The sequence below is a fragment of the Devosia sp. genome, assembly GCF_028290625.1.
Lineage (GTDB): Bacteria > Pseudomonadota > Alphaproteobacteria > Rhizobiales > Devosiaceae > Devosia.
Map to the genome: position 1 here is coordinate 57,672 of NZ_JAQGJM010000001.1, position 115,343 is coordinate 173,014.

Below are 115,343 nucleotides of genomic sequence, written 5' to 3' on the forward strand. Positions count from 1 at the left end.
CCGACTGCATTCGCGCCGTAGAAGCGGGAAAGCCGGTCGAGTTGCGCAATCCACAATCGACCCGCCCCTGGCAACATGTGCTGGAGCCGATATCGGGCTATGTGCTGCTGGGTGCCCGCCTCCATGCCGATCCGGCCCGTTATGGCGGAAGCTGGAATTTTGGGCCGTCCTCGGTCGAGGTGCGCACCGTGCACGACGTGGCCGGCGCCATCATCGAGCATCTGGGGCATGGCTCGATTGTCATTACTGGCGATCCGAGTGCGCGTCACGAAGCCAATCTGCTGCAGCTCAATTGCGATCGGGCGCATCAGTTGCTGGCCTGGCATCCGCGCTGGGACGTCGACAAGACCCTGTCGGCAACGGCAAGCTGGTACGCGGCGGTGCTCGGCGGGCAAGACGCGGCCGCCGTCACGAGAAGCCAATTGCAAGATTATTTCCCGGAGCTGGCATGATCGAAGGCGTTGTCATCACCCCCCTGCGGCAGATTTTCGACGAGCGCGGCAAGGTCATGCACATGCTGCGCGAAGACTCGCCGGTATTCTCGCGGTTTGGGGAAATCTATTTTTCCTGCACCCATCCTGGCGCCGTCAAGGCCTGGCACATGCACAAGAGGATGACGCTGAACTACGCCGTCATCCATGGCGAGATCAAATTCGTGCTCTATGACGACCGGCCGGGCAGTTCGACGCGGGGGGAGCTGCAGGAATTCTTCATTTCGCCCGAGAACTACAGCCTGGTCACCGTGCCACCCGAAATCTGGAACGGTTTCAAGGGTGTGGGTCAGAAGGACGCAATCGTCGCCAATTGCGCCACCCTGTCGCACGATCCCGATGAGATCGAGCGCAAGCCACCTCACGATTCCAGCATTCCCTACGATTGGCAAATCCAGCACCGATAGGCGACCAGTTGCGATGCGGCTCCTGCTGACTGGAGGTTTTGGCTATCTGGGCGGGCGGCTGGCCCAGCATCTCGCCGGCCAGGGCGCCGAGATCGTGCTGGGCTCCCGACGCGCCTTGCGCGCCCCCGCCTGGCTGCCTGATGCGCAGACCGTATCCCTCGACTGGGAGTCCTTGAACGGGCTGGCTGATTGCTGCCGCGATATCGATACGGTGTTTCACCTGGCCGGCATGAACGCTGCCGACTGCGCACGCGATCCGGTCGGTGCGCTGGCATTCAATGGCCTGGCGACCGCGCGGCTGGTGGAAGCCGCTGCGTCGCAAGGAGTGCGCCGTCTGATCCATGTGTCGACGGCGCATGTCTATGCCAGCCCCCTCGCCGGGGTCATCGACGAGGCAACACCGCCGGTAAACCTGCATCCTTATGCGACCAGTCATCGCGCCGGCGAGGATGCCGTTCGCGCCGCTCACACAGCGGGGCGCATTGAGGGCGTGGTGATCAGACTCTCCAACGCATTTGGCGCCCCGGCCGATGCCAGTGCCGATTGCTGGACCCTGCTGGTCAACGACTTGGCCCGGCAGGCAGCGCGGAGCGGCCGGCTGGTGCTGAAAAGCGGTGGCTGTCAGCAGCGCGACTTCATCGCCATCAGCGATTTCTGCCGCATGACGAGCGCGCTGCTGGACCTGCCGGACGACGGCCTCGCGGCGGGCGTGTTCAATATCGGCGGCGGGCAGAGCCTGACCGTTCTGGAAATGGCCGAACGTGTGGCCGCCCGCTTTGCCGCATTGACCGCAATTGCCTGTCCGATCGTTCGGCCGGAGGATGCGGTCATTGGTCAATCGGACGAACTACAGTACAAGATGGCTCGAATCGACGCGGCCGGAATTACCCTTCCCCGGGCCGCCAGTATCGATGCGGAAATCGATGCCCTGCTGCAGTTTTGTCTGGCGGAAACGAGATAGATGGCGCCTCTCGTGTCGATTGTCATACCGACCTTCAACCGGGCACGGGACCTGGAACGCGCCCTTAACTCGGTTCGCGCCCAGAGCTACGCCGACTGGGAAGCGCTGGTGGTCGACAATCATTCCACCGATGGCACCGCCGCACTGATCGAAGCCATGGCCGAGCCGCGGATATCGCTTTCCCTGATACACAATGACGGCGTCATCGCGGCGTCGCGGAACCAGGGTGTCCGGCAGGCCAGCGGGGTCTATCTGGCATTCCTGGACTCAGACGATTGGTGGGAGCCCAAAAAGCTGGCCCGCTCGGTCGCGGCACTCGAGGCGGGAGCCGATATCGTCTATCACGACCTCTATTTGGCGCGCCGCCCCGATCAACGACAGTTCAGACCGAGCGGCACTGTTCGTCCGGTGACTGCACCGGTCTTTGCCGACCTGCTGAGAAGCGGTAACGCGTTGTCGAATTCCAGCGTCGTGGTTCGGTTAGAATGTCTGGCCAGGGTCGGGCCGATCAGCGAGAACCGCGATTTGATCGGCATGGAAGACTTCGACACCTGGCTTAAAATTGCGCGGGAAACCGATCGTTTCGTCATGCTTCCGGAAACGCTGGGTTACTACTGGGCCGGGGGTGGAAACATGACCAATCCGGACCGGACGCTGCGCGCCCTGAAAGCGTTCGAAATAGCCTATGGCGGCGAACCTGAATTTCGTTCGCACAGTACCGGCTGGTTCGGATATGCCAGGAGCAGGGCGCTGTTTCGGCTCGGCCACTACCGCCAGGCACGCGCAGAGCTTCGCAAGCTGCCGATATTCCGTCTTCCTCTGGGGTTGGCGCTTAAGAGCGGATACATGTGGCTGCGTGCGAGCGCGGCACGGTGAGCAGGATGTCCAGATCAATCGAGGTAGAGCAAAAGCATCGGCAGTGGAATTTTGCCAATATGTCAATAGATCGGGACAGCGCCCTGGCCTGGTTAGGCTATGCCAGCCTCGTTGCAGCGGTAATCTTCCAGCTGACGGTCTTGCCAGAGACGTTAAACGTGAAATTTCTAGGGCGTTTAGTCAATGCTGCATTGCTTCTGGTATTTTCCGGTCTTTTTTTATTCGGTGCAATGCAGGTTCGTGTAAAAATACGAGTCATGTTGCTTTATATAATGCCTATATTTGTTATTATTATTGGATTTGTAATTAACCTGTCAAGGGGCATAGGTTTTGAAAACGTCGGTTACGTCAGTATATTGCTTCCATATCTGGCGGGAATATCCTTACCATTTCTAAAAAGATTTGATATATCTCGGGCTTGGGAGATATATTATTGGATAATGATTGTATTGTGTGGAATTTCTGTAATTGAATACGTCATGGTGTTTTCTGGGTGGTTGCCGCTCAGCGTCCACCTCAATGACCGAAATAATTTTCTACGGGGAATTGTCACGATTTTCTACGATCTCGGCGGATCGACGCCGCATTACCGGCTTTACGGCGTATTCTTCGAGCCAGGTACGGCGGCCATGTTGGCGCTACCCGCATTGGCCTACAGTTTGATCCGACGTCGGCTAATTGGCATCGCGGTATTCATTGCGATCTTCGCGCTCACCGATTCGTTGGGCGGCTATATGGCCCTAGCCGTTACCTTTGCCGCTTACCTGTATATCTGCCTTGATCGCCTACGGTATGCGGGCGTTATTCGTTTTTTTGCCTGGACGCTGGCTTTGCCGATCGGGGCAATCCTTTTGTTTTTCGCACTTGCGCCGGTCTATGAGCATAAGGCCGGGTCAGCATTGGTGCGCGAGCAGAATATCATCGGCTTCTTCTCCAATTTCTTCGGGCTGATCCTGCAGAGGCCTTTCGGATTTTCACTATCGGGTAGTTCGCTGACCAGTGTTGGCGACCAGGGGGGATATCTGGGCTCCAATTTCATGTTCTACGTGGCATATGTCGAGGGTGGGGTATTGGCAATGATAGGCTATCTCGTCCTATCTGGCTCAGCTGCAATCCTGGCATTCCGCGTCATATTGATGCCCAAGGGGCAAAGCCCGGCGGCGCTTGCCGCCTTCATCTCGCTACCAGCCATGTTGCTTTTCTCATTTCAGCGCGGTTCTATATTCGAGACTGTGCTGCTGGCCTTCCTTTATGCAATTCCGATGATTGAGGCGCTGGGAGGAGGGCCGGCGCGATATATTCAACGCAATTCCGCCAAGCTTGCGACTAGGGATGCGGCATGACAAAAATCCTGGTGACCGGCGCCGACGGTTTCATCGGTTCGCACCTGGTCGAGACGCTGGTTCGCGCCGGCCATGACGTGCGCGCCTTCGTGCTCTACAACTCCTTCAATTCCCTGGGCTGGCTGGATGACAGTCCCGCCGACATTCGCGGTCATTTCGAAGTGTTCGCCGGCGATGTGCGCGATCCCTACGGGGTCAAGACGGCGATGCGGGGCTGCGACGCGGTGCTGCATCTGGCGGCGCTTATCGCCATTCCCTATTCGTACCACTCGCCCGACAGCTACGTGGACACCAACATCAAGGGCACGCTCAATATCGTGCAGGCGGCGCGCGAACTGGGCGTGTCCCGGGTCATTCATACCTCGACCAGCGAAGTGTACGGTACGGCCCGTTTCGTGCCCATCACCGAAGAGCATCCGCTACAGGGGCAGTCGCCCTATTCGGCCACCAAGATCGGCGCGGACCAGATCGCCCTGTCGTTCCATGCCGCTTTCGGCACGCCGGTGGCGGTAATTCGCCCTTTCAACACCTATGGCCCGCGCCAGTCGACCCGGGCGGTTATCCCCACGATCATCACCCAGATCGCCGCTGGCGAGCGCCGAATCAAGCTGGGCGCATTGACGCCGACGCGCGATTTTTCCTTCGTCGCCGATACCGTGGCCGGCTTCATCGCTGCACTGGGTTCGGATGCCGTGGTCGGCACGGTCACCAATCTGGGCAGCGGCTTTGAGATCTCGGTCGGCGATACGGTCAAGCTGATCGCCGAAGTGATGGGTGTCGATATCGAAATCGAGTCGGATGCTGCCCGCTTGCGGCCGCAGCGGAGCGAGGTGGAGCGCCTGTTCGCCAGCAACGCCAAGGCTGCGCAACTGATGGGTTGGAAACCCGCCTATGGTGGGTTAAACGGGTTTCGGCGTGGTCTGGCCGAAACCATTGCGTGGTTCACCCAGCCGGAAAACCTTGGCCGCTACAAGGCCGGTCAATATACCATCTAGGGTCGTCGGATGACCCGCTCTGGAGACGGCCAATGGGCAAGCGTGCAATCATTCTCGCGGGCGGGCGGGGAACCCGCCTCAGGCCCTATACGGTGGTTTTGCCCAAGCCGCTGATGCCGATCGGCGAATATCCGATCCTCGAAGTGGTGATCCGGCAACTGGCGCGCTGCGGCTTCGATCACATCACGCTGGCCGTCAATCACCAGGCCGAACTGATCAAGGCGTTTTTCGATGACGGCCGCAAATGGCGCGTGCGCATCGACTATTCGCTGGAAGACCGCCCGCTTGCCACGATGGGGCCACTGCGCCTGGTTCGTGACCTGCCGGAGAATTTCCTGGTGATGAACGGCGACATCCTGACCGATCTTGATTTCGGTGCCTTTCACGACGAACACGTCGCCAAGGCCAGCCTGTTCACCATTTCGGCACATCGGCGCGAACAGCGCATCGACTACGGCGTGCTCGAGTCCAATGGCGAGGGCGAACTGGTGGCGTTTCGCGAAAAGCCGCGGACGCAATATGAGGTCAGTATGGGGGTTTACATGGCCAGTCGAGCTATCCTCGACTTCATCCCGCCGGAGCAGGCCTATGGCTTCGATAACCTGATGCTGGATTTGATTGCCGCCGGGCGCAAGGTCGCCGTCCGGAACTATCCAGGCTATTGGCTTGATATTGGCCGTCCCGACGACTATGCCGAGGCCATCGAGCAATTCGATGCCATGCAGTCGAAATTTCTCGATGGTTGAGGTCCTGCTCACCGGCGCCACGGGTTTCGTTGGAACCCACCTCGCCGCGGCATTGGCCCCATCACACGGTGTGCGGACGCTCAGCCATGCCGATGGCGACGTCGCCGACGCACAGACTTGGGCGACTTTGCCCCGCGCCGAAGTGGTGATCCATCTGGCCGCCAGGAGCTTCGTGCCGACAAGCTGGGACCGGCCGGCAGACTATATGCGGGTCAATCTGCTCGGTACCATGCAGGCGCTGGACTATTGCCACCGGCACGAGGCACGACTGATTTTTGCCAGCTCCTATCTCTATGGCAATCCGCAAACACTGCCGATCCCGGAAACCGCGCCGCTGCACGCGATCAATCCCTATGCGCAGTCCAAGCTGATGGCTGAACAGACCTGCCGGTTTTACGCCGAGAACCTCGGCGTGCAGGTTCTAGTGCTGCGGCCGTTCAACATCTACGGCCCCGGTCAGGGAAGTGATTTTCTGGTGCCAAGCATCGTGCGCCAGGTTTTGCAAAGCGACCAGGTGCGCGTGAAGGATCTGCTGCCGCGCCGCGACTACATCTACATCGCCGACTTCATCGCGGCCATCCTCGCCGGACTGCGGACCGACTGGACATTTGATACCGTCAATATTGGGAGTGGTATCAGTCACTCGGTGGCCGAATTGATCGAGATCGTCATGACGGCGGCGGGTCGGACCCTGCCGATCCAATCGGATGGCGTGCGCAGGCAGAACGAGGTGATGGACGTGAGAGCCGATATTTCCCATGCCGGACATCTGCTGGGCTGGGCGCCACAATGGACGCTGGCGCAGGGCTGTGCGGCCGTGCTGGCTGCGGCCAAAACGCACGAAAAGACCTGACGCATGGCAAAGTATCTGCTTGTCGGCGCCGACCCGGCCAAAGCCGCGTCGCTTCACCCAGGGGGTGTGGTGACTCTGTCCGCTGGGCTGCTCTGCTATGCGCAACGGCATGGCCACACCGTCGAAATCGTCAACACCGCGCGCTCCAGCTTTGCCCATGAGCCGTTCCGGCAGATTCTGTGGAGCGGGCTGAAGCGGATCGGCGAATTGATCGGGCATCTGCGGCGCGAGCGGTTCGCGGGCGTGTTCATCTTCGTCGGCGCTGGCTTCAGCTTCTACGAACGGACGCTGATGTCCCTGATCTGCCGGCTGTTCGGCGTCCGGGATGCCTTCGTCATTGTCGATGGTAACTTTTTCGCCGTCCGCCAGGCAGGGCGTTTCAGGCAGTCAGTCACCCGGTTTCTGCTGCGCATTCCGCATCGCTTGGCGGCGACGGGCCAGAAATGGGACGAGCTGTTCGCCGAACTCGGCGTGGAGGCGCGCCGGCGGGTTCGGGTGTCTTATTGGCTAACGGCTGATTTCCCTATGGCTACGCAGCCCAAGCAAGTGCCCCGCGATCGGCCGGTTCACATGCTTTACCTCGGCTGGATGACCCAGGCCAAAGGGGTCGTCGAACTGCTCGGGGCAATCGCGCAATTGCGCGAGGATCATGAATTCACCTTCACTTTCGTGGGGGGCGGAACGCTGCTGGACACAGCGCGGGACATGATTGAGGCGCATGGTTGGGAGGGCCGGGTTTCGGCGCTGGGCTGGATTTCGGCGGCTAATCTGCACGCACTGCTCCGGCAGGCAGACGTCTTCGTACTGCCCAGCCACGCCGAAGGGTTTCCGATGTCGCTGATCGAGGCGCTGTCTTCGGCCATGCCGGCCATTGTCTCCGACGTCGGCGGCGTCTCCGATTCGCTCAAGGACGGCATCAACGGCTACCTTGTCACGCCGGGGTCGGTCCCATCGCTCGTTGCGGCCATGCGACACTATCTCGAACAACCCGAGCTCATAGCCCCCCATTCCCGCGCTGCCCTTGCTGCGGCGCTCGAAAACCACTACCCCGATACCAATTGTGGCATCCTGTTCGACGCCGTGGCGGAGTGACTGGTCGGATTTTCTTCTGCGCGAGACCCGTTGCGTACGGCCGACACAATTGAGCGATAGCAACGGGCAGCGGACATAGCGAGGGTTTCATGTGCGGGATCGCGGCCTTTTCCGGGCGCTTCGACAGAACTGCCCTGGAGCAGGCAACTCTCGCCATTGCCCATCGCGGACCCGATGCCAGCGGCACTTATCTCAGCGCCGATGCCCAGGTGGGCCTGGGCCATACCAGATTGTCGATCGTCGATCTGTCGGCATTGGGCGCTCAGCCCATGGCCAGCGATGATGGCACCGTCGTGCTCACCTATAATGGCGAAATCTATAATCATTACCAGCTGCGCGCCGATCTTGAAGCGCGCGGCCACCGCTTCCACGGCCACTCCGACACCGAAACCCTGCTGCATCTCTATCTTGAATTCGGCGAGGCCATGCTGCCCCGTCTCAACGGCATCTTTGCCTTCGCCCTCTGGGATGCCCGCGACAATGGGCTGCTCGTGGCCCGCGACGGGCTCGGCGTCAAACCGCTGTATTTCGCGACCGGCGCGCGGGGCGTGGCGGTGTCCAGCGAGATCAAGGCGCTCCTGCAGTTGGTGCCCGAGGCCCGCGAACTCGACATTGCGGCGCTGCATCGCTATCTGACATTCCTGTGGTGCCCAGGCGACGGCACCCCGCTCAAGGGGGTCAAGAAGCTCAATCCCGGCGAGGCCTTGATGGTGCGTGGCGGGCGCATCGAACGGCGTTGGCGCTGGTACCAGCTGCCGGCATTCCGAGCTGAAGCCACTGCCATGTCGGAAGGCGATGCCATCGCCGGAACGGCCAGCCATTTGCGCGAGGCAGTGCGGCGGCAGATGATGGCGGATGTACCGGTAGGCGCCTTCCTGTCGGGCGGGCTGGATTCCAGCGCCATTGTCGCCTTTGCCCGTGAGGATCAACCAGGCCTGCATTGTTTCACCATCGAGATGGTCAACGGCCAGGACGAGGGGCAGACCGACGACCTGCCTTATGCGCGTCGCGTCGCCGAGCATCTTGACGTCAAGCTCGACGTGGTCCGCGTCGATGCTGCCGATATGGCCGCAGACTTTGAGTATATGATCGGCCAGCTCGACGAGCCGCTGGCCGATCCGGCCCCGCTCAATGTGCTGCATATCAGCCGGCTGGCCCGCGCCAGTGGGATCAAGGTCTTGCTGTCGGGGGCAGGGGGCGACGATCTGTTTACCGGCTATCGCCGCCATCGGGCCGTTGGCCTCGACCCGGTGATGCAATGGCTGCCGGCCGGCATCCGGCGCGGATTGGAAGACGTGAGTTCGGGTCTGGACCAGCGCCGGCCTCTCAACAGGCGTGCCACCAAATTTTTCAATGGTGCCGGCGAAAGCGGCAATGCGCGGCTGGCCAGCTATTTCCGCTGGGCGCGCGAAGACACGCTGATGCAGCTTTATTCCCCAGCCTTCCGGGCGGAGCTTGGCGTGACCAAGGCAGCGCAGCCAATGCTGGATTTTCTTGACGACCTGCCGGCATCGACCGGGCCGCTGGAGAAAATGCTGACCCTGGAACAGCGGTTTTTTCTGGCCGATCACAATCTGCTTTATACCGACAAGATGTCGATGGCGGCTGGTGTCGAGGCGCGGGTGCCGTTTCTCGATCCCGACCTGATGGACTTCGCCAATTCCATCCCGATTGGCATGAAGCAGCGCGGCCGCGAAGGCAAATGGGTACTGAAGAAAGCCATGGAGCCGCTGCTGCCGCCCGAGGTGATCTACCGGCCCAAAGCCGGGTTTGGCGCGCCCTTGCGACGCTGGATGCGCCACGAACTCAAGGGACTGGTGAGCGACCTGCTGTCGCGGCCGAGCCTCGCCAGCCGGGGTCTGTTCGATCCGGAAGCCGTGCAGCGCCTGATCGCGGCCAATGATGCCGGCCGGGTGGATGCCAGCTATACCCTGCTGGCCCTGCTCAGCATCGAAATCTGGTGCCGAACCTACCTCAAGGACACCGGGTTCCGGCAGGCCGCCTGATGATGGGCCCATTGCGGCTGTGTACAGGGCACGCCTTTCGCTCTAATCAGGTCTTGCGCGGCGCGCGGCTGCATCAACCCAGGCAGCGCGTGAACATAATGATGGACGGCACACATTCATGAAGCAGGTCTTGCAATCGCTCCGCACTGGCGCCACCGACGTGGCCGACGTGCCCAGCCCGGACGCCGGGCCGGGACAGGTGCTGATCCGTACCTCGAGCACCCTTGTTTCGGCTGGCACCGAGCGCATGCTGGTCGCATTCGGGCGTGCCAATCTGCTTGATAAGGCGCGCCAGCAGCCCGAGCGCGTGCGCCAGGTGCTGGACAAGATGCGCACCGACGGCGTGCTGCCAACCATCGAGACCGTCTTCAACAAGCTGGATCAGCCGCTGCCGCTTGGTTATTGCAATGTCGGCGTAGTGCTGGAGGCCGGGACCGGCGTGAACGGGCTCGTTCCCGGCGATCGCGTCGTTTCCAATGGCAAGCATGCCGAAGTCGTGGCTGCGCCACGCAATCTCTGCGCGCTCGTCCCCGCTTCGGTTTCGGACGACGAGGCCGCGTTCACCGTGCTCGGCGCCATTGCCCTGCAGGGTATTCGCCTGATCAATCCAGGGCTGGGCGAATGCGTGGTCGTCACCGGCCTCGGGCTGGTGGGGCTGATGGCGGTCCAACTGCTGGTGGCCAATGGCTGCCGCGTGCTGGGCATCGATTTCGACAGCGACAAGCTGGCGCTGGCACGCCAGTTCGGGGCCGAGACGGTCGATCTGTCGGCGGGCGGCGATCCGATCGCTGCCGCGGCGCAATTTTCACGCGGTCGCGGTGTCGACGCCGTCCTGATCACCGCCTCCACCAAATCCAGCGAGCCGGTGCATCAGGCCGCACAGATGTCGCGCCAGCGCGGGCGGATCGTCCTCGTAGGGGTGACCGGGCTCGAATTGCTGCGATCCGACTTCTACGAAAAGGAGCTGACCTTCCAGGTCTCCTGCTCCTACGGACCGGGTCGTTACGATTCAAGTTATGAGGAAGGCGGCGTCGATTACCCCATCGGCTTCGTCCGCTGGACCGAACAGCGCAATTTCGAGGCCGTTCTCGACATGCTGGCCAATCGCCGGCTCGATGTGCGGCCCCTGATCTCGCATCGCTTCGCCATAGAGGACGCAGCCGCAGCCTATGACGTGGTCGACAGCACCGAGTCTTCGCTGGGTATACTGCTGGATTATCCCGCCGAGGCCGCCCCGGCGCTACGGGCCCGCACTGTAACCCTGGACACGGCGGTCGCGGCATCGACCAAGCCGGGCCTGGCCTTCATCGGTGCTGGCAATTATGCCGGAGCGGTGCTGATCCCGGCCTTCAAGGCCACCAGTGGCCAGTTGCGGACCGTGGCATCGAGTGGCGGGGTCAACGGGCTGCATCTCGCCCGCAAATTCGGCTTCCGCTCGACCACGACCGATACGCAGTCGATTTTCGCCGATGCCAATGTCGATGCGGTGGTGATCGCTACCCGCCACGACAGTCACGCCCGCTTGGCGGTCGCGGCGCTGCAGGCCGGCAAGCATGTCTATGTCGAAAAGCCGGTAGCCATGACATTGGACGAACTGACGCAGATCGAGGCGGCCCATAAGGCGGCGCCCGATCGGCTGCTGATGGTCGGCTTCAACCGGCGGTTCGCACCCCAGATCGTCAGGGTCAAGCAATTGCTCAGGGGAACGCCCGGGGCCAAGGCTTTCACGATGACGGTCAATGCGGGCCATATTCCGACGGGTCACTGGACGCAGGACCAGAGCGAGGGCGGCGGACGCATCATTGGCGAGGCCTGCCATTTCATCGACCTGTTGCGCCATCTGGCCGGTGTGCCGATCACCAGCCATTCCATTGCCGGCATGGCATCGACGAGCGGTGACACGGTGACGATCGGGCTCAGGTTCGAGGACGGCTCGATCGGCACCATTCATTATTTCGCCAACGGGCCAAAATCCCTGCCCAAGGAACGGCTCGAGGTCTTCGTCGACGGCCGGGTCTTGCAACTGGATAATTTCCGACGGCTCAAGGGCTTTGGCTGGCCCGGCTTCAAGGCCCTCAACCTGTGGAAGCAGGACAAGGGCCAGCGGGCGGCAGCCGCGGCATTCATAGCGGCGATCGAAACCGGCGGCGCCCCACCAATTGCCACGGATGAATTGCTTGAAGTGGGTCGCGTCACCATCGAAATCGCAAGTTCGCTCTGATGGCGCCGCTCATCGACATCATTGCCGGGGCGCGGCCCAATTTCATGAAGATAGCCTCCATCATCAAGGCGCTCGAGCGTGATGCCGCCGATGTCCTGGCCTATCGGCTGATCCATACCGGGCAGCATTACGATGCGCGGATGTCCGATGACTTTTTCAGGCAATTGGGGATCCCGGCGCCACACATCAATTTCGACGTGGGCTCGGGCAGCCAGGCGGCGCAGACCGCCGCGATCATGATCCGCTACGAAGCTTTGCTGCAGGAAGCGCCGAGCCAACTTTGCCTCGTGGTGGGCGACGTTACCTCCACCATGGCCTGTGCCATCACCGCGCAGAAACTCGGTGTGCCGGTGGCTCATGTGGAAGCGGGAATTCGCTCGGGCGACTGGACCATGCCTGAGGAAATCAATCGCATGGTCACCGATTCGATCACCAACTGGTTCTTTACCACCAGTGACGGCGCCAATGCCAATCTGGCGCGGGCGGGCGTGACCGACGACCGCATTTTCTTTGTCGGCAACACCATGATCGACACCCTGGTCGCCAATCTCGACCGCCTGGCTCCGCCTGCGTTCTGGGACGACCTGGCCCTGGTGCCGCAGAACTATTTCGTGCTGACGCTGCATCGCCCGACCAATGTGGATTCAAACGCCTCGTTAGCCGCGATGCTCGCGGCAGTTGCCGCTGCAACGCGCGGCCTGCCGGTCATCTTCCCGGTCCATCCCCGTACCGCCAAGACCATTCGGGAACTCGGTGAACTGCCGACCAGCCTGCATCTGGTCGAGCCGCAGGCCTACCTGGAATTCAACTATCTGGTGCGCAACGCCAAGGCCGTGATCACGGACTCGGGTGGCGTCACTGAGGAGGCAACGGTCATGGGCGTACCCTGCATGACGCTGCGCAATTCCACCGAACGCCCCGAAACGGTCAGCATCGGCACCAATGAGCTGCTCGGTACCGACCCGGCGGCATTGGCGGGCGCGCTGGACCGGCTGTTTTCGGGCGCCTGGAGGAAGGGCGGCATTCCCCCGCTTTGGGATGGCCGGGCCGCCGGACGGATCGTGGCCGCCCTCAAGCCACTGCTTTGCGCCTGATGGCCCTGGGCTCGCGGATGTCGCTTTACTGGCACACCTTGCGCTATCTTAAGTTCGGACAGCTCTGGGGGCGTGTCCGCTCCAAGGTCGCCCGCCCACGCCCCGATCTTTCGCCTCCGCCACCCTTGCGCGAGCACGCCGGTCCGTGGGTATCGCCGCCACGGCGACAGGCCTCGATGCTGTCTCTCACGCGCTGGCGCTTCCTCAACGAGACCCGCGAAATCCTCCGCTGGGACGACCCGGCGGCCGAGCGGTTGTGGCTCTATAACCTGCATTATTTCGAGGATCTCAATGCCGAGGACGCTGCAGACCGGCGGGCCTGGCACGAAGCGATCATCGCGCGCTGGATTGTCGAGAACCCTCCGGGTTCGGCGCCTGGCTGGGAGCCCTATCCCACATCGCTGCGCATCGTGAACTGGATCAAGTTCGCTCTTGCCGGCAATGCGCTCTCGCCCGAGGCACGCCACAGTTTGGCAATTCAGGTCCGCTGGCTGACCGGTCGCCTCGAATGGCACCTGCTGGGCAATCATCTGTTCGCCAATGCCAAGGCGCTGGTCTTTGCCGGCCTGTTCTTCGATGGCGAAGAGGCCGAAGCCTGGCGATTGCGCGGGCAACGCATCCTCGACCGGGAACTCCCAGAGCAGATCCTGGCCGATGGCGGGCAGTTCGAGCGAAGCACCATGTATCACGCGCTGGCGCTCGAAGACGGGTTGGACCTGCTTAACCTGGCGCGGGCGTTCTGTCGCCCCGCATGGGCGGCACTGGACCCTGCCATTGCGCGCATGCGCCATTGGCTCGCGGTCATGTCGCATCCCGATGGAGAAATCACCTTCTTCAACGATGCCGCCATCGGCATCGCGCCCAGCCCGGCGGAGCTGGAACACTATGCCGGGCGGCTCGACCTGCCGCCGCTGGTCGACCCGGAGCGGCCGATCGCCGAATTGCCTGCCAGTGGCTATGTGCGCGTAGCGGTGGGTCCGGTGGTCGCCCTGCTCGACATGGCGCCGCTCGGACCGGATTATCTGCCGGGCCACGGCCATGCCGATACCCTGTCATTGGAGCTATCGTTCAACGGGCGCCGGGTCGTGGTGAATTCGGGCACCGGCGTTTATGGCGGCAGCCCCGAGCGGCTGCGCCAGCGCGGGACGAGGGCGCACAATACCGTCGTGCTGAATGGCCTCAATTCGTCCCAGGTGTGGGGCGGGTTCCGCGTGGCGCGCCGAGCCCGACCAATCGATATCGTCGTGCAAAGGAATGACGATGCCACGCTCGTCGCCGCTGCGCATGACGGCTATCGGCATCTTGCCGGCAATCCGGTTCATCGGCGGCAATGGCGTTTCACGGCGGATGAAGTCCGCATCGAAGATACCATTTCGGGGGCGTTCCGAACCGCGACCGCGCATCTGCATTTTCATCCAGACATCGACATTTCGCCAAGGGCCGATGGCTATCAACTGGCTCTGGCGGATGGCACCCTGCTCACGCTGACCACAGCCGGCGGAAATGGCCGGATCGCCCAAACCACCTGGCATCCCCAGTTCGGTCTTGTCGTCGCCAATAAGAGCCTGGTCATCGAGTTTTCTGGCGCCACGCTGACCACAATATTGTCCTGGTAGGCCATGAAGCTTCTCATTCTCAGCCTCTATTACGCCCCCGACCTGTCTGCCGGCAGTTTCCGCACCACGGCACTGGTCGCGGCTTTACGGCAAGCGTGTCCGGACCTCGAAGTCACGGTCGTGACGACGCTGCCCAATCGGTACAAGAGTTTTTCGCGCCAGGCGCCGGCGCTGGAACAGGACGAGCGCCTCACCGTCCACCGGGTGCAATTGCCGTCCCACCAAAGCGGCATGCGGGATCAGGCGCGCTCCTTCCTCACCTTTGCCCGCGCCGCGAGACGCCTGACGGCCGGACAGCATTACGACCTGGTCTACGCGACCTCCTCGCGCCTGATGACCGCAGCGCTCGGTGCTCACTTATCGCGCCACCTCAAGACGCCGCTTTATCTCGATCTTCGCGATATCTTCGTCGATACGATCAAGGATCTGCTGCCGCGCTGGGCACCTATTGCGGAGCCGGTATTCGGTCTGGCGGAGCGTTGGACCGTGCAGCGCGCGCGGTCGGTCAATCTGGTATCGGCAGGCTTCAAGCCCTATTTCGAGCCTCGCTATCCGGGCCGCCGCTTTACTTACTTCACCAATGGGGTGGACGACGAATTTGTCAGCCTGCCGGTGCCGAGCGTCGCGCCCGCATCGGGCCGCCCGCTCAGCGTGCTCTATGCTGGTAACATCGGCGAGGGGCAGGGGCTGCATGCGATCCTGCCGGAATTGGCGGCGAGCATGAGCGGCGTGGTGCAGTTCCGCGTGCTCGGTGATGGCGGTCGTCGTGCCGCCCTTGAGAACGCCCTCAGCAATGCCGGCGTGACCAATGTGGAAATTTTGCCGCCGGTAGCGCGTGAACAGCTGATTGCCGAATATCAGGCGGCCGATATCCTGTTCCTGCACCTCAACGACCATGCCGCGTTTCATAAGGTGCTGCCGTCCAAATTGTTCGAATATGCCGCCACCGGCAAGCCGATCTGGGCCGGCATTGCAGGATATTCCGCGCAATTCGCTGCCAGTGAAATCGACAATGTGGCTTTGTTCGCGCCATGCGATGCCCCTGCGGCGAGGGGGGCATTTGCCGGCCTGCGGATTGAGCCGACCGATCGGTCCGGGTTTGTGGACAAATTTGCCCGCTCGACGATCATGAAGGCCATGGCGAGCGATATCCTGGCACAGATGGACGATTGAACATGCGCGTCATGGTAACCGGTGGCAGCGGATTTGTGGGCCGGGCTCTGATCGCCCACATGCATGCCGGCCGACAATTCGACATCGTTGCGGCGCTGCGACAGGCAGGGGAATTGCCCGGCGCGACTGTGAGGCCGGTGGGCGAGATCGGGCCGGACACCGACTGGCATGCGGCGCTCGAGGGGATCGAGACGGTCATCCATTGTGCCGGCCGCGCCCACCGTCGTGAAGACAGCGCGGCCGACCCCCTGGCAGCCTTTCGCAGTGTCAATGTCGCCGGCACGGTTCGACTGGCCGAGCAGGCGGCCGCGGCCGGCGTCAGGCGGCTAGTCTTCCTGAGTTCGGTGAAAGTGCATGGCGAGGCTACTCCGGGCCAGCCATTCCGCGAGACTGATACTTTGGCGCCGGTCGATCCCTATGGCGTGTCCAAAGCCGAGGCCGAGCTTGCCCTGCGGCAGGTGGAGAAGCAGACGGGCCTGGAGGTCGTCATTATCCGGCCGCCGCTCATCTACGGGCCCAATCCCAAGGCCAATATGCTGCGGCTGATGCGGTGGGTCTCCAGTGGCCTGCCGTTGCCGTTCGGCGCGATCCACAACAGGCGCAGTCTGGTCAGCCTAAAAAATCTGATTTCGGCCATCCTCGCCGCATTGACCCACACGGCGGCAGCCGGGCGCACCTATCTCGTTTCGGACCAGACCGATATTTCGACCCCGGACCTCGTCCGTTTGATGGCAGAGGCCCTCGCCAGTCCGGCCAGGCTATGGCCAATTCCTGCCGGATTTCTGAAACTGGCTGGCGGATTGACTGGCCGCAGTGAGGAAATCCAGCGGTTGGTGGGTTCGCTCGTCGTCGATAGCGGGCTGATCAGCCGAGAGCTGGACTGGCGTCCTCCACAGGCCTTGCGTGCTGGCATTGCCGAAATGGCGGCGCAGTACCGGACTCGATAATCCACGTCAGTCGATGACGCTAAACAGGACGCGGCGGCAGTCCTGTTCGTTCTGCTGCTGGAAAGCCGCCAGCAATTTGGGCAGGGCTTCCTCCAACTCGTTGTGGCTGACTTCTCCGGTAGCGGCGCGCATGATCTTGGGGTGCCTGGTACCGCTGGCGCTGCTATCGTCGTAGAACAGTTCTTCGTACAATTTCTCGCCGGGGCGCCGGCCGGTAACGGCAATTTCAATATCGCCATCGGGATTGTTGCCGTCGCGAACCGAGAGGCCCGCGAGCTTGACCATGTTTTCCGCCAGATCCTTGATGAGCATCGGCTCGCCCATATCGAGCAGAAACACGTCGCCACCATCCGACAGCGCCCCGGCCTGTACGATCAGCTCGGCTGCCTCATGGATCGACATGAAATACCGGGTCATGGCCGTGTCGGTCAGGGTGAGCGGTCCCCCTTGGGCAATCTGTTCCTTGAACAGCGGGACGACCGAGCCGTTGGAACCCAGCACATTGCCGAACCGGACCGTGCAATACCGCTGCGCGCTGCCCAGGCTGGCGGCCTCGGTCGCCTTCTGCCGGACGATCAGTTCCGCCCAGCGCTTGGTCGCTCCCATGACGTTGGTCGGACGCACGGCCTTGTCCGAGGAGATCAGCACGAAGTTCTGCACGCCCAACTCGAAAGCGATATCGGCGACGGTCCGTGTACCGAGCACATTGTTGCGGATACCTTCCAGCGCATTGGCCTCCACGAGCGGCACATGCTTGTGCGCCGCGGCGTGAAACAGCACTTGCACCCCATGGTGCTCGATCGCCCGGCGTATCGTCGCCGGGTCGGTAATGGAGCCGAGCACCGGCACGATCGCGTGGTCGGTGGCGCCGGCCAGTTCGCGCTCGATCTGGTAGAGCGCGAACTCATTGGCTTCGAACAGGACCAGGCGCTGGGGCGCCCATTTAATGATCAGGCGGCACAGTTCCGAACCGATCGAGCCGCCAGCGCCGGTCACCATGATGGTGCGGCCCTCGATCATGGCTCGCAACAGCATCGGATCGGCCGGCACCGAGGATCGGCCGAGCAGTTCGTCGATGTCGATTTCCCGGATCTGGCTGACCAGGTATTTGCCGCTGACCAGATCGCTGATCGCTGGTAGCGTGCGAATTTTCGCGCCGTGGCCGCCGATCGCCGCCACGATCTCCTGCCGGCGCTTGGTGGCGAGCGAGGGAATCGACAGGATCACCTCCTCAACGCCATATTGATCGACCAGCATTTTGAAGCTCGACGGCGCGTGGACGCGGATGCCGGCAATATCCCGCCCGTGCAGGGCCGGATTGTCGTCGAGGAAGGCCGCGATATATTCGGTGCCCTGGCGCCGCAGCGCATCGGCAAGCTGGGCTCCCGAATCGCCAGCGCCGTAGATGGCGATCGGGCGGTCCTGGGTGCGACTGCCGCCCGTCGACCAGAGCATCTTCTTAGCCAGGAACCGGCTGCCACCGACCAGCACAGTAGACATCGCCCAGAACAGGATCGGCACCGAGCGCGGCACCACGGTGCGGCCGGTGAGCTGCGACAGGAAAACCACCAGTACCCAGCACAGGGTGGCGAATGTCGTGGCCCGGAAAATAGTCCACAGCGCGCGCTCCGGCAGATAGCGGATCACAGCGCGATAGAGCCCCATGCGGACGAAGATCGGGATCGACACGATGGGGGCGGTGAAGATTATCAAAAATTGATCGAGCGTATTGGGCGGCGTCCAGTTGCCGAACCGCAGGCCGAAGCTCGCCCACAGCGCGAACGACAGCGCGAAGATGTCGAACGTGATCAGGATCGCACGTTTCCAGTTTCGTGGAACATTACCAATGCGGGCAACGATGCCGATAGGCGTGAGAGCAGGAATAATTGTCGCCTTCGATGCAGGACGCGGCCGCCGCGATTGTTACGCTAGCTGGTGCTACCACCGCCCAATGTCGGAGTAAACTCGGCGTTGCATTCTCGTTTGCCACCGTGCCATGACCGCGTGCGCAACCCATTGGTTGCCCCGCCTCCATTTGCCGCCGCCGCCATGCCAGCAGTGGCGGCACTCTACAGCCGCCTGGTTCGGGTCAGCATCACTTGCCAGTTCTCCGACACCTGCTGTGAGAGAGAGAGCCTGCCGAAGTAAATCTTGGTTAGCTGACTTGATCATCATATCTGCCCCTCGCGTGCTCAGCGCAACCGGCAGTGGAGCGCCGCTCAACATCAATGGACACTCCCCGCGCTCTCGAAACCTGGGGCCTTCTTTGCGCACGTCTGTGCTGAGCCGTTCGGGAACTAAACATCGGCCAAATCGCCGGAATCTGCGCCATTCTCGGCGCCTGGACCAAGGCCATCGGCATCAAGATGGGTCACGCAAAGCATCCAGGATATAGTGGAGCGATGATCCTGGCCCACCGCCCAGACGCACTCGGCATCTTGAACAGTTCCGTTATCCTAAGCATGGCGACGAGGTGAATGTTCCGAGGGGACTCTGGATCGCGACAATGTACGTGAGTTGCGACAGTGAACTTGACGCCATTGCGTTCACCGCTGGCCGTGAATTCCAGCCTGCGACGATCGTGTGAATAGCGGGCGAATGTGACCGTGAATTGCATGAATTAGGGCTTAGTTACGGCGCATGGGTGCGAACAAGGGTCCAACGGGCTGGGCAGGCGGACCAAGCATCTAGCAAGTATGCCTCATTAATACCCTGCATCGAGCTTGGCGAATATGTGCCAACGCCTTGCCGTGGTGTGCTGTGACCACTAGTATTTCCAATGGTTAGTGGTGGCATAAAATGGCACACAAACCGCAATCCCCCGAAGCCGAATTTGTCGCAATTTGCTATTCATGCTGAGGAGTTTGCTAGAGGCCACGTCCCGATAGAACCGGAGTGCGTGGCTTTCCAATCCGGCCTGACGTCAAGTCAGGCGCGGGTTTTATAGGATTTGTTGCGCCTATCTTGCGTTGGCGTCGTCATCCGAGGCTTCGTAATGCCATTCGTACAGTTGTGGCCGTGACCCTCCGGGAATCTGTTGAAAGAAGATTTCGTCGAGGAACGATCTTTTCCAGACCCGTCCAAGAGCCATCTCCAGTGCGTCTTGGGAGCTCCACGCCTGCCTGCATAAATTCCCAATAACCACGGATCATTCAGATCTGAATCCGTCGAGTTGCCAGCTCAAGACGTCTATCTCGGGAATTTCTCCGAGGGCTGGTCATTTTTTGGCTGTATCTTCCGGTCGCAAGTCCAGAATTATGGCGCTGGGAACAAATTCTACGGCAAACACCGGAAAGGCGGATGCGTGACTAAACGTGCCGCCGATCGCGCCAATTGGTTGACTCGAAGCCGAATTTGCTCGAGCGATTGCGCTCTATCGATGAGGGGGCGGTGTGATCGATGTTCTTTACTGAGTTCACATTTATTGCCGTATTCCTCCCCATTACGTTAGCAGTCTTTTGCGCCTCGCAGTCGTCACGTCGGTCAATCCTGGCTTTGACCGCTGCGTCGGTGGTCTTCTATGCAGCTTGGCACTTGGAGGTCTTTCCTCTCCTCGCTCTCTCTGTGGTTGCCAACTTTTTCGTGGCCAGGAAGATTGCCAGTAGGCCTCAGAGCTTGTGGTTCTGGGTTGGAGTGGCGGTATGTCTAGCGCCGCTCTTCTATTTCAAATACAGCGGTTTTCTTGCTTCAATCTTGCATCTACCCGTCACAACGGGACTATTTGGTGAGCGCCTTGGAGCTCTGCTTCCTCTCGGCATTTCTTTCTACACGTTCGTTCAATTCACCTACTTGGCTGATGTGCGAGCAGGAACGGTCAAACCGGACAGCCTGCTCCACTACCTCTTTTTCGTCCTGTTCTTTCCGCATCTTATTGCCGGGCCGATCATCCACTATCGGCCGCTGATCTCTCAGATCGACGAGACCGTTGATCGGCGGCGCCTATTTGTCGAAGGTGCGGCGTATTTCGCCATTGGCTTCGTCAAGAAGGTATTCATCGCAGACACGTTTGGCGGCTTTGCCGAGCCTGTATTTTCCGCTAGCTCGGCAGTCGACACGCAGGCCGCCGTGCTGGTGACGCTGAGCTACACGCTCCAACTTTACTTCGATTTCTCGGGATATTCTGACATGGCGATGGGCCTCGCCAGGATGTTTGGATTTCAATTCCCGTGGAATTTCGATAGCCCATACAAGTCACGCTCTGTCGTGGAGTTTTGGCGCCGCTGGCACATGACGTTGTCGCGCTTTTTGCGCGATTACATCTACATTCCATTGGGGGGTAACAGGCACGGCGCACTATGGCGCTACCGCAATTTGATGCTGACAATGCTCGTTGGCGGGTTGTGGCATGGTGCGGCTTGGCAGTTCGTATTGTGGGGCGGGCTCCATGGTGCCGGATTGGTCGCCAACCACCTATGGTCTGAGAAAGTACAGCGTCCGCTCGGACGACTAAACTGGCCGATCACTTTCGGCTTCGTGGCGCTGTTGTGGGTGATGTTCGGTGCCCCAAACTTGCACAGAGCTGCAGACATCTACCTGGGCTTTTTCCGCTTCGCCGGCTTCACCTGGGGATCCTGGATCATCTGGTGCGGTGCAGGGCTACTGATAGTATTTTTGGGACCTTCATCTCATCGAATGGTGGCCGGGATGAGCGGCGTTTCGCAGTATCTACCTCCCCGCAGCTTCAGACCATTGCTGAAGAAGGTCGGGGCCTATTCGTTCATCTCGGCCGCCCTGCTATGCGTTCTGAGCTTTGGTTTCTACAACAGCCCCATGGATCGCTGGGTGTACAGCCACATACCCGCGAATATCGAACCACTGGGTGTTAGCAACGAGCATGGAGACCTCAGAAATAACCTGTTCTCCCGGTTGACCATCTATGACGGCGCGCCGAGCCGCATCGCAATAGTCGGCTCATCATTTACGCAGCATTTTGGCGTGTTCGACGTGACCGACCAGGATGGCAAGACAATCGCAGTGTCTCAGTCCTTTGGTATCGGCGGCAACGGTATCATGAACGGCGCCAGGTCCGCCGCGACACTAGCTGCTACCCGCGAGGCTGACGTCATTGTGCTGGGCGTGTCTCCTCTCAATTTTGGCAATATGATCCCAAGCATGCCGTTTGAAGGGCAGTGTTTGGAGGAGTTTTCAGATCTGCAGGAGGAGGGCGCTCCGGCCTTCGCGCAGTCTCCGATGGCCGAATGCATCCAGCAGGGCCCATCTGCATCACAGGCCTTGCGAGTGCTGGACCGATTTCGGAACGAAGGGGCATTCCAATTCAAGAACTTCGTGCGCAATTTGACGACCGCCTGGGGAACAATAATGCCCGGCCACCAACGGTTTTCCTTGGCAGATGGCGATGTCGATCATGAGTTGCGGCAGATAGCTGGCGAGATTGAGAAACTCAGAGCGGACCCTTCCCCGGTTTCAAATCCCGCAAATGGACGCGACGAAACATTCGCCTGGAACAGCAGGGGCGTTGCTGCATCGCTGGAACGCGGAGCTCTGGGCTACCAGGTGCTGGAAAGGATCAAGCGAGAAGCCGATGAAAATGGTGTCAGGTTGCTGATGTACGAGACCCCGACGCCAAATTCTGGACAGGCACCTGATATCTACCCGCCAGGATTCTATGCGGGCTACAAGTCGGCGATGCTGACGGCGACTACCGAGCTGGGCATTCCATATCTAGACCTTTCAGGATTGCTACCTTGGTCGGGGGGCGGCATGGCTGACTTCGTTCACCCGGTAGGAGACGTGCGCCCGCTCTTGCATAAAATACTGTTGTCGTGGATATTTTCCCCTCTATCGCTTGAGCGTGAGGGGTTCACTCGATGACTAAATTGCTGAGACTGGGAATTGAAACGGGCATATTTTTCGCCGTCTTTCTGGCGGTCTATGCCCTATACCAACTCCCCGACACGCCCACCAAGTTTATCTACTTCAACTTCTAAGGCGGGGCCCTGCGGGTTCAGAAGGCCTCCCTGCCGCTTGTCAAAATGTCGCCTCGTCTCCGCGACAGCTATCCGGACATGAAGCGGCAGCCTCGCACCAAGCGGCGGCTCTCGGCTCCAGCTTTGGAGCGAGCCGGAGAGCAACAGGGTCAGTTTTGGGGAAGATCCAGAATAAATAGCTGGTGCGACTGCCTTATGTCCCTCTTCAGAGCGTTAAAGGCATTGAGCAGGCGCATTCGTTGGTGCCCCTCTAGCAGAAAGGGGACGTCGACCGCAGTTTGCTCAGGGACGCTGCGCCGACGCGGCCCGCTGACTTTGGCCGGTGGCGAAAGCTCAGTGGACGCAGGCTCGCCCAGTCTGCGGGCCGCACAGTGCTTCGCGTCCGTCGCGGTTGCTAACTTCGTCGCGGCGGCCGGAACGGACCAATTCCTAGTCTTTCAGGAGCCCCGCAATCTCACCGGCCCGGGTTTGTCGACATCAGCGATTTGATGAAGCCGGCCGTGCTCAAGCAGATATTGGAGGGCGCGGTTTCGGTTCGGCGATTTGAGCAGAAAATGTTGATTACCGCATCGTAGTCGTGACGGAGCTTGGTCACGAGCGGGTCAACGCCCTGAGCGAGCAAGGCCCCCAGCCATTCGCGATCGCTGAAATTCGACAAACCGAATTTGAAGCGAGCATCCGCCGTCAAGTGCCCCAGAGCTTTCGCTAAAAGTCCACCGAATGGCCACGGCAATAGCTGCAAAAATGGTTGGTGGCCAAGCGAGTGAAGCAATTCTCCTGCCTGGCTTTTTCAGCCCGTTAGCACGGCGGAGCAAAAGAAGACGTGGGATGGTCATCTAGTTCAGCGCAGCGCAGGTGGTTGCCGAGTTGGGAGCCGCGCCGCTTCATTCCGCGCGGCAGCAGTTGGAAAAGGTAGGGCGCGAACTTAAGCCGACCGCGACAACAGGCGACTTGCTTCGACCCGGCAACGTCGCCATGCCAAAGCACGCAACTGTTTCTAAGCAAACGGCTATATTGTCTCCGACGGAGACTATGGACAGGTCAAGCAAATTTGACTCTGCCTGTCCACTAGGAGTCCTTTTGACGAATGGGGCCCTAAGATTAGTGTATGTCCATCAGGCCACATTTGGATGGGGCCAGTGGGGCGTCCAGGCTTGGGTGCGCGATGGCCAGCAACTCAATTCGCCAGGCAGCCTCAATCTGGACTTGTTCGACGTATTGGCTCATTAGCGTTTTCGCATAGGCTCCGGTAGAGACACAAAGAGGACGCGATGCGGAAATACTTCATAGCACTGGCGCTGACCGTCACCATTTCAAGCTGCTCCGGCTACAATATCAATCGAATGCAATTCTCGAACGATGCTGTCCCTTTTCCCGACAACTATCAGGTAGAAGCGGCGCGCGCGGTGGCGGCAGGTCACGGCAATCTATCACTAGCGCAAGTTTCTCGTCCGCAAGCGGTTGTCGGTGAAAATGCCTTTGGACCAAAGAGATGGTATTCCTGCGTCAGCGGCCTACCGGCGCCATCCAGAAATCCGAAGAGTCTGCCCAATATCGAGGACGCGGTAGGAGGTCTGACTGGTTCAACGCCCGGCGTGTACTACGCAGTTCTGTTCTTCTCGGCGGAAGGCCGCCGCCCATCGGTGAAAACCGGCTTTGATAGCCAACTCTGCCAGGGCGCTGCATACGAACCTATCACCACCGCCGTTCCCGTTACGCAAGGATGACGCCCTCCCGCCCGATGCGCGTTGGGTTAGGGCGAAATACGCCGTTGCCGGTCTATCGTCTGGTGCACGTTCCGGCTCGGTTCAACTGGTCGATCCGCGGGAGGCCGTATCGTGACGACATTGGAAACGTACCAGACCCCCAAACGCCTCTAGTACTCCAGCGAGGAATAACCGAATGCCTGATAGCGCGCTGGCGCTGGTGGAGTGTATGGGAGCTTTGTAGGAAGTTACTCCAGTCGTAAATGCATACAACGGCGGAGCATCTTCCAATATACTCTTTGGTGATTGGCCGGTTGAGGACCCACTTAATGGTGCCGGTTGCTCGATTGCGGTTGTCCCGGTGCGTGGTGAAGTACCTTGGATCTCACTCTGATGCAGACTGGTTCGAGGTTGATGTGGGAGACGTCTTGAAAAAGAAGATCGCTGTTTCCGAGCCGCTCGCGGCACGCATCCAGGACGAAATCCGTAGCGGTGCTCTCGGCCCAGGAGCTCATTTGACGGCTCAAGGACTAGCGGACCGTTTTGCCGTGCAATCACTCTTCCCAGCTCTGGGAGGAGTTTACTTTGACGGCGTATCGCCACGTTTGGCGGACAGGGCGCCGCCCGCGGCCTTTTGTTGGGCGGCCAAACCATCATAACGCACGGAGGTCGACGAAGTTCGAAAAGTTGCGCCCGTCATGGCCTAAGGCTGCGGCCTGAGCAGGTTGATGAAATTGTAAGCCGCCAGCGCGATGACCACCAGGGCGACGATGCCTATCAGAACCCGCTGTGGAAGCACTCGGGCGAGAAGGCCAGCGAACGGGGCTGCCACAGCGCCACCGATGATCAGCCCAAGCATGATTTTTCCGTAACGACTGAAGTCGAGCGTGGCAATGAAGGTCATTGAAACCGCCAATGTCACAAAAAACTCCGACGCGCTGACCGACCCTATCGAATGGCGCGGTTCGTCGCCGCGGGCGATGAGGGTGGATGTGACCATGGGCCCAGCCTCCGCCACCGAGCGCGTCGAAAAATCCCCCACCGATGCCGATCGGAATGGAGCCGCCGATCGATTTCTGGTGGCAGGCCGTTCGAATTAGCCGATGCAGGATGAGCAATGCCATGACCGTGAGGTAGATGACGACGAAGTATTTCACGGCAACTCGGGCAGCCTGGTCAGCAGATAGGCGCCGATAACGCCTCCAATAATACCGGCAGGCGCCAGTCGCCGGAACAAGCGCCAGGCCACATTTTTATTCCAGACATGGGAGCCAGCAGCCAGGCCGGTGGTGACCATTTCGGCGGCATGGACGCTACCGCTGGCGATTGCCGGCGACGCACCGGTTGCTAGCAGCGCCGAGGTTGAAATCAGCCCATAGGCCATGCCTAACGCACCATCGATGAGCTGCGCCACAAAACCCAAAACGATGTAGATGCTCAGTTCCTCGAAATCCAAAACTGGCACCATGCGAAGTGATGGCTGTGAGCCCCGCCATCGTCGAGGCTAAGCCGACTAGGTCATCTGACTGCGCCAGAATGGGCCAACCGGGGCAAACGCGAGGGCCCATAATGCCATGAGTTGAAGGATTGCACCCGCCGCGTGGGGAGTACTCCCATGGTCCTGAGTTGCTGATAGTTTTCGGGCATGATCGTCCCCAAACGCCTCCGGCGGCGATGGGTTCCGGGACGCTCGAGCGTCGGTAGCAGGTGTCACTATCGAGGAAAATGGGTGGACTGCCTTGCCCAACTCTGGTCGTGGCTAGGCTTTCAGCCGATATCCGGTGCGGAATATCCAAGCGATGATGACGAGGCAGGCCGCCAGGAAGGCAAGGGTTATGCCCAGGCTGATGGCGATGTTGACGTCGGCGATGCCATAAAAGCTCCAGCGAAAACCGCTGATCAGATAGACCACCGGGTTGAAGTACGAAACCGTCTGCCAGAACGGCGGCAGCACGCTGAGCGAATAGAATGTGCCACCCAGGAAGGTGAGCGGCGTGATGATCAGCAGCGGCACGGTCTGCAATTGCTCCATACCCTTGGCCAGGATGCCGATGATGAAGCCGACCAGGCTGAAGGTAACGGCCGTCAACACGAGAAACAGCAGCATCCACACGGGATGATCGATGCGCAGCGGTACGAAGAACCCAGCTGTGGCGAGGACTAGCACGCCCAGGATCAGGGACTTGGTCGCAGCCGCTCCCACATAGCCGATGACGATCTCGAGATAGGAAACCGGCGCCGACAGCAATTCGTAGATAGTTCCCAAAAACTTGGGAAAGAAGATCCCGAACGAGCCGTTGGACACGCTCTGCGTCAGGATCATCAGCATGATCAGCCCGGGCACGATGAAGGCGCCGTAGCTGACCCCTTCGATCTCGGTGATGCGCGAACCGATGGCGGCTCCGAAGACGATGAAATACAGCGAGGTGGAGATCACCGGAGAAATGATCGACTGCAACGGCGTGCGGAAGGTGCGCGCCATTTCGAACTTGTAGATCGCCTTGATCGCCTCGAAATTCATCGCCCGTCCCTCACCAAATCGACGAAAATCTCTTCCAGCGAACTCTGCGTGGTCTGCAGGTCCTTGAACTGGATGCCGGTTCTGGCTAGGTCCGCCAGCAGCGTGCTGATGCCGAATCGCTCGCCCTGCGCATCATAGGTGTAAGTCATGGCTGTCCCGTCCCCGGACAGCGCCAGCTGGTAGTCGGTAAGATCTGCGGGAATCGCGTCCAGCCGGTCCTGCAACTGCAGGATCAGTTGCTTGCTGCCCAGCTTGCGCATCAGCTCGGATTTTTCTTCCACCAGGATCAGTTCGCCCTTGTGGATCACCCCGATGCGGTCGGCCATTTCCTCCGCCTCGGCGATGTAATGAGTGGTCAGGATAATGGTGACGCCCGAGCCGCGCAGGCGCCGCACCATGGCCCACATGTCCTTGCGCAGTTCGACGTCCACGCCCGCCGTGGGCTCGTCCAGGAACAGGATTTGGGGCTGGTGGCTGAGCGCCTTGGCAATCATGACACGCCGCTTCATGCCGCCCGAAAGCTGCATGATCTTGTTGTCTTTCTTGTCCCACAGCGTCAGGTCCCGAAGCACCTTCTCGATATGGGCCGGGTTTGGCTTCAGGCCAAACAGGCCACGGCTGTGCGAGACCGTTGCCCAGACCGTCTCGAAGGCATCGGTGGTCAGCTCCTGCGGCACAAGGCCGATCATCGAACGGGCGACGCGATAATCCTTGACGATATTGTGGCCATCGACCGTAACGCTGCCCGAGGACGGGTTGACGATGCCGCAGACAATGCTGATAAGCGTGGTCTTGCCCGCGCCGTTCGGACCCAGCAATGCCAGGATTTCGCCACGCCGGATGTCGAGGTCCAAATTCTTGAGCGCGACGAAATTGGGGCTGTAGGTCTTGGAAAGCCCGGATATGGAAATGATCGGCTGCATCCAGCGTTCTCCTCAGGCGCGGCCGACGGCTATGCGTCGCTCGTGATCACTGCGCCGTGATCATGTGAGGTGGAAGTCTTGAAAAACAAGGCGCGGATAGCCCATGACGTGAGCTATTTGTGCCCCACCGACAGAGAACTGCTCGACCACCCCGTTGCCCAGGCGTGTATCGTAGGATGCGATAGGCTTTGTGCAGGCGCACCAGAAAACGCAGTGTTTTCAGGCTCGTAGCTAATCTTGAAGGGGTGGATATGGAGCGGGTGTGAAGGGAATGATACCTGTCAGTTTATGCAGCAAAATCAGTATATTGTCTGGTTTTTTCATCCTCAGGGACAGCGGCATCCCATTAGCGGACAACCGGATGGCCGCGTGAAGCGGCATAGCTGCGCCAATGGCGGCCTTGCGCATTATTTGCGGCGGACAAGTGCCTGCTTGTCGCCAGGTGTCATGCCAAAGGCGTTGCGGAAGGCACGATAGAATGTCGCAAGGCTGTCGATCCCGTAGGAATGAGCGACCTCGATGATAGATAGCCGCGGTTCGGTTTCAAACAGGCGGAACGCTTGCACCATTCGCAGGTCTGTCAACGTTCGCGAGAATGACCGGCCGCTCGGTTCGAACAGCAGGTGAAGTTGGCGCAGCGAAACGCCCAGTTCGTTCGCCACGCTGCCAGGCGACAGTCCGTATCTGGGCAAGTCGCGGGCCATGATTTCGCGGGCGACGCGAAACAGACCTGATCGCAGGGCGGCGCGGCTTTCCGGTAGACCCAGCTCGAGCCGACCGCGCGAGCAATGACAACCAGGCGAGGTGCGTGACGGCGGTGTCAGCGTCTCCGAGGTCCTCGTGTGGATTGGTCACTGCATTGAACAGCGCCGCGATTGGCCTAGAGAAGCGGCCCAGCGCCGGGGAAGTCGTCGCCAGCATATTGTCCAGCTTCGCTTCAAGACCAATGTCGACGGTCAAGGGGATGCGCAGCATGCGATAATCGAAGCCATCCGCGCGTTCCGGATAGCAGGCATAGGGCGTGTCGGAATGGCTGAAGACCATGTCGCCGTCAACCACCCTTCGGGTGGCGCCGTCCTGAATTGAGCAGACTCCGGCGTTTCCCGGAAGCTGACCAAAACATGGCTTGATCATTTGGCCTGGGTGGTTAAAATCGATACCATGGTCCGGAAAAATTGGCCAGACATTTGCTGCAATCGCTACTCTTGCGGCTTCAACTCGTTCCGAGATGTGAAAAGGGTATCGATGAGACCCACGATACGGATGTGGCACGCGTCGCCGGGGTGGGAACCAGCACGGTGACCCGGGTTGTACAGGGCCAAGGCTACGTGGCGGCCCCAACGCGCGCCGCAGTTTTTGCCGCCATCGAGCAGACCGGCTACCAGGTCAATTCGGTTGCCCGCAGCCTCAGCAGCGCAGTTTCGTCATCGGGCACTTGTTGCGATCGACAGTTCCCAATCCATTTTATCTGATGGTTGCCCGCGGCGTTGAGGATTTGGCCCAGACGCGCGGCTATACGGCACTGACCTACAATGTACAGGGCGAGGCTGAGGCAGAGCGCCGCGGAATCGAGACGTTCCTGAATTGGCGCGCCGATGCGTATCGACATCACTCCGGCCTCCGGGCCCCGCAGCGAGTTTGTCGAGCCGGACAGAGGTCTCGTCTTTGTTGACGATCAGGCCGAAACGATAGCGCAGCTGCGAGAAATCCGAGCTGCCGGCTACGATGGATATGTTTCCTTCGAACCATTCAGTCCCGGCGTGCAGACCGATCCCGATCTGCCGGCCAGACTTCGCGCAAGCCTGGACTTCGTCTCGGGTGCGGCGTGAAGCGGGAGCCGCCCAGGCCTTTGGCCTACTCGGCGGTGGTAAGCGCTCGCTCTGCCCAGTTCGAACCTTGCCACCGCGGAGTAGGCCATGCCGCCAGTCCGAATTGATGTCGTTAGGGCGCGCAGTCAGGCTGAACTCGCCCAACTCACGCGGACGTTGCATGAAGCCATGATCGCCGCATTCGATGTGCAGGTGCGGAACCGATTTCGTATATGTGACATATACACGAAAGTTGGAAATTTGATGTGCCGGCACCTGGGCCTTTGGCCCAAAGCGGGCGTTGCCATGACGTGGCGCAACTGAGACAGTGTGGTAGTAGGCCCCAGGAAATGAAGCATGCGTCTGACGTGGAGTGGAACCTACCGCGACTGATCTCTATGTTGGCGTTTATGTCCGCAACTGCGCCATCGCGACGGCATGGTACAGTAGCCTGCTCGGTGAACCGTCTTATGTGGCGTCCGAAACTGAGGTGGTGTGGGAGTTCCCTGAGCATCGTATCTCGCGATGGAAGAGGACGCCGAGCACGCCGGTCACTCCGTGGTGACGGTTTTTATGGACGATTTCGACGATCGGATGGCGACGATCGCCTCGCAAGGGTTGGAGCCATCCATCCGGGGGACGTACCGCAACGGAATTCGCAAGGCGCTCTTTCACGATCCCGATGCCAATGAAATCGGCTTTGGTGGTCCACCGATCCCGACCGGCGCTCCTCCATTTCTATGACTTGCTATCTACTCCCGTGGCGCCTTTTCATGGGCCGCATCTGGCGCAAAGCCGACATCGCCTAACGACAAGGGATGGCCGCTTTTGGAAATCCGCTAGTGGTCCCTGAACGTTGGCCATGGGGTCGGGAGTTGTCAGTCTACAAAGCGCCGATTGCGACCGTTCCTTGGCCCGGTGCGACGTCCCAAAGCTGCCGGTCCGCCAATTTGCTGGCAAAGTCTGCAATGGGGTGAAAACGGACCGTCCGCTTCTAGGCAGCAGTTCCGGTGAGCGGACGCTTGGAGGATCGACAGCGCCGGAGCCGATAGCGGACGAACAAACCGCCTTACATAAGCATCCGCTTTCGGCATGGGCCGGCGCGACCGAAACGCCTGGTCGCGCCCTTCGCTGCCTCTTACGCCGCCCGTGAGGGTGAAGCGGTAGTGCGGTCCTGGAGACCGCCGATCATCTCCGCTACCGTTAGCACCTTCGCGGTCGAACAGGCCAATACGACGAGCGTCGCATGATGGACCTCGGCATTGGGCATCGCGCCATAGCCTCGATCCGGATAGTCGTAAGTTGCCGTCGCGTCCGACAGGAACAGTACGTCATAGTTGCGGAACAGCGCATCACGAGCGGTCGACAGGCAGCAGTTCTCCGTGGTGGTGCCCGAGATGATCACCGTATCGATCTGCCACTCGCGAAGAATGATATCCAGATCCGTACCGAAGAACGCGCTGTAGCGATGCTTCTTGATGATATGCTCACCGGGGGCGGGCATCACATCGGGGTAGATATCAACGCCGGCCGTGCCATCGACGAGTGCGTTGTGGGTCGCAATACGCGCGTCGAGCTCCTTGAAATTGCCGAGGTCGGACCCGTCCGGCCGGTGGACATGGGCCGTATATATCACACGAATACCGGCGCCACGGCAGGCGTCCAGCGAAGCGGCAAGCGTGGGCACCATTGCGCGCGCTGCCGGGGTTTCCATCGGCGCTCCCTCAGCGACGAAGTCGTTCTGCATATCGACAACGATCATGACGGTGCGGGCAGGGTCGATCTGTTCAAGCTTCACAATTTCCTCCTCAGTTCTGCAGCGGCCCAATGGCCTACCGAAGTCTGAGACTAAGCTGATCCATGGCCGAAGACCTTGAGAGCGTCTTGATTTACTCTTGAGAAGCACGTGATATTGCGCCGGGCGCATCGGGGCGTTGAAAATGCAGTATCGCTTTGGCGCCTATGAGCTGCACGTCGGGCGCCGCGAACTCACCAGGTCGGGGGAGCCCGTGGCCGTCGAGCCTCAGGTCTTCGATCTGCTGGTTCACCTGGTCCGCAACCATGATCGCGTGCTCAGCAAGGATGACCTGATCGATGGTGTCTGGGGCGGGCGGATCGTTTCGGACTCGACGCTGGCAAGCCGGATCACTGCGGCCCGGAAGGCGATCGGTGACAGTGGGGAAGCCCAGAGCCTGATCCGCACCTATCCGCGCAAGGGGATCCGCTTCGTCGGTGAGATCTTGGAGGGGCCAGCATTGGCCGCAACACCTTCGGCAGGTACTCGCGGCCGGCCATCGATTGCAGTTCTGCCGTTCGAGAATCTGAGCAACGACAGGGAGCAAGACTACTTCACGGATGGGATGGTCGCCGAAATCATCACCGGACTCAGCCGGATCAAGTGGCTATTTGTGATCTCGCGAAATTCCACCTCGATCTACCGGGGGCGTCCCGTCGACATCCGTGCGGTCGGCCGCGACCTAGGGGTGCGCTATGTGCTGGAAGGAAGCGTCCAGCGATCGGGCGATCATGTGCGGGTCACGGGCCAGCTCGTCGACACCGAAACGGCGGTGCAGGTCTGGGCCGAGCGCTACGAGGGCACGCTCGAGAGCATTTTTGCGCTCCAAGACGAAATGACAATGCATGTCATCGGTGCGCTAGAGCCAACGCTGCGCAAGGCGGAACTAGAGCGAGCGCGTCGCCGTCGCCCCGACAGTCTCGACGCCTACGATCTCTACCTGCGTGCCTTGCCGTTCGCGGCCACGGCGATGCCTGAGGACGCCGAGCAGGCCCTCCCGCTGCTGGAACAAGCGATCGGCCTAGAACCAGAATATGCGGCAGCACATGGATTTATCGCGTGGTGCCACGAACAGCGCTATCTGCGCGGCGGACTTCAGTCCGACGTGCGGGACGTCGCGAGGCATCACGCCCATATCGCTATCAAAGTGGGCTCCGACGACGCCACGGCCCTTGCGCTTGGAGGCTTTGTGGTGGGGGCCCTGGAACTCGACTACGAGACCGCCCTCCAAGCGATCGATCGGTCGCTTTCGCTCAGCCCGTCACTGTCCCTGGCTTTCGGATTCAGCTCCATTATTCGTGCCTGGCGGGGCGACACGAGGCTGGCGGTTGAGCACGGCCGGATGGCCATACGGCTCAGTCCCTGCGATCCTCTCATCTACCTCCCCTATGTGGGACTTGCTTACGCTCATTTCTTTGCCGGTGAATTCGCCGAGGCCGCTTCCGCCGCAACGCACGCCGCGGCTGCCAACCCGAATTTCAGCGTGCCGCGCTATCTCCATGCCGCGGCGGCGTTTCGGCTTGGCAAGGTCACGGAGGCGCAGGCCTCTGCTGCCGTACTGTTGCGCCTGCAGCCAGGGTTCACGGTCAGCGGCCTGGTCGCCGGCAACATAACCGCGCCCGGGCAAATGGACCCGCTGGCTAACGCGCTACTGAGCGTGGGCCTCCCCGCGTGATCTGTTGCCGTGTGGCAGAGCCTGTCCATTATGTGGTGCGAAGCTGATGTTGCTCCGGCGGGACGGCAGCTTGTTGCGATTTGGATCTTTGCGCGGGAACGACCGAAATGGAGTCGGCATCTGCCCCATATCGGTTGTCCGGCGTCGCTTGGCGGTCGCCAAATTGCGGACCTTTAACAGCACGACTTGTCTGGCCCTGCGTTCCTGTCAGACACCCTGCCTGGCGGCGGGGCCAATTGATTCCGAGCCCGGATCGAGCTCGTTAGCATCGTCGATCATTGGAGGTTCTGCCTCGGCCTCGTGTTTTGGCTCCACCATCAAAAGACCGACGAATACCAAGGCCAGAGCCCCCCAAGTCAGCGTCGGGACTGCCTCGCCGAGCAGCAGCATGCTCCAGCCAATGCCAGCGGCAGTGCCAGCATACGCCGTTTGACTTCCGAAAAGGGCGCCGGTTGTCTTGATCAGCAGCATAAAGAGCAGCATCGCGAGGTTGGAGGCCGCAGCCATCACCAAAACAATGACGCCAGTTTGACCCGCCAGCAGGTCAAGCGAAACGAAGCCGCTGGATACTGCAGCTATCGGGATCAACATGATCACTGAGGTGAGCTGAACTAACCCGAACAGTGCAATTGTGTCGATCTTCGACGGCCGGCGCTCGGCGAGAAACAAATCCTCGACCGCATAGGTGACGGGAATTAGCAGGGCGAGGACCACCCATGTCCAGTTGGCCGCAATGTTGACGGGCATACCGAAGATCAGGATTGCGATGATACCGGCGAGGCCAAGACCCAGGCCGATGAACCGCTTCACGCTGGGTAATTCGGTGCGCATCAGCGCAGCGAACAGGAAGACAATAAATCCCTCAAGCACAATTACGATCGAGACGATAAAGGCCGGCAGCTGGCTGGCCGTCCAATAGACCAGGACCTGGTTAAGGACAGCGCTCACCAGCGCAAACAGAACGATGAACGAGATATCGCCACGTCCGAGCGTGCTGAGCCTCGGTAGCGTGCCTCGCTTGAGGCTAATGCCGATGCAGATCACCGCACCGATCGAGTCGATGAGAATAGCGAGGCCCACGGGATGCGCTTCGATCTCCGATGCCATCTTGGCAAGCGGCACAACGAGCCCCCACAGCACCCCGCAGGCGATAAGCAACAGCGCACCACGAAAGGTGCGAATACTTTGGCGCAGCTTGCGTTCGCGCTCGTAGACGCTTTGCGCCATCGCCGAGAACACCTTGGCGAGCGTCCCCAGGCTATCGCCACGAACCGCCAGATCCTGGAGGCCGAGCTTGGAGGGGTTGAACTTCCCCAGCTCCAGCGTCGTCGCAGCCCGGGTCAGCTTGGCGACCTGGCGCAGATATTCCTTTTCATTGTCGCGCAGTCGCTTCTTCTCGATGCACGTCGAAAGCCTTGCTCTGAGAAGGGCCAGTTCGAAGTCCTTCGGCAGAAAATCCTCGGCGCCAAGCTCAATCGCCTTGACGACGCTGGTCATCTCCTCATCGAGGGCAGAAATAACAATGACCGGCAGATCTCTGGTCCCGCTCGAGGATTTCAGGGCCTTCAGCACCTCGAAGCCGTCCATTTCCGGCATCACGATATCGAGCAGGGCAATATCGAACGAGGCGCCGTTCAGAACTTCTAGTGCCTCTGCGCCGCTGCCAACCGCTTCGGCTGCATAGCCCAGCGCCTCTATGGCCTTCCTGAGCTTGGTTCGAATCATGGCTGAGTCATCAATGATCAGAACGCGGCCGCTCTCGGTCATCGGCTGTTCACGGGATAGAGGTTCCGTAGTTCGGCGACTGCTTCGGTGAACGCCAGGTTTGCTGCATCGACATCCGACGTCCCGGGACGTTCTCCGGCCGCGCAGCGCGCTTCAAGCTTGGCACAGAGTGCGGACAGCTCGATAGCGCCCATATCTCTGGCATTCGACTTGAGCGAATGCGCCGCCCTGCGCATCGTTAGAAGGTCGGCCGAGCACTGTGATAAGGTGATCGCTTCAATAAGCCCGGGACCTTCTTCAAGAAAAGACTCGACTAGCTCTACGAGATCGACTTCGTCGCCACCGACGATATCGCGCAATTTGTCCAGCGCCTGTCTGTCGATTGCCAATTTGCCCCCCCGCTGCATGAAATCGACGACACCTAATACTGATTTAGTATCGGCGTGAATGTTGACGGCCACCCAACATCATTGTCAATGGGGACAGTCTAACTATCCAGTACGACGCGGGCGCCATTCGCCCCGGCCTGAATAACGCACAATCTAGATTTGGGTAGAAGCGGTGAAAGCGCGTCTCAGTGAGGCGACAATCTTTTCGACGTGCAGCGGTTTGCTGACATAGTCGTCGAGCCCGGCCTCAAGATACCGTTCGCGATCGCCGGACATCGCGTTCGCAGTGAGCGCCACGACGTAGGGCTGCGACCTGCCCTGGACCGACGCGCGGATCAGCCTCGTCGCCTCGATGCCGTCCATGTCGGGCATCTCGATATCCATGAACACGACGTCATGGGCACCCAGGGCATAAGATGCAATTGCCGAGCGGCCGTCGGCGGCCAGATCTGGCGTGTAGCCGAGGCGCTCGAGCACCTTGATAGCGAGCTTGCGGTTGGTGGCGTTGTCGTCCACCAGCAAGATGTTGAGAGGGTACTTGCTGGCCGTTTCGGCAACAGCGAAATCGCCAGCTTGGTCCGTCTTGTAAGTGCGTAGCGCGACGCCGGCAAAGATGGCCATGAAGGCGTTGAGCAGCGGCGAAGCTTTGATCGGCCGGTTGAGAACGACCGCGACCTTGACGCGTTCCATGTCGCGCTTCTGCTGCTCCGAGATCGGGAGCATCGCACTCAGGAGCACGATCGGCATATTGCCGCGCTCGCCCAATGCGCGAATCCGTCTAGCCAGGACAATACCGCCTGTTCCGGGCAAGTCCAGGTCGAGCACTAGGACGTCCGGGGGCCCGCTGCCCAAAACCACTGCCATTGCCTCGGACGCCGAGGCAATGGCAGTGGCCTCCATCCCCCACGATTGTGCTAACTGCGAGACGATCCGCTGGTTCGTGGTATTGTCGTCTACGACAAGCACCCGCCTTCCGGCGAGTTCGGGCGCAGGCGGCGGGCCCGGCAGGTTGCCCGCTGGGGCGCTCCGGGTGCTCAACGTAAAGCTGAAGGTAGCGCCGCTCCCCTCGACGCTGTCGACCCATACCTCACCACCCATGAGGTCAATAAGGCGCTTGCTGATGGCAAGGCCGAGGCCGGTGCCGCCATAGCGACGCGTCGTCGATGCGTCGATCTGACTGAACGACTTGAACAGTCGGTCCATCCGATCCTTCGGGATTCCGATGCCGGTGTCACTTATGGCAAACCGCAGCACCACTCCGGTAGGGTCCTGGTCGGTTTGCGGCACCGGCGTCACCGAGAGGATGATCTCGCCTCTGTCGGTGAACTTGACCGCGTTGTTGAGCAAATTGAGTAGAATCTGGCGCAGGCGATCGTTGTCGGCAACTATGGTCTCCGGAGTGCCTGGTTCGATGATGTAGCCCAGATCGAGCCGCTTTTCGGCGGCCCTCGTCGCAACGAGATCGATCGCGCCTTCGATGCAATCCCTGAGGACGAACGGGCGGAGATCGAGATCGAGTTTGCCGGCCTCGACCTTGGAGAAATCGAGGATGTCGTTGATGATCGTCAGCAGCGCCTCGGCGCTGTCGTTGACGGTCTGGCCAAGGTCGCGCTGCTCGTTATTGAGCCTGGTGCCCAGCAGCAGGTTCATCATGCCGATGATGCCGTTCATCGGCGTGCGAATCTCGTGGCTCATCGTGGCAAGGAACGTGCTCTTTGCCTCGTTGGCAGCCTCTGCCGCTTCCTTCGCCTGCTGCTGCGACAGCGAAAGCTGCAGGGTCTCGGTGTAGAGCTGCGCGTTGTGAAGCGCCGCGCCGGCATTGGCGGCAATGGTGAACAGCAGGCGGACCGAATTGTCGTCGAACATGCCCTCCCGGGTGGTGCTCTGTACGCTGATGACGCCCATAGTGCCCTGGTTGGTCTTGATCGGTACGCCGAGATAGGACAGCGCATCTTTGCCAACCCGGGTAGCGCCGATCTCGGCGCTGCGCTCGTCCAGGTCCTGATTGATAAGCAGTGGCTCACCGGTCTCGATGATCTTGCTGGTGAGCCCCTCACCCAGCTTCAGCGTGGAGAATGCTTCTCCATACTGGTAGGGGAAGTCGATTAGGCCGGTCTGGGGGTCCAGCAGCGCGACGTAGACAATGTCCGCCGCGAAAATGTCGCGCATTTGGTTGCCGATCAGCTGAATCGTGCTGTCGAAGTCGGCCTCGGCAATCAGCGCCTCGCTGACCTTGCTGATGGCGCCGAATTCGGCGGCGCGCTGCTCGCTTTGCTTCAGCAGGCGCTGGGTCTCATCAAACAGGCGAGCATTTGCGATGGCGACACCCATGCTGGTCGAGAGCCCCTGAAGCAGACCCACATGAGCCTTGTTGAAGGCATTTGGCTCATAGCTTTGGACGCTGACCACACCCAAAACTTCGTCCCCTGCTATGATCGGCACGCCGAGATAGGATTCGGTATTGTCGTCTTCCGTCGGCGCCAGGGCGCCTAGTACAGCCTGTTCTGCTCCCGTGTTCAGCAGCAACGGTTGTCCGGAGAGGATCACCTTCGACGTTAGGCCCTCGCCCATCGCGAATGGTTCCGGCTCGGTGTAGGTGCCGGAAAATGCGTAGGGGACCGAGATCAGACCCGAACTATTGTCAATCAGCAGAATCTCGATGAGCTTGTCGACAAAAATCTCCCTGACTTTGTCGCCCACGATGCGGGTCACCGTCATCACGTTCAACGACTTGGTCATCGCCTCGCCGACGCTGTTGAAAATAGCGATCTCCTTGGCGCGCCGGTCGCTCTCCTGCGCGGTACGCGTCAGGGTACGGGCCAGCGCTGCGATGTCATCGTGGCCTTCTGCAAGCGATGTGAGTTCATTCCAATCGGCGCTGTCTGTTGCAAGGCGTAGTTTGTGCAGCCGTTCGGAAAGAGACCCGGAATTTGAGTAGGTAAGAGTATCGCAGGCTTCGGACATGATCCCTCCGTGGCCCTGGAGTATCTCAGGCGGGCACTTGCCTAGCAGGCTGGTACCGGGTCGGAAGTTCCTTGGTGGTAACCGGCTCGTGAACCAGAGGTTGGCACAGATATGCGCAAGTTGCACCGATGTTGCGAAAGCCGGCTTTGGGCCAGATCTCTGCTCGTCGCATCGGGCAATTCAATGTCGCCTCCTGGGTTACGCATTCCAATATTCGCCGTCGAACTCCGCACTTTCGTCTTACGTGCGCTATTCCGCCCGCTCAACGTCCGCTTATTTGCAACCGCAAAGATGGTCTGAAGGTCCGAAATGGGGTCGCAAGCCGCCGGACTGCGCCCCGTTCCAAGCGATCGCGCAAAGGACTTACCGATGGTCGGATTGGGCGAGAGGAGACTGGTAGCTTCTGGCGTTTGAGAGACACTGGCGGACGTTCCGCACAGCCAAGGTCTTGGACTGGCCCACCACGCACATCCACGTGCGGAAATCATCACTACTCCAGGGAGAGTGGCCGCCTAAGCAGCCGCCATATTCAGCGCTGGTTCGGGTCCGTCGACCACCGGGCTGATGAAGGGGTTCTCGGCCCGGAAACGTCGATGCTCCTCACCCGCCCGTCCCAGCATGGCGGGATCGTGGATCAGGTCGGCAGCGGTGCTGGCCATGGCCTTGGCGGCGAGCACCATGCCTTTGTGTGCCGCCGGCATCTTGCCCTGTGCGACCAACTGCCACGAATGGCCGGGCGTGCCGATCGCGTAGCAGGCGACGCGGCATTGGACAGCGGGGACGACCCAACTGACCGTGCCGACATCGGTCGAGCCCACCGAGGTGTCGTTGCCGGCGCCCAGCGGGTAGATCGCTTCGCTCAGTGTTTCGCCGGCCACCGGGGCGAGGCCGAAGCGCGCATAGGAGGTGACGATATCCTGCCGCGATAGTGTCTGCTGGATTTCCCCGGCAAAGGCGCGGTCGGCCGCGTCGAAGCCGGGACCGCCGAGGCGCAGCAGGTTTGCGTACATGGTGGCTTCGAGCATAGATTGCCGACGAGATTGGCGTCGCCGCTGAGCACATGGGCTATGTGGCGATGGCCATTCGCCAGGAGGTGGTTAACGGCCGCGCTGGCGGCTCGCTCATTATCTATCAACACATGGGGCAGGACTGCCGCCCCCACCAGCTCGCTTATCGCCACGATGGGTGGCAGCTCATCGTAAAACGTTCGGATGTGTCGATACTGGGATTCGGAAAGATCGATGCCGGACAGAATGATAACACCATCCACTTTGCCGCCAAGTAAGTGGTTCAGCACGAATTCATGGGCGTTTTGGTCTGGGCCGGACGCGATGATCACCGCGTATCCAGCTTGTGCGGCACGTTTCTGCAGCCCCCTGAATACCTCGCCATAATAAATGTTGCCGAGGTCGATGGCGATCGCAATGACGGCTGAGGTGCGCTTGACTTTTTGAAGGCTCGCGTCGGCTCGCTCACTACGTAATTCAGTTCCTTGATCGCCTCGCGGACCCGCTCCAATGTCTTCGGTGCAACGCGCTGCGGCATCGCCAAGGCGCGACTTACCGTGCCTACGGATGTTCCCGCATGGCTGGCCACTTCGCGCATCGTCGCTCTTTTCACTTCGCCCGTCCTTTGGAGCTGGTCGCAGCCGACATCATTGCAGACACCGCCGGCGCCCACAGTGTGTACGGGTTCGTTCGAGGCCTTTGGCTTCATGGATGCATTCAACGTTCAGGACATATGCTCCGCCATGAACCGCTCGATGCTTTCGGACGTCCGACGATAGTGAGCCGTCAGCAACGCAACGGCCTCATCCGTGTTCCGCGCAAATGCAGCCTCCATGATTTGTCTGTGCTCGCCGGCGATATTGCGGCTGGTTGCCGGGGTCTTCCCTGTCAAGGTTGGGAGCCGGTAGCGTTGCGTTTCCGCGTATAGTTGATCGGCGAGATCGATGAGGCGTCTCGATCGGCATTTCGCAATGAGGGCCCCGTGAAAGTCCTTGTGGCGAGCTTCCAGCGCGGACAACTCCTCCATGCTGACGGTTTCGCTGTTCGTCATTCGACGCGCTTGGAGATCAAGTGAGTGAAATGTTGATACGATACGCGCTTCCCAGTCGTCATCGCCATATTCGATCGAGCGTCGAAGAGCTTCGCTTTCGATCAGGATGCGTGTTTCCGTCGCGTCCCACATCTCTTCGGTTGAAACCGCTGCAACCGAGAAGCCTCGCAACGCCGCGGAGGCGACAAGTCGCTCGGTTTGCAGACGATTGAGTGCCTCGCGCAGAGGCGAGAAGCTCAACCCGTACCGTTGCCTCAGAAGCTCCAGCCGCAAGGGCTGACCGGGAGCGAAGACGCCGGTGATGATGTCCTGCCGAAGCCTTTGGTACGCTAGGGCGGCTAACGTTTCGGGCGCCTTCACGCCGCCAGCCTCAGTGCTTTTCCCGAGTTCGAGCGTGTTTCGCATGTCCTGCTTAGTCTCCTGATACGCCGCTCTTATATCATAGAATAGGCGAACGTAAAAAACTCTTTCTTTCGAAAATCAGACATGTCATATAAAAACATGCAGGAGGAAATGCTCATGTCAAACCCTAAGGTAAACCACCGTGAGGACGTCGCGGGGCGCGCCAATGTCCAGGACACTCCCGAGTTGCTCGCCTACTACGATCAGTTGGAGGCACTTGACGCAGGTGCCCTGTGGACTGTGGCCAACAAGATCGAGCCTTGGCAGCCGAAGTCTGCCTCGGTGCCCGTCCTGTGGCGCTACCGCGATTTACGCGAGCACGTTTTGCGCTCGACCCAGCTTGTCACGCCGGAGAAGGCTGGGCGCCGCGTCGTCTACTTGAGCAATCCGGGACGGCGCGACGTTTCCGCTGCCGTCGGCTGGCTCTACTCCGGGCTGCAGGTCATGAATCCGGGGGAGGTCGCCTCTGCTCATGCCCACTCTGCGTCGGCCTTGCGCTTCATCATGGAAGGCAAGGGCGCCTACACGATTGTCGACGGTCACAAGATGACGCTTGGAGCCAACGACTTCGTTCTGACTCCAAACGGAACCTGGCACGAGCACGGCGTCTCCGCAGACGGTACCCCTTGCCTCTGGCAGGACGGCCTCGACATTCCCCTGGTGAATGCACTCGAGGCCAATTTCTACGCCGTGCATGAAGATAAGCACCAAGCCGTCGGCTTCCCGGTCGACGACGCGACGGCTACCTGGGGCAATCCTGGCCTGCGCCCCTCCGGAGACAGCTGGCGCCATCCCTACTCTCCACTTTTGAAGTATGAGTGGGGGCCGACCTACGAAGCCCTTCAGCGCTATGCCAAGGTCACCGAAGGCTCGCCCTTCGACGCCATCTTGCTCAATTATGTCAATCCGCTCACCGGCGGTCCGGTCATGCAGACGATCGGCGCCTCGATGCAACTCCTGCGACCGGGTGAGCATACCAAGGCGCATCGTCACACCGGCAGCGTCATCTATCAGGCGGCCAAGGGCAAGGGTTACACCATCATCAACGGCCAGCGTTTTGACTGGCAGGAACGCGACATCTTCTGCGTTCCCTCCTGGGCCTGGCACGAGCACGGCAACGCCTCCGACCGAGAAGACGCCTGCCTGTTCGCCTTTAGCGACCTTCCAGTCATGAACTCGCTAGGCCTCTATCGCGAGGAGGCCTATGGCGAAACCGGCGGCCAGCAACAGGTTATCGCCTGAGGAATTTTAGCATGCGTCTCATAACCTTTCGCAGTGCCGTCGACGCGCCCGCACGTCTTGGTGTGATCGAAGGCGACCTCGTGGTCGACCTCGAGAAGCTTGGCGCCAAGGTGGGCCTCCCCATACCATCCACTATGCTCGATCTGATCGATCTTGGACCGCCAGGATTGTCGACGCTGCGGTCGGTGCTCGACGAGTGGCGGGAACAATGGCCCATGGGCGTCGCTCGCCCCTTGTCAAACGTCAAGCTCCTGGCGCCCATACCGCGTCCACGAAAGAACATCTTCGGCATCGGCCTCAACTACAGCGAGCACGTCGCAGAGTCGGCGCGCACGCTGGACACGTCCAAGGAGTTGCCGAAACAGCCGGTCATCTTCTCCAAGCCGCCCACGAGTGTGATTGGCCCCGGCGACGCGATAGAGCATAACGGGAATATTACCCAGCAACTTGACTGGGAGGTTGAGCTTGCCGTTGTCATAGGACGAACGGCCCGCCGGGTGCCCGAGCAAGACGCGCTCTCGTTCGTGTTCGGATACAGCGTAATCATCGATGTCAGTGCCCGCGACAATCGCCGGGCCGGCCAATGGATCTATTCGAAGGGGCAGGACACCTACGCGCCCTTTGGTCCATGCATCGTGACCGCCGACGAGATTACGGACCCGCACAATCTCGACATCTGGCTGACCGTCAACGGAAAAACCAAGCAAGAGTCGAACACGCGCTTCATGCTCTTCAAAGTCCCGGCTCTCATTGCCGACATCAGCGCCGCGATCACGCTTGAGCCCGGCGACATCATTGCATCGGGCACGCCAGACGGCGTCGGCGCAGGTCGCAATCCTCAGGAATGGCTCTGGCCTGGTGATGTCGTCGAAGCGGGCATCAGCACGATTGGGACCATTCGCCACCCCGTGGTGGCCGTCTAGGTCAAACCCTGCATGGATGCCCACCACGAATGGGCGCTCGGCTCCTTCCTGGTGGTGGACGACCAACGACGAGGCTTGGGACGCCAGTTCTCCCGCCATTTTTCGATACTTAGGACAGGAGCCGACCATGCTCGACTTACCCAAGTTCAGGGCTGCTGCCGTACAGGCGGCGCCTGTCTTCCTCGATACTGACGCGACGGTCAACATGGTCTGTGCGCTTATCGAAGAGGCGGCGGGCAATGGGGCGCGCCTGGTCGCGTTTCCGGAGGTTTTTGTCTCGGCCTATCCCTATTGGAATTGGGTGATGACCCCGGTGGAGGGAAGTCCCTGGTTCGAAAAGCTTGTTCGATCCGCGATCGAAATTCCCGGCCCCGAAATCAGCAAAATTGCCCAGTCGGCCGCGCGTCACAAAATCAATGTCGTGGTGGGCGTGAACGAGCGAAGCCGGTACGGAATCGGCACCGTTTACAATACGCTTGTCACTATCGGCGATGATGGCCGCATCCTCGGCTGCCATCGCAAGCTCGTGCCGACCTGGGCGGAGAAGCTGACATGGGCGCCTGGCGATGCGTCGGGACTTCGTGTCCATGGCACAACCGTCGGACCCCTGGGTGCACTGGCCTGTGGCGAGAACACCAATACGCTGGCCCGTTTTGCACTGCTGGCGCAAGGCGAGCTGGTGCACGTTGCCAGCTATATTGCTCTGCCGGTGGCGCCTGCGGACTATGATATGGCCGAAGCCATCAAGCTGCGGGCCGCGGCGCATAGCTTCGAAGGCAAGGTGTTCACGATCGTATCCTGCTCGACGATCTCCGAGGATATGATCACGGCGCTTTCGGCCACCCACCCGGCGGCTCGCGATCTTCTCATGCGCCGCAGCAGCGCATTTTCCGGAATTATTGGCCCCGATGGCCGCGTCATCGGTGAGCCCCTGATCGACGTCGAAGGCATCGTCTATGCCGATATCGACCTGTCGCGATGCATCCAGCCGCGGCAGATGCACGACATCACCGGGCATTACAACCGCTTCGACGTTTTCGATCTGCGCGTCAATCGACGACCTCTCCAGGCGTCCCGCTTCGATGACGCCGACGACGATGGAACCCCGGCGGCGCCACCGGCCCCCTCGCCCAAATTTACGGAATCCGCGAAATGAACACACCCCGCCTCTACCGGATCGGTCAGATCGTCCCGTCATCCAACACGACCATGGAAACCGAAATTCCCGCCATCCTGCGTGCACGCGAGGCGCACGGGGACGAGCGCTTCACCTTCCATTCCAGTCGCATGCGAATGAAGCAAGTGACGAAGGAAGAGCTGGCCGCAATGGATGCGGCGAGCGATCGTTGCGCGACGGAGCTTTCCGATGCTCGCGTTGACGTACTGGGATACGCTTGTCTTGTTGCGATCATGAGCATGGGGCAGGGGTATCACCGCGTGTCCGAAGCTCGGCTCCATCAGCGTACCGTGGAGAACGGCGCACCGGCGCCCGTGGTGACCAGCGCTGGTGCGCTTATCGACAGTCTCAAGGTGCTGGGTGCCAAGAAGGTCTCCCTCCTAGCGCCGTATATGAAGCCCCTGACGGCCTTGGTCATCGACTACATCGAGGGCGAAGGCATCGAGGTGGTTGACAGCATCTCGCTTGAAATTGCGGACAACATCAAGGTCGGGCGCCAGGATCCACTTGCTCCCGCAGAGATTACAAAACGCCTTAACACCAGCGGCGTCGATGCGATCATAGCGTCAGCTTGTGTCCAGATGCCATCGCTGGCGTCGATCCAGCACATCGAGGATCGCACCGGACTCCCGGTCATTTCCTCGTCGGTAGCGACAAGTTACTTCATGCTCAAGCGGCTCGGCCTGAAGGCGAGCATCCCGGGTTTTGGCTCATTGCTGTCGGGAGCCTACTGACGGCGGATGCGGATCACAACCGGGCCAAGATGAACAACGACATCCATAGCTACAGGGTAGCAGAAGGTCATGGGTTACGTCATGACCCCATCCCCTCGATAGTGGGGCCGCGGCCCATTGGCTGGATATCGACGATTGATGAGGCGGGTACCCTAAATCTGGCCCCGTACAGCTTTTTCAACATCGTCAACTATCATCCCCCAATTGTCGCGTTCTCCAGCGTTGGCAGAAAAGACACGGTTCGGAACGCTGCTGCGAGCTTGGAGTTCGTATGCAACCTGGCGACCCGCGCCTTGGCGGAAAAGGTCAATCTTACAAGCCGGTCCGTCCTCCCTGATGCCGACGAGTTCGCACTGGCAGGGCTGACACCAGCGGCGTCCGTGGTCGTCAGGCCACCGCGCGTCGCCGAGAGTCCTGCAGCTCTTGAATGCCGTGTGGTGAAAATTGAACAGCTATGCGGCATCGACGGCATCCTGCTTGACACCTGGCTGGTCCTCGGCGAGGTCGTCGCCGTCACTATCGACAAAGCGTTCCTGAATAACGACCTCTACGACACGGGCGCAGCGCGTCCGATCCTTCGTGCCGGCGGACCCGCGGACTATTTCGAAGTCACGCCCCAAAGCCTCTTCCAGATGCGGCGGCCCGACTAGGTTCGGCGCGGCGGAAACGATACGCCGTTGCCGAGACGCGATCACCCAGTCTGATCCATCAATCCATGACATCTGCTTTTGAGGAGCGATTGCACCGATCGTCGCCTGCATGAGTTCTTTCGTGAGAAACTAGGATTTTCGAAAGAAATGTGTTGCGTGGAGCAAACTGAGCATCGTATAAACTGTTAACTGCTAGGGTGTGCCGCCTGCGAGCGAATGTCGGTCCTGCAAGCGACCACTCTGACTCAATCCAACGAAGAGCGAGGAACCTCTAAATGAATATTCAAGCTCCTGGCCATCCGAACCCTGGCCTCGACCGGTCATATGGGCCTTTCATCGGCGGCGAGTTTTTGGACGCTGGCGAGCGCACCTTTCCGGCCGTGAACCCTGCGACGGGCAGGCACCTTGCCGATATTGCCCGCTGCGGGCCGCGCGAGATTGACCTGGCCGTGAAGGCGGCACGAGGCGCCTTCAAGAGCTGGTCGACCACGGGCTATGAGCACCGGTCGACGCTGCTTCTCAAGCTCGCGGATGCGTTGGAGGCGGATCTGCCACGACTCGCGATGATCGACGCCCTCGACATCGGCCGTCGCGTATCCGAAACGGAAGTCGACTACCGCATCGCGATCGGCCAATACCGCTACTTTGCGGCGGCGATCCTCAACTTCGAAGACTTTGGAAAGCCAATCCCGAACGGCTATTCGATTGCGCGCCGCCAGGCCATCGGCGTCTGCGGTATCATCATTCCCTGGAATGCCCCGTCCATCATGGCGGCTCTCAAGCTCGCGCCGGCACTGGCTGCGGGTAATACAGTCGTTCTCAAGCCGGACGAAAACGCTTCGCTCTCGACGCTCGAGCTCTGCAAGCACATCGCGAACATCTTTCCGCCAGGCGTTGTCAACGTCGTTCCGGGCCTTGGCGAGGAGGCTGGTGGCGCTCTCACGGCCCATCCCGACGTTGCTAAACTGGCCTTCACCGGCAGTTCCGAGGTCGGTCGCATCATCTCCGCCGCCGCTGCTGCCCGTCTGGTTCCAGTGACGCTGGAACTCGGAGGCAAAAGCCCCAACATTGTCTTTCCGGACGTGCAGGATCTTGACGCCGTGGTCGACAATGCGGCTTTCGCCGGCACGTACTGCAACGGACAGTCCTGCCTCGCGGGCACCCGCCTTTTCGTGCACGACCATATCTACAACGCTTTTATGGACAAGCTCGTCGCTGGGCTCTCGTCGCTAAACATCGGTTCGCCGATCGACGCGACCACGAAACTGAGCTGTCTTGTCTCCAAGACGCAGGGCGAGCGCGTGCTCGACTACATCGATATCGGAGGGAAGGAAGGCGCCAATCTCGTCACCGGCGGCCACCGCCAAACCATAGCCGGCAACGAACACGGGTATTTCATTCAGCCGACGGTGTTTGAAGCCAATAACAGCATGCGCATCGCCCAGGAGGAGATTTTCGGTCCGGTGCTGTCGGTCATCCGCTGGAACGATTACGAGACGATGCTCGAGGAAGCTAACGGCGTCCGCTACGGATTGGCTTCGGGTATTTATACGGCGGATTTGGCCAAGGCTCTGAAGACGGCCGAGCGCTTGGAAGTCGGCGCAGTCTGGATCAACCAGTACTTCAACATCCTCAATGGGGCGCCCCTCGGCGGCTGGAAGGATAGTGGTTTCGGCAGTGAATACTGCCGGGAGACACTGAATCTGTACACGCACCTGAAGTCCGTCACGATGGCCTACGACCTGCCGCAGCAGTGGTACCTGAAATAACGCACGCGCGGGCCAGGCGCGTCTGCCGCCATCCGCACCAATGCGAGCTCAATCGCAGGCTGAGCCAGCCTGCACAAAAGGGGGAAAGCTATGTTGACACAAAAGTTCTCGCGTCGGTCGGTACTTCGTGCCGGTGCTGCAGCGGCGATCGCGGCTCCGGCCATTCTTCGCAGCGGCTCAGCCCAGGCGGCTGGCCGTCTCATTAAGATCGGCTTCGTCTCGCCCCGTTCGGGTGCGCTGGCGCAAATCAGCGAGGGCGACGGCTTCGTCCTGAACAAGGTGCTTGAGGCGCTTGGCGGCAAGATTGTCATCGGCGACACGACGCACGACGTCCAGATCATCGAGAAGGACACGCAGTCCGACGCCAACCGCGCCGCGGAGTTGGCGGCAGAGCTGATCTTGAGGGACGAAGTCGATATCATCCTTGCCGGCCTTACCCCCGATACGGTCAACCCGGTGAGCGATCAGGCAGAGGCCAATGGTGTGCCTTGCGTCACGACGGGAGCGCCTTGGGAATCCTGGTACTTTGGTCGTGGTGGCGAGCCCGGGAAGACAGATTTCAAGTGGACCAACCATTTCTTCTGGGGTTCTGCCGATCTTCAGGCGGTCTATCTCGAACTCTGGCAGTCCCAGTCGACCAACAAGGTGGTCGGAGCCCTCTGGCCCAACGACCCTGATGGCATCGCGTTTTCTGATCCTGCCTTTGGGTTCCCGCCAGTGCTGGCTGCGCAAGGCTTCTCTCTGATCGACGCCGGCCGGTTTCAAAATCTCAAGGACGATTTTTCGGCCGAAATTGCGAAATTCAAGAGCGCAGGCGTGGAGATCGTCACGGGCGTGATGCTGTCCCCCGACCTCGCGACCTTCCTCGTGCAATCCAAGCAGCAGGGGTTCCATCCCAAGATCGTGACGGTTGCCAAGGCCGCGCTCACGCCCACTACAGTGGAGTCTTTTCCGGACGGTTTGGGAGAGAATCTCTCCAGCGAAGTCTACTGGGGTCCGCAGTTCCCGTTCCACTCGTCGATTTCCGGTGAGTCCGCCGCCGACCTTGTTGCCGCCTATGAGGCCCAAACGGGTTCCCCATGGCAGCAGCCCATTGGCTTTAGCTACGCGCTGCTCGAAGTGGGCATCGACGCACTTCGCCGCGCCACCGCATTGACGCCGGAGGCTATCGGCGAAGCCGTGCGAAGCACCGACCTTGATACGATGCTGGGCCATGTAAAGTGGGGTGACTTGCAAGGCTTCCCAAATGTGGCTCGGACGCCCCTGGCCATCGGTCAGTGGCAGAGGGATGCGGAACGCCCGGCGGAACACCTTGTCGTGACCCACAATGGTCACTTCCCCTCCGTGGCTATCGACGGACAGTTCAAACCAAAGGTGTGGTAGTGGCGCCCTAGACAGGCGTCAGCGCAGCCAGCATGGGGGCAGCATCGTGTCACTTCTTTCATTGCGCGCGATTGGCCGTCGATACGGCGCGCTTCAGGTCGTCAACAATATTAGCTTTGACGTCGCTGCTGGTGAGGCCGTGGGCGTTCTTGGCCCCAACGGTGCGGGGAAGACGACACTAATGAAGCTCGTCGCTGGGACGGTATCCCTCTCAGCGGGGAGCATTCACTTCGACGGTCGGAAGATCGATGCGCTTCGCAGTGAAGATCGTTGCGGCATCGGCATAAGCCGTACCAGCCAGGTCCCGCAGCCATTCGTGGGCATGACGGTGTGGGAGAACGTTCTCACAGCGGCCTGCCATGGCGGCCACCACGATCTGGCGGCCGCTGAGGAGGTAGCCTACAGCTGCCTTCAGCGGACGGGGCTGCTGGATCGGCACGGGCAACTGGCCGATGCACTGCCGCTTATGGGCAGAAAGCGGCTGGAACTCGCTCGGGCCCTGGCCTGTGCCCCCAAGCTGTTGTTGTTGGATGAAATCGCCGGCGGGCTTTCCGACTTCGAGGTCAAGGACCTTGTGGCGCTGGTGCGTGACATCAACGAGAGCGGCGTGGCGGTCGTCTGGATCGAGCATATCGTACACGCGCTGCTTTCGGTGGTCTCACGCGTCGTTGCGATGGATTTGGGCAACCTGATTGCCGACGGGACGCCGGACGAGGTTATCAACGGCCCGGCGTTCAAGCAGGCATATTTCGGCGACAAGATCGCGACTGTGGGGATGGCGTAGTGGCAGTTCTGGAAGTCGAGGACATTCACGCCCACTATGGGCTCTTCCATGCGCTCAAGGGGGTCTCCCTCGAGGTTGCAAGTGGCGACGTGCTGGCAATCGTCGGCGCCAACGGCGCCGGCAAGTCCACTTTGCTGCGCGCGATTTGCGGGGCGTTGCCCGTCACCGGCGGCAAGGTCGCGATGAATGGGAGCAGCATACAAAACCAGCCGGCATACGAGCTGAATGCCTTGGGCATCGCTCTCGTGCCAGAGGGACGTCGCATATTTCCGAGCCTGTCTGTCGAAGACAATCTTGTGCTGGGCGGCTATCGCGGCCGCAAGGGCCATTGGACACTCCAGCGTGTCTATGAACTGTTTCCCGAACTGGTGAAGCGACGGCACAATGCCGGCCTGGATCTTTCAGGCGGCGAGCAACAGATGGTCGCGATCGGCCGCGCGCTGATGAGCAATCCGGAGCTGATCTTGATGGATGAGATATCGCTCGGTCTGGCGCCGATCGTTGTCGAGCAGATTTATCGCGCGATGGGGGACATCACCGCTCAGGGCGCGACAGTCCTTCTGGTCGAACAAGACCTCTCACGGGCATTCACCGTGGCGCAACATGTCTGCTTCCTGCTCGAGGGACGCGTGAGCCTGCGAGGAGTGCCTTCTGCACTCGGCGATCAGGAAATGATGACCGCTTACTTCGGTGCGTCAGTATGACAATCATCTACACGATCATTAACGGCATTCTGTTGGGCGGGCTCTATACGCTTTTTGGCACCGGGCTTGCCCTGACTTTCGGCATCATGCGCACGGTCAACCTCGCGCATGGCGACATGATCGTGTTCGGGTCCTTCATGTCGCTGTTGATCACGCGATTTCTCGGGCTGCCGCCGTTCATCTCGCTCGTCGTCCTGATTCCGGCAATGTTCCTGGTAGGCCAAGTCTTGCAGCATGCCCTGCTCAACAGAACTCTGCAGCAAGGTGTAATGCCGTCGGTGATCATGACCTTCGGGCTCTCCGTCATCCTGCAAAATGCCATGCTGCTTTCCTTTTCTGCCGACCGCGCCTCTCTGCCGATCGGATCGCTGGCGACCATGAGCCTGCCCCTGTCGGGGGATTTTGCCATCGGCGTTCTGCCGCTGATCAATCTGGCGACGGCGGTCCTGGTGCTCTATCTGCTGCATCTGTTTTTCCGATGCACGATGATGGGTCGGGCCTTCCGTGCGACATCGGACGACCCAACGACCGTCGAACTGATGGGTGTAAGCTCGCGCCAGATGTATGCCCTCGCCATGGGTATCGCGTTCGCGGTCATTGCGGTATCGGCCGTCTTCATGGGTGCGCGCACGAATTTCTCTCCCCTTGATGGGCCGGCCCGTCTCATCTTCGCATTCGAGGTGGTGATCATCGGCGGCATGGGGTCGCTGAAGGGCGTTCTCGCAGGGGGACTCATCCTGGGCATCGCCCAGGCATTGGGCGGCGCGGTAAATCCAGCCTGGTTCCAGCTCGCAGGGCATGTGGCCACGCTTCTGGTCCTTGCCGTTCGCCCGTCGGGCCTTTTCCCTGAAACCATCGACAGAACCTGAGATCAATCCATGACCTACCGACTGCGCTCACATTGGATCGGTCTGGTGCTGCTCGCAGTGAGTATCGCCTTCTTGGTTTCGGTTCCAGCTTGGGGCTCCGGCTATCTGAAGCGTACAATCGTCGAGTTCATCTATCTGCTTGCACTAGCGCAAGCTTGGAACCTCATGGCGGGATATGGCGGCATGCTGTCCATCGGACAGCAGGGTTGGTTGGGCATCGGTGCCTACGCGCTGGTCGTGTTGGCAGAGGATCTCGGCATCAACCCGTTCCTGGCCATTCCGCTGGCCGGCCTGGTCGTCGCCGCTTTGGCCTGGCCCTCGACCTTACTGCTGTTCCGCTTGCGAGGCGCCTATTTTGCCGTCGGGACCTGGGTTCTGGCAGAGGTACTCCGTTTGGCCGTCACCGCCAACATCGATTGGCTTGGGGGGGCGAAGGGCCGGTCGGTCCGCTCGCTCATGAACTACGACCGTTTCATGCGAGAGAACCTGACCTATATCGTTTGCTTGCTGCTGGCGGCCGGAGGCTTGGCGGCGATCTATTTTGCGCTCCGTTCAAAGACCGGCCTCGCGCTCACCGCGATCCGCGACTCCGAGCCAGGGGCGAGCGGCGTCGGCATCAAGGTCCTGCGAACCAAGCGTTTTGTCTACGTCGTTGCCAGCGGATTTACCGGGGCGCTCGGGGCGCTGATCTATGCGAACCTGCTGAGTGTGTCGCCGGACGCCGCGTTTTCGTTGAACTGGACTGCCTACGTCATATTCATCGTCGTCATCGGCGGGGTCGGCACGCTTGAGGGGCCAATCATCGGCACGGCCGTGTTTTTCTTGTTGCGACAGTTTCTCTTCGGCTTCCAGGAATGGTCGCTCATTATTTTCGGCGGTATCGCGGTGACGGTTATGATCGTCGCGCCGCAGGGACTCTGGGGGCTCGTGAAGCAACGTTTCGACTTCGAGTTGCTCCCCGTCCGGCGCCGCCTACCGGCGCGCCTGATCACCGAACCAAGCGCCGTCCGAGCCGCAGACCGTCTGGATCCTGCGTAGAGTCGAGCAAGGTCTCCAAGGTGTCTGTCGCCAGGGCACTTGGCTCGCGCTGATTCTCCACGAACGTCGCAACGTTCGTCCTTTGCTCTCACTTTCGATGCGACCGACAGCTCCCCGGGCCGTCAGTTCGACGTTCTGCATTTTGGCCTTGGCGTGCTGGGCGCCGCGGTGCCATCGCATCGGCCGGATCACCTGGCTGGCGATCCTGATGTTGCTTCAGCAACCCAACCCCCTCGGGTATGAGATCTCGAACATCGCAGGGTCGCAAAGGCCTTAGCCAAGAGGGCTGATGGGTAATTGGGGCGACCTTGCCACCCGGTGGACACTCCACTCCGAGCGCCAGGTCCAGGACACCCCACTTTCACAATCGTTTCCGCCTCAGCTCACCACCGAGTTGCGCGGGAAAAGCTCACTGCATAGCAGGCGTCTGCCATCGTCCGACCCGCAGCCACCTACCTGGCCGGACATTGCTTCAGTCGTTCGATGAACCAGCGGCCAGCAGGGCCCGGCGGCGCGGATGTCGGATAGACCGCGGACATGGGCAGAATGAGGCCACCTGCCGGAACGTCCTCGATCGACAACTCCACCAGCCGTCCTTCGCCGATATCGCCTTGGACAGAATGGAGCGGCATGCCGCCCCAACCCAATCCGTTGAGAAGAAAGGCATGCTTGGCAAAGAGGTCGGCGAGGCGCCAGGTCGAGGGAGACATCACTCCGATCTCGCGGCCCGCTGACAAATTGGACCTATCGGTCAGTACGAGTTGCACATGCTTGGCCAGTTCCGATTTCGGGATACTTCCCTTGAACGACGCCAGCGGATGGTCCCGCGCTGCAACCATAATGAGGGCAATACTGGGCAGCCGCTCCGCCGTGAACGACGCCGGCATGATCGGCAGTGGCCCGACCACACCGAGGCTGGCAGTTCCCGCAAGAACGGGCTGGTAGACGCTACCCAATGCCTCGACGAATAGCTGGAGCGGCGTTCTGGGAAAATGCTCCTGAAACTCCTTGGCCGCCGCAGTGACGGCCTCGATCGGGACGAAGACGTCCACGACGACGGACAGTTGGGCCTCAAGGCCAGAGGCCATACCCTTCGCTCGCGCTTTCATGAAATCGACGCCGTCGACGATGCCCCGCGCGTCGGCGATCAGAACGACTCCCGCCGGCGTTAGCTTCGGATAGCGTCCTGAACGGTCGAACAGTTGCACCCCGATCTGGGCCTCGAGTCCGCTCACCAAATCGCTCACGACCGATTGCGCGCGGCCCAGCTTGCGAGCGGCAGCCGAGAAGCTGCCCTCATCAACGGAGGCGATGAAGGTCCTGAGCTGATCGAGAGAGACGCCGTCCAGCATCACACGTCCTAATCCATCGACCATTCCGATGGTAAGGATCGAGATATAGCGGAAATGCCGCTTCATACCAAGCGTGTGAGGAGTTTGATCCCTGGGATACTGAGCGCCATCCCCTACCCGCCGGATTGGACCGGCAGTCGCTGCGGGCGCCATTGTGGGCAGTCGCCATGGCCCCCGTGGCTGTTGGTCCGCCTGATGATCCATCTGTGCTGGCGATGGATACCGTCGAAATATCACGGATATTCAGGGGGTAATGGGCGTGAGATAGAAAGAGCCATGTTTCTCTCACTCAAAAACTTTCTGTCCCACAAAGCATCCACGCCGTCCAAGCGTGAACCGGAGGCCGTTCCCATGACGATCCTGCACATCGATTCCAGTATTCTCGGCGGTTATTCCGTCAGCCGATCGCTTTCCGCGGACATCGTCGCGCGGCAACAGACGTTGCATCCGGGGTCCAAAATTATCTATCGCGACCTGGTGGTCGATGACGCCCTGCATCTGTCTGATCGGCATATGGCGGTCTTCCAGGGCGGCGCGGTGACCGATCCGGCGCTCGGCGCAGATCTCGCCGCCGGTGGCGCCTATATTGACGAACTTTTCGCCGCCGACACCATCGTCATCGGTGCGCCAATGTACAATTTCTCGGTCCCGTCGCAGCTTAAGGCCTGGATCGATCGGGTCTGCGTTGCGGGCCGGACCTTCCAATACGGCGCGAACGGTGCCGAGGGGCTGTTGCCGAAGGGCAAGAAGGTCTTCATCGCTTCAACGCGAGGGGGCGTCTACACCGGCGACAGCCCGACCGCCCTCCTCGAACACCACGAGACCTACCTCAAGGGCGTGCTCGGCTTCATTGGCCTGACTGATGTGACCATCGTACGGGCCGAAGGTCTCAATCTCGGCGACGAGTCCAAGGCTGCCGCAATTGCCAAGGCGAAGGCCGAGATCGCATTGCTCGCCGCTTGAGCTGGGGCGCCAGCCTGCAATAGGCCGGCGAGTCGAAACTGTGGGAGCCGCAAATGTGGCCCCCACCGCGAAAAACTGCACGCCTTGAGCATCGCTCGGCCCCTCTGATCGAGCCGACCGCATCAACCCAACTGATGGAGTTATCCGTGACGACACGTTTTCTTGCCGCCGGCGCCATGACCGCGCTGCTCGCCCTCTCCGCCTTGGCCCCGCAAGCCATGGCGCAAGAAATCGCCACGAAAGATCCGAACGCGGTCAGGGCCGGCGACTATAAGGTGGAGCCCTACCACACGCAGATCGGCTTCTCGATTTCGCACCTGGGCTTCACGGACCTGTCGGGCTTCTTTTCAGGGGTCTCCGGGACTCTTACCCTCGACCCGGAAAAAATCGGAATTGCCAAGCTGGATGTCTCGTTTCCCGTTCAGTCGCTCCTGACCACGGTGTCGGTCCTCGACGATCAGCTTAAGAGCGACCAGTGGTTCGACACCGCCAAGTTCCCGACGGCGACCTTCGTTTCGACCACTGTCACCATGACCGGCAGCAACACAGCGACCATCGTCGGCAACCTCGAGCTACACGGCGTCACCAAGCCGGTTACGTTGAACGCGCGGCTTATCGGCTCCGGCGACGACCCGTGGCTCAAGCTATACACCGTCGGCTTCGAGGCGACCGGCGAGATCAAGCGCAGCGATTTCAACATTACGCAATTCCTGCCGGCCGTGGGCGACGAGGTCACGTTGACCATCGCAGGCTCCTTCGTTCTCGGGTCCTAAGATCATGCCGATCGATCGTTCTTCGGTCCGCTACACCATGGTTGCCATCATCCTGCACTGGGTGATGGCATTGGGTATCGGTCTGCTCGCGGTCATGGGGTGGGTGATGGTGCATGCGAAGCTGGACCCGCCGCAGCTGTTTCAGCTCTATCAGCTCCACAAGTCGATAGGCATCACCTTGCTGCTGGCTGCTGTGTTTCGGCTCGTCTGGCGGCTGACGCACCGCCCACCGCCCCTGCCGGAGACGATGCCTCCGCTTGAGCGGGCCGCAGCGAAAGGCGGCCATCTGCTGCTCTACCTGTTTCTGTTTGGCTTACCGCTCACTGGCTGGGCGCTGGTATCGAGTTCGGTATTCAACATCCCGACCGTGCTTTATGGCGTTATTAGCTGGCCGGACCTGCCATTTCTGTCAACGCTCGCCGACAAGGCGCCAGTCGAGGCGGTCCTGAAGCTGATGCACGCCTACGGCGCCTATGCGCTGATCGCTCTTGTCGGTCTCCATGCAGCGGCGGCGCTGCGCCACCATTTTATCGTCAAGGACGATGTGCTGCTCGGGATGCTTCCGTCGCTAGTTGCTCGCCGTAGGTCGGCGCCCGAGTCCACCCAATTGGAGGAATCGAAATGACGAAGGCGTTACGCAATTGGTCGCTCGCGCCGATCCTCGCGGCCTTCCTGATCGGCCCCTCTGCCTCGTCCGTCTCAGCGGCCGACGTCGCTGGTTGGACGCTCGATCCGGCGAAGAGTCAGCTCGGCTTCTCCGGCACGCAGATCGGCACGAAATTCGCGGGAAAATTCAACCGTTATGACACGGAGATCATGTTCGATCCCGACCACCTTGACGCTTCACATATTGCCGTCACCGTTGATCTCGGGAGCGTCGTCACAGAGGACACCCAGCGCGATACGGCGCTGCCCGGCAAGGATTGGTTCGATATCGCCGAATTTCCGCAGGCGACGTTCGAGACGACCGCCATCCGCAAGACGGGCACGAGCGACTATGAGGCGGTCGGCACCCTGGCACTCAGGGGCGTGACGAAGCCGCTGACCCTGCCTTTCACGCTTCAGATCGACGGCCCAACAGCCCATGTCACCGGCCAGGTCACACTAGTGCGGACCGATTTCGGTGTCGGCCAGGGGCCTTGGGCGAGCGACCAGTGGGTGGCGTTCGAAGTCGATGTCAACCTCGACATCCTCGCCACACGGGACGACGACTGACCGTGCTCCGGCACAAATCCTCCTGCCCTTGATTGCCGCGTCAGTCTCGGCAATGCTGTTCACAACGGTCGGGCAGGGCTTTGGCCTTGCCACGCGCCGGGCAGCACCGTTCGTGGACCCATGCGGCTATCCGGGACCTGCAGTGTTGAGGAGATGCCCTATGCCTCTCTCTCCCGACTGCCATACCTGGATCACGCCTGCAGGCTCCGTCGTATCTAGCCTGTTTAGGCTATGCTCGGCCTCGGCGCCACGGTCCAGGCTTATTCGCGTCACCACGATCTGGAAGACATCTGGGAGGCCGAGCCACCATGCTCCATTCGTGTCTGGCGCGAGGTTGTCTCCTCGGATTGGCCCTGGGTTGTTCGCTCGCTTCCGTTGCCGTGCGGGCCGACGAAGTCTCCGGCGAATGGTCGGGATATTACACCTGCGCCCAGGGCCAGACCGCGTTCACGCTGACGGTGGACGCCACGGGGTACGGGACTATCGAGTTCGGGCCCCATCAGGACAATCCCAATATTCCGTCCGGTGCCTACCAGGTCACGGTCGGCATCGAAGCCGCGAATGTCCGCCTGGATGCAGGAGAGTGGATCACCCGACCGTCCGGATACGCGACCGTGGGCACGGACGGCGTGCTGTCCGACGACAAGCAGGCGATCACCGGACGCGTGGACAATGCCTCGTGCAGCACTTTTGAGCTCAGCCGCCAGGAGGACGGCAAGGATGAAAAGACCGTGACGGGCAGCGCGTGATACCCGGACGAAAACGGCGAAAGAGGCGAAGTGCGCATCATTCTCTCGGTCATGTGACAGTCGCTTGACAAGAGGCCTTGGATGGTCTTCCTTACTGTAAGGAAAGTTACCAGACGGTCAGGTGGCGATGCAAATTCTTGCCGGTAGTCCCAGGTTGCTCCGCAACCTCAACGAGAAAGCGGTGCTCCAGCGCCTCCTCTCGGAGGGCGCGCTGACCCGCATGGAGCTGGAGGCCTTCACGGGCCTGTCCAAGCCCACGATGTCCGACCTGCTGCGCCGTCTCGAGGCCGTCAACCTCATCCGCCGCGATGGCGAAAAGGCCGGCACTTATGGCCCCAAGGCGGGCCTGTGGACGCTGCATCAGGAAGCCTCCTATGTCGCCGGCATAGACGTCGGCACTCATGGCATCGACGCGGCGATCTCCGATATCGCCGGCAACGTTATCGGCAGCTTCCAGCACGCGGGCAGCCCCGGCGAGCGTTACGACGCGCACGAACGCCTCACCACGGTGCTCGACCGGGTGACGCGGGAAGCCGGCATCGCCATCAAGGACATTGACCAGTTGGTGGTCGGCCTGCCGGGCATTGTCGATATCAGCGCCGGCAATCTGCGGCGAGGTCAGCAGCTTCCCAATTGGGAGGGTTATCATATCCCCGAAGCGCTGCAGGGGGTGTTGGGCCACCGCCATGTGATCATCGAAAATGACGTGAACCTCGTCGCCATCGAGGAGATGGCCTACGGCGCGGCGGTCTCGGTGCAGTCTTTCATCCTGCTCTGGATCAGCGACGGCGTCGGCGCCGGTGCGGTGATCGGCGGGCGCCTGATCCACGGCTCGACCGGTACGGCGGGCGAGCTAGGTGGCGCCATGGTGCCAGATCGTTTCGCCAAACCGGGTGAGACGGTCCAGATGGCGCTGGTCGAAGACCTGCTCAATATCGGGGCGATCGAAGCGCTGGTGAACCGGCACGGCCTCAAGGGCGAGGATGGCATCGATGCCATCCGGCGCGCTGCACTGGGTGACCGGCACGGAGCGTTCTTCGCCGAACTGGGCTATCGCGTGGCGGCGGCGCTGACTGGTGCCATTGGCATCCTCGACCCGGAAATGGTCGTCCTGGGCGGCGGTGTCGGCCGCGCCGGCGGCAAACCACTTTGCGACAGCGTAACCGATGTGCTGCGCCGCCTCCCCATCGCCATTCCACAGATTGTCCCGACCGCCGTCAGCAGCAATGCCGTGCGGGCGGGAGCCGTAGAACTCGCGCTCGAGCATGCTCGGGAACGTGTGTTCACGGGAGGCAGCGCTGCACGCGGCCTCCCGTGAGGAGATTGGACCACCCCTGATGATGAAGCAGCCTTTCCCCGGAGACAGATATGCACATCGACCCCCTGCCTAAGAAGCCCTTATCGGGCTGGTTTGGACGTTTGCACACAAGCCTGCGCGCCGTTGCTTTGGGTGCGCTGGCCACCGTTTCGGCCTTCGCAGTCACTGCCCCGGCTTTGGCCGAGGTGCCGCTCGACCAACTCGTGCGCGTCGTTGCCGAAGGCGGCAACAGTTTTACGCGCACCTTCAATCCGTTCTCGCCGACGGCCCGCTGGGTCAGCACCCGCACCATGTACGAGCCGCTGATGATCCAGAACTACGCCACCGGCAAGCTCGACCCCTGGCTTGCCACCGGCTTCGAATGGTCGGCTGATGCGCTGAGCCTGACCGTCACCCTGCGCGATGACGTCAAATGGTCGGACGGCCAACCGTTCAGCGCCGATGATGTCGTTTTCACCTTTAACCTGATGAAGGCCAATCCCGGGCTGATCGGCCCTGCGTCCGGCGCGTTCGATCAGTATCTGGCGAGCGTGGAGGCGGTTGATGCCAAGACGGTGAAATTCACCTTCTCGACCACCTATACGCCCGGCCTCTATTCGCTCGTCGACCAGTTCATCGTCCCCCAGCATGTCTGGAAGGACGTGACCGACCCGGTGACCTTCGAAAACCCCGATCCGGTCGCTACCGGGCCCTTTACCACTATCGATGCTTTCGGTACCGATCGCTACCAGGTGACGAAAAACCCGAACTACTGGCAGAAGCTGAACATCGAGGGCGTGTTCATCCAGGGCTTCAACGGCAACGACCAGGTCAGCGCCGCGACGCTGTCGGGCAACCTCGACTGGGGCGGGCTGGTGCCCGATCCCGACACCACGTTCGTGGCACTCGACCCCGAGCATTTCGGCTATTGGTGGCCGCGCACATCGGTCGTGATGCTGCAGGCCAATACCACGGTCGGCGCGCTCGCCGACCCGGTGGTTCGCAAGGCCATGAGCCTGGCGCTCGATCGTCAGCGCATGATCAATACTGGCGTCTGGGGCAAGTCCGTGCCCGCCAATGCGACGGGCCTGCCCGAAGGTCCGTTCAAGGACTGGATCGACCCCAAAGTCGTCGAGGAGGGCGCCAGCTGGATCAACATCGATCCCGATGCCGCCAACAAGATGCTCGACGACGCCGGCTACGCCAAGGGCGGCGACGGCATCCGCGTGGGCAAGGACGGCGCGTCGATGAAGTACGACATCATCGTACCCTCGGGCTGGAACGATTGGGTCTCGGCCAGCCAGATCGTTGCGGAAAACCTCAAGGACATCGGCATCGACGTCACCCTGCGCACGACCACGGCCGATAGCTGGACCAATTCGACCTTCACCGGCCAGTTCCAGCTCTCGCTCGGCAGCGCGCAGCGCACCGCCACCCCGTTCGAGTTCTATCGCAACAACATGGCCACCACTTCGGTCAAGCCCGTAGGCACGCCCTCGCCGAACAACCAGCAGCGCTATGGCGATCCAAAGGCCGATGAGCTGCTGGCCAAGTTCGCCGCCTCCACCGATGCGACCGAGCAGAAGTCCATCATCGCCGAGCTCGAAGCCATGTTCTCGGCGGCGGCGCCGGCCATCCCGCTCTACGAGCAGCCCGATTGGGGTCTCTACAACACGCGCCGCTTCACCGGGTTCCCCACCGAGCAGGACCAGTACGCGCCGCTCAGCCTGCAGATGACCAATGGTCCGCTGCTGGTCTGGCCACACCTCGAGCGGCGCGCCGAATAACCCGACCCTGACCTGAAGCCCTCGGGGCTCCCGCAAGCGGGGGCTCCACCTCCCGGAGGCCAAGTGATGCTCTACATTGCGAAGCGATTGGCGTTTTACCTGCTGGCGGCTTTCGTCGCCATCACCGTCAACTTCTTCCTGCCGCGCCTCACCCCGGGCGATCCGGCATCGACCATCGTGGCCACCTATTCGACCACGCTCAACGAAGCTTCGCTGAACGCGCTGAAGGCCGCCTATGGCCTCACCAACGAGCCGCTGTGGAGCCAGTACGTCACCTACCTCGGGAATATCCTGCATGGCGATTTCGGCCGCTCGCTATCCAACTTCCCGGCGCCGGTGACCGCCATCATCTCGGCCGGCTTCGGCTGGTCGATCCTGCTCGGGCTGACCTCAGTCCTCCTGAGTTTCGTCTTGGGATCGGCGCTGGGCGCACTCGCCGCCTGGCGGCGCGGTGGACTGTTCGACAAGCTGGCGCCGCCGGTGCTGCTGTTTCTCGGCTCGTTCCCCTACTTCTTTCTCGCCTTGCTGCTGTTCTACCTGTTCTGCTTCAAGCTGCAGTGGTTCCCGATGGGTAATGCCTATTCGAGCGTCAACCCGCCGCCATTCACCCTCAATGGCATTGGCGATGTCCTTTTCCACCTGATCGCTCCGGCCTTCACCATCGTGCTGGTGTCGCTCGGCCCGTGGACGCTCAACATGCGCAATGCCATGATTGGCGTGCTCAGCGAGGACTACCTGACCCTGGCCGAGGCCAAGGGCCTGAAGCCCCGCCGCGTGCTGTTCTCCCACGCTGTGCGCACTGCGCTATTGCCCAATGTCACCGCGCTCGGCGCCGCCATCGGTGGGGTGTTCTCCGGTCAATTGCTCACCGAGATCGTCTTCACCTATCCGGGCCTGGGCTATTCGCTGATGCGCGCCGTGAGTTCGGTGGATTACCCGCTGATGCAGGCGCTGTTCCTCATCATCACCCTATCGGTGCTGGTCGCCAACTTCGTGGTGGACACCGTCTACGTGCTGCTCGACCCGCGCGTCCGTACCGGGCAGGAGGCCTGACGCCATGGCGCTCTACGACACGCTCGCCAGTGCCCGCCGCAAGGCCTTCGGTTCCATCCCCGTCACCGTCGGCGCGGTGATCCTATTGATCCTCGTCGGCTCATCGGCACTGGCTCAGTGGATCGCCCCCTACAATCCCAAACGCGCCACCGGCGGCATCAACGAGTTTCCCTCGCTCAAGCACCTGTTCGGCACCACCGGGCAGGGCCAGGACGTCCTCAGCCAGTTCCTCTATGGCGGCCAGAACACGCTGTGGATCGCCTTCACCATCGCCGTGCTCACTACGCTATTGGCGCTGATCGTGGCGCTCACCGCCGCTTATTTCCGCGGCTGGGTCGACGACGTGCTGACGCTGGTCACCAATGTGTTCCTCGTCATTCCCAGCCTGCCGCTGATCGTGGTCCTTGCTGCTTTCCTGCCCCCCGGACCGCTGACCATGATCGCGGTCCTGACCATTACCGGCTGGGCCTTTGGCGCCCGCCTGTTCCGCTCGCAGGCCCTCAGCCTGCGCGAACGCGAATTCATCGCCGCGGCCGAGGATGTGGGCGAGCGCCGCTGGCGCATCGTTGCCATCGAGCTGCTGCCCAATATGGGCTCGGTCGTCGCCGCTTATTTCGTCAACCAGGTGATCTTTGCCATCACCGCTCAGGCTTCGCTCGAATTCCTCGGGCTCGGCGATGGCGGCCAGGTGACCTGGGGCTCGATGCTGTTCTGGGCACAAAATACCTCGGCGCTGATTCGAGGCGCGTGGTGGACTTTCGTCGTCCCCGGCATGGCCATCGCGCTCACCGCCTTTTCGCTGGCGCTGATCAACAACGCCGTCGACGAGCTCGGCAATCCGCGCCTCCGCGCCGACCGGCTGCTGCGCCGCGCCGGCGTCCGCAAATCGAGTGCCTCGCTCATGACCCCGGTGAAGCGCAATGCCTGACATCACCCCAGCCCTTGAGATCGTTGACCTCAGCGTCGGTTATGCCGGCGAAACCGGCATGGTTCCGGCCGTCGACGGCGTCTCGTTCAGCATCGCGCCCGGCGAGTTCATGGGCCTGGCCGGAGAATCGGGCTGCGGCAAGTCGACCATCGCCCAATCGATCCTGCGCCTGTTGCGCGCGCCCGGCATCATCACCGGCGGCGATATCCGCATCGCCGGTCACGATATGCTGACCTCCGATGAGGCCAAGGTCCGCGAGCTGCGCTGGCGCACCGCCTCGATCGTGCTGCAGAACTCGCTGACCTCGCTCAATCCGGTCAAGACCATCAAATGGCAGTTGCAGGAAGTGCTGGATCGCGGCGGCGGCAGCAAGAGCCCGGCCGAACTGCTGCAGATGGTCGATATCGACCCCCGGCGGCTCAACGCCTTCCCGCATGAGCTCAGCGGGGGCCAGCGCCAGCGCGTGGTCATCGCCATGGCGCTCGCCCTGTCACCGCAGCTTGTCATTCTTGATGAGCCCACGACCGCCCTCGACGTCATCGTCCAGCAGGAGATCTTCGTCACCGTCAAAGCGCTGCAACAGCAGATGGGCTTTGCCGTGCTGCTCATTACCCACGACCTGCCGCTGCTGTTCGATGTCGCCGACCGCATCGCCGTGATGAAGGATGGCAAGATCGTCGAAACCGCCACCGTCGAGGCCTTCCGCCGGCATCAGGAGCACCCGTATTCCCGCACCCTGCTGTCCGCCACCCCGCGCATCGATTTCGCCACTCCCGATGTCATCCGGCCCAAGGACGTGGCCCATCCGGTGCTCGAAACCGCCCATCTGGTCAAAGCCTATGGCACCAATCCGCTGACCGGCCGCTCCATGCTTATGGCCATCAACGACGTCTCGTTCCGCCTCGCCCCGCGCGAAATCGTCGCCTTGGTGGGCGCATCGGGCAGCGGCAAATCGACCTTCGGCCGCATGGTCACCGGCCTCACGCGGCCGAGTTCCGGCGACATTATTGTCGATGGCCACACCCCGGTCCCCGTCTCGCGCCGCAGGAAGAGCACGCCGCGCGCTGCCCAGATGGTGTTCCAGGATGTCTATGGTTCGCTCAACCCACTCCACACCATCGGTCACCACCTGCGCCGTGCCGTGATCTCTGCCCCGCATGCGCAAAAGGTCGATGTCGAAGCCCGCGTTGCCTCGCTCCTCACCGAAGTCGGCCTGACGCCGCCTGCAAGTTATCTCGACCGGCGCCCCCACGAACTCAGCGGCGGCCAGCGCCAGCGCGTCGGCCTCGCCCGGGCCCTCGCAGCGTCCCCCAAGCTGCTGGTTGCCGACGAGCCGGTGTCGATGCTCGACGTCTCGATCCGCCGCGATATCCTCAACCTCATCGCCCGCCTGCGCGATGAGCAGGGCGTCGCGGTGCTCTACATCACCCACGACATGGTCAGCGCAGGCTATATCGCCGACCGCATCGCGGTCATGCATCGCGGCCAGATCGTCGAGGAAGGCCCCGCCAAGGCCATCCTCATGCACCCCCAGCACGAATACACGCGCCGCCTTATCGCCGCCGTCCCCGGTGGCCTGGGCCTGCCCGACGGCCACACGGACAACCACCTGACAGAAGCCACAACATGACCACCACAATTCCTGAAATCCGTATCGGCATCGATGGCCGCAAATTCCCGCGTGCCGCCGAACTGGGCCCGATCAAGCTGCTCGAACGCTGCGCCGAGCTCGGCCATGCGGGGGTGTTTTTCCGCACAGTCCTCGATGTCTCGCCCGACCTCGATTGCGGGTTTTTGGCTGCCGTCAGGCAGCGCGCCGACGAGCTTGGGCTCTACCTAGAAATGGGGCTGGGCAAGATCAACCCCTACAACACAGCCGAAGCGCCCGAAGTGCGCGATATCGGCAAGGGCGACTACCTGCTCGGCATGACCCGCATGATCGAGGCCACCACCGAAATCGGCTGCACGGCGCTCTGGGGCGACACCGCCAACTACCAGCGCCACGACTGGGGCCTCCACGCCATCGATCGCTACCGCACCGACGTGGACTGGCCTGACCAGCTCGACGCTATCCGCAAGTTCCTGCTCAAGCTCAAGCCAGTGCTGGTTGACCACCACGCCGTCATTGCCGTCGAAACGCATGAGGAAATCACCACCGCTGAGATCGTCCGCCTGATCGAACAGGTTGGTTCCGACACGCTCGGCGTCACCCTTGATCTGGCCAATGTGGTGGTGCGCGGCGAAGATCCGGTGGCCGCCACGCGGCGCCTCGCCCCCTATGTGAAAAAGACACATATGCGCGACATCGTGCTGTTCCCCCGCCCGCATGGGCTGGAGCGGCAGACGCGCGCCTGCGGCGATGGCGTCATCGACTGGCAGGCGGTGCTTGGCGCCCTGTTTGATGCCGGCAGCTATCCCAACTTCACCATCGAGAACGTCTGGGGCTCGGACAAGAACCAGATCCCGTTGTTCGATCCCGATTGGCAGGCCCGCCAGCCCGACGCCGTGCTCGGCGAAATCCTCGAGTTGATCCGCCTCTCCCGCGCCTTCGAGGACGGCGCACGCGCCGGCACGATGATCGCGCCCGACGACTACTTTTCACCCAACCCCAGCCTCAACGAACTCGAAGGCTTTGTTACCCGCAGTGGCACGACCCTCAGGGCCGCAGCCGACGCCCTGCGGTCCCGAATCTCAAAGGAGTAATGCCCACAATGTCTTACCCGCTCAAAGTGCTGGTCGTCGAAGCGCATCCCGACGAGGCGGAAATGTATGCCGGCGGCACCATGCGCCGCCTCGCCGACCGCGGCGTCGCCGTCAAGTTCATGTCGCTCACCAATGGCGATGCCGGCCATTACCAGATGGACCGCGAGCCGCTGAAGCGCCGCCGCGCCCGCGAGGCCTATACCGCCGCCCGCCATCTCGGCGTGCTCGACTACGAGATTCTCGACAATCATGATGGCGAGCTGATGCCCGATCTGGCCGTCCGCACTGCCGTGATCTCGTCGATCCGCCGCTGGCAAGCCGATGTGGTCATCACCTTCCACGACGAATGCCCCGGCCATCTCGACAACCGCGCCGCCGGCCGCATCGTGCGCGAGGCCTCGGGCTTCTGCACCAATGGCAATATTTGCCCCGAAGTGCCCCCGCTGGCCCAGGCGCCGATCTGCCTGAAGATGATCGACTATGGCTCCCTCGACGTGCACCAGCACGACGTCGTCATCGATGTCGGCCCTTCGATCGACGCCAAGCTCAAGGCCTGCGCCGCCCATGCTACGCAGTTCTATGAGTTCGCCCCGTTCGAACGCGGTTTCATCGACGAGGCTCCCACGATCGGTAACTGGGCCGCCGAGCGCGCCTTCATTCTGAAATACTGGCCGGAATTCATGTATGCGCTGCCGGCAATGAGCGGCGGGCATCAGTTTGCCGAAAGCTTCCAGCTTGCCGACTACGGGCGCAAGACCAGCGTGGAGGACGTTCTGAAACTCTTCGCCTTGTGACACCAGGCGCAAGGGCCGCGGACCTTTAAGTCCGCAACGGCCACTGCTGAGCGCGAGTTCAGCGGTGGCTTGGCCATCTGCCCTATGTCACAGGCGCCGCCATTGATGGGCCGACCGGCGACCCGCGCCCGGCACCTCCAGCGTATCTTGATCACCTCACGAAGAACCCGCACTGTTCCGTCCGCTGTTCGGACTACGCCGATTTGGGGACGGCGGGGGTGCTGGTCAACGCGGCGGTGACGCTGCATTGTCAGGGCGTGAGGGAAGACCGGCTTGCGCTACGAATTTTGTATCATCGGCGGCGGGATTGTGGGGCTGGCGACGGCGCGAGCACTGCTGCGGGCACGGCCGGGCGCGAGCCTTGTGGTGCTGGAAAAAGAGGCTGCGCTTGGTCTGCATCAAACCGGACGTAATTCGGGCGTGATCCATTCGGGCATCTATTATGCTCCGGGCAGCTTGAAGGCGCTGCTCTGTGCGGAAGGCATGGTGCGCACCAAACAGTATTGCCACGCCCACGGCATCGCCTTTGAGGAACGCGGCAAGCTGATCGTCGCCACTTCGCCGGTCGAAGTCGAGCGGCTGGCAAAGCTGGAAGCGCGGGCGGCCGCCAACGGAATCGCCATAGAAGTGCTGTCGCCAACCGACATTGCCGTGCGGGAGCCAGATATAGTGGGCCTGCGTGGCGTGCTGGTGCCCAGCGCAGCCATCGTCGACTACAAGCGGGTGCTGGGGGCGCTGGCCCAGGACATCAGGCGGGCCGGGGCGGAGATCCGCTTCGGGGTCGCGCCAACCAGGATTTTTGAGGAAGCAGGCGGCGTCACGATCGACACTATGGACGGCTCGCTACAGGCAGATCAGCTTGTGGCGTGCGCGGGGCTGCAATCGGACCGCGTCGCGCGGCTGGCCGGGCTCGACATTGATTTCGCGATCGTACCGTTCCGGGGCGAATATTATCGCCTGGCGCCACGGCGCGACAACCTGGTGCGGGCCATGATTTACCCCGTGCCTGACCCAAGCCTGCCATTCCTGGGGATTCACCTGACGCCGATGATCGATGGCGGCATCAGCGTCGGCCCCAATGCGGTGCTGGGGTTGGCGCGAGAGGGTTATGCCAAAGGGCAATTTTCGCTTCGTGATATGGCCCAAATGGCCACTTTCCCCGGGTTTTGGCGCACAATGGGCCGCAATCTGCGGTCGGGCGTCGATGAGATGGCTGACAGCCTCTTTCGCCGCCGCTATCTGGCGGCCTGCCGGAAATATTGCCCAGAACTGGAGCTTGAGGACCTGACGCCGATGCCGGCTGGTATCCGCGCGCAGGCCGTCCGCCGGGACGGTACCATGGTGCAGGATTTTCTGTTCATCGAGGCCGGCCGCATGCTGCATGTGTGCAATGCGCCGTCGCCGGCCGCCACTTCGGCCCTGCCGATCGGGGAGCGCATTGCCCAAAGGGTGCTATCGCCCGAACACGCGCACGCCTGAGGCAGGCGCGTGCCCCGGCTAGTTGGCCGGCGCTCGACTGATCAAGCGCTGATAGAGCCGGACAGTCTCCTCGTCGGGGTCAACGCCCAGCTCATTGCGCAAGCGGCGCACGCACTCCTCGTAGAGCAGGCGCAAGGAGGAAAACTGCCCATTGGCCGCAGCGTCATACATCAGGGCCCGATGGGCGCCTTCATGATAGGGATCCACTTGCAGCAGCCGCTTGGCGCAGAATTGGCGATGATGGGCCGTTAGCGGGCTGTCGGGCAATACCGCCCGCGAAATGGCGCTAACGAAATCGTAGCGCAGCGCCGAACGCTTGTAGGACAGCCATTCCTCAAAGCCTTCGCCTGCCGCGCGCAGCGACCCCAGCAGTTCACCATTGTAGATATCGCACATCCGCACCCACGCCCGGGGCGTTGGATTGGCGGCAAGTTCGACGAACTCGGCAAGATCGAAATAGATATGCTCGCTTAAAGTAAGCCAAGCCATGTTCGGATCGGTTGCCAATAGATGCAGGTCGTTCTCGTCCTGGAAGCGACGTATGCGAACGAGAGACTGCCTTATATCGGCGCTAGCCTGCTCCGAACCGCCATCCGACCAGATCAAATCTCCGACGCGCCGGCGCATGACCGGTTTGCCGCGTCCCTCAAGCAGGACGTAGACCAAAAAGCGCAAGAAATTGACCGGCGGATTGACCAAACGTCCTCCCACCGATACGTGGCAATCGCCAAAAGTCAGTATGGATATCTTAGGTGTACTGCTCGTAATCATCTAAAGTGACAATCTGTGCAACGCACTCTTCAACATCAGCCAGTAACGTGGCTCACGCACCGGCCGGGTGGAGAGCCACGCTGCGACTTTAGTTCACAGGCGGAATTTAATGAAAATCTCTGCAAAAAGCGAGCAGAATCAACTAAATCGATGATCAACTCTTTCGGACCGTCGCAATGCATATAAAGCCGTTCACTTTATCGACTTCATATGAACCGCGAACGGTCGTAGCTGGTTGCCGATTTATTTGCCAGGCACCTAAATTTCCCGGGCTGTTACTGGCATGACGCCGGTCGATTGGTTGGGCACATAGCTCGGCCTGCGGTCGAAAGACCTGAACACGGCGGCGGCCTGGGTCCTGTTGTGGACCTTGAGCTTGCGGATGATATTGTGCACGTGCACCTTCACGGTGTGCTCGGACAATTCCATCTTGACCGCGATGATCTTGTTCTGCAGGCCATCCGACATCAACTCGAGCACTTCGGCTTCGCGGCTGGACAGCACGCCGGCCCCGTCGACCTCAGGCTGGTCGCCGCCGGTGTGTTGGCTGCGACGCGTGAGGAACCCCCGAGCGGCAGATCGTGGACTGACGACACTTGGGAAATATTCGCCACCATTGAGCAGGAGCCAAATGGTAGCAAGCCAGACATTGATCTGCAGATTAAACGGCACGAGACCCTGGATAGCCCGCTCGGCCACCACTGCCCGCAGGGCGGGATCTTCGTTCCAGCCGCTCTCCACCATTAACGCTATCGGTGTATTCGGATAGCGTTCGCGGCATTGCCCGATGACATTGGCGACGTTGCGGAACGCGAACGCGTCCAACAGGATTAGGCGTGGCAGATAGACTTCGTCATCGTCATCCGGCAACTGGTTTGACAGTGTAATGCCTACTCGCGGGAAACATTGCTGAGCAGACTTAAGCAGGCTTTGGAAAGTCACGCCTGTATCGGCCAGTATGAGAATGCCGTCGCGGCCGTCGGCATCTTGGGATGGTGTAGTGTGCCAAACGGCATAGATTCCCTGTTCGGTACTAAGGCTGGTTACTTCAGACATTTGCGCCCCCGAATTGTGCGTTTATTTACGTTAAGTAGTTCAGCCGCAATTTAATGGAACATAGTTTGCGTGACTCGCCCGTGACTCTCCGCCCAGATGAATTAGGCTGGTTTAAGGCGTTCGGGTATTGATGAGAGCCTTGTTTGGAGGCTTTTGCTACTTGCCAGAACTGGCGACTTGACAGGTTTCCGCGGCGCGGAAAACGCCGTTATTTTCCATATATATCAGTAGGTTACCTATCAGGAGCTACGCACAATCACCTGCTTTGGCGCGTGAACGGCTGCGCATGGAGGCGGCCAAGTTTCCACGGAGTCCGTACGCTGCCGCACCAATTGTGGTAGCGCTGCGGCGCCGGAAGATTTGTGAATGTTTAGTTAAAGCGGCTCGATCACGCGGAAGTGCATCCGCTTTTGGCCCCGATACTTGAGTTTGACTGTAAGGGGCAGTTTCGATCGATATCGACGATGCTGAGCCGCAATATCCGGTCCCGCGGCAGGACGTCCGGGCGGCGGGTAGTCCATATGGGCGCGTTTTCAACGTTTGCGGCGATGGGCGCTACGGCGCCCGCAGTAATACCTTCGAGTGGAGTAACGCCTGGCAGCCGATCGGCCTACGGCGGACGTCAAGGATCTGGAGGCGGAGGGCTCGCCAGCCCTCCGCTCAATGGAAGTGCCGACTACATAATGAAGTCGCCGCTGCCGAGATGGATTTGCCCGGTGAGCTGGATCTCGAAGTCATGGACCCCGTCACCGTTCATATCACCCTGGACGATCGTCTGATTGTGGGCCGCATCGATGTGCCATGCGACCTGGCCAGCCTTGTGGGTAAAGAGCTGGTCGTCGATAGCAAGGAAGCTGAACGCCTGATCGCCGCTCAGTTTGCCGTTGGCGTCGATCGCCGACAGATCGATCTTGTCCTGGCCCTTGACGAAGTCGGTGATCACATCACGCGACATCGCATTGGTGCCCATGTCCGACACCGCCTTGAACAGGAAGGTATCGTTGCCAGTGCCACCGGTCATGACGTCGCGCCCGGCCCCACCGTAAATGGTGTCATGCCCGGCTTCGCCTTTGAGCACGTCGTTGCCGGCCTTGCCGTCGATGTAGTTGTTACGAGCATCGCCCGTCAGCCGGTCTACGCCCGATGTACCGGTCAGCTTGATCAAGCCGGTGTCTGGCGTCGTCGTGGGGGGCGGGGTCGTCGTGCCACCACTGGGAGGCGTTGGTGTGCTCGGCGTTGTCGCTCCGGCACCGATGAAGTCGCTGGCCTTGAGGTTGAGCAGGCCCTTCAGTTCGATCTCGAAATCGTGGACGCCGTCACCGTTGATATCGCCCTGGATGACGGTCCGGCCCGTTGCGGCCTCGGTGTGCCAGGCCAGTTCACCGGCTGTCTTGGTAAAGCTGGCGTCGTTGCCGGCGATGAAGGTGAAGTCCTGGTTGCCAGCGAGTTTGCTATTGGCGTCGATGGCCGACAGGTCGATCTTGTCCTGGCCCTGGGTAAAGTCGGTAATGACGTCCCGCGCACCGGCACGCGTCCCCATATCGGCGACACTGCCGAACGCGAAGGTATCGTTACCCGCGCCCCCGGTCAGCACGTCATAGCCCGCGCCGCCCGTGATGGTATCGTTGCCAGCCATGCCATTGATCGTATCGTTGCCGGCCTTGCCGCTGATGGCATTGCTCGCGCTATCGCCGGTGAGAGCATCGGCACCGTCGGTGGGCGTGTTCGTTGCTGGCGGCGTGACTGGTGGTGAGACGACCGGCGGTGAGGTGACCGGTGGAATGGGCGTCGAACCACCCGAGCCCTGGTTGCCCAGTTGTGCGGCCAATGCATCGCCGTCGTTGACGTTGCCCGTATACACAGGGTTGGCGGCCGCGAAGTAGGTGTCGCCCCATTGGCCTGAGCCAATATGATTGTTGGTGACTTGCACATTCTCCGTGCCATTGCCATCAAGCCCGGTGACGTAGACCGTGTATCCGCCGCCGGTCAGCAGGTTGTTGTTCACCACCACGTTTGAGGTGTGTCCGAAGAAGTCGTCGATCATCACCGCGGCCGTTTGCCCGTGGTCGTTGATGACCGAGTTGTGCTCGATCCTGATATCGGAGACACCGCCGTCGACCTGGATACCGTCGTAGTGGGAGTCAGAAGTACCGCCGAGGTCGTGGATATAGTTGTCCTGGATCAGGACATGGTCACCGGTGACATTGATACCGTCTGCCACGCCAGAGATGTCGTTGCCGATAAACTTGCCATAGCCGGAAATGCCCTGACCACCGGCATTGAGCCCGTTGATATCGCAGTTCTGGACAATGACTCCGTCGCTGCCATTCCTGATCTGCACCACCGCGAAGCTGCTCGAAGTGATCTTGCAGTTCTGCAAGGTGACGTTGTCGGCATCGATATAGACGCTACCGGTGATGTTGAGACCCGAGAGCACTGTGCCCGCCTTGGTGACGACGATGTCTCCGGAGGGGAGAAGTTTCACGCCGTCAGGGACGCCGGTGGTGGTTGCATCTGGCCATACTGCCATCTGATGTTCCTTTGGTTGTTATCACGAGAGCGTGTTTGACGTCCAAATTGGGCTGTCGAGAGGCCAAGACGGCTTAAAGGGCCCGCAAACTGCCCTATTGCGGCCTCAATTCCGTAAGCGATAAAACGGGGGGCAAACAAGTAACTGAGGAATCAGCAGAAAACAGAGGTCGATTCGTTTTGGATGATTATGGTTAAAATCATCTTAATGTACGAATATTCCGGGCGTCCCCGCAAATGTGATCAATTCGCAACACTTTTATGCAAGTATCCACAAACAAGGTGCCGGATACATCAAAAGGATTACTGCGTTTGATCGCGCATACATCGTTCGGGCTATCTCGTTGGTCGCAGAATACATTTTCGCTGATTGTAGGCGGCCTTACGGTTTGAGAGGCTCAAAGCCGCGCGAAAAAAATCTGAGAGGATTGTGGTGGGCAAGGACACAATTAGGTCGGTGACGCCCGACGCTGGGTCGGCGACCTCTGCCTCGCGATACGGGGACATCATCAAGTCGACCTCGCTGATCGGCGCGTCCTCGATCGTCAATATCGCCATGTCGGTGATCCGGCTCAAAGTGCTGGCCGTCTATCTCGGGCCCGGCGGCATCGCGCTGTTCGGGATCTACAACGTCATTGTCGATCTTGCGGTCGCGCTGGCCGGCCTGGGCGTCCAGTCCAGCGGGGTCAGGCAGGTTGCGGTGTCCGTGTCGAGCGATGACCAGGCCAAGGTGGCGCGGGTCGCGCGCGTGCTGACCCTGACGTCATGGGTGTTGGGTGCGCTGGGTGCGGCGCTGTTGATCGCATTGGCCGGACCGATATCCCAATTGTCTTTCGGCAGCGAGGCGCATGCATGGGGTGTCGTGTTGCTGGGCCTGGCGGTGCTGTTGCGCATCGTGGCCGGTGCACCGGCCGCCCTGATCCAGGGCCACCGGCGCATCGGCGACATGGCGCGAGTGGCGGTGGTGGGCGCCGTGCTCAACACCGCTGCGGCCATTCCATTGGTTTACTTCTTTGGCGAGGCCGGCATCGTGCCCTCGATCATCGCCGTGGCGCTGACCTCGTGGCTGGCCGCCCAATGGTATGGCCGCAAGATCGTGCTGCCCAGGACCAAGCTGTCATGGTCGGACTTTACCGCCGAAACCCGGCTGCTGCTGCAATTGGGCTTCGCCTTCATGGCGAGCGGCCTTCTCGCCGCAGCATCGGCATTCTTGATCCGCATCTTCATCGTCCAGCAGAACGGTGTTGAAGCGGCCGGCAATTACCAGGCGGCCTGGGCGCTGGGCGGCATCTATGTGGGCTTTATCCTCCAGGCCATGGGCGCCGATTTCTATCCGCGCCTGTCGGCTGTGGCCGACGACAATGTGGCATGCACCCGCATGGTCAACGAGCAGTCGCGCATCAGTATCCTCCTGGCCGGTCCGGGACTGTTGGCCACGCTGGCGCTGTCCCCGCTGGTCATGGCCGTGTTCTACTCCACCCAGTTTGCCGATGCGGTGCCGGTGCTGCGCTGGTTCTGCCTGGGCATGTTGCTGCGCGTGATCGCCTGGCCGATGGGGTTCGTCATTCTGGCCAAAGGCAATCAGAAGATGTTCTTCTGGACCGAACTCGCCGCCACCGTGGTGCAGCTTGGACTCGTCTGGGTTCTGCTGCGTGTGGTGGGTCTGGCCGGCGCCGGCATCGCCTTTGTGGGGCTTTATGTCTGGCATGGCGTGCTGATCTATTATCTGGTGCGGCGGATAAGCGGCTTTCGCTGGTCGCACGAGAACCTGTTACTCATCGCCATGTTCGTGGGTCTTACGGGATTAACGCTGATCGCGGTCGAGCTGCTGCCGTTCTGGTCGGGGCTCGGCGTGGCGCTGATCGGCACGGCCATCGGAAGCTGGTTTTCGCTGGCCCAGCTTGTCCGCCTGGTGCCGCGGCAATGGATACCCTCGAGGTTGCAGCCGCTGGTCTATTTTGTACTGCGGCATGAGCCGCAAATGGCAGCGCCCGCGACCGACCGCGTGTAAGGCGCAAAAACTTAGGTCCACGCCCGTGAGGGTGTGGACCTAATAAAAGACGATATCGCTTGGTCTAGAATGCGTGCTCGGGAACCCGAGCCAGGGCCTGGCCTAACTCGCTCGCCACATAGCCCACATCGTCCTCGCTCATCTGGACGAACAGCGGCAGCATGATCGCGGTGCGTTGGGCGGCTTCCGAACGGGCGAGGGAACCGTGGATGCGATAGTTGCCGCGCTCGCCATAGGCCGGCTCCAGATGGGAATTCATCACGCCGCGGCGGGTCGAAATGCCACGATCGAGCATGACCTGCATGACATTTGCCTGGTCCGCTTCGGCTGGCAAGGTCACGCAGTAACTTTGCCAATTGCTACGCGCCCAGTTCGGCTCGGTCGGCGGACGCAGACCATCGATGCGCGACAGCAGGGACGTATAGAGCGCCCCGAGCTTGCGCCGGGCGGCGATGATTTCCGGCAGGCGGGTAAGCTGTACCCGGCCGATGGCGGCCTGCAGATCGGTCATGCGATAGTTGAACCCGACCTCGTCATAGCTCTCGAAGATCACCTGACGGGAACCATGCCGCACGGTATCGGGCACCGTCATGGCATGCTGGCGCAGCAGGCGAAACTTTCGGTCATAATCCGGGTTGGCGGTGGTCAGCATGCCGCCGTCGCCGGTGGTGACGACCTTGCGCGGGTGAAACGAGAAGCACGCAATATCGGCATGCGGCTTGCCGATGCGCTCCCAATTGCCATTCCACAACATCTCGCTGCCGATGGCGCAGGCCGCGTCCTCGATCAACGTGATGCCATGTTGGCGGGCGATCGGCACGATACGCGCCAGGTCGCACGGCATGCCCAACTGGTGCACGACGATGATGGCCTTGGTACGCGCCGTGATGGCTGCGGCGATCTGGTCGGGGTCGATATTAAAGCCGTGGGCCTCGATATCGACGAAGACCGGCGTCGCGCCGCAATAGCGGATGGCATTGGCGGTGGCGATAAAGGAGTGGCTGACGGTGATGACTTCATCGCCCTGCTCAACCCCAGCCGCGATCAGCGCCAGATGCAGTGCCGTCGTGCAGTTGGAGACGGCGCACGCAAACGGGGCGTTCACGTAGGCGGCGAATTCCTGCTCGAACTTGGCGACTTCGGGGCCTTGGGTTACCCAGCCGGAGAGGATCACCCGTCGCGCGGCTTCCACTTCGAGCTCGTCGAGAACGGGCTTGGCGACGGGTATCTGACGCGTGCTCATGCGACATCGCTCCGCTGCGGCATGCGTTCGGCCCGCCACCAGGACACCAGGTCTGCCATGCCCTCCTCGATGGAAATCTCGGCTCGGAAGCCAATCTCGCGTTCGGCCTTTTCGGTCGACGCCAGGCGCCGGGCGACCGGATTGACCTTGCGGGCGGCTTCGTGGATCGGCGTGAGGGAAGAGCCCATGACACCGAGCAGGATGCGCGCGAGGTCGCTGAGGCTGGTCTCGGTTCCGCTCGCCACATTGAACACGGCGTCGGATGCGCTCGACTTTGCCGCGAGCACGTTGGCACGGGCAATATCGCGCACATGCACAAAGTCCATGGTCTGCGTGCCATCGCCCATGATGATCGGGGGCAAGCCTGCGGCGATGCGCTCCATCCAGCGGATCAGCACCTCGGTATAGGCGCCGTAGACATCCATGCGTGGCCCATAGACGTTGAAATAGCGCAACGCCACGTAATCGAGGCCGTACATTTCGTTGAAGCTGCGGAGCAGGGTCTCGTTATAGGTCTTGGCGGCGCCATAGATGGTGCGGTTGTTATAAGGATGGTGCTGTTCGGTGGTGGGGAAGACGTCGGCCGCACCCAGCACCGAGGCCGAAGAGGCAGCCACTAGCCTTTTGACCTTGGCGGCGACGGCCGCTTCCAGCACATTGAAAGTGCCGGTGGCCAGCACGTCATGAGCCAGGCGTGGGTCCTCGGCGCATTGGGTGATGCGGATGGCGGCTTGGTGAAAGACGATATCGATCCCCGCCATGGTCTTGGCCAGCAGGTCGATGTCGCGGATGTCGCCGGTGACAATAGTGATGGGCGCAATGGCCTGGGCCGCGGCAAGGTTTTCCAGCCGGCCGCGCACGAAATTATCGTACACGACAATCTCGGCGGGCGCGTCAGCGGCCACCAGGTCGGCGATGTGCGAGCCGATCAGGCCCGCTCCACCGGTGATGAGTATCCGCTTGCCTTGCATGACATGTGTCCTTTCTTATCGGGTAGGGCGTTACTTGGCGTCCTTGCGGTGACGCAGCACGCGGGCCGGCACTCCGGCCGCTATCGCGTAGGCGGGAATATCGGTGGTCACCACGGCCCCGGCGCCGATAATGGCGCCCTCGCCGATGCTGACGCCGGGCAGGATGGTGGCATTGGTGCCGATATCGGCGCCGGCCCCGATGCGAACCGGCTTGATTTCCAGATCGGTGGTGATGACCGGCTCGCTGACCGGCATGCCGGTGTGTTGCGAACCCAGCACTTTGGCGCCGGGACCCCAGCCCACATAGTCTCCCAGGATGAGGTTGCGGGCGTCGAAATAGGCGTGCGGACCAATCCACACATGATCGCCGATGATGCAGGTGCCATCATGCCGGCCCTGGATATAGGCGCCGGTGCCGATGAACACATTGGCGCCGATCTCGAAGGTTTCGATATTGCGGAAACCAGCCTGGCTACCAACCTGCAGGCCGGAGCCGCAGCTCCTGGCGGCGGTTTTCCAGATCGCCCGGCGCATCAGGGCATCGAGCTTGCCCTCGCCGACGGCAAAGCGGGCATAAACGTCCTGCAGCGAGTCGGTGCCATAATTGCTTGCCAACCAGTCGGCCAGGCCATCCTCGAATTGCGGATCGTCCGCGATGGCGCGGCGCCCGTGGATCGAGGTGGTCCGGCGGCCGGTTTCGATCGATTCAACTGACATAGGCATCCTGCTTTACGAGTTCGGCGACAATCTCCACGTCTCGCAGACTGAGCTCCGGGTAAAGCGGGAGCGAAAGCACGCTGTTGGCGGCAGCCTCCGCGGCGGGGAAATCGCCGGGTCCATGACCCAGATCCGCGTAGGCGGGCTGCAGGTGCACCGGGATGGGGTAGTGCAGGCCGGTCTCGACGCCTTCCGCCAGCAGGAACTTTTGCAACTGGCCGCGGTCACGCGTGCGCACGGCGAAGACGTGCCAGACATGACGGCGACCGTGCGCTTCCCGTGGAACCTCGACGGGTGCATGCGCCAGCAGGCTGGTATAGAGCCGTGCCCGTGTACGGCGGGCTTCGGTCCAGGCCTCAAGATGGCGCAGCTTGACCCGCAGAATGGCGCCCTGGATGGCATCCATGCGGTAATTATAGCCCTGCGTCACATGGTGATAGCGCCGATCCTGGCCCCAATCGCGCAGCATGCGCATCTGCTGGGCCTGTTTGTCGTCGCCGGTGACGATGATGCCACCCTCGCCACACGCCCCCAGGTTCTTGCCCGGATAAAAGCTGAAGCAGCCGGAGATTCCCAAGCTGCCAGCGCGTTGGCCCCCGTAGGTCGCTCCGTGCGCCTGGCACGCATCCTCGATAACCGCCAGGCCATGCTTGGCCGCAATTTGCAGGATCGGGTCCATATCGGCCATCTGGCCATAGAGATGAACGGGAACGATGGCCCGGGTCCGCGGCGTGATGGCCCGCTCGATCTGGTTTGCATCGATGTTGAAAGTCACGGGATCGATATCGACGAAAACCGGCCGTGCCCCGATATAGCTGATGGCGGCTGCAGTTGCCACGAAGGTGAAGGGGGTGGTGATAACCTCATCGCCCGGCCCCACGCCGGCGGCGATCAAGGACAGATGCAGCGCACTGGTGCCGGTATTGACCGCAATGGCATGGCGGGTGCCGCAATAGGCGGCGAACTCTTCTTCGAGCGCGGCCACTTCCTCGCCGAGCACATAGCGGCCGGACCGGAGCACCTTGAGCGCGGCGGCCTCCAGCTCGGGCTGGATCGTGGCATACTGCGCCTTGATATCGAGAAACGGGATCATGCGAGAACGCGCTCCTTGGGGAGTTCAACCAGGTTGCCGCCTTGCGCCATCGAACGACTGGCCGCTTCCAGAATGCGCACCACACGCAGGCCGGCCTCGCCATTGGCGGTGGGCTGAGTGCCCTGCTCGACGCAGCCAATGAATTCGGCGAGTTCGGAGCCGAGCGCCTCGGTTACGTTGAGCTGAGGCGCGTACATGTCGCCGGTGCGATAGCCGATGCGCATCTGGTTCTTCCGCTCGCCCGCCTGAGGCGCCATGGGATCCAGCGTGATGCCGCTGTCGTAGATCTTGATCTTTTCGCTGGGCTCGAGATCGTCATAGACGACCATCTTGTTGCTCCCACCCACCAGGGTACGCCGGATCTTGACCGGAGCGAGCCAGTTGACGTGCACATGGGCGATGAGCTTGCAGTCGAAATGCAGGTTCAGATAGGCAATGTTCTCGGGCGAGCCGGCAACGTGCGACATGCCGATGGCCGAGACGGCGCGCGGACGCTCGTTGAGTACGAAATCCATGATCGACAGGTCGTGTACCGCCAGGTCCCACATCACGCTGACATCGTGCTGGAACAGGCCCAAATTGACCCGGACGGAGTCGTAATAGTAGACGTCGCCTAAATCCTTGCGGATCACGTCGCGCAGTTTCTTGACCGCCCCGGTGTGGATGAAGGTGTGGTCGACGGCCACGGTCAGCCCACGCCGGTCGGCCTCCTCGATCAGGCGTTCCGCCTGTTCTGCAGTGGAGGTGATGGGCTTTTCGACGAACACGCTCTTGCCGGCGCGCAATGCGCGCATGGCCAGGTTGAAATGGGTCGAGACGGGGGTAGCTATCGCCACCGCGTGAACCTTGGGGTCGTTCAGCACCGCCTCGAAGTCTTCGGTGATCTGCACGGCCGGGTAACGGGTGCGCAGCCGGGCCAGCCGCTCGGTCTGCAGGTCGCAGACCCAACGAAGATCGACATTTGGGATGTCCGAGAAGTTGCGGACGAGATTTGGCCCCCAATAGCCGTAGCCGATAACGCCGACGCCGATCATTGATGCAGCCTTTCATGTTGCGGAAGCGAGGAATTGGCGGACGGGAGCACTCGAGCGGGAACGCCCGCCACCACGGCGCCCGCCGGCACGTCGCGCGTGACCACCGCGCCGGCGCCCACCAGGGCGCCCTCGCCGATCGTCAGGCCGGGAAGAATGGTGGCATTACTGCCGATGGAGGCATTGGCCCGCACGATCGTGGGCACGACGGCCCAATCGTCGCTGCCCTGCAGCTCGCCATCGTCGTTGGTTGCCCTTGGATAAATGTCGTTGGTGAACATCACGCCGTGGCCGATGAACACCCCATCCTCGATGGTGACGCCCTCGCAGATAAAGCTGTGGCTGGAAATCTTGCAGTTGCGCCCGATCGAGACGTTCTTTTGAACCTCCACAAAGGCGCCGATCCGGCTGCCTGGGCCGATCGAACAGTCGTACAAGTTGACGAGCTCAGGCTGGTGGATCACCACCCCTTCGCCCAGCGAGACCCGCTTCAACATCGGTTACCCCTGGAATAAGAGCCGGCCTCCGCAAGGCGAAGGTATTGGCCTAGGGTGAAGCTAGCAGGGCCAGTGATCGCGGCAATTTCCCAATCGAGCTATGGAGTTACCTCCCTTTCAGGGGCATGGCGGGAAGTTGCGTGCCAAGAACTATGGGGCAGCCGGCCGGTATAGCTATTTCGATGTATTCAGATCCATCAAACGTTCCATTCTGTTGAGTTAAAACGTCTGGTGAAGCAGTCAGAATGACACGAATTGTGAAAACTCGATTCTGGGGATAACTGTCCTCATTTGGGACAAGTTTTTGGATTTTATGGCGCCCGTTCGGCGCGGCGGCGTCAGCGCTAAAGAGGCCAACTTTGAACACAATGCATCACGGGACCGGCGCCAGGCCGGTGGGCGAGCTGCTTCGCCTGGTACGCGGTCCCATCGGCGTGCTTTTTGCGCTCAGCGTCACCTCCAACCTGCTCATGCTGACCGGCTCGGTCTTCATGCTGCAAGTTTATGACCGGGTGCTGCCAAGCCGTTCAATCCCGACCCTCGTGGCGCTGACCGGCCTGATCGTGATCCTCTATTGCATGTATGCGATGATCGAGTGGATCCGCTCGCGCATGGCCGGCCGGCTTGGCGGGCTGATCCATGATCGGTTCGCCGAAGCGCTGTTTCCCGCGACCGTGCGGATGAAGTTGGCCGGCGGCCATGGTGCGCGAGCCAATCCCATCCACGATCTGGATACGGTGCGGCTGTTCATCGCCGGCCCTGGGGCGATTTCACTGCTCGACGTGCCGTGGGTGCCACTCTATCTGGGGCTGGCATTCATGTTGCACCCGTGGCTGGGCGCCTTTGCGCTCGGCGGCGGTGTCTTGATCGCCGTGCTCCTGATCATCAACGAATTGCATTCACGCCGGCCGGCGCTCGCAACCACGGCGGCCGCAAACGAACGTGCATCGCTGGCCAACGATGCCGAAACCAATGCGGAATCCATCATTGCCATGGGTATGCTGGGCGCCGTTACGCGCCGCTGGGGCAAGGTGGCCGATAACCTCGCCCGCACGCAGCAGCGTTCAGCGGATCGCACGGCGTTTTATGGCTCGATCACCAAGGGCGTCCGCTATCTGCTGCAATCGGCAGTTCTGGCGCTGGGCGCGTACCTCGTTATTCAAGGGCAAGCGACCGGCGGCTTGATGATCGCCGCATCGATCCTCACCTCACGCGCCCTGGCTCCGATCGAGCAAGTGGTCATGCAGTGGCGTGGTTTCGTCAATGCCCGGCAGGCGGCCGCCCGTCTCACGCATGTCTTGGAACTCGCTGAAATGCCCATGCGTCCAACGCAATTGCCGCTGCCCACCAACCGGCTGAACGTGGAAGAATTGGCAACAGGCATCGATCCGCAACGCGGATTGGTCGTGCACGACGTCAGTTTCGAGCTCGTCGCGGGAGACGGGCTTGGGATCATCGGCCTTTCAGGCTCCGGCAAGTCCTCGATCGCCCGGGCGCTGGTGGGCGTCTGGCCGGTTTTGCGCGGCGCCGTACGCCTCGATGGCTCACAAATCTCCCATTTCGACCCCGTCGAGCTTGGCGGGGCCGTTGGCTATCTGCCCCAGGCGGTGGAATTGCTGGATGGCACAATTGCCGAAAATATCGGGCGCTTCAGTCCGCGGCACGATACCGAGGCGATCCTCAAGGCCGCTAAAGCCGCGCGCGTGCACGACTTCATCATCACGCTGCCCAATGGCTATGAAACCCGTATTGGGACAAATGGCTCGGACCTCTCATCAGGGCAGCGGCAGCGCATCGGGCTTGCAAGGGCGCTTTATGGCGATCCGTTCCTGATCGTGCTCGACGAGCCCAATTCCAACCTCGACATGGAAGGCGACCAGGCGTTGACCGAGGCGATTGGCGATGCACGCTCGCGCGGCGCAATCGTGGTGGTGGTGGCTCATCGCCCCAGCGCGATCGCGGCAATCAACAAGCTGCTGTTCATGCGCGATGGTCGCCAGGTGGCCTTCGGCAATAAGGATTCCGTGCTGCACCAGATAGCTATTCCTCAGACGATCGTCAGGACACAGAGTGCTTAAGGCAGTGAACGCGAACGCGCGCCTCGCGGTGATCCCGAAGGGCATTGATGGTAGCATTGGCAGTTTGCGCCGGCATGCCCTGCTCGGCGTAGGCATCATGGTCGCGCTGTTTCTGGGTCTCGGCGGCTGGTCGGCCACCACGTGGGTGGAAGGCGCGGTGATCGCCAATGGCGTGGTGGTTGCCGAGGGCGGCTCGCGCAAGGTGCAGCATTCCGAAGGCGGCATCGTGCGGCAGATCATGGTGCGCAATAACCAGCATGTGGAAGCCGGCCAGGTCCTGTTGACGCTTGATGACGTGTCGGTGCGGGCCGAACTCGAGGTCATCCTGACCCAGTTGCGCGAGGGGCTGGGCACCCAGTCGCGGCTGACCGCGGAGAGCACCGGCGATACGGTCATGTATGTTCCCACTGTTGCTGCCGATTGGCCACGTGATCCCAAGCTATCGGTCGTAATGGGCCAGCAGCAGCGTCTGCGCCAGTCGCGCAAGGTCTCGATGGAAAACGAAGTGGCCCGGCTCAATCAGCTGGTCGAAGAAAAGCACTCGCTCATCGACGGATACAATGCGCAGTTGAAAGCCTACAACGACCAGCTCGTCGTGGTGCGCGATGAGCTGACGCAGCTCACCACGCTGCACACCCAGGAGCTGATTTCCAGCCAGCGTCTCAATGAAATGAAACGCAACGAGGCCGAGCTGGCCGGCCAGGCCGCCAGCATTCAGGCTTCTGTCTCGGCAACGGAAAGCTCGATTTCGGAACTCAAGATGCAGGGTGACCAAGTGGTCAGCGACTTCCGCTCCGAGGCGCTGACGCAACTGCAGACAGTGTCCCAGACGGTCGCGGAGCTCATGCAGCGCATGATCGCAGCGGAGTCCAGATTGAAGCGCCTCGAAATCCTTGCGCCCATTACCGGGACCGTGCACGAGTCGGTGGTGCAAACAGTGGGGGGCGTGGTCGCGCCGGGCGACACGCTGATGTTCATCGTGCCGCAGGAAGACCATCTGCTGGTGGATATGCGCGTGAGCCCCATGGAGATCAGCAAGCTTTCCGTCGGACAGGCGGCCGACGTGCGCCTCCTGAACTACGACGCCAAGACCACATTGGACCTGGTGGGCAGTGTCGAGACGATCTCGCCGGACCTGGTGCAGGACGTGGCGACGGGTACGCAGTACTTTTCGGTCCGCGTGGACATCGCCGATAGCGAGCTTGGCAAGCTGCCCAAAGGGGCCGCGCTGGTGCCCGGCATGCCGGCAGAGAGCTTTTTCCGCACCGGCGAGCGTACCGTGTGGTCCTATATCATCGGGCCAATCGAGCAGCGGTTCAGCCACGCGTTCCGCGAGAACTGAGCGTCATAGCTGGAAGTTGATGTTCTGCTCGGTCTTGTAGCGGCATTTATTGAGCACGACACCCAGCAGCCTGGTGCGCGCTTGCAGTTCGCGCTCGCTGGCGTCGATATCGCTGACCGTGTCGTATTCGGCGCCAACGACCAGCAGGGTGGTGTCCACCAATGGCAGCATGCCCAGGCAGTCGTCGCTTTCGAGCAGCGAAGGCAGATTGTAGATGACGATATCGGCCTTGAGTTCGTCGCGCACGCGCCCCAGCATGTGGGCCGTGTTTTGACTATGCAGCAGTTCGGCCGGATAGCTGCTGGCGTCGGGACTGGCGCCGATCGCCAGATTGTCGCCGAGCCGGACGAAGAAGTCCTGGACGAGGCATTCGCCCTGCAAAAACTGAGCTGTGGTATGGCGCCCGGTATGCGCAAATAGGGAGGCGATGCGCGGGCGGCGCAGGTCGAGATCGACGATGGCGACACGGACCTTGGCGTGCTTGGTCAGGCTGATTGCCAGATTGGCGGCGACGGTTGCCTTGCCGCTGCCGGCCGTCGGCGAGGTGATGCCCAGGGTTGTCCAGTGCTGGTCGAGCGCATCCTTTAGGAGTTTGGTCCGCATGATGTCGAAGGCAAGCGCGGCGGGATGGCGGCGCTGGAACGAGACGATGCGTCGTTTTGCCATCAACCGAGGGTCAACCGGCAGCGCCGTCATGGCTGCCCATATAGCAGGATTTGGGGCGACCTGCTTGATCTGAACGTTGACGGTTTCCCGCGTGGCAGGCTCGGTTACGACGATCATGGCAGGGCCCTAAAGCTTGGAGATATTGCTGGATAGAGTGACGTGTGCGAGGGCCATCAGATCTCTGATGGGGGCGGCCGCGTAAGTCTGGATGACCAGCAGGAGCGCGGGAACGGCGATCAGCATGCCCAACCCCATGGCCAGCCGCCTGCCGCGCCAGGAGTTGCGCTCGACAAACGGCACCGTGATGTAGGGCACGATCTGCAGGCGGCTCGTCAGCTCGGCGGGCCGGCGGATGCGCCGATTGACCAATTCTGGCGCACCGACTGCAGCCAGTGCCAGCAAGAGCGCAGCCACGATGCTGCCCAAAAGCAGCAGCTTCTGTTTTGGACCCAGGGGCACCTGGGGCGGCAATGCGCTTTCGATCAGCGACAGGCGTTCGCCCTTGAGCAGCAGTTCGATCTGCTGGCCGGTAGAGGCCTCGGCGAGCCGAGCGATGGCAGCATCGTATTGTGCCTGCAGGTTCTGATGGTCGCGCTGCATGGAATTGAGAACGGTCTCGTTGCCGGGCGTCTGGTCTATGGACTTGGTGAGATCCGCAATTGTGGTTTCGATCGTTGCACGTTCTTCGGCAATGGCGCCGAGACGGTCCTTGATGTCGGCCAGTTCGACGTCGCGAGAACTCAATGGCACATTGGCGCCAGCCGGCGCGGGCGTGGCCATGGCTGCTTCAAGTGTCGCGATGCGCCGGCGCAAGGTCTCGATGGTCGGGCTATCCTCGGCGAAGACGGACTGCTGCTGGGCCAGCGATTGGCGCAATGACTGCAGGTTCTGTTCTTCGGGGCTCGAAGCCACAGCCGAAACAACGCCGGGAGCGCGGGTATTGATGTCGGTCTGGCGCTTGCGCAAGGACGCTTCTTCCTGGGTCAGCAGCAGCAGACGCTGTTGCTGGGCAATCTGCTGATCGCGGCGGAAATCGATGCTATCGGGGAGGGCGTTGATGTGCTCGTTCTTGAAGGCCAGCACGCGGCCGTCCAGCTCGCGCAGCCGTTTGTCCAGGCTTTCGGTTTCTTCAGTGAAGAATGTGACCGTATCGGTGGCGCGCTCGGTGCGCAGCCGCACGTCCTTGTTGAGGATCATGGTTACGAGGTCGTTGACCAGGTCTGCGGCCAGCTTGGGTTGATCGGCCTTGAAGGAAATGCTGAAGACCGTCGCCGCGGGGCCCCCATCGCCTGACGCGATGGCGGTGGGCACAATGCTCACCCGGCGCGTCATGTCGTCGAACATGTCGGTGCGCGACATTTCGCTGCGTCCCGCATAGACGCCGATACGGTCGGCCAGCGACAACAGGTTATCGCGCGACAAGAGATCCTGCTGGATGATCTGGAACTGCTCGCCGGCACTGGTCGGAACGGTGGATTTTGCCAGATCGGTGGGAATTTGCGGGGATTCCACCAGGATTTTGGCGGTGGCCTGGTATGTGGGTGGCCAAAGCAGGACGGCCATCATGAATGCTGCGCCGGCCAGGACCGCGGTGACCAGGAACAGCGGCAGACGGCGGCGAAACAGCAGCAGATAGAAGCCGAAATCGATTTTGCCTAATGCATCCACAATCGGTCACCCAAGTCTCTGGAGCCTGTCTGCGTTAGCGGGCCTAACGTTTACAGACCGACCATATTGCGGATTAGCGGGTGTCCTCCATCGTCAACACGGGTGAGCGTCGGGGCGCACTACGCCGGTCGAGCTAAGCCGCTGTAGTCGGTTCTTGAGAAGGCAAGATGGGGCTAGGCTGGAGCGGTATTTTCCCAACCGGGCGGACGACGAGAAATGTCTAGTGTACTCAAGGTCAAGAAGATTTCCCGTCACGCCCTGTTGTGTGCGGCTCTGCTGAGCACGGTTTGCTTCTCCTCCCCGGTCTTGGCCGCGCAAATGTCACTGGCGCCATTGACGAAGCTGAGGCTGACCGTGGTGCAATTCACGGCGCTGACCGGTGATTACAAGCGCTGGGACGCGCTTGGTGGCGACATGGATGTGGGGCCCGACGGGACGCTTTCGGTGCCGATTCTGGGCCCCATCGACGTGACGGCGATGAGCGCGGACCAATTGGGCACCGAGATCGCCTCGCGGTTGCAGGCCAAGCTCGGCCTGCTCGAGGCTCCGAACGCGACTGTGCAAATATTGGCCTATCCTCCAGTCTATGTCGTGGGGAGCGTTTCGACACCCGGGCAGTATGCCTTCCAGCCGGGAATGACCGTGGTGCAGGTCCTGGCTCTTGCCGGCGGCGAGCAACGGGCCGACTCCGCGTCCAGCATGTCCGAAACCATCAAGTTGCAATCGGACCTGGATAGCTTTGGCAACGATATCCTGCGCTTGACCACAAGGATCGCACGGCTCAAGACCGAATATGCCCGGGCCACCGACATTGTCTTCCCGCCCGAACTCGACAAGACGGATCCGCTCGTTGCCGAAATCCTGGCGCAGGAGCAGCAGATCTTTCAGGCCCATGTCAACGAGTTCGCACGCCAGCAGACCGGATTGACCCAACTCGCCGAACTCTACGACGCCGAGATCGACGCGTTGCAGCAGAAGGCAGATGCCGTTGACGAGCAAATCACCCAGGCCCAGAAGCAGGTCGATGTCATTACGGGGTTGGTCAGTGCAGGTTCGGCGACTATGTCGCGGCTGAATGATGCGGAGCGCGCGCTGGCCGACCTGCGCTCGCGCAACCTGGACAATGTGATTGCTACCATGACGGCCCGGGAGAACCTCAACAACTCGCAGCGCCAGCTCGCCAAGTTGCAGGATGAACAGCAGTCCGATACGGCCGGACAGTTACAACAGGAACAAGCGTCCCTTGAAAAACTGATGCTGAACCAGACCGCAACGATGCGTATGTTGCGCCAATCGGTCGAGTCCGACCAGAACACCATCCTGGCCCGGACCATGACCACAAGCTTGGCCTATTCCATCGTGCGCCAGAAGGATGGGCAGGCCACGGTGCTGGATGCCGATGAAGCCAGCATTCTACAGCCGGGTGACCTGGTGCGGGTGAAGCTGCAGATGGGCCTGCCCCCGGCCGTGCCTGTCGCGGAGATCAGCGCCAAGCCCTGAAAGGCTTGCTGGCTGCGCTTCAGCAGCCGGTACCCCGAAACACTACGCTCACGGTCTTGACCAATACGGCGAAGTCAACGCCGGCGGACACGCTCTGCGCATAGCGGTTGTCGTAGGCGGCGCGCTCGGCGAAGGTGCAGTTATTGCGCTCGCTGATTTGCCACAGCCCGGTCAGGCCAGGACGCAGATCATAATAAGCCGTACCCGGATAGAGCAGGCGTTGGCTGGGCATCATCGGCCGAGGGCCGACCAGGCTCATATCGCCAATCAGCACATTCCAGAGCTGGGGTAGCTCGTCCAGCGAATAGCGGCGCAAAAAGCCGCCAAGGAGCGTCAGGCGAGGATCATGCCGCAGCTTCTGGGTGGAGTCCCATTCGGCGCGCGCTTCGGGATTACTATCCAGATACTTGGCGAGCGCCGCCTCGGCATTGGGCACCATCGAGCGCAATTTCCACAGCCGGAAGATCCGGCCGTCCCGGCCGATGCGCGGCTGCAGGTAAAACGCGGGACCGCCATCCAGGCGTATCAGAAACACCAGGATCATGATCAGCGGCAGGAAGAACGGTCCGCCGACCGCCACCAGGGCAAGGTCGATCAACCGCTTTCCGACCCCATAGAACCGGAAGCTGCTGCGAACGCGCTGCTTGAAGGGCGCCAAAGTTGTCCGGGCGCCCGGATGTTCGCTGATCGGATGGTCGAGCATTTTTGGCTTCCCTCGCTCAAGAGTTGGACAGCGAGGATACCGGGTCCGCTAAAGGCAAAAAGTGAACCGAGTGAGCTAGAGAGTAGGCGCAGCCGGCGCTTAGGCGGCCTGAAGCATAGCCCCCAGGGGAGGGTTCTAAATTTTTCGGGCATGCGCGGCCGGGAAAAATAGGCTTAACGAAGTATTAACGCGAGCCGCCATAGGCCGCGACAGGGGTAGCGGCACGTTAACCATATCCAAAGAGTTGCGGCGATTTAGGCGCGGCGGCCATGTCATAGGAAAATCTAGGTATTTTCGCCTTAGCGACCCACGCATAACCTCTTCTTGACGTCAGTTCAGGTGTGGGCGGGGGCGGTATCGATGCGCAAGATCCTGGTGGTCTACGGAACGCGGCCGGAGGCGATCAAGGTCGCTCCACTCATCGCGGCCCTTGCAGCTTCGGCCCATTTGAAGCCCGTGATGGCGGTGACCGGACAGCATCGGGAGATGCTCGACCAGGTCAATGCGATGTTTGAGATCGTGCCTCAGTACGATCTCAACATCTTTAGCCAGCGCCAGCCCTTGGAGGGCATCACCTGCCGGGCGCTGGAGGGCGTCTCTGAGGTTATCGCCGAGGAAAAACCGGACGCCGTGCTGGTGCAAGGGGATACCACGACCTGCTTTGCGGCGGCCCTGGCGGCATTTTATCAGAAGGTGCCTGTCATCCACCTTGAGGCGGGTTTGCGTACTGGGGACGCCTATAATCCATTTCCCGAGGAAATGAACCGCAGCATGGTTTCACGCATCGCGGCGCTGCATCTGGCGCCCACCGATACCTCACGGGACAATCTCCTAGCGGAAGGCATTCCTGCCGAGCGCATCGTGGTGACTGGCAATACGGTGATTGATGCACTCCTCGAGGTGGCGTCGCGCCGGTTGCCGCTGACCAATCCGGACCTGCTCACCTTGGGCGATCGGCGGATGGTGCTGATCACGGCGCATCGCCGGGAGTCCTGGGGAGAGCCGATGGCGCGAGCAGCGCGCGCAATGGCGCGGTTGGCCCAGATGTTTCCCGATGTGCTGTTTCTGCTGCCGGCGCATCTCAACCCGGCCGTACGCGAAATCCTGTTGCCACACTTGCAGCACTTGGAAAATGTGCTGATCACCGAGCCGCTTGGCTATAGCGATTTCGTGGGAGCCATGCGGGCCTGCGATATCGTGCTGACCGACAGCGGCGGAGTGCAGGAAGAAGCGCCCAGCCTGGGCAAACCGGTGCTGGTAATGCGCGAAACCACGGAACGGCCCGAAGCCGTGGAGGCCGGAACGGTCAAGCTCGTCGGCACCGACGAGGACCGGATCGTCCACGAAGTCAGCAGGCTGTTAAGGGACCAGTCCGCGTACGATGCGATGGCGAAGGCCGTCAACCCTTACGGTGACGGCCTTGCCTCCGATCGTTGCGTTCAGTCAATCGAGCATTTTTTCGGGCTTTCGGCACGGCCGATAGACTTCGTGCCCAGCCAGGAACACGTTCACGCCCAGGCGCCGCGCGTGTCGTAGATCACCTTGCCATTATGCCGTGTGTGGCGCAGGGCCTTGAACGCATCATGCTCGACAAGGAGCACGATGATGTCGGCCTGATCCACCGCGTCGCCCGCATTGACCAGCCGCAAATTGGCATTGCTCTGCAGCTTGGGCGGCAGTTCCTCCACATAGGGGTCGGCGACCATGATTTCGACCTCGGGCAGGGCATTGGCGATGAGACTGACCACGTCGATGGCCGGGCTCTCGCGAATGTCGTCGACATTGGCCTTGAAGGTCAGGCCCAGACAAGCAATCGAGGGTGACCGGAAGCGGCCGGCCTTGGCGATCACCTGATCGGCGACATGATGGGGCTTGTGGTCGTTGACCTCGCGGGCAGTGCGGATGAGTTTTGCCAGATCCGGAGCTGCCGCCACAATGAACCATGGATCGACCGGAATGCAGTGCCCCCCAACGCCCGGGCCGGGTGACAGCACGTTCACGCGCGGATGCTGGTTGGCGAGGCGGATCACTTCCCAGATGTCGAGCCTGAGGGACTCGGTAATCAGCGACAATTCGTTGGCGAAGGCGATATTGACGTCGCGATAGGCATTTTCGACCAGCTTGGCCATTTCTGCGCTGGCCGCATCGGTCAAGAGGATTTCGCCCTGGGCGAAGACCCGGTAGATGCTGGCCGCCTTGATGGCGCAACTGCTGGTGAGCCCGCCCACGACGCGATTGTTGGTGACCATTTCGATCATAATACGCCCTGGCAGCACGCGCTCGGGACAATGGGCCACGTAGATGTCGGCGCTGGCCCCCACCACATGGGGCATTCGCAGATCAGGGCGCACCGCGCCGATCCAGCGGCTCACCTTTTCGGTGGTGCCCGGCGGGCTGGTGGATTCAAGCACCACAATATTGCCGGGCCTCAGCTTGGTGGCGATGTTCTCGGCCGCCGCCTGCACATAGGACAGATCAGCGGTGTGGTCCGGGTTGAACGGGGTGGGGACGGCGATGATAAAGGCGTCGGCCTCCGGCATGTCGCGCGACATTGAGAGCCTGCCCATGGCCACGGCGCCGCTGACGGCCACAGCCAGGTCCGGCTCGATGAACGGGGTCTCGCCGCGCGAGATGGCCTCGACGATCCGCGGATTGACATCGACGCCGATGACCTGGATGCCGCGGGTGGCAAGCACTGTTGCGGTAGGCAGCCCGATATAGCCCATTCCAACCACGGCAATCGTGCCGCTAAAAACTTCGTTGAGCATGTTGTTTCCTGCGGTGAGAGGTCAAGATTCGGATGGCGGGGAGGCGTCGAGTTGCAGAGCCGGCGCAGGACGCACCGCCTCGCGCACGGTCAGCGCGACAAAAGCGCAGTTGGTAACGAGGTAGCGCTTCCAAAGTCGCCGCGGCTCCTGCAGCAGGCGATAGCCCCATTCGAGACCCAGGCGTTGCCAGGCGAGCGGTGCGCGCTTGGTCAGTCCGGCCAGCACGTCGAACGAGCCGCCGACGCCGTGCAGCACCGGCACGTTGAGCATGTGCTGGAAGCGCCGCAGGAAGATTTCCTTCTTTGGCGACGCCATGCCCAGGAACAGCATGTCCGGACGGGCATCGCGGATCGCGGCTGCGATTTCGGGGGCTTCCGTTTCGCCAAAATAGCCATGATGGCTGCCGGCCAGCCGCAGGCCGGGCCAGCGGCGAGCGACCTGCCGTTCGAGCGCGGCCAGGATTTCAGGCTTGGCACCAAGAAGATAAATGGACCGGTGCTGGCGGTGCGCCAGATCGAGCAGTTTCACGAACAGATCGATACCGGCCACGCGTTCCGGCAGGGGGCGACCGAGCAGGCGGCTCGCCCAGACCACCGATTGTCCATCGGCAAGCAGCATGTTGCAATCGAGCAGGGCATCGCGCAGTGCCGGGTCGCGCCGGAGGTTGACGATCTTGGCGGCATTGATCACGCCCACCAACATCGGCTTGCGCGTCTGGATAGCCTGCCGGCACCTGTCGACGGCCTCGTCCATCCGGATGCCGTCGACGCTGAGGCCGAACAACAGCCTGCGTTGCTGGTCCAGACGCTTGGTGCCTGTTGGCGTGGATAGTCTGCCGAGTTCGAATGCCATCCATGCCTCCCAGTTGAATGGGGGCAGAGTAAGTGGCTGGCCAATGCGCCAACAATCAATCGGAAAGGGTCGGTGGCTGACTACTAATAATGGTGCCGCGACCGAGCTGAATGGAGCGATGAATATATCTATCTAGGAGCTAAGCAAAACTGCGCCTGCTTAGCCTTAAATCCCTAGTTCACCCATGCGGGCTTTCGAGGCTAGCGTCGTTGGATTATTTTCCGGAGGGGCGCGCGTGACATTCCTCAAAGAACACTCCAGCGCGACGCGAAGCGCGCGTGAAAAGCCGCTGGCGGTTGTGGTCATTACCTACAACAGCGCCGATACCCTGGACGGCTTGCTCGACACCTTGGCCGAAGGGCTGCGTGGTTTGGATCGCACTGAAGTCGTGATCGCCGACAATGCCTCCGCCGATGACAGCGTCGATAGGGCTCAAGCCCATTCGATTGGTGCTCGCGTGGTGCATACCGGTTGGAACGGCGGCTATTCTGCCGGCATCAACGCGGCATTGGCCACGATCCGCAAAGACGCGGATGTTTTGATCCTCAATCCCGATATCAGGCTGTCGCCGGGCGCGGCGGCGCGGCTGGCCGGAGTCTTGCGCCAACACAATATCGGCGTCGCCGTACCTCGGATCCTGCATGAGGATGGGGGATTGTTTCATTCGCTGCGGCGGGAGCCTTCCTTGCAGACGGCGTGGGTCGATGCGCTGCTGGGCACCAAGCTCGGTTCGGGCCTCGACCGGGGCGAATGCGTATGCGACAGCGCGCAATATGCCGCGCCGGGCATCGTCGACTGGGCCAGTGGCGCGGCCTTGGCAATATCGGCGGAAGCACGCGCCGAGGTCGGCGACTGGGACGAGACATTTTTCCTCTATAGCGAGGAGGTGGACTACCAGCGGCGCATCAGGGCGGCGGGCTACCGCATCGCCTATGTGCCGCAAGCCGAGGTCGTTCATATCGGAGGCGAGTACAGCCGCAATGAACGGCTCTACGCCATACTGACTGCCAACCGCATCCGCGACTACGCGCGGCATCATGGCTGGGTTTCGACGGCCATGTTCCGCGTGGCGGTGTTCACCGGAGAGGTTCTGCGCAGCCTGCGCGGCTCGACTGTGCATCGAGCGGGCGCCGCAGCCGCAGTGAAACGACTGCCGGAGCGCTACGTGACGCGGCCGCTCCTTTCCCGAGTCAGCAAGGCATGAGCCTTACCGATTTCGCGCCGATCGCAGTTGATGACGGGTCCCGAGATCGGACGGCAGTATGAACATCGTCGTCTACGCGCATTCGATGGAGCTGGGCGGCAGCCAGTTCAACGCTATCGAGATTGGCCAGGCCACGCAGGCATTGGGCCATAACGTCCTGCTGCTGGCCGAAGATGGAGCGCTTTCCCCGATCGCCGAAAAAGCTGGCCTTGAACATATCCGGGTCAGCACGCGCAGGAGCAGGCCGTCTCCCGGGGTCATGAGTTCACTGACGCGGCTGGTCGAGCAGCGCGGCATCGATATCGTCCACGGCTACGAGTGGCCGCCTGCCGTTGATGCGTGGCTCGGGCCCCATCGGGTGCTGGGCACACCGGTAATGGCCACCGTTATGTCGGCGGCCGTCGCCCCCTTCCTGCCCCGGTCAATGCCGCTCGTCGTCGGGGTCGACTTGCTTCGCCAGCGGTGCCTCGATGACGGTTTTCAGTCGGTGGGGCTGATCGAGCCGCCGGTCGATGTGCATGCCAACAGTCCAGAATTCGATGGACTTGGCTTCCGCGCCAGCCTGCAGCTTGCTCCGGACACTACGCTAATCGTCGTGGTGTGCCGGCTCGTGCGCGAGCTGAAGCTGGAAGGCCTGCTGGTCGCCTGCCGGACAATCGGTCGCCTCGCAGCCGAGGGCCGAAGCGTGCATCTGGCAATCGTGGGCGACGGTCCCGCGCGCGCCGAGGTCGAAGCTGCGGCGGGTGCGGCGAACGCGATGAGCGGAACGCCTGTGGTCTCGCTCTTGGGAGAGCTTCAAGACCCGCGGCCCGCCTACGCTTCTGCTGATATTGTCCTGGGCATGGGCGGCTCTGCGCTCCGCGGCCTGGCGTTTGGCAAGCCGCTGATCGTTCAGGGCGAGGCTGGATTCTGGAAGCTCTGCGATCCGACCACGGTGTCCCAGTTTCTTGACGCGGGATGGTATGGGCTCGGCGGCGGCGAGGATGGCGGTGATGCCCTGCGCGGCGCGCTGGAACCGCTGATGAGCAACGCGGCCCAGAGACAGCACCTGGGAGGGTTCGGCCGCCAGCTCATCGTCGATCGCTTCAGTCTTGAAAGCGCGGCGAGAACTCAGGTGTCGCTTTACGAAAAGGCGATTAGCCAATCGGCACGAGCGAAGGCGGGTGAGATCGCCCGCGTGTCCTGGGGGGTGGGTCGGCACTATGTGCGGCGCAGGCTCGCGCGCGCGTTTCGGCTCCCCACGCCGGCCGATGATTTCAACGCCCTCAAACGGCAGCGGCAGTAGAAATTAGCCCAGCCGATTCAAGCCGCAGTCGCGCGAACGACATTGGCTGTCGGTGAAGATAATGGCCTGGCGGCAGGCTCAGGCCCGCTCCCGCGGCAGCCCGTAAATCGAGCGGGTATGGCTTGATAAGCCGATCAGGTAATCGTGCCGCCCCCAGCCCGCCGGTACGGTGTTACGGGCGCCGGTAATGAGCGCGGAACATTCGATTGTAGAGCAAGGGCTGGCAGACATTGTCATCAATGGGGACCACCACCATAGGCCGCCGGAGTGTCGCGGATGCGACGGCCGCGGTGCTCGCACGGCGCGGATTACCTCCATCGCGAGCGGCGCGCTTGGCAAGCCGCAACACGGCCCCCGCCGAGGTTCAGGAAGCTGATGCCGAACAAGTCCGTCGCTGGCCGCCCCTACCGGTCCTGGCGTTCCTCATCGCCATGGTCATTCCCTGGCAATTTTATATAGGATCGGTGCACCTCACGAGCACACGCGCAGTGCTTCTCGTCACCCTCGTGCCGGCTATGCTGAAATGTGTCAGCGGTCAGGCTGGCGGCATTCGCCTGCCGGACGTAGCGGTGCTGCTGTTCGTCGTGTGGTGCGGCATCGCCACCGTGCAAGTTCATGGCATTGGCTACGCCATTGAGTCCGCCGGCATGTTGTTCATCGAGACCGGTGGCGCCTATTTCCTCGCACGCGCCTACATCCGGACGGAGCAGGACTTCTATGCGATGTGCAGGGCGCTGTTCTGGGTCGTCGCCTGCTTGCTGCCGTTCGCGTTCCTCGAAGCGGTTTCCAAGTCACCGGTGCTGTTGAACCTCTTCAGCAGCATCATGCCGAGCTATGACGTGCTGGGCTCCGAGCCTCGCTGGGGCTTGCGCCGAGCCCAGGCGGTCTTTCAGCATCCGATCCTCTTCGGGGTCTTTTGCGGCATCGCATTCGCGCCGACCTTCCTGGTGCTGGGATACGGCCGGCCCCTGATTGAGCGCTGGTCGAAAACCGCAATCGTGATGGGCGCTGCGTTTTTCAGCCTGTCCAGTGGGCCGATGACGGCCCTGGCACTGCAGGTCGCACTCCTCGGGTGGAACTGGGTGCTCAGGAGCTTTCCCGGCCGCTGGAAGCTGTTATGGGCCATTTTGGGCTCCATGTACCTGTTCCTGATCTTGTTCTCGCGCCAATCGCCGGCGCAGCATCTGATCAACCTTGTGGCGTTCGACAAGGGTTCTGCCTGGCAGCGCTTGCTGATCTGGAACTACGGCACTGAATCCATCGCCGCCCACCCGTGGTTCGGCGTTGGATTTGGCGATTGGGCTCGCATGGCCGGGCAGACCTCCAGCGTGGACATGTTCTGGATCATTTCCTCGCTGCGGCACGGCATCCTCGCGGGCGTGTTCCTGGCACTGACCTATCTGGGCGCCGGCTTCATGATTGGCTTCAGGCGTGGGCTGACGGCATCTCAGATACGGTGCAGGACCGCCTATCTTGTGGCCCTGTCGGGCTTTTTCGTCGCGGGTTGGACCGTTGATTTCTGGGGCGAGGTCTACACCGCCTTCTTCTTCATGATCGGTAGCGGACTTTGGCTGCTGACCACGCCCGGCAAGACGGATACGTCCCGGCGCGGATACGGAGCTAAGTCCAGGGAGCCGGTCGAGCGGGCCCCGCGCCAGCCGATCCTCAACCCGGAGCGGGGCGCTTCGGCGCCTCGACGGTGAGCGGTCATGCTCCAGACCTCCCGGCCATTCACTTGCCTCACCTTCTGCAGCCTTCCCTATGCGGGAGTGGGGTGGCCACAGAGCTGCGTGAGCATTCTTGCCGGTTTCGCCGGCACGCCTGTGGTTCCAACGCTGGTCCTGCCGCGCAGCCGGCTGCCATTGCCCGAGCCGATAAAAATGGTGTCCGCGCTGCCCCCGCCTCTTTCGGCGCTACCCTGGCGCCTGGTGGCCAACACTGGCTGGGCTCGTCTCGAGCAGCGCTTTGCGAGGCTCCTTGAGGAAGCTGACCCGGCCACGACCATTGCGTATTTTTGGCCGGGCGCCTCGCGCAAGCTGGTGCAGCGGGCAAAGGCGCGCGGCATCCTGACTGTCCGCGAGATGATTAATACGGCGCAGGCATCGGCGAAGCCGGCGCTCGACGCTGCCTATGCGCGCTTGGGCCTGCCACCGACCCACACGATCAGCATGGCCGCGGTCGAGGAGGAGATCGAGGAGCTTGCCCTCTACGATCTGGTTTTCGCCTCCAATGCACCATGCGAGGTCTCGCTGATCGACGCAGGCGTCCGTGCGGACCGGATATTCCCCACCAGCTTCGGCTGGTCGCCCCCCCGGTTTGAGCTTGGAATTGGCCACAGCACGGCGGCCGATCGAGGTCCCGGGACGGTCAAAATTCTGTTCGCCGGTTCGATCAGCGTCCGCAAGGGCGTCCCTACGCTCCTCGAAGCGTGGGAGAAGCTTACGGTCGATGCCGAGCTGACACTCGTCGGCAATGTTGAGCCGGCGCTGGAGCCGCTGGTTTCCAGGGCGGTGGCGCGCGGTTCCGTGCGGGTCCTGCCCTTCACGCGGGACATCGGAGCGCTCTACCGATCGCACGATGTATTCGTCTTCCCCACCGTCGAGGAAGGTGGTCCACAGGTGACGATCGAGGCGGGCGGCTGCGGGTTGCCGGTCATCACCACGCCCATGGGCGCTGCCCGGCTGGTGAAGGACGGCGTCAACGGCATCATTGTGCCCGCCGGTGCCGTGGAGCTGCTGAGCGCCGCGATCGCTTCCCTGGCGTCCGACCCCGGCCTGCGACAGCGCTATTCCCGGCGTATCGCCGCAGATGCGCAGGCGTTCACCTACGACAAGCTGGGCGCGGAGCGCGCACTGGCATTTATCGAGCGGCTGGAGCATCGGCATCCGGAGGTTGTAAGCTATGCATGAAGCCGTGGTGCCCTTCGAGCCGAGCCCCCCAAGCAAATTGCGCACGGCTTGGGACAAGCTCTTGTGGGGAATGCGCGCGGTCGGTCCCGGCCGGGTGCTGCAGGGCGGCGCGAGGCTTGCTCTACTGCAATTGCGTCACCCGCGGCGGTCGGAAGTCAGGTTGCGATCTGGAACTGTCATGGAATTCGACTACCCCAGCCAGTTCCCCCCAATGCTGGTGATGTTCGGCGACCTGGTCGATCCTGAATACGCCTTCCTGCGCGCCATCGCGCGCCCCGGCTGGACCATCGTCGATGTGGGTGCGGCGATTGGCCAGTTCACCCTGTTCGCGGCCGCCATCGGCGCCAGGGTCCATGCCTTCGAGCCGAGCGGCGCAAACGTCGCCACCCTTTTGCGCAACCTCAGGCGCAATGGGGTTGTGGAACGCGTAGATGTTTACCAGGCCGCACTCTCCAACACGACGGGCGAAGCGCGCTTCCAGACGGATGCACGCACCTGGCTAAGCCGATTGGATCGCTCGGACGGGGGCGAACTCGTTCCGGTGCAAAAGCTGGACGACACCATGCAGGAGCTTTCGCTATCCCATGTGTCGGTACTCAAGATCAACGTATCCGGTTACGAGCCGGCAGTGATGGAAGGCGCTTGGACCTTCCTTGGAGAGGGCAGGGCGGACATTCTGGTACTGCTGCTCGGCCTTGAATCCCTGCCCTGGTACGAAAAGATTGCCGGGCTCGGATACCGGTTCTTCTACTATCACCCTGGGCAGAAAACACTGCACGAAGTCACGGCCTTCGATGCGTCCAGCGTTCTCGATCACCGGCCCTGGCCTGCCCGTCACATCATCGCCTTGCGCTCCGTCGCGATCGATGAGGGTCTAGTCGCCGGCCTGAACATCCGTCCTCTCCAGAGCGGGTCTTCACATGACCGACACTAGCCATGACGAGTCCAGCACTGCAGAGTCCCCAGCAGAAGCGCGGCCACTAATTTCGGTCATCCTGCCGACCTACAATCGACTTCGAACCCTGCCCGACGCCATCAGCAGCGTGCTGACTCAGTCGGTCAAGGACCTGGAACTGATTGTTGTCGACGATGCCTCCAGCGAAGACATCGAAGGCCTGATCGCCAGCATCGGCGATCCCCGCCTCGTCTATGTCCGTCGTCCTCTCAATGGCGGTGCCGGCGCCGCGCGCAATACCGGCCTGTCCCATGCCAGGGGGCAATACATTGCCTTCCAGGACAGCGATGACTTGTGGCTTCCTGGCAAACTGGAATTTCAACTGGCAGCCTTCGTCGATCTGCCCGGCGAATTCGGTGTCGTCACCGGCCCGAAGATATTGCATGGCCGCGACGGCTCCGGCCGTTTTGGTTCGGGCCAGGTGTGCGTGACGCCGTCGGCGGCGGGGCGGTTGCCGCGCGATGTGGATCAGGTGGATTGGATGCTGGGCGACAATCGCTTGAGCGTGCAATGTGCCATGTTCAGGTCCGACTGCATGCCGACACGGCAATGGTTTGATCCAGTTGCCGCGGCCAACGAGGACTACGAATTTGCCGTCCGGCTGGTCCAGCACGCCCGCATCCTGGAATACGCCGAGCCGCTGGTGCTCGGCGCAATATCGGAGGACAGCATCTCGCGATCGCGACGGCGCCAGACGCTCGGCGACATCAGGATCATGAAAAACAACCGGCAATTGCTGCAGCGCTATGCGCCGCGCAAGGCCATGCTGATGCGCAACCTCGCCCGGTTCCTCATGAATGACGGCAAGCCGCGTCTGGCAGCGAAATTCCTTCTGGCAAGCGTGGCTCTCGATCCCCCGAGCGTGCTGACGGTCGCCGATATCGCCTTGCGGAAGGTGCTGAGCTCGGTCAGACAACGCGTGGCGACGACGCAGCGCACGGCCTGATGCTTGCAGCCTTGCCTGGAGTTGAGCGTGTCAGCCCCTGTTCGGCGCCTGCGCGCTCGCAGCCATCCTGTTGGCATTGTCGTCGCGAACCCGCTGGGCTTCCTCGTCATAGAGGAAGGAGAGGAATGCATACCTGGTGCCGCTGGTTACCGGCGTGACCTCATGCAGGAGCGAGCAGGAGAAGACCACCGCGCTGCCGACGCCCGGCCGGTAAGTCTTGGTGCTGAACTCAGGAAAGGCGAGGTTACCCCCCTCATAGGCACTGTTCAGGTTTATCGTGACCGCAAATCGCCTGTGAGCCACGAGAGGTGCCGTGTTGTCGCGGTGGGCATGAAAGTGGCCGCCCTCGGCCGCCTCGTAGCACCCCACCAGATAGCGCTCGATACGCGTCGTGCGGAACTGAAATGCCCTGTGTATCATTGGCAGGAGCCGGCGAACCAGCAACTCCCGGCATTCCTGCACGGTCTGCTCGTTGGATATGTACCAGTCCAGGCGTTTGCGGAATGCGGGGTCGAACCGCTCCACCACCTTTCCGGCGTTCTCGACCGCGCCGATCTCCCGCCCGCCGTTCGCCTCATAGCCATCGATCAAGCCCGCACAGAAGTCTGTGTCGAACACCCCGGGGACGATGAGCACCGGGGCGTCATGAGCCTGTGGCGGATGCGTCCGCCGGGCCTCGATCAGTGGCAGGATACGAGCTGCAATCTGCTCGGCGCCCGAAGCGATCTCGACCACCTGCAGGGCTGGGCTCAGCACAAACGCCGTGCTGGCCATTCCACTGGGATCATCCGAGGATTCAAGGCCATACCGTTTGGCCAAGGCACCGTTCTGGTCATGTCCGAAATGCCAATCTGCCTTGGTCGCGAGCTGCGGGGGGATGCCTGCCTCTGCCATGCCCAGGGCGATCAGGATCGCATGGCCTGTTCCGAACGCTTCGCCATGCCGGGCGAAGTCGTCCAGCACTCTTTGCGCGTCCTGGCCGGTTGACGAGCCGTAGAACAGCAAGACGATGTCACGTCCGGCCAGTTCATCGAGAACAACCCGCCCCGCGCCACCAGATTGTGACACCGAAAACCATGGTGCGGGCTCTCCGACCTTCAACATCGACATTTCATGCCCTCATATGACGGTGGATCTGTCTCCTGGAATTCTGCAGTTCCTGCCGAAGTGCTCGAAACACCAATCCATGACGACCGCTATGTGGCGGGCGTGTGACGCTCATACCGAAGCGGCCCGCTCCAGCGAGGGCAGAGGAAAACTGGTAGCATCAGCCTAGTCGACGTGCACAGAAGGGCACGATTGCTAAAACGAGCTAGCTGCCCGCGAGCGGGGCCCTCCCGCCTGCCCTCTGGGGCACCAATTGGTCTGGATAGCTCGTAAGACCTAAGCAACTCCGGCAATTGCGTCTGTCCAAATTCTCGATCTACTTCAAGCATTAAGGGGCTTTCCGCCACGACAAATGCACGAAGGGGACGGCAATGACGATACTGGTGACGGGCGGCGCCGGCTTTATTGGGTCCAACTTCATCCATGAATGGCTGGCCCATGGCGATGAGCCGGTGATCAACCTCGACAAGCTGACCTATGCGGGCAATCTCGACAACCTGCGCGATATCGAGGACTCGCCGCGCTACGTTTTTGCCCAGCTAGACATCGCCGACTATTCCCAGGTGAGCGCCTGGCTGGCCAATTTCGACGTCCGCGCCATCGTGCACTTCGCCGCCGAAAGCCATGTCGATCGGTCGATCGACGGGCCGTTGAGCTTTGTCGAGACCAATGTGGTTGGCACCACAATGCTGTTGCAGGCGGCATTGGAACATTGGCGCAAGCGCCATAATTTCCGGTTCCTGCATGTGTCGACCGACGAGGTGTTTGGCTCGCTCGAGCCGGACGATCCCGCATTCGTGGAAACCAGTCCCTATCGGCCCAACAGCCCCTATGCGGCCAGCAAGGCGGCTTCGGACCACCTGGTGCGAGCCTATGGCGAGACCTATGGCCTGCCGGTGCTGACCACGCATTGCTCGAACAATTACGGGCCCTACCACTTCCCGGAAAAGCTCATTCCATTGCTGATCCACAATGCGACGACCGGCAAGGATTTGCCGCTTTACGGCGACGGGCAGCAGGTGCGCGACTGGCTTTATGTGGCCGATCACTGTCGCGCGCTGCGCATAGTCCTGGCCGACGGGCGGCCGGGTGAGACCTACAATATCGGCGGCAATGCGGAGCGGCAGAACATCGCGGTCGCGCGCACCATCTGTACCATGCTGGATGACTATCTGCCGCTGCTCGATGGTCGCTCCTATAGCGACCAGATCGTGCTGGTGCGGGACCGGCCGGGGCATGACCGGCGCTATGCGATCAACAGCACCAAGCTGCGTTCCGAACTGGGCTGGAAGCCGCTCGAGACCTTCGAGAGCGGCATCGCCAGGACGGTGCAGTGGTACATCGAGCATCGAGAATGGACCGCCGCCGTGACCGGGGGCAGTTACCGCGACTGGGTCGCAAGGCAGTACACATGAGGGTTTTGATCCTGGGAGGGTCGGGTCAGGTGGGATGGGAATTGCAGCGGTCGCTGGCGTCATTGGGCGAGGTATTCGTGGCACCGCGCGCGGCGCTCGATCTCTGCGATCCCGGCAGCGTCGGGCGGATAATGGGAGAACGCCGACCCGACGCTGTCGTCAATGCGGCCGCCTATACGGCCGTGGATGACGCCGAAACGCATCCCCAGCAGGCCGATGCGATAAACCACCGGGCGGTGGATATGCTGGCGCGGCTGGCGGCCAGTCAGGGGTGCTGGCTGGTGCATTATTCGAGCGACTATGTGTTCGACGGCAGTGGCCGCGATCCGTTCGCCGAGACCAGCCCGACCGGACCGCTCAACGAATATGGTCGCAGCAAGCTCGCGGGAGACGAGGCGATTGCGGCTTCGGGCTGCAAGCACCTGATCTTACGAACCTCATGGGTGCACGCGCCACGGGGCAAGAACTTCGTTCGCAGCATCCTCAAACTGGCGCGCGAGCGCGATCACCTGCGGGTCGTTTCGGACCAGCACGGCGCCCCGACCAGCGCCGAACTTATTGCCGACGTCACCGCACGGGCACTGGAGCAGACAATGCGCAACGAGGCCCAATCGGGCACCTATCATATCGCGGCCGCCGGCGAGACCAGCTGGCACGGCATTGCCCGGCACGTCGTGACCGAAGCGAGCCGGCTGGGAGCGGATCTGAAGCTGGAGCCCGAGGCCATCGAGGCCATCGGGTCGGCGGATTATCCGACCCCCGCGGTCCGGCCGCTTAACTCACGGCTGCAAACGAAAAGGCTTCGAGACGCGTTCGGACTGACCCTGCCGGATTGGCAACAGGGCGTTGGGCGCACTGTCGCCGAGCTGGTGGCAGCATGAGCCGCCGCGGGATCATTCTGGCCGGCGGCAACGGAACGCGGCTGCACCCGGCGACATTTGCCATGTCCAAGCAGTTGCTGCCGGTCTACGACAAGCCCATGATTTACTACTCGATGACCAGCCTTATGCTGGCGGGCATTCGAGAGATGCTGGTGATTTCCACCCCCGAAGACCTGCCGCGCTTCCGCCGGCTGCTGGGCACGGGCAGCCAATGGGGCGTCTCCTTTTCCTACGCCGAACAGGCGACACCCGCGGGCTTGGCCCAGGCATTCCTGATTGGCGAGGAATTTCTTGGCGACCGCACCAGCGCGCTCGTGCTGGGCGACAATCTGTTCTTCGGGCATGATTTCCAGATGCTGCTGCGCAACGCCGATCGCGGCAACCATGGTGCGACGATCTTCGTCTATCACGTCGACGATCCTGCGCGGTACGGCGTCGCCGAGTTCGACAGGAACGGCGTGGTGGTTGGCATCGAGGAGAAGCCAACTCTGCCCAAGTCCAATTATGCCGTCACCGGGCTCTATTTCTACGACACCGATGTTGTGGAGATGGCCAGATGCCTGAAGCCGTCGGCGCGCGGCGAACTCGAAATAACCGACCTCAATCGTCTCTATCTCGATCGGGGCCAACTGCATGTGCAGGTCATGGGACGAGGCTACGCCTGGCTCGATACCGGCACGCACGACTCCCTGCTCGAGGCAGGGCAGTTCATCGCCACGGTCGAGCACCGGCAAGGCCAAAAGATCGCCTGCCCCGAGGAGATAGCCTGGCGGCAAGGCTGGATCGACACGGCCGAGCTGCTGGCGTTGGCGGCGCCGCTCGAACACAGTGGCTATGGGCGTTATCTGCGCAACCTGACCACGGAGGTACAATTATCATGAACGCCCAAAATATGCAGTTGGAAGGGTTGATGGTGATCGAGCCACGCCTGTTCTGCGATGAGCGCGGAGCGTTTTTCGAAAGCTACAACGCCGATGGCTTTGCCGATCTCACCGGCCAGCACCACACGTTCGTGCAGGACAACCACTCGATCTCGCGCGCCGGTGTGCTGCGTGGCTTGCATTACCAGTTGGCGCCGAGCCAGCAGGGCAAGCTGGTGCGCGCGGTGCGCGGCTCAATCTTTGACGTGGCAGTCGACATTCGCGCGGATTCGCCAACCTTCGGGCGCTGGTGTGGTGTTCTGCTATCGGCCGAAAACCACAAGCAATTGTGGATACCGGCCGGGTTTGCGCATGGCTTCCTGGCGTTGACCGATTGCGAAGTGCTCTACAAGACCGATGCCTACTACGAGCCGGCTCTCGAGCGCTCGATCCACTGGGATGATCCCGCCATCGGTATCGCCTGGCCTCTCAGCGGACCGCCCTTGCTGTCTGCCAAGGATGAAGCGGCCGGACCCTTGCCGCTCGCCATGATGGCTCAGGTGACGAGAGTGCCTAACGGGCTAGCTCGATAGCTACCGTTCGATTGATTTTATACCCCCCACGCCTGTGCAATCGTGATGGCGATCAAGATAGGGGGCGCACGTGAAAACCTACGGCAGTTCGGTGCGTGGCAAGACCGCACAGTTCCATGACCTCGCCAGCAGCGCCGCGGTTTCGGCGGTACAGCGGCTGACTGTCAAAGCAAAAGCGGCATCCAGTTTTCGCCGGGAGACCAGCGCGGCCCAGTGGGCCGCGAGCCTGGCCTCGACCCCCATCACCGCAACACCAGATTTTGACGGGCCGCGGCGGACCCTGGCCGGTGGCCACGAAAGCTATAGCGGCAAACTGTATGGCAATAGCGGTGGGGCCACCAATGTCCTGAGCTTTGCGCCCGCCGCATCTGCCCTGGTGGGGTCGCCGCAGGTTTCGTCCGTCGTTGCAGTGCCGGCCGCGGTAAGCGCCGAAGCCCCCGTCACGACCACAGCGACGCCTTTCGCCGCTTTCAGCGTCCCTGCCGCATCGCCATCGGTAGCGCTCAAAGTTGTGACCACCACCACAGAGCCGGCCTCGGTGCTGACGACGGCGCCTGTCGCCGATGCGGCGCTATCGGCGTCGCCGGCCGATGAGGCGACCGCCAAGGCCATGTCGGATTGGCGCGGCAGCTGGATTTCGGCGGCCGCAACAACGCCGTGCGGGTCATGCACCGGGCGGGCTTGCACGATGTGCTCGGTCCGCACCGGCGGGCCGACAGCGACCAACGGCAGGCCGACCGGCTATGCGCAGCGTACGCTGATGTTCTATCAGCCCGAAGAGAGCATCGCCCCGAGCATCGACAAGATCGCCCCGGCCCTGACGACATCCGCGTTGCGGACCGATACCACCAGCGCCGTGACTGCCCTGGCGGTGACCGCCACCAACGCCATCGTGCTGGAAAACCAGAAGCAGGGCACGCCTGAAAGCGTGTGGATGATCGGGACGGCGGATCCCACCATCGAGGGCTACGCTGCCCAGTTCTCCCTCAACCACGGCAACACCGTCGACTTCAAGATCAACACGAATTCCAAAGACTATACGATCGAGATCTATCGGCTGGGCTATTACGGCGGCGACGGCGCACGCCGCGTCGCCACGATCGAAAGAGACCTGGCTGTCGCCCAGTTTCAGCCGGCACCGCTTTTCGACCCTACGACAAAGCTCGTCGATGCCGGCAACTGGTCCGTATCGGCCTCTTGGGCCATTCCGCAGGATGCGATGTCGGGCGTCTACTTCGCGCGGCTGGAGCGGCACGACGGCTCGGGCGGTGAAAACATGATCCCGTTCATCGTGCGTGACGATAACGCACCGAGCGACATCACTTTCCAGACTTCGGACACCACCTGGCAGGCCTATAACTGGTGGGGCGGTTACAATTTCTACGGCGGCGTCGACGAGGGTGGCCATGCGGGCCGCGCCAGCGCCGTCAGCTACAACCGGCCGATCATCACCCGCGATGGCGGCTTCGCGGCGGGGCCGCAGGATTTCATTTTCGGCGCCGAATATTCGGCAATCCGGTTCCTTGAGCAGAACGGCTACGACGTCGACTACATCTCTGGCATCGATAGCGCTCGCGATGCCGCCCAGTTGCTCAACAGCAAGATATTCCTGTCGGTCGGGCATGACGAATACTGGTCGGGCGAACAGCGCGACAATGTCGAGGCCGCCCGCGATGCCGGCGTCAACCTGTCGTTCTGGAGCGGCAACGAGGTCTATTGGGAAACCCGCTGGGAGGCCAGCATCGATGGCTCCGGCACCCCATACAAGACCTTGGTGTCCTATAAGGAACGCTGGGACAATGCCAATACCGATACGGTCGGAACGACCTCGACCTGGCGTGACCCCGTGTTCGGGTCGGGCGATCCTGAAAACTCACTGACCGGCACGATCTTCACCGTCGATTCCTATCGGCTGGACGCCATCAATGTCCCCTATGACATGTCCAACCTGCGGTTCTGGAGTAATACGGCGGTCGCCAACCTGCAGCCGGGCCAAGTCTACACACTGACCCAGAACCTTCTGGGCTACGAGTGGGACTCCGACCTCGATAACGGGTTCCGCCCTGCCGGACTGGTGCCGCTGTCTTCGACCACTGTCGACGTCCAGACCAAGCTGCTGGACTACGGCAATGCGGTTGGGCCAGGCACGGCCTCGCACGCTCTGACGCTTTATCGCGCGCCCAGCGGCGCGCTCGTTTTCGGCGCCGGCACGGTTTATTGGTCATGGGGCCTCGACAGCCACCACGACAACGAGGCGACGCCGACCGACCCAAACGTACAGCAGTCGATGATCAACCTGTTCGCCGAAATGGGCGTTCAGCCGGCGACGCTGATGCAGAGCCTGGCGGTTGCCGCGCAAAGCACGGATCACGTGGCGCCCACGACCACAATTGCCCAACTGCCTGCCGGCCTGACCGCGGCCCAAGCCTATACCATCAGCGGCACCGCTACCGATACGGGCGGCGGACTGGTGGCGGTGGTCGAAGTATCCACCGATGGTGGCGCCACCTGGCACCGGGCCACGGGCTACAACAACTGGACCTATACCTGGACGCCCAGCATTGGCGGCAACTATACGATCCGCTCGCGTGCAGTGGATGACAGCGTCAACCTGGAAACGCCGAGTGCCGGCAGGACCGTCACTGTCGCCCAGGCAGCAGCCTCAACGCTGTTCCAGCCGGGTGACACGCCGGCTGTCCCGTTCGAGGCCGATAACAATGCAGTGACCGTGGGGGTGAGTTTCACCTCATCGCAATCGGGCAGCATCGTCGGCCTGCGCTACTACAAAGGCACGCTCGACGCCGGCGAACATACCGGTTCGCTCTGGTCCTCGACCGGCGCCCTGCTGGCCAAGGCTACCTTCACCAATGAGTCGCCGAACGGCTGGCAAACGGTCGTCTTCAGCAACCCCATCTCGATCACAGCCGGCACGACCTATATTGCCAGCTATTTTGGCAATTTCGGTTATGCGGTCACGCAGAACTACTTCTCCAGCCCGCACACCAACGGGCCGCTGACAGCCACCAATGGCTTTTTCACCTATGGGGCTCAAAACGCCTTCCCCACCTCGCCCTCGGGCGGCAGCAACTATTGGGTCGACGTTGTCTTCAACCCGACCCCGACCCCCAACCAGGCGCCCACCGGCAACAACGACAATGGCTATCTGGTTGCGCGTAACACGGCGAAAGTCTTCACCTTCGCACAACTGCTCGCCAACGATACCGACCCCAACAATGACATCCTGACGGTCATTGGCGCAGGCGCAGCATCGGGCGGCACCGTGGTGTTCAATGCCCAGCAGCAGACCGTAACCTTCACGCCCAATGCCGGATATCTCGGCGCGGCGACCTTCGGCTATTCGATCTCCGATGGACGCGGCGGCACCGGCTCGGCCTTCGTCAACATGGACGTTGTCACTTCGCTCAGCAGCAGCTCGCTGTTCACGACGGCCGATACGCCCACCGATTTGACCAGCAGCGACGCCAATCGCGTCAATCTGGGGGTCAGGTTCGTCGCATCGGCTGCGGGTTCGATCACCGGCTTGCGGTATTACAAGAGCGCCGGCGATACCGGCACCCATGTGGGCTCGCTGTGGAGCAGCACCGGCGTCCTGCTGGCCAGCGCCACCTTCGTCAACGAGACCAGCAGCGGCTGGCAAACCGTCAACTTCGGCAGCCCGGTGCAGATCGCCGCCGGAACGACCTATGTGGCAAGCTATCTGAGCAACGGCCACTACGCTTCGACCACGAATTACTTTGTCACCGACAAGGTCAGCGGCCCGCTAACGGCGCCAGCGGCGAGCAATGGCGTTTATAGCTACGGCACGACCAGCGCCATGCCGACCAGCACCTATAGCCGAACCAACTATTGGGTCGACGTGTTGATGACGTCGACCACCGCCGCCAACCAACCGCCGGTGGCGGCAAATGACGCTGGCTTTACGACGCCGAACAGCACAGCCCTGACGCTGACTGCCGCGGCGCTCCTAGCCAACGACACCGACCCCGACGGCAACCCATTGTCGATTTCTGGCGTCTCGGCCGCGGTCAACGGGACAGTCGCCTTCAACGCCCAAACCAATACCGTCGTGTTTACCCCGACGGCAGGCTATTCGGGCGCCGCCTCGTTTGTTTACGCAATCAGCGACGGCTTTGGCGGCACCGCCAGCGCCAGTGTTGCGCTGACCGTCGGAGCGCCGGCAAACCGACCTCCTGTGGCCACCAACGACACGGGCTTTACCACGCAGCAGGGGGCAGCGCTGCAGATCGCGGCGTCAGCTCTACTGGGCAATGACAATGACCCGGACGGCGACGCGCTGACCATTACCGGCGTCAGCGGCGGAACCAACGGCACGGTCAGCTTCAACGCGCAGACCAACATCGTCACATTCACGCCCACCGCGGGCTATACTGGCGCGGCCAGTTTCACCTATGCGGTGGCCGACGGACGCGGCGGCAGCGCATCGGCGGGGGTAGCGCTAACGGTCACTGCGGCCCTCCCGGCCGGCAGCACGCTGTTCGCCGCCAATGCCACGCCCGCCAATGCCAACATCAACGATCCCAGTTCGGTCGAACTGGGCATGCGGTTCACGGTGGCCGCCAGCGGCTCCATAACCGGCATGCGCTTCTATAAGGGCGCGCAAAACACCGGCACGCATACCGGCACATTGTGGACCAGCACCGGCACGCAACTCGGCACGGTGACGTTCACCAACGAAAGCGCTTCCGGCTGGCAATCGGCCAGCTTCAGCAATCCGATCGCGGTGGCGACGGGCACGACTTACGTGATCTCCTATCACACCAATACCGGCTTCTATTCGGGCACCGGCAATTACTTCGGCACGGCCGCAACCACCAATGGCCCGTTGACCGCGCCGCAGAGCACGGTCAATGGCGGCAATGGCGTATTCGCCTATGGGGCAGGGTCCATCTTCCCCACGGGCAGTCACAACGCCACCAATTACTGGGTCGATGTCTACTACCAGGGCTCGACCAATGTGGCGCCGGTTGCCACCAACGACAGCGGCCTGACCGTACAGCGCAACGCCTCGGTGCAGATCGCCGCCGCCACGCTGCTGGCCAACGACACCGATGCCAATGGGGATCCCCTCACGATCACCGGCGTCAGCGGGGCGACCAACGGCACCGTGTCGTTCAACGCCCAAACCAACATTGTGACCTTCACCCCAACCACCAACTATGTGGGCGCCGCCAGCTTCAGCTACGCGATTTCTGATGGACGTGGCGGCACCGCATCGGCCAATGCGGCCCTGACCGTTTCGACACCGGCAAGTGCTATCTCGCTATTCGCGCCGACCGCTACCCCGACCACGGTCAGCGTGAACGATCCCAATGGCGTCGAACTCGGCATGAAGTTCACCAGCTCCCAGGCGGGCACGATCTCGGGGATCCGGTTCTACAAGGGCGCCCAGAATACCGGCACCCATACCGGCACGCTCTGGAGCTCGGCGGGAGCCAATCTGGGCACCTTGACCTTCCAGAACGAAACCGCAAGCGGGTGGCAAACCGCCTCCTTCGCGGCGCCGATCGCCATCACCGCCGGGGCAACCTACATCGTGTCCTATCACAGCAACGGCAATTACTCGGCCACTGGCAATGGGTTTGGCTCTGCGGTGACATCGGGCCCGCTGACTGCGCCATCCAGCGCCACGAGCGGGGGCAACGGGCTTTACGCCTATGGCAGTGCCAGCGCCTTCCCGACCAACAGCTACAACGCCACCAACTACTACGTCGACGTCGTTTTCAACGGTTCGCTCGCCTCGTAGGGCAGCGCAAATAAGGAGTTAGAATTATGCTGGGCGAACTCTATGCCGACGCCATCGGAGAAATCACCGTTACGGGCACCATCGTGCGTATTGACCTGGTGAGCCTGTCGACCACCATGCGCGATGATATGGGCCAACTGGTGCCGGAACATCGCCAGCGCATCGTGATGTCGCTCGAAGGGTTCGCCAACAGCTTCGACGTGCTGCAAAAGGCCATGAACGGGCTGATCGAGGCCGGCGCTATCCGTCGCAACGAGCCCGACGACGTGGTGATCCCCGTCAACGCGCCCAGGCCGAACGGCAATGGCGTCCGCCACAATGCGTCCCCCAATTTCGACTGAACGGTACCCCAACCGCTATGCAGGCCCCTATCCAGACCGGCCCGGAATGTCTCGCGGCCACCTTGCGTCACCACGGCTTAGAGACCAGTGCGGATAGGCTCATCGCCGATTACGCCATTCGCGATGAAGGCGTCGGTTTCGATTTAATGCTTCGCATGGCGCGCGATGCCGGGCTGAAGGCGCGCCGAACCAAGATCAAGCGCGGGGGTATCCTGCGTCTTGGCGGGGCCTATCCCGCGCTGGCGCGCCTTGAAAACGGCAACTGGGTCAGCGTGCTCGGTTGCGAGCGCGATGAGCATGGCACGGCCATCGTGCGGCTCTACGATCCCTTGGCCGAGGTGCCGGGCGGAACGATCGCGGTGCCGCTCGACCAGTTCATCAAGCGCTGGAAGGGCGACATTCTCCTTGCCAAGCGCAGCTACGCCATCGCCGACCCGGAGCAGCCCTTCGGCTTCCGCTGGTTCATCCCCGAGATATTGCACCAAAAGCGGCTGTTCGGCGATGTCGCCATTGCGGCCCTGTTTCTCTATGCGCTGGGCCTGGCGACACCCATCTTCTTTCAACTGGTGATTGACAAGGTGCTGGTGCACCAAAGCTATTCCACCCTCTACGTGCTCGCAATCGGTGTCGGGGTGGCGCTGCTATTCGAGGCGGTGTTCGTGTTCCTGCGGCGCTACCTGCTAATCTACGCCACCAATCGCATCGACATCAGGGTGGCCACGCGCACATTCCGGCATCTGCTCGACCTGCCCATCACCTTCTTCGAGCAGTCCTCGGCCGGCGTGCTGGTCAAGCACATGCAGCAGTCGAGCCGCATCCGTGAATTCCTGACTGGACGCTTGTTCCTGACGCTGCTGGATGCAATGTCGCTGTTCGTCTTCGTGCCCGTGCTGATGCTCTATAGCTGGCAACTGGCGATGATCGTGCTGGGATTCAGCGCGCTGATTGGCCTCGTGGTGGCCATGCTGATCGCGCCGTTCCGCAAGCGCCTAGCGGCCCTATACGCCGCCGAAGGCGCCCGGCAGGGGCTGCTGGTGGAAACCGTGCATGGCATCCGCACCTTGAAGTCGCTGGCCATGGAGCCGCTGCAGCGCCGGGTGTGGGACGACAGGTCGGCGCAAACCATCAATACGCGGTTCAAGGTAGAGACCATTTCCATCACCGCGCAGGCCGTCACCGGTCTGCTGGAAAAGCTTATGGGCGTCGCCATTATCGGTATCGGCGCGCTGCATGTGTTCGATGGGACCATGACGGTTGGCGTGCTGATCGCCTTCAACATGCTGGCGGGCCGGGTATCGGGGCCGCTGGTGCAGATTGTCACCATGGTGCACGAATACCAGGAAGTGGCGCTGTCGGTGCGCATGCTGGGCGAGGTGATGAACCAGAAGATCGAGCGCGCGGGCCGCACGGAAGGCCTTCGCCCCGAGCTTATCGGCGGCATCGAGTTCGAAAACGTCGCTTTCCGTTACCGGCCGGATGCCGGCTTTGCACTCAATGATCTATCATTCGAAATCCCCGCCGGGAATGTCTTCGGCGTGGTCGGCCGCAGTGGTTCGGGCAAGAGCACCGTCACGCGACTGATCCAGGGCCTCTATCCGGTGCAGGAAGGCCTTATTCGTATTGCCGGACACGATGTGCGCGAGCTCGATCTCAACCATTTGCGGCGCAGCGTGGGTGTGGTGCTGCAGGACAGTTTCCTGTTTCGCGGCACCGTGCGCGACAACATCGCGGCGGCCAAGCCCGATGCGACCTTCGAGCAGATCGTCGAGGCGGCCAAGCTTGCCGGCGCCGTCGAATTTATCGAACAGCTACCCCGCGGCTATGACACGCTGATCGAAGAGGGCGCCGAGAATTTCTCAGGTGGCCAGCGCCAACGCCTGTCGATCGCGCGGGCCCTCGTCACCGACCCGAAAATTCTCATTCTGGATGAGGCCACCAGCTCACTCGATCCGGAGAGCGAGGCCATCGTGAAGCGCTCCATCAAGGGGATCGCGGCCGGCCGCACGGTGATTATCGTTTCCCATCGACTGTCGATGCTGACGGACGCGGACGCGATCCTGGTCATGGATCATGGCCGCCTGGTCGACGTGGGACCTCATGGTCAATTGGTGTCCCGTTGCACGACCTACCGCCAGTTGTGGAACCAGCAGATGAAGCTCGTCGGATGAACGCGCCAGTCAAAGCCCTCAGGGTGGTCAAGCCCGCCAAAAAGCCACAGCCCAAACCGGTTCCCACGGTCAAGCGCGCCGCCGTCATGGAATTCCAGACCGATGCCATCGCGCTCGAGGAGCGCAAGCCACCCATCACGGCGCGGATGACGCTTTACCTGGTGGCCGCGGCGATCGGTTGCGCCATCTATTGGGCCAGCGTTTCCAAGATTGACGAAATCGTCGTTGCACCCGGCCGTCTGGCGACCAGCGAGCCGACGCTGGTCATGCAGCCGCTCGAAACCTCGATCATCCGGTCCATCATGGTGAAGCCCGGTGACGTGGTGAAGAAAGGCCAATTGCTGGCGACGCTCGACCCCACATTCAATTCGTCGGATGCGGGGCAGTTGCAATCCAAGCTCGCGGGTTTCGCGGCGCAGATCGATCGGCTGCAGGCCGAGCTTGCCGGCACCGTCTACGCGCCCCCGCCCGATGCGTCACCCGAGGCATTGATGCAGGCGCAACTGGCGGCACAGCGCCTGGCCGCATACCAGGCCAAGCTTGATGATTTCGACGCCCAGATCGCCCATGGCGAAGCGGTGCTGCAGGCGACCAAGTCCGAAGAGGCGATGCTGGGCAAACGGCTGGCGGGCCTCCAAGAGATTGATACCATGCATGCCTCGCTGGCCGACACCGGCAACGGTTCGCGCCTGACATTCTTGCAATCTCAAGACGTCAGCCTCGACATCCAGGTGTCGCTGACTCGCTTGAGCGGACAGTATGACGCCGCCGAGCAGCAGCTCGACCAGACCAAGGCCGAGCGGCACAACTATGTCGAGGACTATCGCCGCGTGCTGCTCGAGGCCCTTGTGGACCTGCAGGACAAGCAGGCGGGCGCCAGCGAGGAATTGCGCAAGGTCAGTCTGCGCGAAGCGTTGTCCCAACTCACGGCGCCAGCCGATGCGGCGGTATTGGAAGTGGCTCAGCGCTCGGTGGCCTCGGTTGTGCAGCCCGCCGAACCCTTGATCACCCTGGTGCCCCTGAATGTGCCCCTCGAAGCCGAGGTCACCGTCGCCAGCAACGATATCGGCCATTTGAGCACCGGCGATCTTGCCCGCATCAAATTCGACGCCTTCCCGTTCCAGGAGCACGGCACCATCGAGGGCAAGGTCATTTCCATCAGTGAGAATTCTTTCGCCAAGCAGGCCGGCGACAACCCGCAGGGCGGAGCGGCGTTCTATAAGGTGCGCATTGCATTGGGGCAGGGCGCGTTGCGGCAGGTGCCGGTCTCGTTCCGGATGCTGCCCGGCATGACCGTGTCGGCCGAGATCCATGCCGGCGATCGCACCGTGATATCCTATTTCCTCTATCCGCTGATCCGCGGGCTCGACGAGAGCCTGCGCGAGCCCTAGGCCGAAAAGAGTGTGGCCCGGCGAGAACCGCCGGGCCACCAATCTCAATATCGGCGAGGCTGATTGCGAAGCGCGTGCACCACGCCGCGCGAGCGCCAGGCATAGAGCATCCAGCCAAACTCATAGGGCCGGCATTCCCGATCGACCTTGACCGGCGGGAAGGCCATGTCCAGGCCGGGCAGGTGCCAGCCGGTGCTGAGGGCTGTGGTGACGGCGGCTACCGAACGAACCAGCTTTGGCGGCTCGGCGCGGCCAATTTTGCGCCAGATGACGCCATCTTCGGGGGACACCATCGGCTCATCGTTTTCGGGACGTCGATCGAGCCACGCCAGGCCCTTGGCGAGGGCAGCGCGATGATCGACGCCGCCAGCCTCATACAAGTCGAGCAGCGCCATCGGGGCCATGGCATGCTGGTGCACGCTATAGACCGGATAGCCTTCGACCACGCTGCCGTCGCGCGTGTCGTAATGCCACCACCACTGACCAGCTTCTCCCTGCAGCGCAACGATCCGCGCCGCGCAAGCCTCTGCTGCACGCAATGCCACGCGATCGCCATCCATGTAGCCCAGCCGCGCCAGCGCCTGGATCGGATAGACCTGATCGGCAAAGCAGCCCACATGGCCGCGCGCAAAGCCGGCCGCGCTCGCTGGAGTGAAATGGCGGAACAGGCCGCTGTCCGACTGGGCATGCAGCAAGAGTATCCGGCTGGCCAGCCGCTGCACCTCGGCCGTCGGGCCAAGATGCCGGGCGGCAAGTGCTGCGGTCAGTGCCCAGGCACAGGAAACCGTTTGAATGGACTTGTCATGGCTCAGGCTGGTTTCGAGCAACCTAAACAGATCGCCCGCAAACACGCCCGCCGTTTCAGCGGCAGCCCAGGCCGCCAGCGCTATCGCGCCCGGCTCGCCAGACTTTGCCGCCCGCTGGATACAGGAAAGCGCCAGGTCAACGGCCGTCTTGCCACCCAGCACGCTGCGCTGCTCGGTTTCCGAGGTCCAGGCAAGGCCTTGTGCGACGTTGATCGTGTAGCGCAGGTTATCGCCTTCGGGGATCACCCCGGAGCCGTTCCGGCTGCCGACGCCGCGCATGGTATGGGGGAAGTGTAGATCGGGCAGGGCCATGCGCCGCAACCCATTGACAGCCAGATCGCACAGTTCTGGTAGCCGCTCGCGGGCCGAGGCGAGCTTGGGGTCCAGCGCTTCGATCCGGTCGAACCCCCTTCGGGCGATGTTGTCGTTGGAGTGTCCAATCAAATCCTGCAGCATTCTTGGTTCCTCGCCTTGATGCCAAACTTGCAGATCGCCTGCCTGCCAACAGTTGCATGAGCCCCGAAAGGGCACACTTCGCTCATGTGATGGAGGCCCGGCAGATCGGATGAGGCGGCGAACCGAGTGATCTAGTCCGATTGATGCAGCGGCCGGATCAGCGGTTTTCCCGGTTCCACATGTCCACCATGCCGGCGGCATTGTCGTGCCAGACCAGCCCCACCATGCGGCGCGCACGGTAGAGCCGGACGCGGGTGACGCAGCCCAGCGCCAACAGGCGCTCGCGCCAGTTGGCGACGCGATCCGACTTGCAGATGCGCAGCAGCTCAAGCGGAGGCGACGCCGCCATGACCACGCTTTTGCCCAGCCAGCGCAGCTTTCCCCACTTCGCGCCGCGGATTTCGCGGAATTCATGGGCGACGTGACGATCCCAACGCCGCGCCAGTTCGGCAAAGGAACTGCATGAGGGCGTATAGACGCGAGCGTCCGGCAGGTAGGCGATGAGGTAGCCCATGGAGGTGGCGCGCTGGCCCCACTCGGTGTCCTCCATGGTGCCGATACCGCCAAACGGGCCGACCGAGCGGAATACGTCGCTGCGCACCGCCATGTTGCCGGTGGCAGCAAAGCCGTGGTGCTCGACATAATAGCGCGTGCGGTAGCTGTAGATATTCTCATAGGCCTCGACCGCGGTCAGCCGTTCCACTGCAGCGGGCCGGATGCGGATGTCGCCGCCAACGAAATCGATCTCGGGACGCTCGTCGAAGCCGCGCACGATTGCGGCCAGCCAACCCTTGGCGGCGATGCAGTCGGCGTCGATGAAAGCCAGGATCGGCGCCGCCGCCATGGCTGCGCCGAGATTGCGTGCAGGGCCCGGTCCCGGGGTGGTTTCACGCAGCAGCCGCACGCCAGGAAAGGAGGTCGGGGCAAAGTCGGGCATGTCGCGCGAACCGTTGTCGACCACGATGATCTCGAAGGGGAGGTCCTGGGTCCGCTGCGCATCGAGCGATTGCAGGCACAGCCGCAAATCGTCGGGTTCGTTCAGATGCGGGATGATGACACTCACTCTGGGCGGCTGAACCATGGCCAATTCTCCCGCGATCGGCCAGGTCACGCCGTGGCACTGGTGCAGTTTTCGCCCGCAAGAGTGCGGCTGCCGGCCGTCGTCGACAATAACCCGATCATGGTTGAGCGATAGCTCGAAGTAATGCCGTCGCCATCCCATAGTGTGCACAACACATCCCCGTGATGTCAGCTTAGGATTTGCCGGCACTTGCCATGGGGGACCTGATGGCCATCCTTGATTTGTCAGTAACTGGCCCAGACGTCAGTGAAACGGCGTCGTTTTGCGTGGTGGGAGCGGGCATTGCAGGATTGTTGCTGGCCACCAGGCTAGCTCGCCGCAAGCGCAAGGTCATCGTGCTCGAAAGCGGCAGCTTGCGGTTCGATCCGGAAATTCATGCCCTCAATGAAATCGACGATCCGGACCGGCGCTATTCGCGGGCGCTGACTGGACGCTATCGCGGCCTGGGCGGCTCGTCCTCGCGCTGGGGCGGGCGGATGATACCGATCAGCCCGGCCGATAGCAGCACTCGCCACCATATCGCTCAGCCCCAATGGCCCATCGACCAGATTGTGCTGGACGGC

The 115,343-nt window shown here is 61.6% G+C and carries 96 protein-coding genes and 2 pseudogenes (2 of these 98 cut by a window edge); 65 read left to right on the forward strand and 33 right to left on the reverse strand.

The window, feature by feature from the left end; translation table 11 throughout:
* The 15 genes from rfbG to JWR51_RS00325 all read left to right on the forward strand — a co-directional run.
* Positions 1 to 452 carry the end of a CDP-glucose 4,6-dehydratase gene (gene rfbG / locus JWR51_RS00255; protein WP_299742017.1) on the forward strand. 631 nt of this gene lie to the left of the window's left edge, so 452 of the gene's 1,083 nt are visible here — the last part of the coding sequence; its start codon lies beyond the left edge, outside the window; it ends in the stop codon at positions 450 to 452.
* Positions 449 to 898: a dTDP-4-dehydrorhamnose 3,5-epimerase family protein gene (locus tag JWR51_RS00260; RefSeq protein ID WP_299742020.1), complete on the forward strand. Its 450-nt coding sequence runs from the start codon at positions 449 to 451 to the stop codon at positions 896 to 898. Before rfbG ends, JWR51_RS00260 begins: the two co-directional genes overlap by 4 nt.
* 13 nt (positions 899 to 911) lie before the next feature.
* Entirely contained in the window at positions 912 to 1,859 is a 948-nt protein-coding gene (locus tag JWR51_RS00265) for an SDR family oxidoreductase (RefSeq protein ID WP_299742023.1), read from the forward strand.
* Positions 1,860 to 2,735, forward strand: a complete 876-nt coding sequence (locus JWR51_RS00270; protein ID WP_299742025.1) for a glycosyltransferase — start codon at positions 1,860 to 1,862, stop codon at positions 2,733 to 2,735.
* A gap of 5 nt (positions 2,736 to 2,740) precedes the next feature.
* Positions 2,741 to 4,078 (forward strand): hypothetical protein, encoded by a 1,338-nt coding sequence (locus tag JWR51_RS00275; RefSeq protein WP_299742028.1) that lies wholly within the window; start codon positions 2,741 to 2,743, stop codon positions 4,076 to 4,078.
* Positions 4,075 to 5,073, forward strand: a complete 999-nt coding sequence (locus tag JWR51_RS00280; RefSeq protein WP_299742031.1) for an NAD-dependent 4,6-dehydratase LegB — start codon at positions 4,075 to 4,077, stop codon at positions 5,071 to 5,073. The genes JWR51_RS00275 and JWR51_RS00280 overlap by 4 nt, the downstream gene beginning before the upstream one ends.
* 32 nt (positions 5,074 to 5,105) lie before the next feature.
* Positions 5,106 to 5,819 carry a nucleotidyltransferase family protein gene (locus JWR51_RS00285; protein WP_299742034.1) on the forward strand — a complete coding sequence of 238 codons (714 nt, stop codon included), beginning with the start codon at positions 5,106 to 5,108 and terminating at the stop codon, positions 5,817 to 5,819.
* A complete protein-coding gene (locus JWR51_RS00290; RefSeq protein WP_299742037.1) occupies positions 5,812 to 6,672 on the forward strand; it encodes an NAD(P)-dependent oxidoreductase in 861 nt (286 codons plus the stop codon). The genes JWR51_RS00285 and JWR51_RS00290 overlap by 8 nt, the downstream gene beginning before the upstream one ends.
* Before the next feature lie 3 nt (positions 6,673 to 6,675).
* Positions 6,676 to 7,764 (forward strand): glycosyltransferase family 4 protein, encoded by a 1,089-nt coding sequence (locus tag JWR51_RS00295; RefSeq protein WP_299742040.1) that lies wholly within the window; start codon positions 6,676 to 6,678, stop codon positions 7,762 to 7,764.
* Positions 7,765 to 7,853: 89 nt separating this feature from the next.
* Positions 7,854 to 9,770 (forward strand): asparagine synthase (glutamine-hydrolyzing), encoded by a 1,917-nt coding sequence (gene asnB, locus JWR51_RS00300; RefSeq protein ID WP_299742043.1) that lies wholly within the window; start codon positions 7,854 to 7,856, stop codon positions 9,768 to 9,770.
* A 118-nt stretch (positions 9,771 to 9,888) separates the two neighbouring features.
* Positions 9,889 to 11,991, forward strand: a complete 2,103-nt coding sequence (locus JWR51_RS00305) for a bi-domain-containing oxidoreductase (protein ID WP_299742046.1) — start codon at positions 9,889 to 9,891, stop codon at positions 11,989 to 11,991.
* The gene (wecB, locus tag JWR51_RS00310; protein ID WP_299742048.1) at positions 11,991 to 13,085 is read left to right on the forward strand and encodes a UDP-N-acetylglucosamine 2-epimerase (non-hydrolyzing); all 1,095 of its coding nucleotides are present in this window, start codon (positions 11,991 to 11,993) and stop codon (positions 13,083 to 13,085) included. The genes JWR51_RS00305 and wecB (JWR51_RS00310) overlap by 1 nt, the downstream gene beginning before the upstream one ends.
* Before the next feature lie 176 nt (positions 13,086 to 13,261).
* Positions 13,262 to 14,701 carry an alginate lyase family protein gene (locus tag JWR51_RS00315; RefSeq protein ID WP_299742051.1) on the forward strand — a complete coding sequence of 480 codons (1,440 nt, stop codon included), beginning with the start codon at positions 13,262 to 13,264 and terminating at the stop codon, positions 14,699 to 14,701.
* 3 nt (positions 14,702 to 14,704) lie between these two features.
* Positions 14,705 to 15,874 (forward strand): glycosyltransferase family 4 protein, encoded by a 1,170-nt coding sequence (locus JWR51_RS00320; RefSeq protein ID WP_299742054.1) that lies wholly within the window; start codon positions 14,705 to 14,707, stop codon positions 15,872 to 15,874.
* A gap of 2 nt (positions 15,875 to 15,876) precedes the next feature.
* Positions 15,877 to 16,821, forward strand: coding sequence for an NAD-dependent epimerase/dehydratase family protein (locus JWR51_RS00325; protein ID WP_299742057.1), 945 nt, complete (start codon positions 15,877 to 15,879; stop codon positions 16,819 to 16,821).
* A gap of 6 nt (positions 16,822 to 16,827) precedes the next feature.
* Here the strand turns inward: JWR51_RS00325 and JWR51_RS00330 are convergent, their stop codons facing one another.
* Positions 16,828 to 18,534: a nucleoside-diphosphate sugar epimerase/dehydratase gene (locus tag JWR51_RS00330; RefSeq protein ID WP_299742060.1), complete on the reverse strand. Its 1,707-nt coding sequence runs from the start codon at positions 18,532 to 18,534 to the stop codon at positions 16,828 to 16,830.
* A gap of 1,686 nt (positions 18,535 to 20,220) precedes the next feature.
* On the opposite strand from JWR51_RS00330, the gene JWR51_RS00335 reads away from it, so the two are divergent.
* On the forward strand, positions 20,221 to 22,653 hold the full coding sequence (locus JWR51_RS00335) for an MBOAT family protein (RefSeq protein ID WP_299742063.1): 2,433 nt from the start codon (positions 20,221 to 20,223) through the stop codon (positions 22,651 to 22,653).
* A gap of 570 nt (positions 22,654 to 23,223) precedes the next feature.
* Here the strand turns inward: JWR51_RS00335 and JWR51_RS00340 are convergent.
* Positions 23,224 to 23,541, reverse strand: coding sequence for a hypothetical protein (locus JWR51_RS00340; RefSeq protein ID WP_299742066.1), 318 nt, complete (start codon positions 23,539 to 23,541; stop codon positions 23,224 to 23,226).
* A 499-nt stretch (positions 23,542 to 24,040) separates the two neighbouring features.
* Between JWR51_RS00340 and JWR51_RS00345 the strand changes: the two genes are divergently transcribed.
* Positions 24,041 to 24,496, forward strand: a complete 456-nt coding sequence (locus JWR51_RS00345; protein WP_299742069.1) for a hypothetical protein — start codon at positions 24,041 to 24,043, stop codon at positions 24,494 to 24,496.
* 559 nt (positions 24,497 to 25,055) lie between these two features.
* On the opposite strand, the gene JWR51_RS23990 is transcribed toward JWR51_RS00345, so the two are convergent.
* The 5 genes and pseudogenes from JWR51_RS23990 to JWR51_RS00365 form a co-directional block, all read right to left on the reverse strand.
* Positions 25,056 to 25,175, reverse strand: a complete 120-nt coding sequence (locus JWR51_RS23990; RefSeq protein ID WP_366525524.1) for a DUF3008 family protein — start codon at positions 25,173 to 25,175, stop codon at positions 25,056 to 25,058.
* A 3-nt stretch (positions 25,176 to 25,178) separates the two neighbouring features.
* A pseudogene (locus JWR51_RS00350) lies at positions 25,179 to 25,943 on the reverse strand (sulfite exporter TauE/SafE family protein).
* Between the two features lie 291 nt (positions 25,944 to 26,234).
* Positions 26,235 to 26,996, reverse strand: a complete 762-nt coding sequence (locus JWR51_RS00355) for an ABC transporter permease (protein ID WP_299742072.1) — start codon at positions 26,994 to 26,996, stop codon at positions 26,235 to 26,237.
* Positions 26,993 to 27,919 (reverse strand): ABC transporter ATP-binding protein, encoded by a 927-nt coding sequence (locus JWR51_RS00360; protein WP_299742075.1) that lies wholly within the window; start codon positions 27,917 to 27,919, stop codon positions 26,993 to 26,995. The genes JWR51_RS00355 and JWR51_RS00360 overlap by 4 nt, the downstream gene beginning before the upstream one ends.
* 407 nt (positions 27,920 to 28,326) lie before the next feature.
* A complete protein-coding gene (locus JWR51_RS00365) occupies positions 28,327 to 28,623 on the reverse strand; it encodes a helix-turn-helix transcriptional regulator (RefSeq protein WP_299742078.1) in 297 nt (98 codons plus the stop codon).
* Between the two features lie 561 nt (positions 28,624 to 29,184).
* Between JWR51_RS00365 and JWR51_RS23995 the strand changes: the two genes are divergently transcribed.
* The 3 genes from JWR51_RS23995 to JWR51_RS00375 all read left to right on the forward strand — a co-directional run bounded on the left by JWR51_RS23995 (position 29,185) and on the right by JWR51_RS00375 (position 30,471).
* Positions 29,185 to 29,391 carry a LacI family DNA-binding transcriptional regulator gene (locus tag JWR51_RS23995; protein WP_366525525.1) on the forward strand — a complete coding sequence of 69 codons (207 nt, stop codon included), beginning with the start codon at positions 29,185 to 29,187 and terminating at the stop codon, positions 29,389 to 29,391.
* Between the two features lie 123 nt (positions 29,392 to 29,514).
* Entirely contained in the window at positions 29,515 to 29,748 is a 234-nt protein-coding gene (locus JWR51_RS00370) for a hypothetical protein (RefSeq protein ID WP_299742079.1), read from the forward strand.
* Positions 29,749 to 30,252: 504 nt separating this feature from the next.
* The gene (locus JWR51_RS00375) at positions 30,253 to 30,471 is read left to right on the forward strand and encodes a hypothetical protein (protein ID WP_299742082.1); all 219 of its coding nucleotides are present in this window, start codon (positions 30,253 to 30,255) and stop codon (positions 30,469 to 30,471) included.
* Between the two features lie 394 nt (positions 30,472 to 30,865).
* On the opposite strand, the gene JWR51_RS00380 is transcribed toward JWR51_RS00375, so the two are convergent.
* Positions 30,866 to 31,525 (reverse strand): isochorismatase family cysteine hydrolase, encoded by a 660-nt coding sequence (locus tag JWR51_RS00380; protein ID WP_299742085.1) that lies wholly within the window; start codon positions 31,523 to 31,525, stop codon positions 30,866 to 30,868.
* Between the two features lie 142 nt (positions 31,526 to 31,667).
* Between JWR51_RS00380 and JWR51_RS00385 the strand changes: the two genes are divergently transcribed.
* Positions 31,668 to 33,197: a winged helix-turn-helix domain-containing protein gene (locus JWR51_RS00385; RefSeq protein ID WP_299742088.1), complete on the forward strand. Its 1,530-nt coding sequence runs from the start codon at positions 31,668 to 31,670 to the stop codon at positions 33,195 to 33,197.
* A gap of 207 nt (positions 33,198 to 33,404) precedes the next feature.
* On the opposite strand, the gene JWR51_RS00390 is transcribed toward JWR51_RS00385, so the two are convergent.
* The 7 genes and pseudogenes from JWR51_RS00390 to JWR51_RS00415 all read right to left on the reverse strand — a co-directional run bounded on the left by JWR51_RS00390 (position 33,405) and on the right by JWR51_RS00415 (position 40,738).
* Positions 33,405 to 34,964, reverse strand: coding sequence for a response regulator (locus JWR51_RS00390; protein ID WP_299742091.1), 1,560 nt, complete (start codon positions 34,962 to 34,964; stop codon positions 33,405 to 33,407).
* Positions 34,961 to 35,383 (reverse strand): Hpt domain-containing protein, encoded by a 423-nt coding sequence (locus JWR51_RS00395; RefSeq protein ID WP_299742094.1) that lies wholly within the window; start codon positions 35,381 to 35,383, stop codon positions 34,961 to 34,963. The genes JWR51_RS00390 and JWR51_RS00395 overlap by 4 nt, the downstream gene beginning before the upstream one ends.
* An 81-nt stretch (positions 35,384 to 35,464) precedes the next feature.
* Positions 35,465 to 38,275, reverse strand: a complete 2,811-nt coding sequence (locus tag JWR51_RS00400) for a response regulator (RefSeq protein ID WP_299742097.1) — start codon at positions 38,273 to 38,275, stop codon at positions 35,465 to 35,467.
* A gap of 512 nt (positions 38,276 to 38,787) precedes the next feature.
* The gene (locus JWR51_RS00405; protein WP_299742099.1) at positions 38,788 to 39,285 is read right to left on the reverse strand and encodes a hypothetical protein; all 498 of its coding nucleotides are present in this window, start codon (positions 39,283 to 39,285) and stop codon (positions 38,788 to 38,790) included.
* Between the two features lie 89 nt (positions 39,286 to 39,374).
* Positions 39,375 to 39,701 (reverse strand): annotated as a pseudogene (locus JWR51_RS24000) (hypothetical protein); the annotation flags it as partial.
* Complete coding sequence (locus JWR51_RS24005; RefSeq protein WP_366525526.1) at positions 39,611 to 39,991, reverse strand: LacI family DNA-binding transcriptional regulator; 381 nt, start codon at positions 39,989 to 39,991, stop codon at positions 39,611 to 39,613. The gene JWR51_RS24005 and the pseudogene JWR51_RS24000, both read right to left, overlap by 91 nt.
* Positions 39,992 to 40,006: 15 nt before the next feature.
* Entirely contained in the window at positions 40,007 to 40,738 is a 732-nt protein-coding gene (locus JWR51_RS00415) for an FCD domain-containing protein (RefSeq protein ID WP_299742105.1), read from the reverse strand.
* Between the two features lie 114 nt (positions 40,739 to 40,852).
* On the opposite strand from JWR51_RS00415, the gene JWR51_RS00420 reads away from it, so the two are divergent.
* From JWR51_RS00420 to JWR51_RS00470, 11 genes are all read left to right on the forward strand, one after another.
* Positions 40,853 to 41,977: a cupin domain-containing protein gene (locus JWR51_RS00420; protein WP_299742561.1), complete on the forward strand. Its 1,125-nt coding sequence runs from the start codon at positions 40,853 to 40,855 to the stop codon at positions 41,975 to 41,977.
* Between the two features lie 11 nt (positions 41,978 to 41,988).
* Positions 41,989 to 42,900 carry a fumarylacetoacetate hydrolase family protein gene (locus JWR51_RS00425; RefSeq protein WP_299742108.1) on the forward strand — a complete coding sequence of 304 codons (912 nt, stop codon included), beginning with the start codon at positions 41,989 to 41,991 and terminating at the stop codon, positions 42,898 to 42,900.
* Between the two features lie 127 nt (positions 42,901 to 43,027).
* Positions 43,028 to 44,056 carry a carbon-nitrogen hydrolase family protein gene (locus JWR51_RS00430; RefSeq protein WP_299742111.1) on the forward strand — a complete coding sequence of 343 codons (1,029 nt, stop codon included), beginning with the start codon at positions 43,028 to 43,030 and terminating at the stop codon, positions 44,054 to 44,056.
* Positions 44,053 to 44,811: an Asp/Glu racemase gene (locus JWR51_RS00435; RefSeq protein WP_299742114.1), complete on the forward strand. Its 759-nt coding sequence runs from the start codon at positions 44,053 to 44,055 to the stop codon at positions 44,809 to 44,811. Before JWR51_RS00430 ends, JWR51_RS00435 begins: the two co-directional genes overlap by 4 nt.
* Before the next feature lie 29 nt (positions 44,812 to 44,840).
* Positions 44,841 to 45,461, forward strand: coding sequence for a flavin reductase family protein (locus JWR51_RS00440; RefSeq protein ID WP_299742118.1), 621 nt, complete (start codon positions 44,841 to 44,843; stop codon positions 45,459 to 45,461).
* Between the two features lie 275 nt (positions 45,462 to 45,736).
* A complete protein-coding gene (locus tag JWR51_RS00445; RefSeq protein WP_299742121.1) occupies positions 45,737 to 47,230 on the forward strand; it encodes an aldehyde dehydrogenase family protein in 1,494 nt (497 codons plus the stop codon).
* A gap of 90 nt (positions 47,231 to 47,320) precedes the next feature.
* Entirely contained in the window at positions 47,321 to 48,613 is a 1,293-nt protein-coding gene (locus JWR51_RS00450; protein ID WP_299742124.1) for an ABC transporter substrate-binding protein, read from the forward strand.
* Positions 48,614 to 48,659: 46 nt separating this feature from the next.
* The gene (locus JWR51_RS00455) at positions 48,660 to 49,397 is read left to right on the forward strand and encodes an ATP-binding cassette domain-containing protein (protein WP_299742127.1); all 738 of its coding nucleotides are present in this window, start codon (positions 48,660 to 48,662) and stop codon (positions 49,395 to 49,397) included.
* Positions 49,397 to 50,101 (forward strand): ABC transporter ATP-binding protein, encoded by a 705-nt coding sequence (locus tag JWR51_RS00460; protein ID WP_299742130.1) that lies wholly within the window; start codon positions 49,397 to 49,399, stop codon positions 50,099 to 50,101. The genes JWR51_RS00455 and JWR51_RS00460 overlap by 1 nt, the downstream gene beginning before the upstream one ends.
* The gene (locus JWR51_RS00465; RefSeq protein ID WP_299742133.1) at positions 50,098 to 50,970 is read left to right on the forward strand and encodes a branched-chain amino acid ABC transporter permease; all 873 of its coding nucleotides are present in this window, start codon (positions 50,098 to 50,100) and stop codon (positions 50,968 to 50,970) included. Before JWR51_RS00460 ends, JWR51_RS00465 begins: the two co-directional genes overlap by 4 nt.
* 9 nt (positions 50,971 to 50,979) lie before the next feature.
* Positions 50,980 to 52,008 carry a branched-chain amino acid ABC transporter permease gene (locus tag JWR51_RS00470; RefSeq protein ID WP_299742134.1) on the forward strand — a complete coding sequence of 343 codons (1,029 nt, stop codon included), beginning with the start codon at positions 50,980 to 50,982 and terminating at the stop codon, positions 52,006 to 52,008.
* A gap of 452 nt (positions 52,009 to 52,460) precedes the next feature.
* On the opposite strand, the gene JWR51_RS00475 is transcribed toward JWR51_RS00470, so the two are convergent.
* Positions 52,461 to 53,360, reverse strand: coding sequence for a LysR family transcriptional regulator (locus tag JWR51_RS00475; protein ID WP_299742564.1), 900 nt, complete (start codon positions 53,358 to 53,360; stop codon positions 52,461 to 52,463).
* A 351-nt stretch (positions 53,361 to 53,711) separates the two neighbouring features.
* Here JWR51_RS00475 and JWR51_RS00480 point away from each other — a divergent pair, with 351 nt between their 5' ends.
* The 13 genes from JWR51_RS00480 to lhgO all read left to right on the forward strand — a co-directional run bounded on the left by JWR51_RS00480 (position 53,712) and on the right by lhgO (position 67,101).
* Positions 53,712 to 54,323, forward strand: a complete 612-nt coding sequence (locus tag JWR51_RS00480; RefSeq protein ID WP_299742136.1) for an NAD(P)H-dependent oxidoreductase — start codon at positions 53,712 to 53,714, stop codon at positions 54,321 to 54,323.
* 53 nt (positions 54,324 to 54,376) lie between these two features.
* Positions 54,377 to 55,096, forward strand: coding sequence for a YceI family protein (locus JWR51_RS00485; RefSeq protein WP_299742138.1), 720 nt, complete (start codon positions 54,377 to 54,379; stop codon positions 55,094 to 55,096).
* Positions 55,097 to 55,100: 4 nt separating this feature from the next.
* Positions 55,101 to 55,721 (forward strand): cytochrome b, encoded by a 621-nt coding sequence (locus JWR51_RS00490; protein ID WP_299742140.1) that lies wholly within the window; start codon positions 55,101 to 55,103, stop codon positions 55,719 to 55,721.
* Positions 55,718 to 56,311, forward strand: coding sequence for a YceI family protein (locus tag JWR51_RS00495; protein WP_299742142.1), 594 nt, complete (start codon positions 55,718 to 55,720; stop codon positions 56,309 to 56,311). Before JWR51_RS00490 ends, JWR51_RS00495 begins: the two co-directional genes overlap by 4 nt.
* Before the next feature lie 308 nt (positions 56,312 to 56,619).
* A complete protein-coding gene (locus JWR51_RS00500; RefSeq protein ID WP_299742144.1) occupies positions 56,620 to 57,060 on the forward strand; it encodes a hypothetical protein in 441 nt (146 codons plus the stop codon).
* Between the two features lie 181 nt (positions 57,061 to 57,241).
* Positions 57,242 to 58,378 (forward strand): ROK family transcriptional regulator, encoded by a 1,137-nt coding sequence (locus JWR51_RS00505; protein ID WP_299742146.1) that lies wholly within the window; start codon positions 57,242 to 57,244, stop codon positions 58,376 to 58,378.
* Between the two features lie 50 nt (positions 58,379 to 58,428).
* Positions 58,429 to 60,144, forward strand: a complete 1,716-nt coding sequence (locus JWR51_RS00510) for an ABC transporter substrate-binding protein (RefSeq protein WP_299742148.1) — start codon at positions 58,429 to 58,431, stop codon at positions 60,142 to 60,144.
* A 66-nt stretch (positions 60,145 to 60,210) separates the two neighbouring features.
* Positions 60,211 to 61,197, forward strand: a complete 987-nt coding sequence (locus JWR51_RS00515) for an ABC transporter permease (RefSeq protein WP_299742150.1) — start codon at positions 60,211 to 60,213, stop codon at positions 61,195 to 61,197.
* Between the two features lie 4 nt (positions 61,198 to 61,201).
* Positions 61,202 to 62,125 (forward strand): ABC transporter permease, encoded by a 924-nt coding sequence (locus JWR51_RS00520; RefSeq protein WP_299742152.1) that lies wholly within the window; start codon positions 61,202 to 61,204, stop codon positions 62,123 to 62,125.
* Positions 62,118 to 63,755 (forward strand): ABC transporter ATP-binding protein, encoded by a 1,638-nt coding sequence (locus JWR51_RS00525; RefSeq protein WP_299742154.1) that lies wholly within the window; start codon positions 62,118 to 62,120, stop codon positions 63,753 to 63,755. Before JWR51_RS00520 ends, JWR51_RS00525 begins: the two co-directional genes overlap by 8 nt.
* The gene (locus tag JWR51_RS00530) at positions 63,752 to 64,828 is read left to right on the forward strand and encodes a TIM barrel protein (protein WP_299742156.1); all 1,077 of its coding nucleotides are present in this window, start codon (positions 63,752 to 63,754) and stop codon (positions 64,826 to 64,828) included. Before JWR51_RS00525 ends, JWR51_RS00530 begins: the two co-directional genes overlap by 4 nt.
* An 8-nt stretch (positions 64,829 to 64,836) precedes the next feature.
* Positions 64,837 to 65,622 (forward strand): PIG-L family deacetylase, encoded by a 786-nt coding sequence (locus tag JWR51_RS00535; RefSeq protein WP_299742158.1) that lies wholly within the window; start codon positions 64,837 to 64,839, stop codon positions 65,620 to 65,622.
* A 273-nt stretch (positions 65,623 to 65,895) separates the two neighbouring features.
* On the forward strand, positions 65,896 to 67,101 hold the full coding sequence (lhgO, locus tag JWR51_RS00540) for an L-2-hydroxyglutarate oxidase (protein WP_299742159.1): 1,206 nt from the start codon (positions 65,896 to 65,898) through the stop codon (positions 67,099 to 67,101).
* A gap of 18 nt (positions 67,102 to 67,119) precedes the next feature.
* Here lhgO and JWR51_RS00545 read toward each other — a convergent pair whose 3' ends face one another.
* From JWR51_RS00545 to JWR51_RS00555, 3 genes are all read right to left on the reverse strand, one after another.
* A complete protein-coding gene (locus JWR51_RS00545; protein WP_299742161.1) occupies positions 67,120 to 67,800 on the reverse strand; it encodes a BTAD domain-containing putative transcriptional regulator in 681 nt (226 codons plus the stop codon).
* Between the two features lie 330 nt (positions 67,801 to 68,130).
* Complete coding sequence (locus tag JWR51_RS00550; protein ID WP_299742163.1) at positions 68,131 to 68,928, reverse strand: response regulator transcription factor; 798 nt, start codon at positions 68,926 to 68,928, stop codon at positions 68,131 to 68,133.
* A gap of 676 nt (positions 68,929 to 69,604) precedes the next feature.
* The gene (locus JWR51_RS00555) at positions 69,605 to 71,458 is read right to left on the reverse strand and encodes a M10 family metallopeptidase C-terminal domain-containing protein (RefSeq protein ID WP_299742164.1); all 1,854 of its coding nucleotides are present in this window, start codon (positions 71,456 to 71,458) and stop codon (positions 69,605 to 69,607) included.
* Positions 71,459 to 71,914: 456 nt separating this feature from the next.
* Here JWR51_RS00555 and JWR51_RS00560 point away from each other — a divergent pair, with 456 nt between their 5' ends.
* Entirely contained in the window at positions 71,915 to 73,468 is a 1,554-nt protein-coding gene (locus JWR51_RS00560) for an O-antigen translocase (protein ID WP_299742567.1), read from the forward strand.
* Between the two features lie 64 nt (positions 73,469 to 73,532).
* On the opposite strand, the gene JWR51_RS00565 is transcribed toward JWR51_RS00560, so the two are convergent.
* From JWR51_RS00565 to JWR51_RS00590, 6 genes are read right to left on the reverse strand one after another with little or no spacing between them, the layout of a single operon-like run.
* Positions 73,533 to 74,711, reverse strand: a complete 1,179-nt coding sequence (locus JWR51_RS00565; RefSeq protein WP_299742166.1) for a DegT/DnrJ/EryC1/StrS family aminotransferase — start codon at positions 74,709 to 74,711, stop codon at positions 73,533 to 73,535.
* Complete coding sequence (locus JWR51_RS00570; RefSeq protein WP_299742168.1) at positions 74,708 to 75,682, reverse strand: NAD-dependent epimerase/dehydratase family protein; 975 nt, start codon at positions 75,680 to 75,682, stop codon at positions 74,708 to 74,710. Before JWR51_RS00570 ends, JWR51_RS00565 begins: the two co-directional genes overlap by 4 nt.
* A 30-nt stretch (positions 75,683 to 75,712) precedes the next feature.
* Positions 75,713 to 76,399: an acyltransferase gene (locus JWR51_RS00575; RefSeq protein ID WP_299742170.1), complete on the reverse strand. Its 687-nt coding sequence runs from the start codon at positions 76,397 to 76,399 to the stop codon at positions 75,713 to 75,715.
* Positions 76,389 to 77,492 (reverse strand): DegT/DnrJ/EryC1/StrS family aminotransferase, encoded by a 1,104-nt coding sequence (locus JWR51_RS00580; RefSeq protein WP_299742172.1) that lies wholly within the window; start codon positions 77,490 to 77,492, stop codon positions 76,389 to 76,391. The genes JWR51_RS00575 and JWR51_RS00580 overlap by 11 nt, the downstream gene beginning before the upstream one ends.
* The gene (locus tag JWR51_RS00585; RefSeq protein ID WP_299742175.1) at positions 77,489 to 78,526 is read right to left on the reverse strand and encodes a Gfo/Idh/MocA family oxidoreductase; all 1,038 of its coding nucleotides are present in this window, start codon (positions 78,524 to 78,526) and stop codon (positions 77,489 to 77,491) included. Before JWR51_RS00585 ends, JWR51_RS00580 begins: the two co-directional genes overlap by 4 nt.
* Positions 78,523 to 79,020, reverse strand: a complete 498-nt coding sequence (locus JWR51_RS00590) for an acyltransferase (RefSeq protein WP_299742178.1) — start codon at positions 79,018 to 79,020, stop codon at positions 78,523 to 78,525. Before JWR51_RS00590 ends, JWR51_RS00585 begins: the two co-directional genes overlap by 4 nt.
* Positions 79,021 to 79,388: 368 nt before the next feature.
* Here JWR51_RS00590 and JWR51_RS00595 point away from each other — a divergent pair, with 368 nt between their 5' ends.
* Both JWR51_RS00595 and JWR51_RS00600 read left to right on the forward strand, forming a co-directional pair.
* Positions 79,389 to 81,098 carry a type I secretion system permease/ATPase gene (locus JWR51_RS00595; RefSeq protein WP_299742570.1) on the forward strand — a complete coding sequence of 570 codons (1,710 nt, stop codon included), beginning with the start codon at positions 79,389 to 79,391 and terminating at the stop codon, positions 81,096 to 81,098.
* Positions 81,091 to 82,440 (forward strand): HlyD family type I secretion periplasmic adaptor subunit, encoded by a 1,350-nt coding sequence (locus tag JWR51_RS00600; RefSeq protein ID WP_299742181.1) that lies wholly within the window; start codon positions 81,091 to 81,093, stop codon positions 82,438 to 82,440. The genes JWR51_RS00595 and JWR51_RS00600 overlap by 8 nt, the downstream gene beginning before the upstream one ends.
* Before the next feature lie 3 nt (positions 82,441 to 82,443).
* Here JWR51_RS00600 and JWR51_RS00605 read toward each other — a convergent pair whose 3' ends face one another.
* Positions 82,444 to 83,223 (reverse strand): CpsD/CapB family tyrosine-protein kinase, encoded by a 780-nt coding sequence (locus tag JWR51_RS00605; RefSeq protein WP_299742184.1) that lies wholly within the window; start codon positions 83,221 to 83,223, stop codon positions 82,444 to 82,446.
* A 9-nt stretch (positions 83,224 to 83,232) separates the two neighbouring features.
* A complete protein-coding gene (locus JWR51_RS00610; RefSeq protein ID WP_299742187.1) occupies positions 83,233 to 84,774 on the reverse strand; it encodes a Wzz/FepE/Etk N-terminal domain-containing protein in 1,542 nt (513 codons plus the stop codon).
* A gap of 216 nt (positions 84,775 to 84,990) precedes the next feature.
* Here JWR51_RS00610 and JWR51_RS00615 point away from each other — a divergent pair, with 216 nt between their 5' ends.
* Positions 84,991 to 86,274, forward strand: coding sequence for a polysaccharide biosynthesis/export family protein (locus JWR51_RS00615; protein WP_299742190.1), 1,284 nt, complete (start codon positions 84,991 to 84,993; stop codon positions 86,272 to 86,274).
* A 19-nt stretch (positions 86,275 to 86,293) separates the two neighbouring features.
* On the opposite strand, the gene JWR51_RS00620 is transcribed toward JWR51_RS00615, so the two are convergent.
* Positions 86,294 to 86,977 (reverse strand): sugar transferase, encoded by a 684-nt coding sequence (locus tag JWR51_RS00620; RefSeq protein ID WP_299742192.1) that lies wholly within the window; start codon positions 86,975 to 86,977, stop codon positions 86,294 to 86,296.
* A 360-nt stretch (positions 86,978 to 87,337) separates the two neighbouring features.
* Here JWR51_RS00620 and wecB (JWR51_RS00625) point away from each other — a divergent pair, with 360 nt between their 5' ends.
* Positions 87,338 to 88,513, forward strand: coding sequence for a UDP-N-acetylglucosamine 2-epimerase (non-hydrolyzing) (gene wecB, locus JWR51_RS00625; RefSeq protein ID WP_299742195.1), 1,176 nt, complete (start codon positions 87,338 to 87,340; stop codon positions 88,511 to 88,513).
* Here the strand turns inward: wecB (JWR51_RS00625) and wecC are convergent.
* Together wecC and JWR51_RS00635 are read right to left on the reverse strand one after the other, a co-directional pair.
* Positions 88,486 to 89,745 (reverse strand): UDP-N-acetyl-D-mannosamine dehydrogenase, encoded by a 1,260-nt coding sequence (gene wecC, locus JWR51_RS00630; protein WP_299742198.1) that lies wholly within the window; start codon positions 89,743 to 89,745, stop codon positions 88,486 to 88,488. The genes wecB (JWR51_RS00625) and wecC overlap by 28 nt on opposite strands.
* 21 nt (positions 89,746 to 89,766) lie before the next feature.
* The gene (locus tag JWR51_RS00635; protein WP_299742200.1) at positions 89,767 to 90,597 is read right to left on the reverse strand and encodes a WecB/TagA/CpsF family glycosyltransferase; all 831 of its coding nucleotides are present in this window, start codon (positions 90,595 to 90,597) and stop codon (positions 89,767 to 89,769) included.
* 184 nt (positions 90,598 to 90,781) lie between these two features.
* Here JWR51_RS00635 and JWR51_RS00640 point away from each other — a divergent pair, with 184 nt between their 5' ends.
* From JWR51_RS00640 to JWR51_RS00665, 6 genes are all read left to right on the forward strand, one after another.
* Positions 90,782 to 91,801: a glycosyltransferase family 2 protein gene (locus tag JWR51_RS00640; RefSeq protein ID WP_299742203.1), complete on the forward strand. Its 1,020-nt coding sequence runs from the start codon at positions 90,782 to 90,784 to the stop codon at positions 91,799 to 91,801.
* A 58-nt stretch (positions 91,802 to 91,859) separates the two neighbouring features.
* Positions 91,860 to 93,086: a glycosyltransferase gene (locus JWR51_RS00645; protein ID WP_299742206.1), complete on the forward strand. Its 1,227-nt coding sequence runs from the start codon at positions 91,860 to 91,862 to the stop codon at positions 93,084 to 93,086.
* A gap of 332 nt (positions 93,087 to 93,418) precedes the next feature.
* Positions 93,419 to 94,789, forward strand: a complete 1,371-nt coding sequence (locus tag JWR51_RS00650; RefSeq protein WP_299742209.1) for an O-antigen ligase family protein — start codon at positions 93,419 to 93,421, stop codon at positions 94,787 to 94,789.
* Positions 94,790 to 94,876: 87 nt separating this feature from the next.
* Positions 94,877 to 95,995: a glycosyltransferase gene (locus tag JWR51_RS00655; RefSeq protein ID WP_299742212.1), complete on the forward strand. Its 1,119-nt coding sequence runs from the start codon at positions 94,877 to 94,879 to the stop codon at positions 95,993 to 95,995.
* Between the two features lie 178 nt (positions 95,996 to 96,173).
* Positions 96,174 to 96,929 (forward strand): FkbM family methyltransferase, encoded by a 756-nt coding sequence (locus JWR51_RS00660; protein ID WP_299742215.1) that lies wholly within the window; start codon positions 96,174 to 96,176, stop codon positions 96,927 to 96,929.
* Positions 96,916 to 97,896 carry a glycosyltransferase family 2 protein gene (locus JWR51_RS00665; RefSeq protein ID WP_299742217.1) on the forward strand — a complete coding sequence of 327 codons (981 nt, stop codon included), beginning with the start codon at positions 96,916 to 96,918 and terminating at the stop codon, positions 97,894 to 97,896. The genes JWR51_RS00660 and JWR51_RS00665 overlap by 14 nt, the downstream gene beginning before the upstream one ends.
* Positions 97,897 to 97,926: 30 nt before the next feature.
* Here the strand turns inward: JWR51_RS00665 and JWR51_RS00670 are convergent, their stop codons facing one another.
* Complete coding sequence (locus tag JWR51_RS00670; protein ID WP_299742220.1) at positions 97,927 to 99,006, reverse strand: 2OG-Fe(II) oxygenase; 1,080 nt, start codon at positions 99,004 to 99,006, stop codon at positions 97,927 to 97,929.
* A gap of 368 nt (positions 99,007 to 99,374) precedes the next feature.
* Here JWR51_RS00670 and rfbB point away from each other — a divergent pair, with 368 nt between their 5' ends.
* The 8 genes from rfbB (at position 99,375) to JWR51_RS00710 (ending at position 112,437) form a co-directional block, all read left to right on the forward strand.
* Entirely contained in the window at positions 99,375 to 100,418 is a 1,044-nt protein-coding gene (rfbB, locus tag JWR51_RS00675) for a dTDP-glucose 4,6-dehydratase (RefSeq protein ID WP_299742222.1), read from the forward strand.
* On the forward strand, positions 100,415 to 101,299 hold the full coding sequence (gene rfbD, locus JWR51_RS00680) for a dTDP-4-dehydrorhamnose reductase (protein WP_299742225.1): 885 nt from the start codon (positions 100,415 to 100,417) through the stop codon (positions 101,297 to 101,299). The genes rfbB and rfbD overlap by 4 nt, the downstream gene beginning before the upstream one ends.
* Positions 101,296 to 102,180: a glucose-1-phosphate thymidylyltransferase RfbA gene (gene rfbA, locus JWR51_RS00685; RefSeq protein WP_299742228.1), complete on the forward strand. Its 885-nt coding sequence runs from the start codon at positions 101,296 to 101,298 to the stop codon at positions 102,178 to 102,180. The genes rfbD and rfbA overlap by 4 nt, the downstream gene beginning before the upstream one ends.
* Positions 102,177 to 102,752, forward strand: coding sequence for a dTDP-4-dehydrorhamnose 3,5-epimerase (gene rfbC / locus JWR51_RS00690; protein ID WP_299742230.1), 576 nt, complete (start codon positions 102,177 to 102,179; stop codon positions 102,750 to 102,752). Before rfbA ends, rfbC begins: the two co-directional genes overlap by 4 nt.
* 70 nt (positions 102,753 to 102,822) lie before the next feature.
* Positions 102,823 to 108,537 carry a DUF4082 domain-containing protein gene (locus tag JWR51_RS00695; RefSeq protein WP_299742232.1) on the forward strand — a complete coding sequence of 1,905 codons (5,715 nt, stop codon included), beginning with the start codon at positions 102,823 to 102,825 and terminating at the stop codon, positions 108,535 to 108,537.
* Positions 108,538 to 108,563: 26 nt separating this feature from the next.
* Positions 108,564 to 108,878 (forward strand): hypothetical protein, encoded by a 315-nt coding sequence (locus JWR51_RS00700; protein WP_299742235.1) that lies wholly within the window; start codon positions 108,564 to 108,566, stop codon positions 108,876 to 108,878.
* Between the two features lie 17 nt (positions 108,879 to 108,895).
* Entirely contained in the window at positions 108,896 to 111,046 is a 2,151-nt protein-coding gene (locus JWR51_RS00705; protein WP_299742238.1) for a peptidase domain-containing ABC transporter, read from the forward strand.
* Complete coding sequence (locus JWR51_RS00710) at positions 111,043 to 112,437, forward strand: HlyD family type I secretion periplasmic adaptor subunit (protein WP_299742241.1); 1,395 nt, start codon at positions 111,043 to 111,045, stop codon at positions 112,435 to 112,437. Before JWR51_RS00705 ends, JWR51_RS00710 begins: the two co-directional genes overlap by 4 nt.
* Before the next feature lie 44 nt (positions 112,438 to 112,481).
* On the opposite strand, the gene JWR51_RS00715 is transcribed toward JWR51_RS00710, so the two are convergent.
* Together JWR51_RS00715 and JWR51_RS00720 are read right to left on the reverse strand one after the other, a co-directional pair.
* Positions 112,482 to 113,699, reverse strand: coding sequence for a hypothetical protein (locus JWR51_RS00715; RefSeq protein WP_299742244.1), 1,218 nt, complete (start codon positions 113,697 to 113,699; stop codon positions 112,482 to 112,484).
* Between the two features lie 157 nt (positions 113,700 to 113,856).
* On the reverse strand, positions 113,857 to 114,780 hold the full coding sequence (locus tag JWR51_RS00720; RefSeq protein ID WP_299742247.1) for a glycosyltransferase family A protein: 924 nt from the start codon (positions 114,778 to 114,780) through the stop codon (positions 113,857 to 113,859).
* A gap of 206 nt (positions 114,781 to 114,986) precedes the next feature.
* On the opposite strand from JWR51_RS00720, the gene JWR51_RS00725 reads away from it, so the two are divergent.
* Positions 114,987 to 115,343, forward strand: the 5' end (the start) of a protein-coding gene (locus JWR51_RS00725; RefSeq protein ID WP_299742250.1) for a GMC family oxidoreductase. 1,239 nt of this gene lie beyond the right edge of the window; the window shows 357 of its 1,596 coding nt (coding positions 1-357); the start codon lies at positions 114,987 to 114,989; its stop codon lies off the right edge, out of view.

What these genes read in the sequence shown, in the direction of transcription:
- JWR51_RS00260 (WP_299742020.1), top strand. Translation starts at nt 449, where the DNA reads ATGATCGAAGGCGTTGTCATCACCCCCCTGCGGCAGATTTTCGACGAG.
- JWR51_RS00265 (WP_299742023.1), top strand. Translation starts at nt 912, where the DNA reads ATGCGGCTCCTGCTGACTGGAGGTTTTGGCTATCTGGGCGGGCGGCTG.
- JWR51_RS00270 (WP_299742025.1), top strand. Translation starts at nt 1,860, where the DNA reads ATGGCGCCTCTCGTGTCGATTGTCATACCGACCTTCAACCGGGCACGG.
- JWR51_RS00275 (WP_299742028.1), top strand. Translation starts at nt 2,741, where the DNA reads ATGTCCAGATCAATCGAGGTAGAGCAAAAGCATCGGCAGTGGAATTTT.
- JWR51_RS00280 (WP_299742031.1), top strand. Translation starts at nt 4,075, where the DNA reads ATGACAAAAATCCTGGTGACCGGCGCCGACGGTTTCATCGGTTCGCAC.
- JWR51_RS00285 (WP_299742034.1), top strand. Translation starts at nt 5,106, where the DNA reads ATGGGCAAGCGTGCAATCATTCTCGCGGGCGGGCGGGGAACCCGCCTC.
- JWR51_RS00290 (WP_299742037.1), top strand. Translation starts at nt 5,812, where the DNA reads ATGGTTGAGGTCCTGCTCACCGGCGCCACGGGTTTCGTTGGAACCCAC.
- JWR51_RS00295 (WP_299742040.1), top strand. Translation starts at nt 6,676, where the DNA reads ATGGCAAAGTATCTGCTTGTCGGCGCCGACCCGGCCAAAGCCGCGTCG.
- asnB (WP_299742043.1), top strand. Translation starts at nt 7,854, where the DNA reads ATGTGCGGGATCGCGGCCTTTTCCGGGCGCTTCGACAGAACTGCCCTG.
- JWR51_RS00305 (WP_299742046.1), top strand. Translation starts at nt 9,889, where the DNA reads ATGAAGCAGGTCTTGCAATCGCTCCGCACTGGCGCCACCGACGTGGCC.
- wecB (WP_299742048.1), top strand. Translation starts at nt 11,991, where the DNA reads ATGGCGCCGCTCATCGACATCATTGCCGGGGCGCGGCCCAATTTCATG.
- JWR51_RS00315 (WP_299742051.1), top strand. Translation starts at nt 13,262, where the DNA reads ATGCTGTCTCTCACGCGCTGGCGCTTCCTCAACGAGACCCGCGAAATC.
- JWR51_RS00320 (WP_299742054.1), top strand. Translation starts at nt 14,705, where the DNA reads ATGAAGCTTCTCATTCTCAGCCTCTATTACGCCCCCGACCTGTCTGCC.
- JWR51_RS00325 (WP_299742057.1), top strand. Translation starts at nt 15,877, where the DNA reads ATGCGCGTCATGGTAACCGGTGGCAGCGGATTTGTGGGCCGGGCTCTG.
- JWR51_RS00335 (WP_299742063.1), top strand. Translation starts at nt 20,221, where the DNA reads ATGTTCTTTACTGAGTTCACATTTATTGCCGTATTCCTCCCCATTACG.
- JWR51_RS00345 (WP_299742069.1), top strand. Translation starts at nt 24,041, where the DNA reads ATGCGGAAATACTTCATAGCACTGGCGCTGACCGTCACCATTTCAAGC.
- JWR51_RS23990 (WP_366525524.1), bottom strand. Translation starts at nt 25,175, where the DNA reads ATGACGGGCGCAACTTTTCGAACTTCGTCGACCTCCGTGCGTTATGAT.
- JWR51_RS00355 (WP_299742072.1), bottom strand. Translation starts at nt 26,996, where the DNA reads ATGAATTTCGAGGCGATCAAGGCGATCTACAAGTTCGAAATGGCGCGC.
- JWR51_RS00360 (WP_299742075.1), bottom strand. Translation starts at nt 27,919, where the DNA reads ATGCAGCCGATCATTTCCATATCCGGGCTTTCCAAGACCTACAGCCCC.
- JWR51_RS00365 (WP_299742078.1), bottom strand. Translation starts at nt 28,623, where the DNA reads ATGGCCCGCGACTTGCCCAGATACGGACTGTCGCCTGGCAGCGTGGCG.
- JWR51_RS00370 (WP_299742079.1), top strand. Translation starts at nt 29,515, where the DNA reads ATGCGTATCGACATCACTCCGGCCTCCGGGCCCCGCAGCGAGTTTGTC.
- JWR51_RS00375 (WP_299742082.1), top strand. Translation starts at nt 30,253, where the DNA reads ATGGAAGAGGACGCCGAGCACGCCGGTCACTCCGTGGTGACGGTTTTT.
- JWR51_RS00385 (WP_299742088.1), top strand. Translation starts at nt 31,668, where the DNA reads ATGCAGTATCGCTTTGGCGCCTATGAGCTGCACGTCGGGCGCCGCGAA.
- JWR51_RS00390 (WP_299742091.1), bottom strand. Translation starts at nt 34,964, where the DNA reads ATGACCGAGAGCGGCCGCGTTCTGATCATTGATGACTCAGCCATGATT.
- JWR51_RS00400 (WP_299742097.1), bottom strand. Translation starts at nt 38,275, where the DNA reads ATGTCCGAAGCCTGCGATACTCTTACCTACTCAAATTCCGGGTCTCTT.
- JWR51_RS00405 (WP_299742099.1), bottom strand. Translation starts at nt 39,285, where the DNA reads ATGTACGCAAACCTGCTGCGCCTCGGCGGTCCCGGCTTCGACGCGGCC.
- JWR51_RS24005 (WP_366525526.1), bottom strand. Translation starts at nt 39,991, where the DNA reads ATGAAGCCAAAGGCCTCGAACGAACCCGTACACACTGTGGGCGCCGGC.
- JWR51_RS00415 (WP_299742105.1), bottom strand. Translation starts at nt 40,738, where the DNA reads ATGCGAAACACGCTCGAACTCGGGAAAAGCACTGAGGCTGGCGGCGTG.
- JWR51_RS00420 (WP_299742561.1), top strand. Translation starts at nt 40,853, where the DNA reads ATGTCAAACCCTAAGGTAAACCACCGTGAGGACGTCGCGGGGCGCGCC.
- JWR51_RS00425 (WP_299742108.1), top strand. Translation starts at nt 41,989, where the DNA reads ATGCGTCTCATAACCTTTCGCAGTGCCGTCGACGCGCCCGCACGTCTT.
- JWR51_RS00430 (WP_299742111.1), top strand. Translation starts at nt 43,028, where the DNA reads ATGCTCGACTTACCCAAGTTCAGGGCTGCTGCCGTACAGGCGGCGCCT.
- JWR51_RS00435 (WP_299742114.1), top strand. Translation starts at nt 44,053, where the DNA reads ATGAACACACCCCGCCTCTACCGGATCGGTCAGATCGTCCCGTCATCC.
- JWR51_RS00440 (WP_299742118.1), top strand. Translation starts at nt 44,841, where the DNA reads ATGAACAACGACATCCATAGCTACAGGGTAGCAGAAGGTCATGGGTTA.
- JWR51_RS00445 (WP_299742121.1), top strand. Translation starts at nt 45,737, where the DNA reads ATGAATATTCAAGCTCCTGGCCATCCGAACCCTGGCCTCGACCGGTCA.
- JWR51_RS00450 (WP_299742124.1), top strand. Translation starts at nt 47,321, where the DNA reads ATGTTGACACAAAAGTTCTCGCGTCGGTCGGTACTTCGTGCCGGTGCT.
- JWR51_RS00465 (WP_299742133.1), top strand. Translation starts at nt 50,098, where the DNA reads ATGACAATCATCTACACGATCATTAACGGCATTCTGTTGGGCGGGCTC.
- JWR51_RS00470 (WP_299742134.1), top strand. Translation starts at nt 50,980, where the DNA reads ATGACCTACCGACTGCGCTCACATTGGATCGGTCTGGTGCTGCTCGCA.
- JWR51_RS00475 (WP_299742564.1), bottom strand. Translation starts at nt 53,360, where the DNA reads ATGCTGGACGGCGTCTCTCTCGATCAGCTCAGGACCTTCATCGCCTCC.
- JWR51_RS00480 (WP_299742136.1), top strand. Translation starts at nt 53,712, where the DNA reads ATGACGATCCTGCACATCGATTCCAGTATTCTCGGCGGTTATTCCGTC.
- JWR51_RS00485 (WP_299742138.1), top strand. Translation starts at nt 54,377, where the DNA reads ATGTGGCCCCCACCGCGAAAAACTGCACGCCTTGAGCATCGCTCGGCC.
- JWR51_RS00490 (WP_299742140.1), top strand. Translation starts at nt 55,101, where the DNA reads ATGCCGATCGATCGTTCTTCGGTCCGCTACACCATGGTTGCCATCATC.
- JWR51_RS00495 (WP_299742142.1), top strand. Translation starts at nt 55,718, where the DNA reads ATGACGAAGGCGTTACGCAATTGGTCGCTCGCGCCGATCCTCGCGGCC.
- JWR51_RS00500 (WP_299742144.1), top strand. Translation starts at nt 56,620, where the DNA reads ATGCTCCATTCGTGTCTGGCGCGAGGTTGTCTCCTCGGATTGGCCCTG.
- JWR51_RS00510 (WP_299742148.1), top strand. Translation starts at nt 58,429, where the DNA reads ATGCACATCGACCCCCTGCCTAAGAAGCCCTTATCGGGCTGGTTTGGA.
- JWR51_RS00515 (WP_299742150.1), top strand. Translation starts at nt 60,211, where the DNA reads ATGCTCTACATTGCGAAGCGATTGGCGTTTTACCTGCTGGCGGCTTTC.
- JWR51_RS00520 (WP_299742152.1), top strand. Translation starts at nt 61,202, where the DNA reads ATGGCGCTCTACGACACGCTCGCCAGTGCCCGCCGCAAGGCCTTCGGT.
- JWR51_RS00525 (WP_299742154.1), top strand. Translation starts at nt 62,118, where the DNA reads ATGCCTGACATCACCCCAGCCCTTGAGATCGTTGACCTCAGCGTCGGT.
- JWR51_RS00530 (WP_299742156.1), top strand. Translation starts at nt 63,752, where the DNA reads ATGACCACCACAATTCCTGAAATCCGTATCGGCATCGATGGCCGCAAA.
- JWR51_RS00535 (WP_299742158.1), top strand. Translation starts at nt 64,837, where the DNA reads ATGTCTTACCCGCTCAAAGTGCTGGTCGTCGAAGCGCATCCCGACGAG.
- JWR51_RS00550 (WP_299742163.1), bottom strand. Translation starts at nt 68,928, where the DNA reads ATGTCTGAAGTAACCAGCCTTAGTACCGAACAGGGAATCTATGCCGTT.
- JWR51_RS00555 (WP_299742164.1), bottom strand. Translation starts at nt 71,458, where the DNA reads ATGGCAGTATGGCCAGATGCAACCACCACCGGCGTCCCTGACGGCGTG.
- JWR51_RS00565 (WP_299742166.1), bottom strand. Translation starts at nt 74,711, where the DNA reads ATGAGCACGCGTCAGATACCCGTCGCCAAGCCCGTTCTCGACGAGCTC.
- JWR51_RS00570 (WP_299742168.1), bottom strand. Translation starts at nt 75,682, where the DNA reads ATGCAAGGCAAGCGGATACTCATCACCGGTGGAGCGGGCCTGATCGGC.
- JWR51_RS00575 (WP_299742170.1), bottom strand. Translation starts at nt 76,399, where the DNA reads ATGTCAGTTGAATCGATCGAAACCGGCCGCCGGACCACCTCGATCCAC.
- JWR51_RS00580 (WP_299742172.1), bottom strand. Translation starts at nt 77,492, where the DNA reads ATGATCCCGTTTCTCGATATCAAGGCGCAGTATGCCACGATCCAGCCC.
- JWR51_RS00585 (WP_299742175.1), bottom strand. Translation starts at nt 78,526, where the DNA reads ATGATCGGCGTCGGCGTTATCGGCTACGGCTATTGGGGGCCAAATCTC.
- JWR51_RS00590 (WP_299742178.1), bottom strand. Translation starts at nt 79,020, where the DNA reads ATGTTGAAGCGGGTCTCGCTGGGCGAAGGGGTGGTGATCCACCAGCCT.
- JWR51_RS00595 (WP_299742570.1), top strand. Translation starts at nt 79,389, where the DNA reads ATGCATCACGGGACCGGCGCCAGGCCGGTGGGCGAGCTGCTTCGCCTG.
- JWR51_RS00605 (WP_299742184.1), bottom strand. Translation starts at nt 83,223, where the DNA reads ATGATCGTCGTAACCGAGCCTGCCACGCGGGAAACCGTCAACGTTCAG.
- JWR51_RS00615 (WP_299742190.1), top strand. Translation starts at nt 84,991, where the DNA reads ATGTCTAGTGTACTCAAGGTCAAGAAGATTTCCCGTCACGCCCTGTTG.
- JWR51_RS00620 (WP_299742192.1), bottom strand. Translation starts at nt 86,977, where the DNA reads ATGCTCGACCATCCGATCAGCGAACATCCGGGCGCCCGGACAACTTTG.
- wecB (WP_299742195.1), top strand. Translation starts at nt 87,338, where the DNA reads ATGCGCAAGATCCTGGTGGTCTACGGAACGCGGCCGGAGGCGATCAAG.
- wecC (WP_299742198.1), bottom strand. Translation starts at nt 89,745, where the DNA reads ATGCTCAACGAAGTTTTTAGCGGCACGATTGCCGTGGTTGGAATGGGC.
- JWR51_RS00635 (WP_299742200.1), bottom strand. Translation starts at nt 90,597, where the DNA reads ATGGCATTCGAACTCGGCAGACTATCCACGCCAACAGGCACCAAGCGT.
- JWR51_RS00640 (WP_299742203.1), top strand. Translation starts at nt 90,782, where the DNA reads ATGCGGGCTTTCGAGGCTAGCGTCGTTGGATTATTTTCCGGAGGGGCG.
- JWR51_RS00645 (WP_299742206.1), top strand. Translation starts at nt 91,860, where the DNA reads ATGAACATCGTCGTCTACGCGCATTCGATGGAGCTGGGCGGCAGCCAG.
- JWR51_RS00660 (WP_299742215.1), top strand. Translation starts at nt 96,174, where the DNA reads ATGGAATTCGACTACCCCAGCCAGTTCCCCCCAATGCTGGTGATGTTC.
- JWR51_RS00665 (WP_299742217.1), top strand. Translation starts at nt 96,916, where the DNA reads ATGACCGACACTAGCCATGACGAGTCCAGCACTGCAGAGTCCCCAGCA.
- JWR51_RS00670 (WP_299742220.1), bottom strand. Translation starts at nt 99,006, where the DNA reads ATGTCGATGTTGAAGGTCGGAGAGCCCGCACCATGGTTTTCGGTGTCA.
- rfbB (WP_299742222.1), top strand. Translation starts at nt 99,375, where the DNA reads ATGACGATACTGGTGACGGGCGGCGCCGGCTTTATTGGGTCCAACTTC.
- rfbD (WP_299742225.1), top strand. Translation starts at nt 100,415, where the DNA reads ATGAGGGTTTTGATCCTGGGAGGGTCGGGTCAGGTGGGATGGGAATTG.
- rfbA (WP_299742228.1), top strand. Translation starts at nt 101,296, where the DNA reads ATGAGCCGCCGCGGGATCATTCTGGCCGGCGGCAACGGAACGCGGCTG.
- rfbC (WP_299742230.1), top strand. Translation starts at nt 102,177, where the DNA reads ATGAACGCCCAAAATATGCAGTTGGAAGGGTTGATGGTGATCGAGCCA.
- JWR51_RS00700 (WP_299742235.1), top strand. Translation starts at nt 108,564, where the DNA reads ATGCTGGGCGAACTCTATGCCGACGCCATCGGAGAAATCACCGTTACG.
- JWR51_RS00705 (WP_299742238.1), top strand. Translation starts at nt 108,896, where the DNA reads ATGCAGGCCCCTATCCAGACCGGCCCGGAATGTCTCGCGGCCACCTTG.
- JWR51_RS00710 (WP_299742241.1), top strand. Translation starts at nt 111,043, where the DNA reads ATGAACGCGCCAGTCAAAGCCCTCAGGGTGGTCAAGCCCGCCAAAAAG.
- JWR51_RS00715 (WP_299742244.1), bottom strand. Translation starts at nt 113,699, where the DNA reads ATGCTGCAGGATTTGATTGGACACTCCAACGACAACATCGCCCGAAGG.
- JWR51_RS00720 (WP_299742247.1), bottom strand. Translation starts at nt 114,780, where the DNA reads ATGGTTCAGCCGCCCAGAGTGAGTGTCATCATCCCGCATCTGAACGAA.